The organism is Dyadobacter chenhuakuii (genome assembly GCF_023821985.2).
Taxonomy (GTDB): Bacteria; Bacteroidota; Bacteroidia; order Cytophagales; family Spirosomataceae; genus Dyadobacter; species Dyadobacter chenhuakuii.
In genome coordinates this window covers 4,868,529-4,983,871 of the sequence record NZ_CP098805.1, presented here as the reverse complement: position 1 = coordinate 4,983,871, position 115,343 = coordinate 4,868,529, and the positions used below count along the sequence as shown (strand labels likewise).

General features: G+C 44.9%; 97 protein-coding genes, 1 tRNA gene and 1 riboswitch (2 of these 99 cut by a window edge). Of the genes, 58 read left to right on the top strand and 40 right to left on the bottom strand.

Going from position 1 to position 115,343, the window contains the following annotated elements; all coding sequences use genetic code 11:
* The 3 genes from NFI80_RS20805 to NFI80_RS20795 form a co-directional block, all read right to left on the bottom strand.
* Nucleotides 1–777: the start of a PQQ-dependent sugar dehydrogenase gene (locus tag NFI80_RS20805; protein WP_235166244.1), read on the bottom strand. 918 nt of this gene lie to the left of the window's left edge; only the first 777 of its 1,695 coding nucleotides appear in the window; it begins with the start codon at nt 775–777; its stop codon lies beyond the left edge, outside the window.
* 81 nt (nt 778–858) lie between these two features.
* The gene (locus tag NFI80_RS20800) at nt 859–2,106 is read right to left on the bottom strand and encodes an amidohydrolase/deacetylase family metallohydrolase (protein ID WP_235166146.1); all 1,248 of its coding nucleotides are present in this window, start codon (nt 2,104–2,106) and stop codon (nt 859–861) included.
* A 9-nt stretch (nt 2,107–2,115) separates the two neighbouring features.
* A complete protein-coding gene (locus NFI80_RS20795) occupies nt 2,116–3,405 on the bottom strand; it encodes an amidohydrolase/deacetylase family metallohydrolase (RefSeq protein WP_235166143.1) in 1,290 nt (429 codons plus the stop codon).
* Nucleotides 3,406–3,788: 383 nt separating this feature from the next.
* On the opposite strand from NFI80_RS20795, the gene NFI80_RS20790 reads away from it, so the two are divergent.
* From NFI80_RS20790 to NFI80_RS20780, 3 genes are all read left to right on the top strand, one after another.
* Nucleotides 3,789–6,881 (top strand): sensor histidine kinase, encoded by a 3,093-nt coding sequence (locus NFI80_RS20790; RefSeq protein ID WP_235166142.1) that lies wholly within the window; start codon nt 3,789–3,791, stop codon nt 6,879–6,881.
* Nucleotides 6,882–6,889: 8 nt separating this feature from the next.
* A complete protein-coding gene (locus NFI80_RS20785; RefSeq protein WP_233798892.1) occupies nt 6,890–7,642 on the top strand; it encodes a LytR/AlgR family response regulator transcription factor in 753 nt (250 codons plus the stop codon).
* Nucleotides 7,643–7,967: 325 nt separating this feature from the next.
* The gene (locus NFI80_RS20780; protein WP_252172074.1) at nt 7,968–9,233 is read left to right on the top strand and encodes a hypothetical protein; all 1,266 of its coding nucleotides are present in this window, start codon (nt 7,968–7,970) and stop codon (nt 9,231–9,233) included.
* A 6-nt stretch (nt 9,234–9,239) separates the two neighbouring features.
* Here the strand turns inward: NFI80_RS20780 and NFI80_RS20775 are convergent, their stop codons facing one another.
* The 12 genes from NFI80_RS20775 to NFI80_RS20720 form a co-directional block, all read right to left on the bottom strand.
* On the bottom strand, nt 9,240–10,085 hold the full coding sequence (locus tag NFI80_RS20775) for a glycosyltransferase family 92 protein (RefSeq protein WP_235166138.1): 846 nt from the start codon (nt 10,083–10,085) through the stop codon (nt 9,240–9,242).
* 63 nt (nt 10,086–10,148) lie between these two features.
* Entirely contained in the window at nt 10,149–10,556 is a 408-nt protein-coding gene (locus tag NFI80_RS20770; protein WP_235166137.1) for an EthD family reductase, read from the bottom strand.
* A gap of 114 nt (nt 10,557–10,670) precedes the next feature.
* Nucleotides 10,671–11,582, bottom strand: coding sequence for an alpha/beta hydrolase (locus tag NFI80_RS20765; RefSeq protein WP_235166136.1), 912 nt, complete (start codon nt 11,580–11,582; stop codon nt 10,671–10,673).
* 1 nt (nt 11,583) lies between these two features.
* Nucleotides 11,584–15,483, bottom strand: coding sequence for a PVC-type heme-binding CxxCH protein (locus tag NFI80_RS20760; protein WP_235166135.1), 3,900 nt, complete (start codon nt 15,481–15,483; stop codon nt 11,584–11,586).
* A gap of 33 nt (nt 15,484–15,516) precedes the next feature.
* Complete coding sequence (locus NFI80_RS20755) at nt 15,517–17,130, bottom strand: RagB/SusD family nutrient uptake outer membrane protein (RefSeq protein WP_235166134.1); 1,614 nt, start codon at nt 17,128–17,130, stop codon at nt 15,517–15,519.
* Nucleotides 17,131–17,149: 19 nt separating this feature from the next.
* Nucleotides 17,150–20,536 (bottom strand): TonB-dependent receptor, encoded by a 3,387-nt coding sequence (locus tag NFI80_RS20750; RefSeq protein WP_235166133.1) that lies wholly within the window; start codon nt 20,534–20,536, stop codon nt 17,150–17,152.
* Between the two features lie 210 nt (nt 20,537–20,746).
* Nucleotides 20,747–21,880: a FecR family protein gene (locus tag NFI80_RS20745; RefSeq protein ID WP_235166132.1), complete on the bottom strand. Its 1,134-nt coding sequence runs from the start codon at nt 21,878–21,880 to the stop codon at nt 20,747–20,749.
* A gap of 61 nt (nt 21,881–21,941) precedes the next feature.
* A complete protein-coding gene (locus tag NFI80_RS20740; protein WP_235161547.1) occupies nt 21,942–22,574 on the bottom strand; it encodes an RNA polymerase sigma factor in 633 nt (210 codons plus the stop codon).
* 209 nt (nt 22,575–22,783) lie between these two features.
* Nucleotides 22,784–22,857, bottom strand: a tRNA-Asn gene (locus tag NFI80_RS20735).
* 85 nt (nt 22,858–22,942) lie between these two features.
* The gene (locus tag NFI80_RS20730) at nt 22,943–23,224 is read right to left on the bottom strand and encodes a hypothetical protein (RefSeq protein WP_026631891.1); all 282 of its coding nucleotides are present in this window, start codon (nt 23,222–23,224) and stop codon (nt 22,943–22,945) included.
* 22 nt (nt 23,225–23,246) lie between these two features.
* On the bottom strand, nt 23,247–23,867 hold the full coding sequence (rsmG, locus tag NFI80_RS20725) for a 16S rRNA (guanine(527)-N(7))-methyltransferase RsmG (RefSeq protein WP_235161548.1): 621 nt from the start codon (nt 23,865–23,867) through the stop codon (nt 23,247–23,249).
* Nucleotides 23,858–24,988, bottom strand: a complete 1,131-nt coding sequence (locus NFI80_RS20720) for a glycosyltransferase (protein ID WP_235166130.1) — start codon at nt 24,986–24,988, stop codon at nt 23,858–23,860. Before NFI80_RS20720 ends, rsmG begins: the two co-directional genes overlap by 10 nt.
* A gap of 110 nt (nt 24,989–25,098) precedes the next feature.
* On the opposite strand from NFI80_RS20720, the gene tgt reads away from it, so the two are divergent.
* The 12 genes from tgt to NFI80_RS20660 all read left to right on the top strand — a co-directional run bounded on the left by tgt (nt 25,099) and on the right by NFI80_RS20660 (nt 41,192).
* On the top strand, nt 25,099–26,232 hold the full coding sequence (gene tgt / locus NFI80_RS20715; RefSeq protein ID WP_235166128.1) for a tRNA guanosine(34) transglycosylase Tgt: 1,134 nt from the start codon (nt 25,099–25,101) through the stop codon (nt 26,230–26,232).
* A gap of 220 nt (nt 26,233–26,452) precedes the next feature.
* Complete coding sequence (locus NFI80_RS20710) at nt 26,453–27,907, top strand: OmpA family protein (protein ID WP_026631887.1); 1,455 nt, start codon at nt 26,453–26,455, stop codon at nt 27,905–27,907.
* A gap of 103 nt (nt 27,908–28,010) precedes the next feature.
* Nucleotides 28,011–29,114: a UDP-galactopyranose mutase gene (glf, locus tag NFI80_RS20705; protein ID WP_235166124.1), complete on the top strand. Its 1,104-nt coding sequence runs from the start codon at nt 28,011–28,013 to the stop codon at nt 29,112–29,114.
* A gap of 140 nt (nt 29,115–29,254) precedes the next feature.
* On the top strand, nt 29,255–31,585 hold the full coding sequence (locus NFI80_RS20700) for a GumC family protein (RefSeq protein ID WP_235166121.1): 2,331 nt from the start codon (nt 29,255–29,257) through the stop codon (nt 31,583–31,585).
* A gap of 31 nt (nt 31,586–31,616) precedes the next feature.
* On the top strand, nt 31,617–32,621 hold the full coding sequence (locus NFI80_RS20695) for an N-acetylneuraminate synthase family protein (RefSeq protein WP_235166116.1): 1,005 nt from the start codon (nt 31,617–31,619) through the stop codon (nt 32,619–32,621).
* Nucleotides 32,618–33,757 carry a UDP-N-acetylglucosamine 2-epimerase gene (gene neuC, locus NFI80_RS20690; RefSeq protein WP_235166115.1) on the top strand — a complete coding sequence of 380 codons (1,140 nt, stop codon included), beginning with the start codon at nt 32,618–32,620 and terminating at the stop codon, nt 33,755–33,757. The genes NFI80_RS20695 and neuC overlap by 4 nt, the downstream gene beginning before the upstream one ends.
* On the top strand, nt 33,757–34,479 hold the full coding sequence (locus NFI80_RS20685) for an acylneuraminate cytidylyltransferase family protein (protein WP_235166114.1): 723 nt from the start codon (nt 33,757–33,759) through the stop codon (nt 34,477–34,479). The genes neuC and NFI80_RS20685 overlap by 1 nt, the downstream gene beginning before the upstream one ends.
* Nucleotides 34,480–34,565: 86 nt before the next feature.
* Nucleotides 34,566–35,834 carry a CDP-glycerol glycerophosphotransferase family protein gene (locus NFI80_RS20680; RefSeq protein WP_235166112.1) on the top strand — a complete coding sequence of 423 codons (1,269 nt, stop codon included), beginning with the start codon at nt 34,566–34,568 and terminating at the stop codon, nt 35,832–35,834.
* Entirely contained in the window at nt 35,822–37,225 is a 1,404-nt protein-coding gene (locus tag NFI80_RS20675; protein ID WP_235166110.1) for an O-antigen ligase family protein, read from the top strand. The genes NFI80_RS20680 and NFI80_RS20675 overlap by 13 nt, the downstream gene beginning before the upstream one ends.
* The gene (locus NFI80_RS20670) at nt 37,218–38,183 is read left to right on the top strand and encodes a glycosyltransferase (protein ID WP_235166108.1); all 966 of its coding nucleotides are present in this window, start codon (nt 37,218–37,220) and stop codon (nt 38,181–38,183) included. Before NFI80_RS20675 ends, NFI80_RS20670 begins: the two co-directional genes overlap by 8 nt.
* 426 nt (nt 38,184–38,609) lie before the next feature.
* Nucleotides 38,610–40,616: a DNA primase gene (gene dnaG / locus NFI80_RS20665; RefSeq protein WP_235166107.1), complete on the top strand. Its 2,007-nt coding sequence runs from the start codon at nt 38,610–38,612 to the stop codon at nt 40,614–40,616.
* A 24-nt stretch (nt 40,617–40,640) separates the two neighbouring features.
* Entirely contained in the window at nt 40,641–41,192 is a 552-nt protein-coding gene (locus tag NFI80_RS20660; RefSeq protein WP_235166106.1) for a DUF4136 domain-containing protein, read from the top strand.
* A 53-nt stretch (nt 41,193–41,245) separates the two neighbouring features.
* Here NFI80_RS20660 and NFI80_RS20655 read toward each other — a convergent pair whose 3' ends face one another.
* On the bottom strand, nt 41,246–41,545 hold the full coding sequence (locus NFI80_RS20655) for a YtxH domain-containing protein (RefSeq protein ID WP_233798915.1): 300 nt from the start codon (nt 41,543–41,545) through the stop codon (nt 41,246–41,248).
* 168 nt (nt 41,546–41,713) lie between these two features.
* Here NFI80_RS20655 and NFI80_RS20650 point away from each other — a divergent pair, with 168 nt between their 5' ends.
* On the top strand, nt 41,714–42,730 hold the full coding sequence (locus NFI80_RS20650; protein ID WP_235166105.1) for a WD40/YVTN/BNR-like repeat-containing protein: 1,017 nt from the start codon (nt 41,714–41,716) through the stop codon (nt 42,728–42,730).
* 1 nt (nt 42,731) lies between these two features.
* Here NFI80_RS20650 and NFI80_RS20645 read toward each other — a convergent pair whose 3' ends face one another.
* A complete protein-coding gene (locus NFI80_RS20645; RefSeq protein ID WP_235166104.1) occupies nt 42,732–43,739 on the bottom strand; it encodes a YpdA family putative bacillithiol disulfide reductase in 1,008 nt (335 codons plus the stop codon).
* A gap of 124 nt (nt 43,740–43,863) precedes the next feature.
* Between NFI80_RS20645 and NFI80_RS20640 the strand changes: the two genes are divergently transcribed.
* The 9 genes from NFI80_RS20640 to NFI80_RS20600 all read left to right on the top strand — a co-directional run bounded on the left by NFI80_RS20640 (nt 43,864) and on the right by NFI80_RS20600 (nt 54,733).
* The gene (locus NFI80_RS20640; RefSeq protein WP_235166103.1) at nt 43,864–44,868 is read left to right on the top strand and encodes an aminodeoxychorismate synthase component I; all 1,005 of its coding nucleotides are present in this window, start codon (nt 43,864–43,866) and stop codon (nt 44,866–44,868) included.
* Nucleotides 44,846–45,448 carry an aminotransferase class IV family protein gene (locus NFI80_RS20635; RefSeq protein ID WP_235166102.1) on the top strand — a complete coding sequence of 201 codons (603 nt, stop codon included), beginning with the start codon at nt 44,846–44,848 and terminating at the stop codon, nt 45,446–45,448. Before NFI80_RS20640 ends, NFI80_RS20635 begins: the two co-directional genes overlap by 23 nt.
* Nucleotides 45,449–45,520: 72 nt before the next feature.
* Complete coding sequence (gene priA, locus NFI80_RS20630) at nt 45,521–48,013, top strand: replication restart helicase PriA (protein ID WP_235166100.1); 2,493 nt, start codon at nt 45,521–45,523, stop codon at nt 48,011–48,013.
* A 26-nt stretch (nt 48,014–48,039) separates the two neighbouring features.
* Nucleotides 48,040–49,479 carry a pyruvate kinase gene (gene pyk, locus NFI80_RS20625; protein WP_235161569.1) on the top strand — a complete coding sequence of 480 codons (1,440 nt, stop codon included), beginning with the start codon at nt 48,040–48,042 and terminating at the stop codon, nt 49,477–49,479.
* Nucleotides 49,480–49,621: 142 nt separating this feature from the next.
* Nucleotides 49,622–50,269: a Uma2 family endonuclease gene (locus tag NFI80_RS20620; protein WP_235166098.1), complete on the top strand. Its 648-nt coding sequence runs from the start codon at nt 49,622–49,624 to the stop codon at nt 50,267–50,269.
* Between the two features lie 200 nt (nt 50,270–50,469).
* Complete coding sequence (locus NFI80_RS20615) at nt 50,470–50,844, top strand: BlaI/MecI/CopY family transcriptional regulator (RefSeq protein WP_233798924.1); 375 nt, start codon at nt 50,470–50,472, stop codon at nt 50,842–50,844.
* 11 nt (nt 50,845–50,855) lie between these two features.
* Nucleotides 50,856–52,169 (top strand): M56 family metallopeptidase, encoded by a 1,314-nt coding sequence (locus NFI80_RS20610; RefSeq protein WP_235166096.1) that lies wholly within the window; start codon nt 50,856–50,858, stop codon nt 52,167–52,169.
* A 52-nt stretch (nt 52,170–52,221) separates the two neighbouring features.
* Nucleotides 52,222–53,586, top strand: a complete 1,365-nt coding sequence (locus tag NFI80_RS20605) for a M56 family metallopeptidase (RefSeq protein ID WP_235166094.1) — start codon at nt 52,222–52,224, stop codon at nt 53,584–53,586.
* A 121-nt stretch (nt 53,587–53,707) separates the two neighbouring features.
* Entirely contained in the window at nt 53,708–54,733 is a 1,026-nt protein-coding gene (locus NFI80_RS20600; RefSeq protein ID WP_235166092.1) for a Gfo/Idh/MocA family protein, read from the top strand.
* Nucleotides 54,734–54,737: 4 nt separating this feature from the next.
* Here the strand turns inward: NFI80_RS20600 and NFI80_RS20595 are convergent, their stop codons facing one another.
* Together NFI80_RS20595 and NFI80_RS20590 are read right to left on the bottom strand one after the other, a co-directional pair.
* Nucleotides 54,738–55,130: an ExbD/TolR family protein gene (locus NFI80_RS20595; protein ID WP_233798928.1), complete on the bottom strand. Its 393-nt coding sequence runs from the start codon at nt 55,128–55,130 to the stop codon at nt 54,738–54,740.
* A gap of 15 nt (nt 55,131–55,145) precedes the next feature.
* The gene (locus NFI80_RS20590) at nt 55,146–55,829 is read right to left on the bottom strand and encodes a MotA/TolQ/ExbB proton channel family protein (RefSeq protein ID WP_026631865.1); all 684 of its coding nucleotides are present in this window, start codon (nt 55,827–55,829) and stop codon (nt 55,146–55,148) included.
* 270 nt (nt 55,830–56,099) lie between these two features.
* Here NFI80_RS20590 and NFI80_RS20585 point away from each other — a divergent pair, with 270 nt between their 5' ends.
* The 5 genes from NFI80_RS20585 to NFI80_RS20565 all read left to right on the top strand — a co-directional run bounded on the left by NFI80_RS20585 (nt 56,100) and on the right by NFI80_RS20565 (nt 60,532).
* Entirely contained in the window at nt 56,100–56,915 is an 816-nt protein-coding gene (locus NFI80_RS20585; protein WP_235166090.1) for an MbnP family protein, read from the top strand.
* Nucleotides 56,916–56,930: 15 nt separating this feature from the next.
* A complete protein-coding gene (locus NFI80_RS20580; protein WP_235166088.1) occupies nt 56,931–58,079 on the top strand; it encodes a cytochrome-c peroxidase in 1,149 nt (382 codons plus the stop codon).
* Nucleotides 58,080–58,208: 129 nt separating this feature from the next.
* On the top strand, nt 58,209–58,538 hold the full coding sequence (locus tag NFI80_RS20575) for a DUF6787 family protein (protein ID WP_026631862.1): 330 nt from the start codon (nt 58,209–58,211) through the stop codon (nt 58,536–58,538).
* Between the two features lie 132 nt (nt 58,539–58,670).
* Nucleotides 58,671–59,993: a signal recognition particle protein gene (ffh, locus tag NFI80_RS20570; RefSeq protein ID WP_026631861.1), complete on the top strand. Its 1,323-nt coding sequence runs from the start codon at nt 58,671–58,673 to the stop codon at nt 59,991–59,993.
* A gap of 38 nt (nt 59,994–60,031) precedes the next feature.
* Entirely contained in the window at nt 60,032–60,532 is a 501-nt protein-coding gene (locus NFI80_RS20565) for a hypothetical protein (protein ID WP_233798931.1), read from the top strand.
* Between the two features lie 83 nt (nt 60,533–60,615).
* Here the strand turns inward: NFI80_RS20565 and NFI80_RS20560 are convergent, their stop codons facing one another.
* Complete coding sequence (locus tag NFI80_RS20560; protein WP_235166086.1) at nt 60,616–61,278, bottom strand: hypothetical protein; 663 nt, start codon at nt 61,276–61,278, stop codon at nt 60,616–60,618.
* A gap of 102 nt (nt 61,279–61,380) precedes the next feature.
* Between NFI80_RS20560 and NFI80_RS20555 the strand changes: the two genes are divergently transcribed.
* Nucleotides 61,381–62,838, top strand: a complete 1,458-nt coding sequence (locus NFI80_RS20555) for an NADH-quinone oxidoreductase subunit N (RefSeq protein WP_235166084.1) — start codon at nt 61,381–61,383, stop codon at nt 62,836–62,838.
* A 2-nt stretch (nt 62,839–62,840) separates the two neighbouring features.
* Here the strand turns inward: NFI80_RS20555 and NFI80_RS20550 are convergent, their stop codons facing one another.
* The gene (locus NFI80_RS20550) at nt 62,841–63,701 is read right to left on the bottom strand and encodes a TraB/GumN family protein (RefSeq protein ID WP_235166082.1); all 861 of its coding nucleotides are present in this window, start codon (nt 63,699–63,701) and stop codon (nt 62,841–62,843) included.
* A gap of 11 nt (nt 63,702–63,712) precedes the next feature.
* Complete coding sequence (locus NFI80_RS20545; protein WP_235166081.1) at nt 63,713–65,305, bottom strand: M28 family peptidase; 1,593 nt, start codon at nt 65,303–65,305, stop codon at nt 63,713–63,715.
* Nucleotides 65,306–65,355: 50 nt separating this feature from the next.
* On the opposite strand from NFI80_RS20545, the gene NFI80_RS25605 reads away from it, so the two are divergent.
* Nucleotides 65,356–65,490, top strand: coding sequence for a hypothetical protein (locus NFI80_RS25605; protein ID WP_255703606.1), 135 nt, complete (start codon nt 65,356–65,358; stop codon nt 65,488–65,490).
* Nucleotides 65,491–65,524: 34 nt separating this feature from the next.
* On the opposite strand, the gene NFI80_RS20540 is transcribed toward NFI80_RS25605, so the two are convergent.
* The 3 genes from NFI80_RS20540 to NFI80_RS20530 all read right to left on the bottom strand — a co-directional run bounded on the left by NFI80_RS20540 (nt 65,525) and on the right by NFI80_RS20530 (nt 70,523).
* Nucleotides 65,525–65,749 carry a DUF2158 domain-containing protein gene (locus NFI80_RS20540; RefSeq protein ID WP_235161584.1) on the bottom strand — a complete coding sequence of 75 codons (225 nt, stop codon included), beginning with the start codon at nt 65,747–65,749 and terminating at the stop codon, nt 65,525–65,527.
* Between the two features lie 18 nt (nt 65,750–65,767).
* Nucleotides 65,768–66,514: a hypothetical protein gene (locus NFI80_RS20535; RefSeq protein ID WP_235166078.1), complete on the bottom strand. Its 747-nt coding sequence runs from the start codon at nt 66,512–66,514 to the stop codon at nt 65,768–65,770.
* Between the two features lie 523 nt (nt 66,515–67,037).
* A complete protein-coding gene (locus NFI80_RS20530; protein WP_235166076.1) occupies nt 67,038–70,523 on the bottom strand; it encodes a histidine kinase in 3,486 nt (1,161 codons plus the stop codon).
* Nucleotides 70,524–71,175: 652 nt separating this feature from the next.
* Between NFI80_RS20530 and NFI80_RS20525 the strand changes: the two genes are divergently transcribed.
* The 14 genes from NFI80_RS20525 to NFI80_RS20460 all read left to right on the top strand — a co-directional run bounded on the left by NFI80_RS20525 (nt 71,176) and on the right by NFI80_RS20460 (nt 87,891).
* Nucleotides 71,176–73,326: a hypothetical protein gene (locus NFI80_RS20525; RefSeq protein WP_235166074.1), complete on the top strand. Its 2,151-nt coding sequence runs from the start codon at nt 71,176–71,178 to the stop codon at nt 73,324–73,326.
* Between the two features lie 10 nt (nt 73,327–73,336).
* Complete coding sequence (locus NFI80_RS20520) at nt 73,337–74,437, top strand: T9SS type A sorting domain-containing protein (RefSeq protein WP_235166072.1); 1,101 nt, start codon at nt 73,337–73,339, stop codon at nt 74,435–74,437.
* A 123-nt stretch (nt 74,438–74,560) separates the two neighbouring features.
* The gene (locus NFI80_RS20515; protein WP_235166071.1) at nt 74,561–74,944 is read left to right on the top strand and encodes a hypothetical protein; all 384 of its coding nucleotides are present in this window, start codon (nt 74,561–74,563) and stop codon (nt 74,942–74,944) included.
* A gap of 270 nt (nt 74,945–75,214) precedes the next feature.
* A complete protein-coding gene (typA, locus tag NFI80_RS20510; protein WP_026631849.1) occupies nt 75,215–77,029 on the top strand; it encodes a translational GTPase TypA in 1,815 nt (604 codons plus the stop codon).
* Nucleotides 77,030–77,322: 293 nt separating this feature from the next.
* Nucleotides 77,323–78,597 carry a Glu/Leu/Phe/Val family dehydrogenase gene (locus NFI80_RS20505; protein ID WP_026631848.1) on the top strand — a complete coding sequence of 425 codons (1,275 nt, stop codon included), beginning with the start codon at nt 77,323–77,325 and terminating at the stop codon, nt 78,595–78,597.
* A gap of 201 nt (nt 78,598–78,798) precedes the next feature.
* The gene (locus NFI80_RS20500; protein ID WP_233798942.1) at nt 78,799–79,890 is read left to right on the top strand and encodes a sensor histidine kinase; all 1,092 of its coding nucleotides are present in this window, start codon (nt 78,799–78,801) and stop codon (nt 79,888–79,890) included.
* A gap of 28 nt (nt 79,891–79,918) precedes the next feature.
* Nucleotides 79,919–80,218, top strand: coding sequence for a Dabb family protein (locus tag NFI80_RS20495; protein ID WP_026631846.1), 300 nt, complete (start codon nt 79,919–79,921; stop codon nt 80,216–80,218).
* 219 nt (nt 80,219–80,437) lie between these two features.
* Nucleotides 80,438–80,752, top strand: a complete 315-nt coding sequence (locus NFI80_RS20490) for a hypothetical protein (RefSeq protein ID WP_233798943.1) — start codon at nt 80,438–80,440, stop codon at nt 80,750–80,752.
* Nucleotides 80,753–80,830: 78 nt separating this feature from the next.
* The gene (locus tag NFI80_RS20485; protein WP_235166070.1) at nt 80,831–82,471 is read left to right on the top strand and encodes a fatty acyl-AMP ligase; all 1,641 of its coding nucleotides are present in this window, start codon (nt 80,831–80,833) and stop codon (nt 82,469–82,471) included.
* Between the two features lie 111 nt (nt 82,472–82,582).
* The gene (locus NFI80_RS20480) at nt 82,583–82,831 is read left to right on the top strand and encodes an acyl carrier protein (RefSeq protein ID WP_233798945.1); all 249 of its coding nucleotides are present in this window, start codon (nt 82,583–82,585) and stop codon (nt 82,829–82,831) included.
* A 49-nt stretch (nt 82,832–82,880) separates the two neighbouring features.
* Nucleotides 82,881–84,074, top strand: a complete 1,194-nt coding sequence (locus tag NFI80_RS20475) for a cytochrome P450 (protein ID WP_235166069.1) — start codon at nt 82,881–82,883, stop codon at nt 84,072–84,074.
* A gap of 7 nt (nt 84,075–84,081) precedes the next feature.
* Nucleotides 84,082–85,491, top strand: coding sequence for an MBOAT family O-acyltransferase (locus NFI80_RS20470; RefSeq protein ID WP_235166067.1), 1,410 nt, complete (start codon nt 84,082–84,084; stop codon nt 85,489–85,491).
* A gap of 32 nt (nt 85,492–85,523) precedes the next feature.
* Nucleotides 85,524–86,495: a hypothetical protein gene (locus NFI80_RS20465; protein WP_235166064.1), complete on the top strand. Its 972-nt coding sequence runs from the start codon at nt 85,524–85,526 to the stop codon at nt 86,493–86,495.
* Nucleotides 86,496–86,505: 10 nt separating this feature from the next.
* On the top strand, nt 86,506–87,891 hold the full coding sequence (locus NFI80_RS20460; RefSeq protein WP_235166062.1) for a high affinity choline transporter 1: 1,386 nt from the start codon (nt 86,506–86,508) through the stop codon (nt 87,889–87,891).
* Between the two features lie 3 nt (nt 87,892–87,894).
* Here the strand turns inward: NFI80_RS20460 and NFI80_RS20455 are convergent, their stop codons facing one another.
* The 3 genes from NFI80_RS20455 to NFI80_RS20445 form a co-directional block, all read right to left on the bottom strand.
* Nucleotides 87,895–88,896: a quinone oxidoreductase family protein gene (locus NFI80_RS20455; protein WP_235166060.1), complete on the bottom strand. Its 1,002-nt coding sequence runs from the start codon at nt 88,894–88,896 to the stop codon at nt 87,895–87,897.
* A gap of 54 nt (nt 88,897–88,950) precedes the next feature.
* On the bottom strand, nt 88,951–89,529 hold the full coding sequence (locus NFI80_RS20450) for a TetR/AcrR family transcriptional regulator (RefSeq protein WP_235166059.1): 579 nt from the start codon (nt 89,527–89,529) through the stop codon (nt 88,951–88,953).
* 85 nt (nt 89,530–89,614) lie between these two features.
* Nucleotides 89,615–90,409 (bottom strand): SDR family NAD(P)-dependent oxidoreductase, encoded by a 795-nt coding sequence (locus tag NFI80_RS20445; RefSeq protein ID WP_235166058.1) that lies wholly within the window; start codon nt 90,407–90,409, stop codon nt 89,615–89,617.
* Between the two features lie 56 nt (nt 90,410–90,465).
* On the opposite strand from NFI80_RS20445, the gene NFI80_RS20440 reads away from it, so the two are divergent.
* On the top strand, nt 90,466–91,344 hold the full coding sequence (locus tag NFI80_RS20440) for a PIG-L family deacetylase (protein WP_235166057.1): 879 nt from the start codon (nt 90,466–90,468) through the stop codon (nt 91,342–91,344).
* An 11-nt stretch (nt 91,345–91,355) separates the two neighbouring features.
* Here the strand turns inward: NFI80_RS20440 and NFI80_RS20435 are convergent, their stop codons facing one another.
* The 5 genes from NFI80_RS20435 to NFI80_RS20415 are packed head-to-tail and all read right to left on the bottom strand — an operon-like array spanning nt 91,356 to nt 95,754.
* Nucleotides 91,356–92,126, bottom strand: coding sequence for a class I SAM-dependent DNA methyltransferase (locus tag NFI80_RS20435; protein ID WP_233798954.1), 771 nt, complete (start codon nt 92,124–92,126; stop codon nt 91,356–91,358).
* Nucleotides 92,123–93,043 carry a glycosyltransferase family 2 protein gene (locus NFI80_RS20430; RefSeq protein WP_233798955.1) on the bottom strand — a complete coding sequence of 307 codons (921 nt, stop codon included), beginning with the start codon at nt 93,041–93,043 and terminating at the stop codon, nt 92,123–92,125. The genes NFI80_RS20435 and NFI80_RS20430 overlap by 4 nt, the downstream gene beginning before the upstream one ends.
* Complete coding sequence (locus tag NFI80_RS20425) at nt 93,040–94,137, bottom strand: DegT/DnrJ/EryC1/StrS family aminotransferase (RefSeq protein ID WP_235166056.1); 1,098 nt, start codon at nt 94,135–94,137, stop codon at nt 93,040–93,042. The genes NFI80_RS20430 and NFI80_RS20425 overlap by 4 nt, the downstream gene beginning before the upstream one ends.
* The gene (locus tag NFI80_RS20420; protein WP_233798957.1) at nt 94,134–94,520 is read right to left on the bottom strand and encodes a sugar 3,4-ketoisomerase; all 387 of its coding nucleotides are present in this window, start codon (nt 94,518–94,520) and stop codon (nt 94,134–94,136) included. Before NFI80_RS20420 ends, NFI80_RS20425 begins: the two co-directional genes overlap by 4 nt.
* 34 nt (nt 94,521–94,554) lie before the next feature.
* Nucleotides 94,555–95,754, bottom strand: a complete 1,200-nt coding sequence (locus NFI80_RS20415; protein ID WP_235166055.1) for a hypothetical protein — start codon at nt 95,752–95,754, stop codon at nt 94,555–94,557.
* A 149-nt stretch (nt 95,755–95,903) separates the two neighbouring features.
* On the opposite strand from NFI80_RS20415, the gene NFI80_RS20410 reads away from it, so the two are divergent.
* On the top strand, nt 95,904–96,449 hold the full coding sequence (locus NFI80_RS20410; protein ID WP_233798959.1) for a hypothetical protein: 546 nt from the start codon (nt 95,904–95,906) through the stop codon (nt 96,447–96,449).
* 92 nt (nt 96,450–96,541) lie between these two features.
* A complete protein-coding gene (locus tag NFI80_RS20405) occupies nt 96,542–97,651 on the top strand; it encodes a hypothetical protein (RefSeq protein ID WP_235166053.1) in 1,110 nt (369 codons plus the stop codon).
* A 164-nt stretch (nt 97,652–97,815) separates the two neighbouring features.
* Here the strand turns inward: NFI80_RS20405 and NFI80_RS20400 are convergent, their stop codons facing one another.
* From NFI80_RS20400 to rocD, 5 genes are all read right to left on the bottom strand, one after another.
* Nucleotides 97,816–100,914, bottom strand: a complete 3,099-nt coding sequence (locus NFI80_RS20400; protein WP_235166051.1) for an SbcC/MukB-like Walker B domain-containing protein — start codon at nt 100,912–100,914, stop codon at nt 97,816–97,818.
* A 3-nt stretch (nt 100,915–100,917) separates the two neighbouring features.
* On the bottom strand, nt 100,918–102,432 hold the full coding sequence (locus tag NFI80_RS20395) for a GH3 auxin-responsive promoter family protein (protein ID WP_233798962.1): 1,515 nt from the start codon (nt 102,430–102,432) through the stop codon (nt 100,918–100,920).
* Nucleotides 102,433–102,575: 143 nt separating this feature from the next.
* On the bottom strand, nt 102,576–102,830 hold the full coding sequence (locus tag NFI80_RS20390; RefSeq protein ID WP_026631826.1) for a GlsB/YeaQ/YmgE family stress response membrane protein: 255 nt from the start codon (nt 102,828–102,830) through the stop codon (nt 102,576–102,578).
* Nucleotides 102,831–102,893: 63 nt separating this feature from the next.
* Nucleotides 102,894–104,285, bottom strand: a complete 1,392-nt coding sequence (locus tag NFI80_RS20385) for a S41 family peptidase (RefSeq protein ID WP_235166049.1) — start codon at nt 104,283–104,285, stop codon at nt 102,894–102,896.
* 6 nt (nt 104,286–104,291) lie between these two features.
* Entirely contained in the window at nt 104,292–105,545 is a 1,254-nt protein-coding gene (gene rocD / locus NFI80_RS20380) for an ornithine--oxo-acid transaminase (protein ID WP_275978144.1), read from the bottom strand.
* Nucleotides 105,546–105,718: 173 nt separating this feature from the next.
* Between rocD and NFI80_RS20375 the strand changes: the two genes are divergently transcribed.
* From NFI80_RS20375 to NFI80_RS20345, 7 genes are all read left to right on the top strand, one after another.
* Nucleotides 105,719–105,952, top strand: a complete 234-nt coding sequence (locus tag NFI80_RS20375) for an addiction module protein (protein WP_235166048.1) — start codon at nt 105,719–105,721, stop codon at nt 105,950–105,952.
* Nucleotides 105,952–106,254, top strand: coding sequence for a type II toxin-antitoxin system RelE/ParE family toxin (locus NFI80_RS20370; protein ID WP_235166047.1), 303 nt, complete (start codon nt 105,952–105,954; stop codon nt 106,252–106,254). The genes NFI80_RS20375 and NFI80_RS20370 overlap by 1 nt, the downstream gene beginning before the upstream one ends.
* A 45-nt stretch (nt 106,255–106,299) precedes the next feature.
* A riboswitch (TPP riboswitch) is annotated at nt 106,300–106,395 on the top strand.
* Between the two features lie 38 nt (nt 106,396–106,433).
* On the top strand, nt 106,434–108,884 hold the full coding sequence (locus NFI80_RS20365) for a TonB-dependent receptor (protein WP_235166046.1): 2,451 nt from the start codon (nt 106,434–106,436) through the stop codon (nt 108,882–108,884).
* A gap of 101 nt (nt 108,885–108,985) precedes the next feature.
* Entirely contained in the window at nt 108,986–109,660 is a 675-nt protein-coding gene (locus NFI80_RS20360) for a DUF433 domain-containing protein (protein ID WP_235166045.1), read from the top strand.
* Entirely contained in the window at nt 109,657–110,058 is a 402-nt protein-coding gene (locus tag NFI80_RS20355; protein WP_235166044.1) for a PIN-like domain-containing protein, read from the top strand. Before NFI80_RS20360 ends, NFI80_RS20355 begins: the two co-directional genes overlap by 4 nt.
* Nucleotides 110,059–110,120: 62 nt before the next feature.
* Nucleotides 110,121–111,146: a uroporphyrinogen decarboxylase gene (gene hemE, locus NFI80_RS20350; protein WP_235166042.1), complete on the top strand. Its 1,026-nt coding sequence runs from the start codon at nt 110,121–110,123 to the stop codon at nt 111,144–111,146.
* A 12-nt stretch (nt 111,147–111,158) separates the two neighbouring features.
* A complete protein-coding gene (locus NFI80_RS20345) occupies nt 111,159–111,689 on the top strand; it encodes a D-glycero-alpha-D-manno-heptose-1,7-bisphosphate 7-phosphatase (protein ID WP_235166040.1) in 531 nt (176 codons plus the stop codon).
* Here NFI80_RS20345 and NFI80_RS25600 read toward each other — a convergent pair.
* Nucleotides 111,686–111,814, bottom strand: coding sequence for a hypothetical protein (locus tag NFI80_RS25600; protein ID WP_255703605.1), 129 nt, complete (start codon nt 111,812–111,814; stop codon nt 111,686–111,688). The two genes, NFI80_RS20345 and NFI80_RS25600, sit on opposite strands and share 4 nt — an antisense overlap.
* A gap of 111 nt (nt 111,815–111,925) precedes the next feature.
* Nucleotides 111,926–113,407, bottom strand: coding sequence for a type III PLP-dependent enzyme domain-containing protein (locus tag NFI80_RS20340; RefSeq protein WP_026631817.1), 1,482 nt, complete (start codon nt 113,405–113,407; stop codon nt 111,926–111,928).
* A 343-nt stretch (nt 113,408–113,750) separates the two neighbouring features.
* Here NFI80_RS20340 and NFI80_RS20335 point away from each other — a divergent pair, with 343 nt between their 5' ends.
* The gene (locus NFI80_RS20335; RefSeq protein WP_235166039.1) at nt 113,751–114,377 is read left to right on the top strand and encodes a TetR/AcrR family transcriptional regulator; all 627 of its coding nucleotides are present in this window, start codon (nt 113,751–113,753) and stop codon (nt 114,375–114,377) included.
* Nucleotides 114,367–115,343: the 5' portion of a TolC family protein gene (locus NFI80_RS20330; RefSeq protein WP_233798968.1), read on the top strand. The gene runs 385 nt beyond the window's last position; the window shows 977 of its 1,362 coding nt (coding positions 1–977); it begins with the start codon at nt 114,367–114,369; the stop codon falls past the right edge of the window. Before NFI80_RS20335 ends, NFI80_RS20330 begins: the two co-directional genes overlap by 11 nt.

The following is a 115,343-nucleotide window of genomic DNA, read 5'->3' as shown; positions in this document are numbered from 1 at the left end:
GGGTAAAACGGCGCTTTGCCATGAGGAATAAATGTCAGGGAACAAGCGGCGCAGATTGTCGCGTCCGTGAACAACTGCATATAAATTTTGATCCGCATTATTCCATCTCATGCCCACAATGCTCCTCAAACCCGTTGCATACAAGCTGCCGTCGGCCTGCGTCTGATTCAGCTTATCAGCACTGAACTTCCAGATTCCGCCATGCTTTTCCAGGTCCGGGCAAGGATTAAGGCCAATGGTTCCCGGTTTACCGCCCGGTGAATTAACCACATCCTGACATGCATCCGAAGGCGCTCCGAAAGGCACGTACATGTTCCCTTTGTCGTCAAAAGCCATGGGCTTGGTAATGTGCCAATGTGTGCCATGCTCATGGTCATCTTTTAAAATTACCTCTACGGTGCTGTCCGGCAGCAGCTGCCCCGGGATCAGTTTGCTGCGGTATACAAACAGTGAAGAACTGTAATACAAATATCCGTTGCGGATCGTGATGCCGTTGGCGAGGCTGCTCTGATCGGGGTAATTGCCGAAATTTTGAATAATGTCGGCTTTCCCATCCCGGTTTGTGTCCCTGAGGGCCACAGTTCCGCCCCGCTGGCCCTTTCCGAAATAGCGCAGTTTTACATAAATATCGCCGTTATCATTTACCGTAATGTGCCGGGCCAGTCCGGTGCTGTCGGCGACGACGAGTGCTTCGAAACCTGCCGGCGTTGCCAGGCCGCCATTGTCCGGATCACCTTTGGGCAGTAAATCCGGCCTTTGCGCGCCGATGAGAAGCATTACTATCAGGCCGAAGCTGAAATATCGCTGCACAAGCCTCCTTTTTTGTTTATAAAAATCAGATCCCATTATTTCAATTATCTATTTTTTAGCCCCTAACCCATTCAAATCCCACACAATTTTGCCATCCCTGATCGTCATCTCGATTTCCAGTTTCTTGGATCCTGCTATACTTTTCCCACCGGAATCTGTAAAACCGAACTGACCGTCACGAACCCTGAAAATGGCGAGATCAGCCACATTGCCTGCTTTCATATTACCCAATTCTTCGTGCTTAATAGCCTGTGCAGCATTCCAGGTTGCGATCTGCACCACATCATGCAAGGACAAACCCAGGGCCATGAATTTTGACATAACATTCGCCATGTCTTTCATAGCCGAATTCATGCTGAACCGGTGCAGATCAGTGCCGAAAGAATTTGGTGCAAAACCTTGCTTAATCGCCGGTGCGGCCTGATCAAACCAGAAACCCGCGCCGCCGTGACCCAGATCAAATAGTACTCCGCGCTTTTTTGCTTCCAGCACAAATGGCCGCACTTTTCCATCTTCGCCAATGATCGGCATCCGCTCCTTAATGTTTTCAAAAGTATGCGTAATCATATCGCCCGCACTGAGCCTGGCAAGCTGATCCTGTAAGGAATATTGAGGTAAATGACACTCCACAAAAAGCGGCTTCTCGACCTGTCGGGCGAGTTTTATCGCATTATCATAAGGCGTCCAGTCGGCTCCGTTATAATGCCCGATCTTTACGCCCACGATCAGGTCGGCATGTTGGTTGATGATCATTAAAGCAGAATCCGGGACCATATCGGCGATGTTCTGCTCATGTTCAGCGCCGGTCATCCCGTCCCCGGCAATGTTGATAAAAGCCAGAATTCTCGTTTTGGACTGATCAATTACCTGTTTCTTAAACAAAGGAAAACTCCGCCAACCCGAAGTTCCTGCATCTACAACCGTCGTTACCCCGGACCGGAATGTGAAATCATCGGGAGAAACGCTGTTTACGCCATTGGCAAAAAGACCCGCATGCGGACCCACAAAAACATGCGTGTGCATATCAATAAAACCGGGCGTCACGAATAAGCCTTTTGCGTCAATCGTTCTCTCAGCAGGCTCGTTAATTTTATCTGACACTTTTACGATAACACCCTTACTGACAGCCACATCCATCACTTTATCAATGTTATTTGCAGGATCAACAACATGGCCGCCCTTGATGATCAGATCATAGGTCTGGCCAAAGCCATTACTATAAAAAGCAAGCAAAAACAGCACCCAAAAGTTACTTTTGATAACATTTGTGGCCCTATCGAATCTTATTAAGTGCATCACCACCAGTTATTTAGCCAATGTTTCAGATTCCCAACCCGCCGCGCTGATCCCGTTCAGGTCCCAGACGATTTTACCTGCGCGGATGGTCAGCTCGGCTTCCAGTTTTTTATCACCTTTGAGTTTCAATTTTCGGGTGTCTAAAAAGCCAAAATCTCCTTTTCTCAAATTAAACACAGCGATATCTGCCTCAGAACCAACAGATAATGTTCCCAGATCCGAGCGTTTGATAACTTGTGCGGGATTCCATGTTGCTCGCAGAATGGCATCCGGAAGCGTCATTCCCATGTTGAGAAATTTGGAAATTACATTGTCCAGGCCTTTCATAGCGCCGTTCATGCTATCGGTATGCAAGTCTGTGCTGATCACATTAGGCTTAAATCCCTGCTGCATGGCCGGAATCGCCTGCCGCCACGCAAATGCTCCACCGCCATGCCCGACATCGAAAATCAGCCCGTTCTTTTGTGCTTCGAAAACGAATGGTTTTACTTTTCCTTTTTCGTCTACAACTGTTTCGCGGTTTTCCGGCCCATGCGAAAATGTGTGCGTGAAAATGTCGCCCGGACGAAGATATTCTTTGAATAGTTTTTCAATGGATAAGGGCGGCTTATGCTCCCCGAAATCAACCATAACCGGCACATTGGCCAGTTTTCCGGCCTCAACCGCGGCTTTCACCTGCGCGTAGTCGCCCCAGTAATGTGCTGCTTTTACACCTACAATGATCTTCGGAAAAAGCCTTTGGATCATATTGGCGGCCATAACGGGGTTCATATCCGTAACATCCTGCTCTTCATAACGGCTGGCCATGCCCGTGCCGACAATGTTGAGCAATGCCAGGACGCGCGTCTGCGCTTTATCGATCGTCTGTGCTTTGAAAGTCCGGAAGTTGCGCCAGCCGGATGAGCCTGCATCTACAACCGTTGTGATCCCGGCGCGAAAAGTGAAGCCGTCGGGCGGCAGGCTGGTGGAGGCATTGGCAATGTAGGCATCGGGCACAGTTCCGGCAAAAACGTGCGCGTGCATATCGATCAGCCCCGGCGTTACATAAAAACCTTTTACATCAACCGTCTTTTTTGCTTCCGAAGCTGGAATGTTACTGGCTACCCGGACGATTTTGCCGCCTGAAACAGCGACATCCATTGCCGCATCAATGTTGTTTTTGGGATCAATGACGTGCCCGCCTTTCAGCAGGAGGTCAATTTCCTGGGCATTGGTAAAGTAAGGAGAGAATAGAAACAGCAGGGAACACAGGAACACGGCAACGCGTCCGGCGTTCTTTGCATGTGTGCAAGCCAACATTTGTTAAGAGTTTAGATCTGAATTGTATTCATATACAAGACAATAAGGGCAAAATATTACTTCAAAAGATTTGAAACTTTGCGCTTAACGGGCAAAAAAGAAAGGCGCATCGCTGCGCCTTATGTGTATAGTTGGGTTAAGGTGGGAAGTCAGGGCATTTCATGTTGATTATAGCGAGCGTTGATTTGGATAATTCCATCATTTTTCACGGCTAATCGCTTTATTGCGGAATAAAGTTGGCTTACCCGGCAGCAAATTTCAAAACCAAAGAGGGAACGGTTGCTTCTGGCTATTTAACGGTGAACGGTTAGTATATGAGCCGCCGTTAATCAGCTACTTCACATTAATGCAATCTTATTTCAAAGAAATAATCCGGTTGGAGCATGCGTCAGAGATTTATCTTTTTACTTGCTTTTTGTCTGAGTCCAATACTGCTTTTCGGGCAGACGATTTTTCAGAATATCAAGTGGCAGGACGGTCTTAGTGCGAAACAAGTGCGGTGCCTTTATAAGGACGATACAGGATTTCTCTGGATCGGAACCAACAATGGCCTTAACCGCTACGACGGGGCCGTTGTAAAGCAATACAAGCACGGCCCGAAACAGAAAAATCTTCTTGTCAATGCCATACAACCGCTCGGCAAGGGAGATACGCTGATCCTCGGATTACTGAACGGTGTGATGCTGTTCAATATGAGCTCAGGCTCGTTTTCCAAAGACAGCCGCTTCTCCGCCCTGGATCAGGAATCAATTGTAACCATTAAGACTGATAATGTCGGGCGCCTTTGGATTGGCACTTCCAACAGGATCTACGTTTATGAAAAAGGGAAATTACTTCCTCTCGCGGCCATTGTGCCGTCGGCATCAACCATGTTCGGCGTACCGGACTATTTTCTTTCCGGCATGGTGTGGGACACGATCAGAAACGGCTTCTGGATTGTAGGCAGCAAGCCTTATTTTATCGATATCAGAAAAAAAGCGATTTACCATAAACAAAACAATGTTCTGCATTCACCCATATTCGACCTGAAATATGTAAATGCGCTCGCTGTTGACAGCAAAGGCGACATTTGGTACGGATGCGACGACAACCTGACCCTCAATTACTGGAATGTCAGAAAAGGCTCAGTGCAAAGCTTCCCTGTGCTCGACGGCAATAAAATCAGCGATGGGATCAACCATTTATTTATAGATCATAAGGACCGGCTATGGATCTCGACATGGTTGTTTGCGGCCTATATCAAGGAACGCGGACAACCGATCAAGAAGATTGAGTATGACCAAAACCTTCCTTATTGCATCGGTTATGGGCATTTCCGGGACGCAATTACGGACAAGGAAGGTAATGTGTGGCTGGGAACGATCAATGGTGTAAGTAAAAGTCAATCACAATATCCGTTGCAGGCGATATATCAGCTGCCTAATTTCAAATTTTTCCTTGAAACCGGTTTTGCCCATGCCAACTCCATTACGGTTGACAAAAACCTGGTGATGGCATGCAAGGAGGATGGGGCTATTGCTTATCATACCGATAACCGCACTTATCAGCGCTACACCGTTACGGACGGAGACTTGCGAAGAAACCGTTTCGTGATGTGCACCAAAGCGAAAGATGCCTGGTGGTTTGTAGGAGACGACGGCGTGCACGTGCTGCATAACGGGAGCGATAAACTGGTGAAGTTTACAGATATAAAAAAAGGCACGCCCCACCGCTACGCAAACTTCGTTTTTACTGATCATAAAGGAAATATCTGGTTCCAGATCCTGGAAGACGCCATTTACCGCCACGATCCGGTAACTAAGAAAACAACGCGCTATGACGGAACTGATAGTCGTTTTGGGTTATTTGCATTTAAAAGTTGCCCGAGTTCTTTGCAGCTGAGCAACACCGATATCTTGTTTTCACTGCCCGGAAGCGGACTTCTGAAATTCAATTACGAGAAAGAATTCTTTTCTATTTTACCCAATAAAGAACTAGCTAATGCACAGGTCCTGAAACTTGCCGAAGATAAAAAAGGCAACATATGGACTGCCGTGGGTGGCAGAGGGCTGGTGAAGATAAGTCGTGACGGCACACCGCTGGACAGCATCGACAGCAGAACCGGACTGTTCTATGATTATTTATCCAGCATTGCCATTGATTCGCGCGGCGCGGTTTGGGGATCCAGCAGGGAGGGGCTTATGTTTTTCAACCCGGATACGCGCGCTGTAACGAAAGTTGAGATCGACCTTGGCAAAACATTGCAGGATTATTATAACAACCTCACATTCGCGAACGGTAAAATCTATGCGGTAATGCTGGACCACATCCTGTTAATAGACCCTTTCAGCTTTGCCGGCGTGCCGGTAAAACAGCCACCTTTTATCACTTCCATCAAGGTTTTTGGTCAGGAAAAGCTGGGATTTGAAAAAGGGGGTGTCCTGAAACTGGCTCCGGATGAGGATTTTATTACGTTTCAATATGCTTCATTAAGTCACCGCGATATCCCGGCCCTGCAATACAGTTACCAGCTGGAAGGCATTGACGGAAACTGGGTGAACGCAGGCAGGGCGATTACGGCTACGTACACCAATCTTTTGCCGGGGAAATATGTGTTCAAAGTCAGGAGTACGGATGAATTCGGCAGATGGATGACAAAAATCCAGAAGCTGCAAGTGGTTGTACGACCCAACTGGTGGCAAACCTGGTGGTTCAGAACGATATGCCTGATCCTGGCGGCTGTAACACTATTTTTTGTTTATCAGGCTTACAGTCAGCGTAAGAAGCAAAAAGTCCAGAGTGAGCAAAAAGAATTAATGTTGCTAAAAATCAGCAAGATGCTTGCCGAAAGCCAGCTGATGGCGTTAAGGGCACAAATGAACCCGCATTTTATCTTCAACTGCCTCAACAGCATTCAGGAATGCATTGTGACCGGGAAATATCCGCAGGCAAGCACTTATCTCAATAAGTTTTCCAAGCTGTTCAGGATGGTTTTGCGAAACTCAGGGAAAGATCTTATTCCTATTACACAAGAGCGCCAGGTCCTGGAACTCTATCTTGAACTGGAATTGATGCGTTTTGAAGGAAATTTTACCTACGAGATCATTATGGACCCCGAGTTGGAAGAGGAGGACGTTGCGCTACCCTCGATGCTCTTACAGCCTTATGTGGAAAATGCGCTCTGGCATGGTCTGCTGCATAAAGACGACGACCGCAAGCTGCTCATTGAATTCAGGCTGGTTAACGAGGATGTTTTTATTTGCAGGATTCAGGACAACGGCATTGGAAGAAAGAAATCATTTGAATTAAAATCACAGAGTATCAAATACAAAAGTCACGATTCGCAGGGGTTAAGCATCACGCAAGACCGCATCGACCTGATCAACAAACAGGGAAACCATGCGGTGCTTAACATCGAAGACCTTTACGACGAAAATGGCGAAGCCACCGGCACACTGGTGGAAATAGAACTATCAACGTATCTCAACAATGTATAATCAAGAAAATGATTAAAGCGCTGATTATTGACGACGAACCCAAAGCACGCACTGTGCTTAAATATTATATTGAAAGTTTTGTTGGAGAGATTACGGAAGTCAGGCAGGCGGAGTCCGTGGACCAGGCACTCGAAATCCTGCGGTATTTCACTCCCGGGATCGTATTTCTGGATGTGGAAATGCCCAAGCGTAACGGTTTTGACTTTTTGCGTGCGCTGGTAAACCCGTCATTCGAGGTGATTTTTACAACTGCTTACAATCAGTATGCGGTTCAGGCGATCCGGTTCAGTGCGCTGGATTATCTGCTCAAACCCATAGACCCGGACGAGCTCAGGTATGCCGTAGACAGATATCTGAAAATGCAGATGCCCGATGCCAAAAGCAACCTGATCTTATATGATAACCTAGTTCAGAATATTGGTAAAAGCGAAACCAAAGATTTCCGGCTCGCTATTCCATCAAAGGACGGCGTGCTGTTTCTGACATTGGAACAAATCATACGCATGCAGGGAGATGGTAATTATACATTTATCCACACCACCCACAAAAAGCCCATCGTTACCAGCAAAACACTGAAATACTTTGATGAGATGCTGGACGAATTCGGTTTTATCCGCACCCACAAATCACATTTGGTAAATCCGAGACACATTTCCCAGATGAGTCATGACCACGGATACATTGTGGTAAGCGATGGCACCGAGGTGGAAATATCCCGCAGGAAGAAAGTGGAAGTAGTCAGATTATTGAAACTCAGATAAGGTGAAGCGCCTTTATTCCTCGCTATTGTTTTTCAAGTGCATTAATGCGGCTTCCTGACCGTTAATTTTTTCATTCCCACCGGAGGCTGGTTGGTTTTTCATCGCTACTGGTTCGTTCCTATATTCAGGCAGTTTTGATGACTAATTAAACGGTTTAGGTGTTCAGTCCGAATGTTGGGGATCCCGGCATTCGGCTTTTTTTTAGTTTACCAGGCACGACGTATATTTGCTAAATGTTAGCCAGTCAATTGTGAATAAGTATAGCAAGAATAGTCTTCTAATAGGATTTTCTACCCTAGCTCTAATCATCTCTCGCTTGTATTATGTGGAACGGTTTGCTGTTTCATTGCCATTTTGGGATCAATGGGATGCTGAATGGCTTGGCTTACTGAAACCGTGGATCGAGGGGAAATTACAATTTCAGGACCTCTTCATTGCACACAATGAACATCGCATCCTGCCTACGCGCATCATGACCTTGTTCACTTTCTGGCTGACCGGATCCTGGAACAACATTGTCGAAGCACGTTTTAATATTCTGTTTGGTGCGTCAACGCCCTTACTTTTTATCTGGACCCTGGCCCGGACCGAAAAAATAACCGGATTAAAATGGCTGATTATTGCCGTTATCATTGCAGGCGGATCACTTCCTTTCTCGTGGGAAAACTTTTTGATTGGTTTTCAGAGCCAGTTTTACTTTGTTAACCTTTTTACACTCGCATCACTGATTATTGCCGCCCATTTTCACAATAGAAGCTGGTCCGTATGGGTGATTTTATTTTTGAGCCTGATCAGCATTTTAACATTGGCCTCGGGCCTGTTAACGCCTCTTGCTGTAATCGCTGTTTATCTCGCACGGGCTTACTTTCAACGCTTAATAAGTGCTAAGACAGCCTTATTAATGATCATTCTGTTTGCAATGGCAGTTTCGGCTTATTTCACAATGCCCCGTGTTGAAGGACATTATATTTTACATGCCACCACGTTTTCGGAGTTCATATCCACGATGCTTCGCCTTATGGGCTGGCCTTTGCGCGGCCGCAAATTGTTTATTGGTGTCATGTGGCTGCCAGGCTTATTTTTTGTCTCCCGCATGCTTTTCCTGCGCAAACAGATAGGCAAAACCGATTTGCTAATGTTTGGCTGCCTCGCATGGACCGCCATGCAAATCGTCGCACTCGCTTACGGCCGCGGGCACGATTCCATACATATGCCGCCACGCTATGCCGAAGTCCTCTTGCTGGGTCTGGCGGCGAACAGCTGGTTTGTGGTAAGGCTTACGAGTATTAAGGGCAAGCCAATGGTCACAAAGGCCGTTTGGGGTGTAGCAGCAGCATTTTTTATCGCTGTATTTTTCAGCTACATTCAACGGTCCGTATTGGATTTCAGAGTGTTGAAGGAAGAACGTGCAAGGCGATTGACGCAAACAGAGAATGTCCGAAATTATCTGGCTACAAAGGATTTTTCTACAATTAATAAGCCGGGTTTTCAAATCCCTTACCCGGATCCGAAAAGGTTACAAATGATCCTTAATGACTCTACTTTGCAAGAAGTCCTGGTCATCGGGAACGAGGTCACACCCAAAAAATAGGGCTTATCAATTCACACTGTTATTTAATTTTTCCAGGACTTTCAATATCGTGGTGTCCTCAATTACATTGGCCTGGATATCGTGGTTGTGAAATTCTTCCAGTTTCCGCTTACGCTTGGTATCGCTGATTCCTCTTTCAACCTTTTCATGATATTCCTCCAATGAGCGGCAGTAGTAATGGTTGAGCTGGATTTTATCCACGCTTACATCCGCAGTCGCGCCGTCAATGGCAATGTAGTGCTCATTAACACAAAAATATCCGGGTTTATAATGAAAGCAGTGCGACTTATAGGCCGATTTCACAAATCGGGGCTGCACAATGCTTTTAATATGCCTGTTGGGCGGGAAAGTAACTTCCGAGCGTTTTGTAAAATTTTCCAGCTGCGGTCCGCCCGGCTTTTGAACATGTCCATTGGAGCCGAAAATAAGCCAGGAAACCCCTAACCCACCGTAATTTTCATAGTTTTTCAAAAATTCCGGCAGGTTTGAACTTGCTGTTTTTGGGACTATAAATTCGTCAATATCAATGAAGCCGATCCAGGTGGAAGAACCGCCGAATCTGTCCAGACAATGCTGGTATGCCTTAACATGCTTGTTTTTTCCCGGCATATCAATCACCGTAACATCAGCGGGAGCATTAATGGCTGCTAATGCAGTACGAATCGGCACCTTACTACCATTATCGTAAATGTAAAAATGCTGAACACCGATTTTGCGATGATACCCGATCCACTCTTCCAAATAGTTGTTTTCGTCCTTAACGATACAACAAAGGGACAAATCATATTGATGAACCTGCGGATGCTGATCGGCTCCCCGAAATTTTGAAATCAGCTTTTTTATTGAAAACATATGGACTTGAACACAGTAATGCTTCAAATTTATACATTATCAATGAAGCCGCATGCGCTTAAACTATTTAACCACCTCGCTGACCAGAATGACCGGGCTGATATTGGTATATTTTGGAAAATCCGCACGAATGGCGTCTCTATTCGGACCGATCGCAGCCTGGTATTCGCTCAGGCTTTTTACATAAAATGTACCGATGGCCATGAAAGGCAATGGCTGGTTGGGAATGCCGCTCGCGATGCCTTTTTCAATGGAGTATTTTACCAAATTTGACCCTAAAAACCCTGCCACCATCGGCATATGCTTGGTTTCATAATAGGCCATATCAAAGGTTTTACCTTCCGCAAAAGGATACATCACGCATACTTTGGTCAAGCCTTTCTCCGCCACAGCCGTGCTTTGCTTTTCCTGTGCAAAAGCGGTGAAACAAATGGTCAGCATAATAAGCGAGACAAATAGTTTTACTTTCATCGTTTCTTTTTTTAAATGGTAAACTGTTCATTTTGAATAGGATTACACAAATATTAAAATAATGACTTTATTCGCAAAACGTTATTTTTCTGTTGAAACAATCGGGCATTTCGGCTACTTGTTTAAAGTTTCCATCCATCCCACAACCCTGCCAAACCATTCTTCAAAGGTCGGATACGTCAAAAAGCCGTGCTCACCTTTGGAGTAAATGTGCATGGCGGCCGGAATCCCATTCTGATTCAATGCCTTGTAAAACTCAATGCTGTTCGCGACCGGAACGACCACATCCGCGCCGGAATGGACCAGAAATGCAGGCGGCGTTTCTTTGGTAACCTGCAATTCGTTCGAGAACAAACGAATCTTTTCAGCACTTGCATTTTTGCCCAATAAATTTTCCCGCGAACCCATGTGTCCTGTGCTGTCATTGAAGCTTACGACGGGATTGATCAATATCATAAAGTCCGGTCGAAGGCTGGTTTTCCCTGCTTGATCAATGTAGCGCGTTTTGAAATGTGTTCCGGCGGTGGAGGCGAGGTGGCCGCCCGCTGAAAATCCCATGATGCCGATTTCATTTGGGTCAATTCCGAATTCCGCGACGCGTTCGCGTACGATCTTAATGGCTTGCTGTGCATCCTGGATAGGCCCGATGGACTGATCCTTCATAATCTTCGGATCTGGTAGTCTGTACTTTACGACAAATGCGGCTATACCGAGTTTGTTGAATGCACGGGCAACATCGCTCCCTTCGCGTTTCGTTAATAATGTGCCGTAGCCGCCACCCGGGCAGATGATCACCGCCATTCCCGTGGCCTTTGCTCTGGCTGGCAAAAAGAGGGTGAGTCCCGGAATGGAAACTTTGGAAGTAAGGGAATCGACTAATGCATTTGCTGTGTGGGTTTCCTGGTCCGGCCCCGAAATTGAATTCGGGACCGTTCCTGGATAGAGGTTTATGTGGGTTTGCGCAATGCTTTTGAGGCTAGAAAAGGAAGTTAATGCAGCCAGGAAAATCCATTTTATTATGAGCATGTCAGGGCACTTTGGAGTCGGTAACCGTCAGAATTCCCTGCATTACCCGCCAATGTCCCGGAAACGAACAGATAAACGGATATTCGCCGGGCTGGCTTGGGGCTTTAAATTCCAACCGGAATGATTTCCCGGAGTTGACGAGCGGTGTTGCAAACAAAACATCCGGCGCAGAAGGAACGAAATTCTTTTCAAAGCCATCTTTCAGACTCGCCATTGCATCCGCAGCTTCACCGACTTTTTCAGCCGCGCCGGGCTTGACAATTACCACATTATGCGGCATGAGATCCGGGTTTTCGAAAACCAATGTTACGGCCCTGCCTGCGGGAACGCTTAATGCTTTCTTGTCAAAAGCCATTTTTGCTTCAATTGCCACAAGTTTTATTTCAATGGTTCCCAAGTTTTCCAGCATTGATAGCACGTCCTTTCTGTCCTTCTCCGGCATGTAAACCAACATATTTTTCATGATTGCAACAGCGTCAGCAAATGTCTGAGAGTTTTGAATGGATTCCGGCGTACTGCCCAATGAGGCGATCAGATCCTTTGTTGACTGCGTTTTGGCCGCATTTTCAATGGTTATTCTCATTAATAAAGGATAGCCGGCCGTCGGCATGTTCGGAGCGATTTCTTTTATCTTATTATAAAAAGAAGCACGTAAATCCGCATTGGTCAACATTGAAATCGCTGACAAAAACACCTCTTGTTTCTCCTGCATTACTTTTTGTAAAGTCTGATCAGACTGCCCTGCGGTTATCATTGCTGCTAAGCCGATTGCCTGCATCACCTGACTTGTATCCGCATTGATCAGCTTTGTAAGCTCAGCCTTATTTTGTTTCAGCTCCGAAGGCTCAGATGCGAGCAAAAGCTTGATAAGTTCCTGTTGCGCAGGATTGGATTGGCTGCCTTTTTCTTCCTCCCGGATTGCATTTAACAGGACATTCACTTTCCCGGTTTTCTGCGTTTTGGCAAGACTGCTTACCGCTTGCTGTTTTTTTGTCGCATCAATATCCGGCCTTGTTAACATGGCCGTGAGCACGTCGGGAGATTGGGGTAATGTAGCCAATTCCTGCGCATTTGCCAGTTTTAGCAAATAGCGGTCGCCTTTATTTCCTCCAAAACTTTTTCCCTGCTTCATTCCTGCCAGCCAGATCGGTTTCAAAAACCGGAATGTTTCATGCACGGCATAATCCATGTAGTAATCGGTCGGATATTTGAAAATGTCTGCGGCGGCAGTAACAGCCTGGTCCGAATTGAAATAACTCAATGCCACAACTGCTTCAATCCTTACGCGTGGTGACTCGTCATTGATCCGAGCGCGCATCAGTTCCAGCGAGCCGGGAATGCGGTCGTGCCAGTAAAGGAGCAGTTTTGTGGCTGCTGCGCGTGCCTGAGGCTCTTTTGCATTGAGTAATATTTTTAAAATAGTTGGTTCAACGACATTGAAATCCTGATAAAGCCACAATCCTTCAAGCAGATTATGCTCGTATTGCGGATCGTTTTTGTCCAGTGCAGATACCCATTTTCTCAATTCAGGCAACACTTCTTCGGCTTTCTTTTCCCGGATCTGCGCCCGCGAACGATAGCGGAAACGGTCTTCGTGCACTTTCAAATTATCCAGTAACTGAGCAATGCTTTGCTTGGAAACGTCGGTTACTTTCAGCACCGGCTTGCCTTTGTAAGTAATGCGCCAAACGCGGCCGTGCGATTTGTCGCGGGCGGGATCGCGTGGCGGATTTTCACCGTGTGAGATCAGCGGATTGTACCAGTCCACAATGTATAAGCCACCATCCGGGCCAAATTCAATGTCGATCGGACGGAAATTCGGATCTTGGGATTGGAGGATCGCCTCGACTTCCTTACTCCCAATTCCTGAGCCGCGCGGAATGATCCTGTGCTGCTTCGTGCCTTGGAAACCAATGTTGTTGTTGACAAGAAAATCACCCTGGACCTCATCCGGAAACTGTCTGCTGGAAACGATTTCGATGCCCGCAGTGGGTCTTACACGTGTTTCGGTGAACATTTCAATGCGTGGATGTTTGTCGGGATAAGTGACATTTCCGGTCATAGGCGGCGCAAAATAGTTGGAACCGTCGGATGCATCACCGATCAAATGCATGCCCCATTTATCAAAAACACTCCCCCACGGATTGTAGTAAGGATAGGAAATGTAATGCGTGAGCTTCGCCGTGCGCGGCTCATAACGATACGTCGCGCCTGCATAGGAGCGGATGGGGCCATAAGGCGTTTCCACTTGCGAATTCAGGAATGTGCCTTCATTGAAATACAGTGCGCCGTCCTGCCCGAAGGTGAATGCGTGCGTGGCATGGTGGCTATCTTCCGAACCGAAACCGGTCAGAACCACTTCCCGCAAATCGGCTTTGTCGTCACCGTTCGTGTCTTTCAAAAACACAATGTCCGGCTCCTGAGACACATAAACGCCGCCATCTCCAAATTCAAAGCCCAGTGGCAAGTAAAGATCATCGGCAAAAACAGTGTGCTTATCGGCTTTTCCATCGGCATCCGTATCTTCCAGGATCACGATTTTGTCGTGCACGGGAATGCCGGGAAAATATTGCGGATAAGTCGGCATCGTCGCTACCCAAAGCCGGCCGCGCGCATCGAAGTTCATGGCAACCGGTTTTTCAATCGGAAAATCCTTCTCCGAAGCAAAAAGATTGATCTCATAACCCTCCGGCAGCTTGAATCCTTCGGTCGTTGCGGGCCACGTTTTTTCGTGGTGCGCGTGTGCGGCTGCTTTCGCGGCTTCTCCTTGCCGTCCCGTCATCGGAATATCAGGTGTTAGCATTGGATCTACCGGTTTTCCGCGCCTGTCTACGATTTCAATGGCCTTTTGATAAGCACCTGCATTGTTACTTTTCCCCATTTCCCAGATCACCGAATCCAGCGAAGCCGTCATTTGATTGAGTTTCCTGAGTTCCGGCGGGAATGCGATCACACCGAAAGGCTCTCTTCTGCGGCCATAAATGTACTCGCCATTCACCGCGCGCCAGCGATAAAAAAAATGATCGTCTTTCATCTTGATCACCGCCAAAAGCTTCTTACTGTTTTCCGAGTTCAGATCGGGCATTTTACCAAACCCCAGCGACTGCGCCATCCATTCGGCTGCTAGCCTGTAACCATTTCCGGTGAGGTGAATGCCATTAATGGTTAGTTTTTCCTGGCCTTTTTGTTTCATCTTAGCCAGTGACGGAGTGAAAAGATCAATGAAATAAATCCCTTTCGCAGCAGCCGTTTTCTGCATGGCCTTGGAATACAAATCCAGGCTTTTATTGTGCTCTGCCGGATTTGGAAAATTTACGCCTAATTCTTCATGCGCAATTGGAGAAACGAGCACAAGCGCAGGCGCCGAGCGACCATTGTATTGATTCTTTTGCAGGTTTTGAATGAATGCATTAAGGTCTTTTTCAAATTGCGGCAATCCTGTGGGACCTTTAAACGCTTCATTCATGCCAAAACAAAGGAAAATCATGTCCGCTTTCTGATCATAAAGATCCTGGTTTAAACCTTCGAAATTGAGCGCGACGGGCATTACAATGCGCTCGCCTTCATGCGTGAAACCCTGAAATTTCACCTCCTTCTGGCCCTCGGTCAGCCTTTTTGTTTTTTCTCCAAAACCCGGAAAATTCAGCGGCCGGGGCTGCAAACCCACTTCATCCGCGCTCCAACCCATGTTTCGCATGGTTAGTTGCTTGCCGGGGAAGTTTTTCTGGAGTAATGTTTCAAAGTAGCCGTAATGCCGCATCCGGTCGGCAAATGTGTTGCCGAGCAGGATGATATGGTCGCCATTTTTAGGGGCAAAACCGGGGTTAGGCGCCTGCGCGTTCGCAAATGTGACCGAAAAGAAAACGATGGCCAGAAGGATATGCTGAAATTTGGACTTCATAATCAATAAGATAAGTCAATAAAAGGGCTTGGATTACCAGCCGGTGTTTTGTTTCAGGTTAGGGTTTTTCTCGATCTCGCGCTGTGGAATGGGCATGAAATACATTTTTTCCTGGAAAACATAAGGCACACCGTCCACCGGTTTTGCTTTATACGTGTAAGTGCCATTTGCGTTTTTGGTAATGTACATCGCGTTGAACTGCTTGCCGTTCAGCACTTGTTCCGCAATTTTCCAGCGGCGCAGATCCCAATAGCGTTTCCCTTCAAAAGCCAGCTCGATAAAGCGCTCTTGGCGGATCTTTTCACGCATTTGTGCCTTCGAAAGTCCTGCTGCAAGCTGGTAAGGAACCAATCCTGCACGCTGGCGAACGGCTTCAATGGCTGCATACACCGACGCGTCGGGCGTGGATAATGCTTCGTTTTTAGCTTCGGCATAATTCAGAAGCACCTCGGCGTAACGCAGCTCGATCCAGTTCTGATCGCTGCCGGAACTGCCGTAATAGTCCTTATTGCTTTCATTCATGCCTTTTCGGATTAAATAACCGGTAATGGTCGCATAGGGAAGATTGATGCCGTCAATGGGCGCACCTTCGTACATATAAATGGTTGCGCCGAAAAATGGTGCTCCATTGTAAAGCACTGTTGCGTCGAATCTTGGATCACGGTTTTTATAAGGATTGGCAGGGTCGTAACCTGAACCCGTTTCGTTGATCGCTTTTCCATTTTTCATTTCAAATGCATCCACAAATTCCTGCACAGGACTGCGCTCCACTGCGTCCTGCTTGGATTGCGAATCGGGCTGGCCCCATGAATCCCAGCCGTGTTCGCGGAACGGCTTTTGATATTGCACACTGAAAATCTCTTCCTCATTGTTTTTATCGAGCATAATGTTGCGGAAGTTGGGGTGCAGCTTGTAATTGCCTGCATCCATTACCTCCTTATTTACCAATGCAGCTTTTTGCCAGCGTGAAACATCCCCCGCCGGATTGAATAAAGCACTTGCATAATAAGTCAGCACACGCCCCAAAAATGCCTTTGCAGAATGCTTGTTGGCTTTTCCCACATCCACGGCACGCGTTCCGTGCGTTTCTGGCAAAAGTGGAATGGCTTCTTCGAGTTCTTTTATGACAAAGGCAAAGCTTTCGTCCGTCGTTTGTCTGGCTACAAAAAGATCGTCGTCAAGTCCTTGTGGCTCAGTGATAATGGGCACGCCGCCGTAGCGCTTGATCATATTGAAATAGAGCATGGCGCGCAGGAATTTTACCTGTCCCTTAAAATTTGTTTTTTGCTCTTCATCCACATCAGCCGCGTCTATCTTGCTCAGGAACATGTTGGTCTTCCTTACCGGGCCATAAGCCCAGTATTCCATCGGATTATTGTCCGGAAACCACTGGCCCTGAACCACATTCCGCGGTCCTCCGCCCCAGTAACTGCGCGATTCGTCGGTAATGTTATCATACAAGCTGTGATCGAACCCGGGTACATCCAGATACATATTATTTACAAAAAGCTGGATGAGCGCAGGATCGGCGAAGATATTTTCTTCGGGAATTGAATCGGTTGCCTGGCGTTCGAGGAATTCTTCGTTGCAGGCGGTGGTCATAAGGATCATTACAACCAGCAGTGTTTTGGCAAATATTTTTGTCATGACAGTAAACATTAACTGATTAAAAAGTAAGGTTCAGGCCGAGGTTCAGTGTGCGCTGCTGCGGATAGTAAGTGCCCGTCGTGTTCTCAATTTCAGGGTCAAATATTTTCATCTTGGACCATACAAAAAGATTAGCTCCCGAGAAATAAACCCGCACATTACGAACGCCAATTTTCTTGATCAGATCCGAAGGCAATGTGTAGCCAAAATCAATTGACCTCAACCGGATATAGCTTGAATTTCTTAGATACAGACTGGAAGTGAGCGAGTTATTCGGGTGAGGGCCTTCCCACGGCCTTGGATACAACGCATTCGGATTCTCAGGTGACCAGTGATCGAGCAAATCCACATAGGTGTTTCTTGATCCGCCCTGGAAAAAGTCCCGCGCTGCGCCGTAAAGCACTTGCCGAACCCGTCCGGCCGCCTGAAAAAGCACATTTAAATCAAAGCCTTTCAGCGAACCTCCGAATGACAATCCACCGATCACTTTCGGCACATTGTTATCCATCGATATGATCGTCAGGTCATTGGCATCCACTTTTCCATCACCATTAATGTCTGCATATTTCACATCACCTGCTTTTTGTCCGCCGTTGAATTGGGGTAAATAGGCAGCCACTTCTTCGTCTGTCTGGAAGAATCCCAATGCTTTATAACCTGTAATGAAGCCCAGCGGGCGACCTGTTTGCAGCAGATAATCAGGCGTGTTAGCCGGTTCGTCGAGTGTGATCACCTTGCTTTGCGAGAAGCTTCCGTTGAGTTTTACAAAATATTTCAAAGCCTGAAAACTGTTCTGGTGGCTCAGCATGAACTCGATGCCTTTGTTGTCCACTTTTGCGTAATTCTCTGCTGGTAACTGGGCGCCCAATGTGCCCGGAATGGAGCGGATCCGTGTGCGGAGGATGTTGGAGGTTCTTTTGTAAAAAACATCTATTTCAAACTGAAACTTCCCTTTCCACAACGAGCCTTCCAGCCCGATGTCCGAGACCGAAGCCGTTTCCCAGGTCACATCCGGATTAGGTAAAATGCCCGGTGCAATGGTAGAAAGCCCTTCTGTGCCCGATACGATGGTTCCCGACGGGTTGTAAACCTGCGAATATTGGAATGTTGGATTTCTCAAAAGATAGCCCGTGTACACATTGCGGTCGTTCCCGACCACGCCATAGGAAGCGCGTAATTTCAGGTTATTGAGGAACGAAAGGGCCGTGCTGTTTTTAAGAAATGGCTCTTCAATGATCCGCCATCCTGCTGACACGGCCGGGAAAAATCCGTATTTTTTGGAAGCCGGAAAAGCCACCGAACCGTCCCTTCTGAATGATGCTTCAAACAAATAACGCTGCTGAAAACTATAATTCAAGCGTGCAATCGCGCCGCGCCGACCGTCTGTGAAGGAGCCGCCATTGGCATCCTTCTGACTTTCACCACCGTAGAAAAACTCGTCCAGCCCCTGAGCCGGGAAATTGGTGCGAAAACCATAGAAGTTGTTGCCTTTCGCATCGAGCTGTTCGAAGAGGAGCAAACCGCCGAATTCGTGCGCGCCGAACGTGCGAGAATAGTTCAGCGAAGCATTCAATGTGGTTGTATTGTACTCGCTGAATGACTGGGTCAATGCGGTTTTGCCATTCCAGCCGCCATAGGGATAAATTTCCAGCGTGTTACCGTCGGCATCCTGCCGGTTCATGAAAATAGGCACATTGTAATGCTTGTTATTGGCATATTCCCGGCCGAAAGATGCGCGTCCCAAAACAGAAAGACCCTTAATAAACGGCAGCTCATGTTTCACCGTCAATGTGGCTTGCAGAATGTTATTCCGCATGCGGTTATAGCCGGTTTTGATCTCTTCCACCGGGTGCTGTTCACGGGTGTAAAAAATGGTCCCGTCGGGGTTATAAGCCTTATCGAGCGGGTAAGCGGCTACAATGTCGTCGAAAATGGATTCAGGTGCGTACGCACTTTGGTTGGTGTTTCTGGCGCTGGCATCAATGTCTGCGGAAATGGTCAGGTTCTTGTTGATTTTCGCATCCACATTGGTGCGGATGGAATAGCGCTGGAAATTAATGCGGTCGTACATTCCGTCCTGATCCAGATAACCAAGCGACAGAAAATAGCGGACTGCATCCGATCCGCCACTTACGCTGAGGTTTTGCTGCGTTTGGAAAGATCGTTTTTTCAATGTGTTGCCATACCAGTCGTATTCCGGCAACACGCCCGTGCGAATGTCTTCCAATTGCTGATCCGAATATTGGATGGGTTTGCCCAGATTTTGCACTGCCTTGTTTTTGGTCGTTGCATACTCGTACGCATTCATCACTTTGGGATATTGGGTAGGCTGCTGGAAACCCGCGAAGCCGTTGTAATTGAATGTTGGCTTGCCCGTTGCGCCGCGTTTGGTAGTAACTAATATAACACCATTCGCTGCCCGGGAACCATAAACCGCTGTTGCCGAGGCGTCTTTTAAAATGGAAATGCTTTCCACTTCATTGGGGTCTATCTGATCGAAAGTCCGGATAATGCCGTCCACAACAATCAATGCGCTGTTGTCGCCGAATGTGCTGGCGCCGCGGATCGAGATGGACGATCCTGCCCCGGGCTTTCCGTTTCCATTGACCGCAATAAGGCCAGGAAGCCTGCCGACGAGCGAATTGGTAATGTTAGTAGCAGGCGTTTTGAGCAGTTCTTCCCCTTCCACAGAAGCCACCGAACCGGTCAGATTGACCTTTTTCTGCGTTCCATAACCCACCACGACCACTTCCTGTAATGCTTTCAGGTCGTCTTTCAATACAATATCCATCGTGCTCTGATTGCCCACCGGAATTTCCTGGCTCAGGTAACCCACAAAAGAGAAAATGATCGTGTGTTCACCGTCGGGAATGCTGACGTCAAAGTTACCGTCTGTATCGCTCAATGAGCCGCGCTGCGTGCCTTTTACAACAATGCTTACGCCGGGTAGCGGTGCTCCTTTTTCATCTTTTACAGAGCCCTTAATGTTCCTGTCCACCGGTTTTGGCTCTTCGGCCGGCTTGGGATCAAGGGGTTTCAGATCCGAAACGATGCTGAGCACAAGCTGGTTGCCCGAAACTTCGTAACCAATGTTCAAAGGCTTGAAAAGTGATTCCAGAACCACATTAAGCGGCTCGTTGCGGACATGTAACGTCACTTTGTTTTCAACAGGGATCACCTGCGGACTGTACATAAACCGCACCGCCGCCTGACGGCTGATCTGCCGGAGCGCCACACTTATTTTCTGGTCGTCCAGATCCAGGGAAATACGACGGTTCAGTAACTCCTGCGCCCGGCTGTCATGGGCCAGGACCAACGACGTGCATAGGGCAGACAGGATCAGCTGATATATTGAAATGCGCATGATTTTGAGTAAAATCCTGATCGGTTTCGTACTAATTTTCATAGATTTGTATGTATGCTTTTTTGGAAAAATGAGATACAAAACTCCCCTGTTCCGGTTTTAGCGAACCGGATTATTAATGGGAATTAAGAAGGGGGAAAAGACAAGCCGGGGATGTTACAGCATCTTCGGCTTGCTTGTTTTTAACTCAGGGCGGGTGGCTGGAACGGATCATGAATGTTTGCTTAAAGGGTTTAGGATTTGTATTTCAAACTATTTGCAAGCGCTTCCGTGAATGACGATCTGGCCGTCGATCACTTCATAACGTGCCTGGATTGCTTTGCAGATCATGCCGAGTTTTTCAAATAATGGCTCCTGACCAAGCTCGGCGGTAAGCTCGCAACCGGCCATCAGATCGGCGTCGTAAATGATCTGGACCTCGTATCGTTTTTGAAGCGATTCAAAGACTTTGGCGACAGGTGCATTGTCAAAAATCAAATTCTGGCTGGTAATGTCTGGTGGGCCGATCTGAGCCGGGTTCTCGATGAGTGACCGTTTCATTTTCTGGTCGTCGCGGTGATAAACGACCTGCTGATTGGGTAACAGCACGAGCTCATTTTTTTCGGGTTGCGGCGTTTTGTTTTGCGGTGGATTGGCGGCGACCGTTACGCGCCCCGTTTTGACCACAACCCGCACATCTTTATCCTGATCAAAAGCCTTAACCGTAAAACTGGTGCCCAAAACCGTGGTTACGACATCGTTAGTATAGACTTTAAACGGACTTTCCGGATTCTTAACAACTTCAAAAAAGGCCTCGCCATTGAGCAAAACTTCTCTTTCATTTTGTACAAAAACGGCCGGATAACTGATCTTGCTTTCGGGCGAAAGTCTCACCGAGCTGCCGTCAGGCAATGAAACGACTTTAATTGAGGTCTGATCATTGCGCACTTCAATCCATTTCTCGTCTTTCTTATCCTGCAAGGTTTGCTGGCTGATCTGCGGCTTGCTGGTTTTGGAATAATTGGAATAAAAATAAAACAGGACAACGAAGCAGGTTAAGGCAACCAGAATCACAGACATACGATTTGCCCAATTCGCACCGAACCAGTGTGGTTTGTATTCATCATTAGTTTGCTCCGCATATTCCTGCGCTTCCGTTGCAGACTTTCTTGCGGCGGTGAGGCGGTAAAGTTCGTGTTGCAGTTCTTCTTCGCTCAGATAGTTTTGCGCATGATGGATTTCGGCGATGAGTTCTTTTGCATGCTTTACAATGCTGGCGCGATCCGGGTTGTTGCGGATCCAGTTCTCCCAAAAAGCATTGTCGGCGGGCTTTTCATGAAGCACCCACCTGCAAAAAGCCTCATCGGCCAGGAAATCTTTAATGTCGTATCGTGCGTAATCCTGCATTTTCCGTATTCATTGGACTGTATACAATGAAATAGTACGGCCGCAGTACAGCATACCCTTTTTATGATAAAAATTTTAGAAAAAATATTAAAATAATCTGCGGGATGACATTGGAGAAGGAAGGAAGGTCATTTTTGAGCTGGCTTATGGCTCTGTAAATGAAGTTGGAAACGGTTTGGCGCTCGATCTCCATCACTTTGGCGATCTCGTCATTGGATAAGCCTTCATAAAATTTCAGGAAAATCACCTCTTGCTGGCGTGCAGGCAGCCGATTGATCGCGTTGCGGATCTCGCGCTCTTTTTGCGACATGGACTCGGAGCTGATCAGCATGGTTTCCACTGTGAGGTTGTCTGTAAATGCTTCGCAGCTTACAGTAATATCGGCCGAATCATCGAGGCGGTTATTCAGTTTCAATTTTCGCAAAAGGTTATTCCTGAGTGCGCAAATGAGGTAAACAGTGACATAGGAAGTGTCGGTCAGGCGCGTGCGGCGATACCATAGCTCCAAAAAAAGGTCCTGAATGCAGTCCTTGATCAGCTCGGTGTCTTTGGTGAATTTGGTAGCATAATTAAATAGCAGGCGGTAACGGCGGTTAGCCAACTCGTCAAAAGCCTGCTCATCATGCTGACGAAACCGGTTCCAAAGATCAGCCAGATGCAATTCATCTACTGGTATCGGTGTGGGCTTTCCCATAAACCACTATTTGAATTATCATATTTATACTACCAATTGTATTGTTTTATTTAACAATGGCCATCCTGTACTATCCTGCATTTCAAATTGAATCCATTTTGATCCGCTTTACAGTCACCAACCACTTTCTATCCATTTGATAGTTATTGCAAGTTTATTGCAACAAAAAAGCACCTAGCAAATTAATGCTAGGTGCTTGATAACTAGGGCTCCCGAAGTTGGGCTCGAACCAACGACCCTCTGATTAACAGTCAGATGCTCTAACCGGCTGAGCTATTCAGGAATTTCAAATCCGATTATCTATCTGAATTCTGGTGCAAATCTAAGAATTTGAATTATACAGCGCAAGGATAATTTTAAAAAAAATGTTAGCCTTGCACCTGCTGAAGGATTAACTCCTTGACCCTCTTAGCATCTGATTTCGTAAAATTATTGATAATAATTTCCGGACGCATCCGCGGAATCACTCTAATGGTGGAAAAAAACATCCCGCTCTCGATCTCAACGCCCGAAATATCGGAGTAAAAAACAAAATTGTCGTTGCTCTTGAAAAGCTTCTTTACGGTGAAAGTCACTCCTTTATCGCCAAATGATACCGAATCTGGAAAAAATGGGTTCATCAGCCCGCTGGCGCTATATCGTTCGTTCATTGTTTTTAGGTTAAATATTAAGTTATAATGGTACGTAGACGACTTTTTTAGTCTGGAAAAATTCTTCCTCGAAATAGCCTGAAAGCTCGTAAGTGCGAGACTTTTGATTCAATTCAGACAATTCCTCAGTCAGGTCTCCTCCTTTCAAATATAAAATTCCGTTCCTCAGGGAATGAAATGAGTTTTTGCTGATGTTCTTTTTGACCCAACCAACAAAAGGTGTAATTCTGGTAACGGCCCGGCTAACGACGAATTCGTAGGAATCATCCAGCCGCTCAGCCCGGATTTGCTCGGCCTTGACATTGTCAAGCTTCAAGGCGTCGGCGATTTCTTGTACAACACGAATTTTCTTACCAATGCTGTCGACAAGATGAAACTGCGCTTTCGGGAACAGAATGGCTAGCGGGATCCCAGGAAAGCCGCCTCCGGTTCCTACATCCAAAATGCTTGTTCCGGACTTAAATTCCTGCACTTTGGCAATCCCCAATGAATGCAGCACATGTCTTTCATATAATGTATCAATATCCTGCCTGGAAATCACATTCACCTTGGCATTCCAAAATTGGTACAACTCCTCCATCTGTCCGAACTTATCACGCTGATCAGCAGTCAGATCCGGGAAGTATTTATTGATTAATTCCACGATTTACGAAGTTTTCTTTTTGTAAAGGTCAGAAATCCAAAGACGACATAATACACAAAGAGTGCAAAGTCCATGAATAAAAAGCTGAACCACTCTACGGTCTTGTCTAATTTGAGATTGATAACGATCAGCAAAAACCACTGGATAAACCATCTTGCAGCAAAAACAATCCCGAGCCCCTGCAACAGATAAATGTCTTTTGTAAGCAATCCAACCAACAATATAGTAATGCCCGCCATCCATACTGCAACGTGCGCGCCGGAGAGCAGGCCGAGCAAGATCTTGTTACGCATTTTGTAAAACATACTTACAGACATATGCCGCTGCTTCTGCTTATACCAGGTTTTCCAGGTGGTTTTCGGAACAGAGTATACGAAAGAATCTTCTTCTATGGATATCGTTGTATTGGAGCTTGTTGATACTTCATTCAGAAAGATATCATCATCGCCGCCGAACACATGTTTATGTGTATAAAAACCTTTGTTGGCAAAAAAAACGGAACGTTTGTAAAGAATGTTGCGACCCACACCCATATAGGTAAAGCCCGCAAGCGCGAACGAAAGATATTGAACAGCTGTATAAAACGTTTCGCAGCGGATAAACCAGTTCAGTAACCCGGGCTGCTTTATATAAGGTGAAAAACCGAGCACAATGTCCTTGTCATGGCTTACGCGGGAAGTCATCGCGGTAATCCAGTGATTGGAAGACGGACGGCAATCTGCATCGGTCATCAGCGCAATTGGATATTTGGCCTGTTTCATGCCCACAGTAAGCGCGTATTTCTTGGGCGTTACGTGGTCAAACTGATCATTGATCCTGATGTAGCGAATGTGTTTCCACTGAAAGATATTTTGTCTGATAAATTCTTCACTTCCATCGTCGGAACGATCATCCAGCAGGATTACTTCATATTCGGGATATTCCTGGGCGTCGAGGAGCGGGATCAGTTCGGTGAGGTTATCGCGTTCGTTCCAGGCGCAGACAAGCACTGTAACTCCTGGTAATTCATTGTCATAATTGGCGCCTTTACTGTAAAATGCAAGTCTTGTAAAAAAGTAGAAGTAATAACATAACTGAACGAACACAAATGCTCCGAGCGCAAAGAGTAAAAAATCGGCCACAATGGAAGAGAGTTGTAAAATTTAATCATATTCATACAAATATAAGGTCATTGTCAGCAATGTTCGAGACCTTAACCCTATTTTTGCACACCACAATTTAAAACCTTTTAATGAAGTTTACATTACAAGTTGAAGATCCCGCGTCGAAAGCCAGGGCGGGGTTTATTGAAACAGATCACGGGACTATTCAAACACCCATATTCATGCCCGTCGGCACTGCGGGGACTGTGAAAGCTGTTCATCAGCGCGAACTGAAAGAAGACATAAAGGCACAAATCATATTAGGAAACACCTATCATTTATACCTGCGCCCGGGCCTGGACATTCTACAAAAAGCAGGAGGACTACATGGCTTCAATGGCTGGGACAGACCTATTCTTACTGATAGTGGCGGTTACCAGGTTTATTCACTTGCAGGCACGGGCAGAAAGATCAATGAGGAAGGTGTGGTATTTAAGTCACACATTGACGGTGGCGTACACACATTCACCCCAGAGTATGTAATGGACATTCAACGGATCATCGGGGCAGACATTATCATGGCTTTCGATGAATGCACGCCTTATCCCTGCGATTATGAATATGCACGCAAATCCATGGAGATGACGCACCGCTGGCTGGGACGCTGCTGCGCAAGGTTTGACAGTACAAACGACTTGTACGGCCACAGCCAAACGCTTTTTCCGATTGTGCAAGGAAGTGTTTATAAAGATCTTAGAACACAATCCGCAGAAACAATTGCTTCATACGGACGTGAAGGAAATGCAATTGGCGGCCTTTCGGTAGGCGAGCCGGCCGAAATCATGTATGAACTGACAGAGGTCGTTTGTGACATCTTGCCGAAGGATAAACCGAGATATCTGATGGGTGTCGGAACGCCGGCGAATATACTGGAATGCATTGCTCTGGGCGTGGATATGTTTGATTGTGTAATGCCTACCAGGAACGCGCGTAATGGCATGATTTTTACGACAGAGGGTGTAATCAATATTCGCAATGAAAAGTGGAAGGATGATTTGTCACCGATAGACGCAGGGCTTGGAGGTTATGTAAGTTCATTTTACAGCAAAGCTTATCTCCGCCACCTTGTTAAGTCGGATGAAATGCTTGGCGCGCAAATTGCCAGTGTACACAATCTCACTTTTTATCTGTGGCTGGTCAACAGTGCGAGAGAGCGGATTATAGCTGATGATTTCCTTCCCTGGAAGGCGGAAATAGAAAAAAAAATAAATCAACGGCTTTGAAAGTTCATAAAAGGAAGTTTCTTTCGGGTAAAATTTGATTGAAAAGCAGGAAAGTTTTTCAATTGTATCTAGTTCGGTTGATTAAATGATATTGTTAACCTATTTTTGTGCCCACTAGGCATTTGGTTAAAGTAAGTTTGGCCATGAATAAATACATCTTTTACTCATAATTGACTATAGATCAATCCTAGTTAATCTTAATAACGCTAACTTGAATAGTATGAAAAAAGTATCCCAGTTGATTTGTTCGTTTGCCCTGGCGGCAATGATGGCGCTGCCTTCATTGGCACAACCACTAGAGCAGCCGAATTCTCCGGATTACAATCCCAAAGCAACCTATGATGGCCCCTACAAATTGAACACATGGTCAATTTCTGCACACATTGGCCCCTCTATGTTCTTTGGCGATTTGAGAGAATATGATTTCTGGCCTGTAACGAAAACAACTTCGGACAGCCACAAAGAATCCGGTACTATTCAAGGAGGCTTGACATTAAACAAACAACTTTCATATTTATTCGGTGCAAGACTTGATGCTTCTATCGGTAATTTGAGAGGTATGAAACGCCGCAATTACAACCGTTACTTTGAAGGCAACTATTTCGATGTTTCTCTTGCAGGAACAGTTAATCTTAAAGGTCTTTTAATGGGACCAAACAAGATGAAAAGATGGAAAGTTGACGCATATGTGGGTGTTGGTCAAGTATTCTACGACGCAACTGCATATGACCTGACAGGCGGTGTTAAACTTCGCGAAACAGGAAACATGAACGACTGGATTATTCCTACAGGTCTTAATGTGAACTACGAAGTAACTAAGAGAATTGACATTGGTCTTGACTTCCGTTTGAACCATACAAATTCTGACTATATCGATGCAACTTACGGTGGTGACTATGACAGAACCCCAGGCAGCTTCGATATCGCAGATCAAAAAACTTCCCGCAAAGGAAATTCTGAACTTGACAGCTACGGATACGGATCAGTTCAGGTAACTTACAAATTGGGCAAAAATCCATTGAAAGTTGCGAAAGTTGATGGCAAATGGGATTACAAGCCAGAAGAAGGCGGTTACTACCACTTGCGTTACACAGATCCTAAAGTGTTGATCAAGCCACCAAAAATTCTTACACTTGAGGAAATGGACTCAGTTGCTAAGGCAAACCGTCCTAAGGATATCGACCCAAGATTGTTGCTTGATACAGATGGTGACGGTGTTTCTGACTTCTTCGATAAAGAGCCTAATTCACCAGCTGGAAGCATTGTTGACGGTGGTGGTCGCGTTCTTGACTTCGATGCTTACGTTAAAAATGCACTTAAAAATGGTGCAGCTTGCGCAGAGATCTTTGCTAACGTAATGTTCGATACAGATAAAAATACGATCAAGCCTGAGGCGCAAGAAATGCTTAAAAACGTAGCTCGTTTGATGAACTTGAACGGATGCCGTCTGCAACTTGCAGGTCACACAGACCGTCGTGCGACAGATCGTTACAACATTGCTCTTTCGAAACGTCGTGTAGATGCAGTGAAGAACTTCCTGATCAACGAAGCTGGTTTGACAGATCCTAGCAAAGTGATTGTTGACTACTTCGGTTCATTCAAACCAATAGCTGACAGCGCGAAACGTGAAGGTCTATTGAAAAACCGTCGTGTAGAACTTAAACTTCTTCCATAGAAGTTAACGATAAATTGAAAAGAGAAAGGCTCCTGATGGGAGCCTTTCTCTTTTGATAACACCTTAAAAATTCATCTCAACTATAAATTAGGGCATACAAACAATGAAACAATACGATTATCTGATCGTTGGCGCAGGGCTATGGGGTTCTATTTTCGCACACGAAGCAACCAAGAGAGGAAAGAAGTGCCTGGTTATCGACCGCAGGGACCACACAGGAGGAAATATTTTTTGTGAAAATGTAGAAGGAATTAATGTTCACAAATACGGTGCGCATATTTTCCACACGAATGATAGAGACATTTGGGACTATGTGAATTCATTTGTGGAATTCAACCGCTACACCAATTCGCCGGTAGCTAATTTTAACGGAGAGCTGTATAACCTCCCATTTAACATGAACACTTTTTACCAATTGTGGAAAGTGAAAACGCCGGAGGAAGCGAAGGAAAAAATTAAGCAGCAGGTGGAAGAAGCTGGTATAAAAGACCCACAAAACCTGGAAGAACAAGCTATTTCGTTGGTAGGAACAGATATCTACCACAAGCTGATTAAAGCATATACAGAAAAGCAATGGGGCAGAAAAGCGACTGAGTTGCCAGCGTTCATTATCAAGCGCCTGCCTGTCCGGTTTACTTTTGACAATAACTACTTCAATGATCGCTACCAGGGTATTCCTATCGGCGGTTATAACAAACTGACCGAAGGTTTACTGGAAGGCATCGAAGTTAGAACAGGCGTTGACTTTTTCAAAGAACGCGAGACACTGACAGCACTTGCGGAAACGGTTGTTTACACAGGCCCGATTGATGAATATTTCGGCTTCCAATTCGGGCAGCTTGAATACAGAAGCTTGCGATTTGAAAACCAGCTGCTTGATCAGGAAAACTACCAGGGCAACGCAGTGGTTAACTATACTGATGGCGAAACACCTTTCACAAGGATTATTGAACACAAACACTTCGAATTCGGAACACAGCCTAAAACGGTGATCACTCATGAATTTCCTCAGGAGTGGGAAAAAGGTTCTGAGCCATATTATCCGGTAAATGATGATAAAAACTCTGCCATTTTTAGCCAATATAAAGCGCTGGCAGAACAGGAGCCTAACGTAATTTTCGGTGGTCGTTTGGCCGAGTATCGTTACTATGACATGCACCAGGTTGTAGGATCAGCATTAAAAAAGGTGAAAGTGCATTTCGACTAAAAAAATATTTTAATACTTAAATCCCTGATCTGCTGATATATAGCGGGTCAGGGATTTTTATTTTGCCTTTTTTCGAAAAAAATATTCGTTTTCGAGTGACCGATATCTTGCTCCTACGTCTAAACTGAAAATAAGACCACATGCAGGAGAAGAGGTTGGAACACATTACGAACATCAATAAAGGAGACTCGGCAAATGTCAAAAAAGTGCTGACATTACTAAACGATGTCAGGGACTACTGGCATTGGCTAACCGTTTCGCTCGTATTCAGTGTAGCTTTCGGACTCCTTTATCTTCGCTACAATACGCCTCAATTTCTGGTAAAAGCATCAATTCTAGTTCGTGATGATGCGAAAGGCTCAGAATTTGGTGATGCAGCATTCCTGGAAAGTATGGGGTTGTCGTCCATGCAAAGTAGCGTGGACAATGAGATTGAAATACTGAAAAGCAGGACGCTTATGGAGAGCGTCGTGGAGGATCTGCAACTAAATGTCCGATACTACTCCACCGGACGCGTAAAAACGACTGAACTGTTCAAGAATTCGCCCTTCAGATTAAGATTTGTAAGCCAAGCACAGCATTCCAAAAGTCCACCAGGCACCTATGTTGTAACGATTGGAGAGAAGGGTCATTATAAGCTTCAACTTGGTTCGCAGACATTTACCGGTGTTTTCGGAGATAGCATAGCCCTTCCCCATGGCCACTGCATAGTATACCGCACTTCTCACCTGCTAGATACCCAAGATCAGCATTCGATCGTGATTCAGGACCGGCAGATCCTGGTTGATCATTACAGAAAAGCGCTCACCATTGCGGCTACCAACAAATTTGTCAGTACCGTAAACCTTTCGCTTACCGACGCAATTCCTGCAAAGGGAGAAGCCATTCTGGACAGGCTGTTACGGAATTATTTCAAAGCCAGTATTCATGATAAAAATCGCGTTGCTGACAGCACCATTGCATTTATTAATCAAAACCTCAATCAAGTTTCAGTCGAGCTGACGGATAGTGAGAAAGCGATTGAGCGGTTTCAAAGTTTACATCATATCACTGATTTGAGTGAAAATGTCCGGCAGCTTCTAAATCAATCGGCTGAATACGGGCGTGATAAAAGCAAGTATGAAGTTCAGGCGAGAACTGTCGATTCCCTGCTCCAATTTCTTCATGCCAATCCGCAACATATCATTCCCACTCAGCTTTTAATTCAGGACCAAGGCTTCCTATCCATTGTCGAAAAATACAATGCAACTCAATTGGCCCTTACGAATGATTTGGTAACAATGCATGAATCGCATCCGAATGTCCTGGGTTTGAAAGCGCAGCTCAACCGCCTGAGACAAGATTTGATTGCCAACCTAAATGCCCAACATGGTGATTTGCGGATAGGAATGCTGGCTATGAGCAGCTATAATGATGAGGTTCAACGAGAGATAAAGCTTATTCCTGCAGTTGAACGGCTCTTTTTTGAAGCGAAAAGGCAGCAGCAAATTAAGCAGGAGCTCTACATTTTGTTGCTGAAAAAAGGCGTAGAAACTTCCATATCAAGATCGTCCACGTTTGCCAACGCACGAATTATCGACAAACCCAAAGCTGGTCCCGAGCCTGTTAAACCGAATAAGCAGTTGGTTATGCTGATGTCCGGCTTTATCGGCATTGGTTTACCGCTGGCAATTATTCATTTAAGGCACATTCTCAACACCAAAGTCACAGGCAAACATGACCTTGCTGATCTTCTCAATATCAGCTTGCTAGCCGAGATATCTCATAATTATAGCTTGGAAACAAGTATTTATTCACATTCGCAAAGTCCTATTGCCGAGCAGTTTCGGGTTTTGCGAACCAATGTACAATTTCTTTCGGCGCCTCGACAAAATCAGGTTATCCTGTTAACATCCAGCATGGGCGGTGAAGGGAAATCTTTTATTGCCGTTAACCTGTGCGGTTCGCTTGCACTCACAAATAAGAAGGTCTTGCTTCTGGAACTCGACCTGCGCAGGCCGCGGCTGGCGAAGGACCTCATGCTGAAAGAAGAGGGTTTCACAAATTACATTTTGTCTGATGTAAATTTCCAGGAATACATCCAGCACCCGTCTTCAAAACATCCGTTTGCGTTCATCACAGCGGGCAGCGTTCCACCCAATCCTGCGGAATTACTAGGCTTACCAAAAGTGGATCAACTGATTAATTCATTAAAAACGCGATACGACTATATCGTTTTGGACACGCCTCCGATAGGATTGGTTACAGACGCCAGCTTGCTGAGCCATTTGGCCGACATGTCCTTATATGTCGTTCGCCAGCAATTTACATTTAAAAGCCAGTTGGAAATTATCAAGGATATCCAGGATGCCAAACAGTTGCCCAGAATGCATTTGATATTGAATGACACGAAGGAAATACCTGGATACAGTTATGGTTATTACAGAAAAGAGAAACGTCATTTGTTCAACGCCATAAGGCGAAAATCATAACGTATCATTATATCAAATCATCGATCACACTATGCAAAACAACATTTACATGATGGCGGAGATCGGCCAGGCGCATGAAGGAAGCTTGGGGCTGGCGCACTCCTACATTGACGCGCTGGCATCGAGCGGCGTTAACGCTATCAAATTTCAGGTTCACATTGCGGAGGCGGAAAGCAGCATTCACGAACCGTTCCGGAAAAATTTTTCCTATAACGACCTTTCCCGGATGGACTATTGGAAAAGAATGGAGTTTTCGGAAGAAGAATGGGCAGGCTTAAAGGCACATTGCGAGCAGAAAAATCTGGATTTCGTGGCAAGCCCGTTTTCCATCAGCGCAGTTGGATTGTTGGAAAGAATTGGTGTTAGCAGGATCAAGATCGGATCCGGGGAAATGAGTAATCTTCTGCTGCTTTCCTTCGCTGCAAAGCTGGCAACCGAAATGACGCTTTCCTCCGGAATGAGCTCCCTTGCCGAGCTGGACAGCGCGATAGCGGCGGTGAGGGGCAAATGCAAGCTTTCACTATTGCAATGCACATCGTCCTATCCTACCGGTCCGCATCAGTGGGGATTGAATGTGATCCCTCTCTTGAAAGATCGTTTCCAGATCCCGGTTGGGTTTTCTGACCATTCGGGAGACATCTATGCTTGTCTTGCAGCGGCTGCCACGGGAGCCGAGATTCTGGAATTTCATGTCACATTTGATCAGAGAATGTTTGGCCCGGACTCCACGTCTTCCATAAATATTGATCAGGTCAAGCAGCTTGTAAAGGGCGTCCGGCAGATTGAAACGGCAATGAAATTTCCGGTTGATAAAGCTGATAGTTCAGAGTATGCAATGTTGAAGACAACTTTTGGTAAGTCGCTGGCAGTCAATAATGACTTAGACAGAGGTCACATTTTGACGTTGTACGACCTGGAAGCGAAGAAACCAGCGGGATATGGTGTGTCGGCTGCGCATTTTGAAACGGTCGTTGGCAGGCAATTGCAGCGCGATCTTCCTAAGTGGTCATTCCTGAATTTCAGTGATTTGCTATGAAACGAAAAATTTGCGTAGTAATCACTGCAAGAGCCAGTTATAGCAGGATCAAAACACTACTTATTGCTATAAAAGCGCATCCGTTACTCCGGCTGCAACTCGTGCTTACCGGCAGCGGTCTGCTGGATAAGTATGGCGGAATGCAAAACCTCCTCGCACGGGACGGTTTCAGGAACATTATAAAGGTTTCCAACCTGCTTGAAAACGAAAACGCCACGGCTGATGCAAAAACAACCGGCCTGGGAATCATTGAGTTGGCTTCTGTATTGGAAAATACACGGCCGGATATCGTGGTAACCATTGCCGACCGCTACGAAACAATGTCTGCTGCGATAGCCGCTTCCTTTATGAACATTCCCCTGGCGCACGTACAAGGTGGCGAAGTGACCGGCAACATTGACGAGCGTGTGCGGCATGCAGTTTCCAAGCTCGCGGATATGCATTTCGTAGCAACGGCGTCTGCCCGCGCGCGCCTGATTGCTATGGGCGAAAATCCAGACAAAGTATGGCATACGGGCTGCCCGTCCATCGATCTTGCGATACAGGCGAAAAGTGATGCCTCCCCGCAATTCGACTATGAATGTGGCCATTCAAAATTTCCCGCGAGCAAATATCTGGTGGTTATGCAGCATCCGGTGACGAATGCGGGCGGGTTGATTAAAGATCAGTTTAAGAGTTTGCTTACGGCCGTTGAGGCGCTGCAAATTCCAACATTCTGGTTTACTCCCAATGCAGATTACGGCGCTGACCGCATTATGAAAGAAATCCAGCGATATAGTGAAATGTCGAAGAATCACAAGATCCATTTTCTGCGAAACCTAAATCCGGAAACGTTTTTGAAGCTCATTAAACATTGTGCGTGCCTCGTCGGAAATTCCAGCACAGGCATCAGGGAGGGATCATTGCTGAGCATTCCGGTTGTGAACATTGGCAGCAGGCAAAGCGGCCGGGAAAGATCCTGCAATGTCATTGACGTGAATTTTGATCCCGAAGCAATCATAGAAGCAGTGCAAAAACAGGTTGCAAACGGTCCTTACAAAAGCTCATTGATATACGGCAATGGACATGCGGGGCTACAAATTGCCGATTTGCTGGCCAAAGCGGATTTAAACACACACAAACAAATCACCTATTAATGGATTCTAAATCAATACTAGCCATCATTCCAGCCAGGAAAGGTTCCAAGGAAATCCCGGGGAAAAACATGAGACTGCTTGCCGGCAAGCCCCTTATCCAATATTCGATCGAATCTGCATTGGCATCCGAACTTCTTACCAGGATTGTCGTATCGAGCGATTGTGCGGAAACCATTGCTTTTGCAAAAAGTTGGGAAGGCGTGGAAGCGCCGTTTGTGAGGCCCTCGGAACTGGCGGCTGACGACACGCCATCGTTGGAAGTGGTAAAACACGCCGTAAACTATTTCAAAGAGCAACAAACGGAGTTTGACTACATATGCCTGTTGCAGCCCACCTCGCCATGTCGGGCCTGGGATTTGATCGATCAAGCCTTTGCGCACATGCTGGAAACGGATGCGGATAGCCTGGTAACCATTAGAAAAATCCCGGAGAAGTACCATCCACTTTGGTCACTTGGTGTAACCGGCAACGCATTGCAACGGGTTGTGCAGCATGAAGATATGCCTACGCGACGACAGGAGTTGCCTGATACTTTTTGTCGGGATGGAAAGATTTACCTCCTAAAAACCACCCTGCTCGACAAGGATCTGCTGATGGGCGGGAAAATGGTTGGCTATGAGGATAAAAGTTTACCCGATATCAACATCAATACACCAGAGGACTGGGAGCTCGCTGAAATCTTTTTTAAAATATGGAGGAAGCAACAAAGCAACGTCTCTTAATTCTCGTAACCAACAGTTTTGCGGCTATGAATATCATTCACAGCGGTTTAATTAAAAGATTGGGAATTAAATATGACGTTTATATCATGTCAACGATGATCCGTACTGCTGAACTAGCCGAGATTAACAAGCATTTCAATCTTCAATTGAAGCTAATTCATGTAGATTTTCCGCGTGAATCGGCCTGGCTTTGCTATCTGAGAAAAATAGAAAAGGCACTTTTTGCTTATCATTTCAACATTATCACTCAGACTATTAAATATCAAAATGAAGAGAAATGGAAAGGCTTGCTGATTCGAAAGTTGCTTTGGATTCTGAGCCTGTTGCACATTACCAAAACTGCGTTATGTGCATTAAGACGGGTTATTATCACTCTCACATCTTTATCAATCAGGTTAAAACCGCTCCTCGCCTACCATTTCAAAGGCGTAATTTCCTCGTCGCCGTTGGATTTGAGAGAAAATCAGGTCGTAAACTTTCTTGGAAGACATCATGTCAAGTCACTGGCAATGATCATTAGTTGGGATAACCTCACCTCCAAAGGCCTTATTAACGCTGACCATAATTGCACATTGGTCTGGAATGATTTCATGAAAAACGAATTTCTGCATTTCTATTCCATTTTTAAGTTAAAGCGCCCAAAGGTTGTCGCTACCGGCATTCCGCGATTTGACTGCTATTTTCAGCATCGGTCCGAAGCATACTATGAGCGCGCTAGAAGACTTTTTAATGTGAAAAGCGGCAAATTTATAATTCTGATCGCTACGAGTGCCAATCGGCATTTTCCTAATCAACTGGAAATCATAGAAGACGTGCTGCAATTTGCAAGAGGCGAAAACAACGTGCACGTCATCATGCGATGCCATCCCGGGGATGATGCAAATGCATATGCGCACATCGCCCGTGAGCAATTTGTCACATTATGGCATCCTAAAAACCTGCCTGCGACAAACCATGAACTGTTTTACAATTGGTTTCCTGAGCTGGACTTTCTGCATTCGCTAGCCCAGATGCTGCGGATTTGTGATGTGTGCGTTCAATTTGCTTCCACGATGAAACTGGATGCTGCGGCTTGCAAAAAACCTGTTATCAGCATTGCTTATGATGGCAAAATGCCACTTCCCTACCACCAATCCGTACAAAGGCTTTACGATTATGCACATCAGGTTCCGCTGAATGCGCTGCAAATAGACAAAGTCGTGACAAACCGACAGCAATTATATAATGCATTAAAAACCAGCTTGCAAGACATAGGTCACCAAGAAAAGCTTGCAGCCATTGCGCCATTCACACATTTTACAGAAAGTGAATCAGTGAATTTCACTGCTAAAATCATTGCGGAATGGCTCGACTAGGAATTCAAGCAGCAATCTACTGGCTGGCGGCATGCATGCTCGTGTTGACTTTAGGAAAGTTTTTTGAGCAAGTTTTGCTTTTGGGTGAGGATGAAATGCAAACCTCTCTGGTCCTTGCATTCTACATTTACTGCATTATCAGTCTCCTTTCCGCCTCCAAACACAAGCTTTTCCATGTGCTCGCCATTCCGGTTTTCACGCAGTTTCTACATTTATTTCAAAAATATGCATTTACTGCAGGCGCCAATTCATTTTGGCGGTTAGCGCCCTTTGGAATCCTGAGCTGCTATTTCGCTTATTTCTCCCTTCGAAAACCCGTTTCTCTGACTCAGGGTGAAAAGCTGTTTCTGTTTTCCTGGATCAATATTCAGGCATTCTTTCTCCTGATTTCACCGAATTTCGGAAACATTGTTTCCGGTGGATTTCTGCTCTATTTGATAGTGCTGCCATTCTTTTTCATTTACCTGAAACAAGTTAGCACAGCTATTGACTTTGCTGAAAATCTGGAACTTTATCTCTGCGCCTTATATATTATTCTTGGCATCGGGACTTTCGGATTAGTCGTTGCCGGAGCCAGCTACATGGGTTCGGATAACTTACTGGCGACCCGGAACATTACCGATACGAATGTTACAATGGCGTACTTCATTCTTCTTTGGCCATTTGTATTGCTTTATGCTTCCAGGCATGCATTGAACAGCTTGGTCAGACTAACGCTTTACGCAATTTTGCTCAGTGTGGTCGTACTCTCATTCTCCCGCGGTGCCGTCCTGCTGATCATTCCCTATATGATACTGACGTCAATACTGGCCGGAAATCATTTTCGGTTCTGGCACTTTTTGCTCTTGGCTTTCGGGATAATCGGTTTTGTCCCGGATCTTCTTTCTCAATACCAGGACTCGGATATGGCATATTTCTGGACATTGAGATTTAGCGATTTGCTGGCGACAGATTCTCTTCTTGACAAGTTGCAGGAGATCAGCGGACGGGCTGAAATTTATGAAATAGCCTATCATTTATTTATCCTGAAACCGCTAACCGGCCACGGAACCGGCAGTTTTGAAACGCTGGGCCCAGGTTACCGCGAAGCGCATTCGCTGTTTTATACCTTACTCGCCGAAAATGGAATGCTTGGTCTGGTTTATTTTTACGGCTTATTTATTAGCCTGCTGATCCAGCTTATTTCCGTATGCAAAATGGATAGAAAGCTGGGCTTGTTGTTAGTCAGTTTCACCTTTTATCTGATTTACAATCATACAGTTGGCAGTGTTTTCGTGATCCTGCCAGCAAAGAGCGTGACGATCAACTGCCTGGCTCCTATCCTGTTAATGTGCATTTATTTCTACTGTCGACATGTTCAAAAAGGGCATATTGGATTAGCAGATGAATAAGGTGCTGATCATTGGGCGGCTTCCGCCACCGATTGGAGGGGTTACCATGCATGTAAGCCGGTTAATTGAACATTTGCCACGAAATGGATTCGACCGTTTCACCTTTTGTGATTTCAAAACTGACAAATGGGTGAACATTATCAGGAAAATCATCAGGCATCGAACCATTCACCTGCATGCATCCAACCCCTATTTTCAGTTGCTGTTTGCCATGCTATGTGTTCTAATCAGGAAGCGGCTGCTTCTGACTTATCATGGAAACTGGGAACGATATCGTTTTGCGGGAAATTGGGCAGTTCGCGTGTCCGCCTTCTTCTGCGCAGTGCCGATTGTCCAGAACGATGAAAGTTTCACAAAAGCCAAATGTTGTAATCCCAACGCGCTGCTCATCTCCACATTCATCCCGGCTGCCCGCATCATTCCACTGGACCCACAATGTGCGCAGCAGCTAAGCGATTTCCGTAAACGCTTTGAATTTTTGTTTTGTACAAATGCATGGAATCTTGCTTTTGACAAAAACGCAAAGGAAACTTACGGGATTTCGCAGATCATTAACAGTATGCGTAATGTAAATTCTGGAGGCCTGGTCATCTCCGATCCTTCCGGTAACTATCGACCTTTCATCGAAAAATCCTTCGGGAGCGTTCCAAAAAATGTACTATTCATTGACGGCCCGCATGATTTCACGAATATTTTGCGCGTTTCAGACGCATTTATCAGGAACACAACGACGGACGGGGTTTCGCTCTCCATATACGAAGCACATGCGTGTAATGTAGTGGCGCTGGCTTCGAATAGCGTTTCCAGAGCTCGCTTTTGCGTTGTGTATGAGGACATTGCAAACATTAACCTGATCGAAGAACTTAAGAGAGGGAGAATTCGCTTGCAAAACGAATGCGAAACGGAGGAAACGAACGCAGTAAGTAAGTTAATCGACCTTTATCAGCAATATATATAATTGAAAACGAGGTGGTTATAAAAAAAACAAAGGCATAGAAAAATTTCCATGCCCTGTTTCACACTATACACACACTATATTTTTATTATCTATATAAACATTTGATAATTTCTCCGATAACTTTCAACACCGCAAAATAACAAATTAAAGTAATTAGAAAAAAGCTTTCTATTGTGATTTTCTTAGCTAAACTGAGAAAAACGTAGACATTTCTCTAAAAATTCTGACTGATTAAACGGCTGTCATCAAATCTACGGAAATATTGCCTAATTATTGCTCAATGTGTCTTTACCTTATTAATTTGTAAATAATCACCGGTGTCCAAAATTTAAGCACTATCTTTTTTGTTAAAGATTACGCGCTGCTTCGGCTCTCCAGAGCGGCAAATAGAATAATAACATTGCAAAAGCGGCTCAAACTACTCATATGCGCATAAACCCCGAAACCGTTGAAAGGATCAAACAAACCGCTGACATTGTGGAAGTGGTGGGGGATTTTGTGTCATTAAAAAAGAAAGGAGCGAATTACTCGGCCTGTTGCCCGTTTCACAACGAAAAGACGCCATCATTCAACGTTAACCCTGTCAGGCAGATTTATAAATGCTTCGGCTGCGGAGCAGCAGGAGACTCCATTAAGTTCGTTATGGACATCGATGGCGTCGGTTATGGCGAAGCATTGCGCTATCTGGCCGACAAATACAACATTGAGATTGAACAAGAGGAAGTTACGGATGAGGAAGCACTCCGGCAGAATGAGCGGGAGAGCCTTTATATCATTCTTAATTTTGCTAAAAACTTTTATGTCCAGCAGCTTCATGAAAGTGATGAAGGGCAGGCTGTGGGGCTTAGCTATTTCAAGGAAAGGGGTTTTACAGGTGAAATTCGCAAGAAATTTGAACTTGGCTACAGCCTGGATACGTGGGACGCTTTTTCAAAAGTGGCCCTGGCAAAAGGTTATTCTACCCAATTACTCGAAAAGGCCGGCTTACTGATTCATAAAGAAGGCAGCCAGACTGCCGGTTACGACCGTTTTCGCGGCCGGGTTATTTTTCCGATCCATAACGTGGCCGGAAAAGTAATTGCTTTTGGCGCGCGGATCCTTAAATCCGACAAAAGTAAAGCGGCTAATCAGCCCAAATATCTTAACTCGCCGGAAACAGAAGTTTATCACAAAAGTGATGTCCTATACGGCATTTTCCAGGCGAAAAATGCAATCCGGCAGCTTGACCATTGTTATTTGGTTGAGGGCTATACGGATGTGATTTCGCTCAATCAGGGAGGAATCGAGAACGTTGTGGCTTCGTCCGGAACCTCGCTGACCGTGGAGCAGATCAGGCTCATTGGCCGGTTTACTCCAAATGTCACGATCCTCTATGATGGCGATATTGCCGGAATTAAAGCTGCATTGCGTGGTCTGGACCTTGTTCTGGAAGAAGGCCTTAACGTTAGCATTGTCCTCTTCCCGGACGGCGACGATCCGGATAGCTACGTCCGGAAGGTCGGTGCGGAGGCTTTTAAAGCTTACCTGAAAAACAACGCGAAGGATTTTATCACCTTCAAAACAGAAATGTTGTTGCAGGATGCTGGAAATGATCCTTTTCGACTCGCAGCAGTAATCGGGGAAGTCGTTAATAGCATTGTTAAGATCCCGGACGCGATTAAGCGGCAGGTTTTTTTCCATCGGACATCCGAAATGATGAAGGTGGATGAACAAATGCTGATCACGGAGGGAAATAAAATCCTGCGCAAGCTCCATACACAAAAGCCGCAGGAAAGGGCGCCCCGTCCAGGTTATCAGGCACCTGAGAGTCCGGCAGATCTTGATGCATTGTTCTCCGGCGACTCCCAAACCGGACAGAACGAACCTCCTTCTGACTTTTTTGCGCCACAAACTTCCCAGACAGAGGCGCCGCAGCGCAGCAAGTTGTACTACCAGGAAGAAGCATTTATCCGGTTATTGGTGGTTTATGGCGCGCGCGAGCTGGAACCGTCTATAACCGTTTGTCAGTATGTATTAAGCGAGATCGAAGGAATTGATTTCAAGGACACGGTTTTCCACCATTTGCTTGTGCTCTTCAGGGAAAATTTCAACCGGAATCACGTGCTGCCTACGGATTATTTTTTAAACCACCACGAACCGGAGATCAGAAATCTGACCATTGACTGGCTTGCCAACAAATATGAGTTAAGCGAATTATGGTCTGAAAAATATGAGATTTTTGTTCCGTTTGAAACTGATGTTTTAGACAAAACAGCCTTTATTAATATTCTGAGGCTTAAAAAAGCATTTATTGAGGAAAAAATGAAAGTATGCTTGCAGCAAGCGGTTCATGCCAAAACGGAGGAAGAGCAAACCGCCGTGATGAGTGAATTCATGTATTATAAGGGCATTAGCATGGCAGCTGCAAAAGAGTTGGGTAGCGTAATTGGATAAATGGTCAACTTAGATGCTAATGTTATGAAGACTTTTTGTATTTCAATCCTGTTTTTCTTTACCGCGGTTGTCATTTCAGGCTGCAATTCTTCTTATAAGATCCTCAATTCCAGACAAGAAGACGAATTCAAATTGTCAAATTACGACACTTTTGGATTTTATGACATTGAAGCCAGAGGGGATACGATTTCTCAAAACTTTGAGAAAAATATAGGCATCATAAAAACGGCAATTGCGCAAAATCTGCAAGCAAGAGGCCTTGACGAAGCCCGGGATGCCAATCTGAAAATCAACATTGCATTGAATGTCGAAGAAAAATCACAAACACGGCAAACAGATTTTCGTACCGACGGGCTTCCGCGTTATATGGGTCAAAGGCGCTATACCTGGAAAAGCGAGGAAGTGGTTGTCGGTAAATACCGCGAAGGCACAATCATGATCGACTTGGTAGATTCTTCGACTAACAAGATGGTGTGGCAGGGAGGTGCGGAAGGCATTATTCCTGAAAAGAGCAGCAATTTTACTGAGGATATTAATCAGGCTATCAAAGAAATAGTTGACCAAATCCCAAAATAAGAGGGCTGCTTCATTGAAGAAACAGCCCTCGCAATATGGTCGATGTCAGATGATTATCCGTTATTTACTACTCCACGTACTCTTTCATTCACATTGTCAGCAACGGATCCAGCTTTGTCTTTTGCATTGCCAACGTTTTTCAAGAAGCCATCTTTCAGTCTGTCAGCTAAAACAGACAGTTCTTCAAGGCTTTTTTCGTATTTGTCTTTTGCATTGCCGCCAAGATCATTTGCTTTATTTTTGATCAATTTACGAGTGTCTTTCCCGTCCTTAGGAGCAACTAAAAGGCCAATCGCAATACCTGTCAAAAGTGCACCTATTGAGCCTATCAGAAATTTTTGATTCTTGTTCATATGAATTTCTTATTTTGTGAGAATAATAAGTTTGAACTGTAAAGTAATAAAAATACTGTGCCACTAAGCCCAACCATTTTTAAGTCGCTTGCATTAATTACCGTGTTTCTCACGCCACAATGGGTAACAGCGCAATGGAGGGTCATTGATATAAAAGCGAAAATACACATGCGCGCAGTGCACGCCGTTTCTCCTACCACGTGCTGGATTGGCGGTTCAGGGGGAACTGTATTGAAGACGGTGAACGGGGGTAAGAAATGGTTAACCGCAAAAGTTTCGGGTGCAGATTCGCTTGATTTCAGAGACATTCATGCTTTCAATAAGGATGTCGCAGTGGCCATGAGTGCGGGTGAGGCACAGCACGATAAGGCCAAAATTTACCGCACAGAAGACGGCGGACTGACCTGGTCGCTTGTGTACCAAACTACACAAAATGGGGTTTTTCTGGATGGAATCGACTTTTGGAATAAAAATAAAGGCATCTGTCTGGGCGATCCGATCGATGGAAGGTTATTCATTTTGACTACGGAAGACGGCGGAAAAAGCTGGCAGGAATTGCCCGTTGAGAATCGGCCGGTTGCTGAACCAGGTGAAGCATGTTTTGCTGCCAGTGGCACTTCCATCCTCGTTGCCGGGAAGGAAAAGGTTTTCATAGGAACCGGGGGAGGCAAAATGGCGCGTGTTTTCCGCTCAGATGACTATGGCCGTTCCTGGGAAGTATCGGCAACGCCGTTGCCTGCCGGGCCAACGAGCGGCATTTTTGGATTACGGTTCTGGTCCAAAAGCAGTGGCATTGCAGTGGGCGGTGATTATAAGAAAACGACTGATTCAACGCAGAATGTGCTCATTACACGCGATGGCGGCATTACCTGGAAACTAACGGGCATGACCAAGCCGACCGGTTTGAAGGAAAGCGTTGCACTATATCATAAAACGGATGCAGTTTGGACGGGAGAATCGGAGCTCAGATCCGATGATTACGCATTAATCGCAAGCGGCCCTTCGGGCAGCAGCTTTTCGGCGGATTGGGGCAAAACATGGCAGGAATTGGGCAGAGAAGGATTTCACGCCATGAGTTTTGCAGGGAATGTAGGCTATGCGGTCGGAGCCAACGGCTTGATAGGGAAAATTGAGAAATTCTCGACCAAAAAGAAAAAAAGGAAACTGGTTTTTGTAGATCAGTAAATCAGATCCTGTCTATCAGTTCTTTAACCACCCTGACTTCCCTTCCGGACAAATGATCTGCAATCGCGGCTGCATGATCACGACCATTTTCTATAAATACTTTTTCTGTAAAAATACCCGCCATCACTGTTCCGCAGAGATAAAGTCCGGGCACATTCGTTTCAAAGGTTTCTTTGTCATAAGACGGAACCTTGGTGACTTCATCCAGCGCTACGCCACATCTTGCGAGCAAATGTTCATCGGGAAGATATCCTACGAGCAAGAATACAAAGTCCGCAGGAAGCCATTCTGTTTCGCCAGTTTCAAGATTTTCAATTTCAATCCTACCCTGCTCGATCCTCTTAGTAACAGCGTTAAAACGCGTGTGGATTTTGCCTTCCTTAACCCGGTTTTTCACATCAGGCACAAGCCAATATTTCACTTTTGTACGGAAATCGGCCTCCTTATGCACGATCGTCACATGTGCATCGTGCCTGTAAAGCTCCAAAGCAGCTTCCACCGATGAATTGGACCCACCGACGAGCACCACATTGGTGAAAGAATATTTGAAAGGCTCATCATAGTAATGCGATACATGCGGCAGGTCTTCGCCGGGCACATTCAATAGCCGGGGAACATCAAAATAGCCTGTGGCCAGAACCACATTTTTAGACTGAAACACCTGACCATCATTGGCATAAGTCAGGAATGTGCCGTCTGGCTGCTTTTCCGCGCGGTCCACATCGATAAAGAGCTTAAAATTCAGATGGTAATAGCCCGCAACTTTTCTATAATATTGTAATGCTTCGTTCCGGTTGGCCTTCACTTCGGAAATAGCGAAAGGAATTCCGCCGATCTCAATGTTTTCAGCGGTTGAAAAGAACTTCATGCGCCGTGGATATCTGCGAATCGATTCCGTAAGATTTCCTTTTTCCAGAATCAGATAATCCAGGCCGCTTTTCGCCAATTCCACACCCATTGCCAGCCCGCATGGCCCGCCGCCAATAACGATTACATCATATATATGCATTGCGATAATCTTAATTCGATTGTGCTCACCTACTTCAATAAACCCGTTAATTTAGATATTGGTTTCTGAACTTTGTAAATTAGCTGGCTGTTCAAAATGTTCATTATTTAGTTAGAATCAAGATTTGGAAGACCAGGCAAGGGACTTTGCGGAAAGGCTGAACGAGTGGGGAAAATCAAAAACTCCCTTCCTTTTTCTTGTAGATTACCGCATCGAAAAGCCGCTAGCCTGGACATTGGACGACAATGCATTGACCAACATCCGCTTCGATCTGAATGGTTTTAGTAATGTCGGCAAAGATGAAAAGCAAACTGCCCTTTCCGACTTTGCATTTCATAAAAAGCCCATTTCTTTTACCGATTATGTTGTCAAATTTGATCGGGTGGTTTCTAATTTAAAGGCCGGCAATTCGTTTTTGGTCAATCTTTCGGTTCCAACAAACATTACTACGGACCTTACTTTGGAAGAGATCTTTATTCATAGTGAGGCGCCTTACCGGTTTTTGTATAAAAATGAATTCGTCTGCTTTTCTCCCGAAATTTTTGTCCGGATCAACGGCAACCGGATAGCATCATTTCCGATGAAAGGCACCATTGACGCATCGGTTCCGAATGCAGCGCATGTCATTTTATCCGATGCCAAAGAAGCCGCCGAACACGCCACCATCGTCGATCTGATCCGCAATGACCTGAGTATGGTTGCAGACAAAGTTTGGGTCGAAAAATACCGCTATATCGACCACATTCAGACAAATGATAAGACATTATTGCAGGTAAGCTCGGAAATCGCGGGGATTCTGCCTGATGATTTCGATGGGAAATTTGGTGATTTATTGGTTCAAATGCTTCCCGCCGGCTCCATCACCGGAGCGCCGAAACCAAGCACATTAAAGATCATTGAGGAAGCAGAAAATTATGACCGCGGTTATTATACGGGGGTTATGGGATATTTTGACGGAGAAAATTTTGAGAGTGCGGTCATGATCCGGTTTATCGAAAATCAGGATGGAAAACTGGTTTTCAAAAGCGGTGGCGGGATCACCGCGCAAAGCAATGCAGAAAAAGAGTATCAGGAATTAATCGACAAAGTTTACCTCCCCTTCGCCCATGTCCCGCAAGTTATGTTTTGAAACGATCTGCTGTGAGAATCGCGCATTGAAAAACCTTGCTTACCACGAAGCCCGGCTCAACAGAACGCGCCACGAACTTTGGGGTTATTCCGATTACTGGAACTTGTCCGAACTCCTCATTATCCCCGACCATGTTGACCATACGCTGCACAAATGCCGCGTTTCATACAGCCAGGAAATAGAAGTCGTCAAATGGGAGCCATACGCATATAGGAACATCCGCAAAATCCGGCGCGTATATCACGACGCCATCGATTACCGTTACAAATACGAAGACCGCGAAGAACTTAACACCCTTTTCGCCCAACGAAATGACGCCGACGAAATCCTGATCATCAAAAACGGCCTGGTAACCGATTCCCTTTACGGCAATGTTGCTTTTTACAATGGAATTACCTGGGTTACCCCCAATTCACCGCTGTTACCAGGCACGCAACGAGCGTTTCTACTGGAATCGGGGGTTATTAAAGAGGAGAGGATTAGCGAAGATGATCTTGCCAATTTTAATAAAATAAGGTTGTTCAATGCAATGATTGGCTGGGAAAATGCAGTGGAGTTGGGGATTGATTGCATTGATTAGTGCTGATTGCAGACCATCCGTGCGATTAATCGTAACTTTGCACGTTAATTTATTAAACATTCCCCGCAGCCAATGGCCTCCCTTTTTGAGGAAGAAACTACTTTTTTTGCCGATCTGATATTGCCGGTTCCGATCCCTTCTTTGTTTACTTACAGGGTTCCCAGGGAAATGAGCGGGATGATTAAGGTGGGGGCGCGGGTGATTGTGCAGTTTGGACAAAAAAGGGTAACTACGGCGGTTGTCGCTCACATACATTCGAATCCGCCTTCCAAATACCAAGCGAAATACATTCTTGAACTGCTTGATGATGAACCTATTGTCACAAAGCGGCAGCTTGAATTGTTCAATTGGGTTTCGGAATATTATTTATGCAATATTGGAGATGTGCTTAACATTGCGCTTCCGGCGGGACTGAAAATCACAAGTCAGTCACGGATCCAGATCAATCCTGAATTCGCTCATGATGACCTGCTGACAGATCAGGAGCGGATTGTGGTTGATGAGATCAAAAAGCACCAAACCCTTTCCTATGAGGAGGTTGAGCGGCTTTTGCAGCGTTCCAACATAACGGCAATCATCAAATCGCTGGTCGGCAAACGTGCCGTTATCCTTTTTGAAGAGGTTAAAGAACGATATAAGCCGAAAGTTGTTCGAAAAATCAGATTAAATGCTGCTTACACGTCCAATGATGCACTTTCCAAATTGGCAGGCTCGCTGGATAAAACGCCGAAGCAGCAGGAAATTCTCCTAAAATATTTAAGTTACATTCCAGTTTATAACAATCCTGATCTAAATCAAAAAGGGCTTGACAAATCCATTTTTAGCCAGGATGACAATGTTTCCGATGCTTCGCTGAACACGTTAATTAAAAAGGGAATCTTCGAACAATTTGAAATTTTCATTTCCAGATTTGACGACATTCCAGCCAGCAATGCGGTCATTACATTGACGGAAACGCAAAAAATAGCCTCTCAACAAATCCACGAACTCTTTACAGAAAAGGAAGTTGTGCTATTGCACGGCATAACCGGCAGCGGCAAAACCGAAGTTTACATTGAACTGATCAAACAAGTCCTGGAAAGTGGCCTGCAAGTTCTGTTTTTGTTACCCGAAATTGCCCTGACTACACAAATCGTTGTCCGGCTGCGGAAGGTTTTTGGTGACACAATGGGCATTTATCATTCCAAGTTTTCTGATAATGAGCGTGTTGAAGTTTGGAAAGGCATTTTGGATGGAAAGTTTCAGTTTGTTGTCGGCGTTCGTTCTGCCGTTTTCCTTCCTTTTGATAATCTTGGTTTAATCATCGTTGACGAGGAACACGAAACTTCGTACAAGCAACATGATCCGGCGCCGCGCTACAATGCGCGTGATGTGGCTGTGATCATGTCCTATATGCATAAGGGCAAAACGCTGCTTGGATCCGCAACGCCTTCATTAGAAAGTTATTATCATGCGCAAACGGGCAGATATGGGTTTGTAGAAATGAAGCAGCGATTTGGAAATGCAGCGTTGCCGACCTTCGAATTAATTGATACAAAAAAGGAAAAGAAGTCGAAGAAGATGAAAAATGAGTTTTCATCTGTGCTGATTGATCATTTAAAATTAAATCTCCAAAATAAAGAACAGACCATTCTTTTCCAGAACCGCCGCGGTTACTCGCCATATCTGCAATGTGAAATCTGCAACTGGATTCCTGAATGTGCGAATTGTGACGTGAGCCTGACTTATCATATGAAAGCCGGCGAAGTGCGCTGCCATTACTGCGGTCATAAAGAAGAAGTCCCACGAACTTGCCCGCAATGCGGTTCAACGCAGGTAAAAACGATGGGTTACGGGACGGAAAAGATTGAAGATGAGATCCATTCGATGTTTCCGGAAGCCCGTGTGCAACGCATGGATCTGGATACGACAAGGGCAAAAAACGCTTATCAACAGATCATTTCGGAGTTTGAGGAAGGCGGAATCGACATTTTGGTCGGCACACAAATGGTGAGCAAAGGCCTTGATTTTGACAATGTTAGCATTGTAGGGATTTTTGATGCGGACCGGATGATCCATTTCCCTGAATTCCGTGCTTCGGAACGGGCGTTCCAAATGCTTACACAAGTCAGCGGCAGAGCGGGAAGGCGCGCCGAAAAGCCTGGAAAAGTGCTTATTCAAACGAGTAATCCTGGCCAAAAGCTGCTGGAAAAGATCATTAACAACGATTACGAAGGCATGTATGCGGATGAAATCGAGGAGCGTGAAAAATTCCACTATCCGCCTTTTACAAGGCTTATAAAAGTGACGGTTAAGCACGTCGACGAAGCCACTTCGAGCAAGGCTGCCAAGATCCTGGCAGACAAACTGACGGCCAACCTGGGAGCCAGCCGGGTTCTCGGACCGCAACCACCGCTGGTGGAAAGAGTAAGAAATCAGTTTTTGTTCGACATTCTCATTAAACTTGAACGAGAAAAGATTAATTTTAAGGCGGCAAAGTCATTTATACAAGAAAAGGTTATTGATATTTTAACCGATAAGACGCTCAAAAGCATCCAGGTCGTGATTGACGTGGATTGTTTATAAAAATCATTTTTACTGCATATTAATCTATGTCTTCCAAAAAAACCAGAATTGTTGCTACCGTAGGTCCAGCCTCCGAAACAAAAGAAACATTGTATGCATTGGCAAAAGCCGGGGTAAACGTTTTTCGCCTTAACTTCTCTCACGGCTCTCACGCTGATCACCTCCAAAGATTAAACACCATTCGGGAAATCAACGAAGAGCATGGTTTAAACCTCGCTATTCTGCAAGATTTGCAGGGACCAAAGATCCGTATCGGCATGGTTGCCGAAAAAGATGGCGTTCTGATCGAAGCAGGTAATAAATTGATACTTTCCAACACAGAAGTGTTGGGAACTGCTGAAAAAGTTAGCACGCCATACGACGGCATGTATAATGATGTTAAGATCGGCGACCGCATCCTGATGGACGACGGTAAACTGGAAGTGCTGGTAACAGGAATGGATGGAACAGACGTGGTAACCGAAGTAATTTATGGTGGTTATCTGAAATCCAAAAAAGGTGTAAACCTGCCAAATACAAAGGTTTCAATGCCTTCTGTAACAGCAAAAGACTACGAAGATCTTGATTTTGGTCTTGAAAATAATGTGGAATGGGTGGCATTATCGTTCGTTCGCACAGCCTCAGAATTGATTAAAGTAAAAGAATATATTGCCAGCAAAGGCAAAACGGCGCGTTTGGTTGCGAAAATCGAGAAGCCGGAAGCTATCCTGAACATCGACGAGATCATCGAAGCCACAGACGCCATCATGGTTGCCCGCGGCGACTTGGGTGTTGAACTTCCCGCGGAAGAAGTGCCAATGATCCAGAAAATGATCGTTGACAAATGTAACAAGGCTGGAAAACCGGTTATCGTTGCTACGCAAATGCTTGAAAGCATGATTGATAGCCCTCGCGCAACACGTGCGGAGCTTAATGATGTTGCTAACTCTGTTCTGGATGGTGCTGACGCGGTAATGCTCAGCGCTGAAACTGCATCAGGAAAGTATCCGTTGCTGGCTGTTGAAAGTATGACGAGAACAATTGAAAGAGTTGAATCGTCTACAAACAGCATTTATTTCAAACACCACGCTGCTGTTAGCGAAAGCACAAGCATTAACAAATTGAATGATTACGTGGTAATGAGCGCTTGCCGTCTGGCACGCGACACGCAAGCGAAAGCGATCATTGGTATCACGCGTTCGGGATACACTTCTTTCCGTCTTTCGCATCACCGCCCAAAGGCTGGCTTGCTGATTTTCACTTCTAATAAAGTGTTAATGAATCAACTAGCATTGTATTGGGGAACAAAAGTATACTATTACGACCGCGACCAAGATGCTTCTACGGACGATCTGATTGAGGACATTAAGCAGTTTTTAGTTGAAAAAGGTGAATTGCAAAAAGGCGATGTTTTCATCAACACGCTTAGCATCCCGGTTTCAAGACAGCGCAAGACGAATACTGTGAAATTGAGCGTTGTAGAATAAATAGAAGGAATTCTTATCAGAAAGCAGCAGGAGGCAACTCTTGCTGCTTTTGCATTATACGGCAGATTACCGTTAGAAAAATGGCAGTAAACCGGTGGGACAATGCTCTTCCGCCCCAAAGCAAAAATCATTATATTTACTTATGAGCAAATCAATAGGACATATGATAGCTTCTTCCAATCCGCAGAGGGTTTTACCAAAGACGATCTCTGCGAAAAATATACCTGACGTTCTGATCCATGAAATAATTGACGGCATACCCTTGTATCGCAAAGGTTACCGCGACGTACTGGCCAAAACGAAAACGGTTGAAGACATTATGGGTTCGAGTTCTTTGCAGGCTTTCCTGATCACGTATTTGACAATTTGGATTGGCAAGCAAATCGATGAGCATAAATATCATATTCTGACAAACGAAGCAGGGTTGCATCTCGATCGAAAGAATAATTTGGCAGGAGATTTGTTAATTTTTGACAGCATTAAACTGACCATTGATAAGATCAATAAAAACTACGCGAGTGTTCCACCGCTTATATCAATTGAAGTGGACATTGACATTGCGCTGGAAGACTTAACTGATCACAGCTACATCAATCTGAAAACCAGAAAATTATTGGATTTTGGCGCGGAAAAAGTCATTTGGTTTCTGACAGAGTCAAAAAAGGTCATGGTTGCAACGCACGATGGTGGATGGCAGTCGTTTGACTGGAATTGTGATGTGGAGATACTAGACGGGATTACTTGCAATGTTGGTCAATATCTCAAAGACAAAGGCTCCGATTTTGCATGAACTGTTAAAAGCCATACGCAGCGTCTGGTAAATGCTTGATGTGTAATTCATTAGTTTCATTTAAACTCATTTAAAAAAGCGAAGAAAAACATCTTCGCTTTTATTTTTCACTTTATAACTAATAAAATAGTTTTGAAACTAAGTAAATAGTATTAACTTTGAATTAGTAGTTCGAAATACTGGTAAGACAAAATAACATCATGGAAATACGCACATTAACGCGGGCCGAAGAAGAGATCATGCGGATCTTGTGGCAATTGAAAAAGGCTTTTGTAAAAGACATTTTGGCCGAAATGCCTGAACCCAAGCCTGCTTATAACACGGTTTCTACAATCATCCGGATTTTGGAGAAGAAGGAAGTTGTGGGTTACACGGCTTATGGCAAAACGCACGAGTATTTCCCGCTGATCAGCGAGGAAGAATACAAGCGCCATGAAATGCAGCAGCTGATGGTCAATTATTTTGACAACTCGCTTCCTAACCTCGTTTCCTTTTTCGTGAAGGATAATGATCTCAAAACCAAGGATCTGGATGAAATCATGAAGCTGATTAACGATCATAAAAGCGAAGAATAAATCCGTTAGCCATGGAAACGCTATTGTACATTGGAAAGGTTAACCTGTATTGGATCTTGCTTATTGCGTGTTATCTGCTCATGCTGCGGAACCATACATTCTTTAAGTGGAACCGCTATTATCTGCTCGGATCATTGTGCCTGGCGTTTCTCCTTCCATTGCTGATCTACCCTGAAAATGCGCCCGTAATTCCGGTTGTATATCAGATTAATACCGCCGCTTTTACCATTTCAGCAAACTATGAAGAGGCGCCAGTATTGAGCAAAACGGAGGTAATCTGGGCTGTTTATGCCATTGGATTGATCATTGCCGCATTCCAGTTTTTAAAGCATATCATTCAGTTAAGGAAGTTTTTAAAAGCCGGTGAAATCATCAAGCTCGATGACTGCACCGTGGTTTTAATCGATTCTAATAACACTGGCTCATTCTCGTTTTTGAAATGGATTGTGATTAATCGCAATGATTACGAGCATCATTTCGATGCCATTTTGAGACATGAAATGGTCCATACACAGCAAATGCACAGTTTGGACATTCTGTTTATCGAGATTTTGAAAGTCCTGTTCTGGTTCAACCCATTCCTTTTGCTTTACAAGCGCTCCATGCAGGAGATCCACGAATTTCTTGCAGACGCCCAGGCGCCTAACCGCGATCATTATGCCCGTTTCCTGGTCGCATACGCATTAAAAGCGCCTATCACTTCTTTAACGAATCATTTTTTTAAACCATCGCAAATCAAAAATCGCATTCGTATGATTTACAAAAACAGAACTTCGAAATGGATGCTCAGCACCTATATGCTGGCCCTGACGGTTATAGGAAGCACGGCGTTATTTGTTGCAGGTTGTGAACAAACCGAGCAGAATGAAGCAGAATTGGCCTTTATAAATTCAGAAAAGGCAGCTAACGATGCACTTGCAAATGAAAAAGTCTTCACAGTCGTTGAAGAACAGCCCGAATTCCCAGGTGGGCAACAGGCAATGTTTCAGTTCCTTGGAAGAAAAATAAAATACCCGACTGCTGCTGCAAAGAACAATGTTCAGGGACGGGTCTTTTTACAATTTATCGTTACTACCAGCGGCGATGTTCGAGACATTAAGGTCTTAAAAGGCATTGGGTCAGGCTGTGACGAGGAAGCTGCAAGAGTGCTTGCACTATTTCCGAAATGGAAGCCAGGCCGACAAAACGGGGAACCGGTTAATGTAAAATACCATTTGCCGGTAAACTTCCAACTGGAAGAAAGCGACGAGAAAACGTCAAGCAGTCACAAAGAAGCGGCGAAATCCGCGGCGACGGTTGTGCATTATGGCCCTTTATCGCGTTAGTTCTCAGATAAAAAAACCAACGCTGAGTTCACATTAACATTCAAGTACAAAAATGGAAACACTGCTGTACCTCGCAAAGGTCAATTTGTTTTGGGTGCTTTTTTACCTCACTTACAGACTGTTATTGCGCAACCATACCTTCTTCATCTGGAACCGGATTTACCTGGTTGGCTCGCTGCTCATCGCATTTCTGTTGCCGCTGGTAAGCTTTCCTGAGGCAGTTGTTACTTCAAAACCTGCGATATATGCGGCTGCAAGCCTTCCTTACATAGAGTCGCCCGAGCCGGTTTCCTGGCTTACTACATGGAGCCCTATCTTGTTCGCTTTGTGTGCGGCGGGTTCATTGTATCTGCTTTCCGCCTTTTTCAGGTCAATCCGGGATGTTTTTGTGATGATCAGAAAGGATGATGTAATGGATTTAAATGGTGTGAAACTGGTGCTGCTTCCGCATAATGAGGTTGGTTCATTTTCATTTTTCAAATGGCTGGTTATGAACCGGAGAGATTATGAAGAGAACTTTGAACCGATCCTGAGACACGAATCTGTCCACATTCATCAGATGCATAGTTTGGACATTGTTTTCATTGAGCTTTTGAAAATTGTATTTTGGTTCAATCCCGTGCTTTGGTTTTACAAGCGCTCTTTGCAGGAAGTTCACGAATATCTGGCCGATGAGCATGCCCCGGACCGGGATGGATATGCGCGGTTTCTGGTTGCTTACGCTTTCAATGCACCTGCTGCGGCTTTAACTAATCATTTTTTCAATGGTCCGTTATTAAAAAGCCGGATTAAGATGATCTATAAAAATCGGAATGGAGAATGGCTGCGAAGTAAATATCTCATCGTGCTGCCGCTGATCTGCATCGTGCTCGTAACAACGGCAGCACGGGAAAGAGTTGTAGAGTCCATTGAAAAACTGACGCCAGCTGTAATTGGTCAGATGATTGTTGAGCATGCTAAACTGGATGACCTCAAAGCATTTGACACGCCAATGGAACAGCCCGTAGCTGAAATAGCAGCGCCAAAATCGAAGAAAAGTAAGGTTTCGAAAAAGGCCAAGGTAAATTTCCCCACGACTTCTTATACATCTCAAATCCCAGATACGCTTCCGCAAACACCTGCAAAAGCAGCAACATTCTCGAATTATCGTTACGCAGCCAACATTGGGCCGATCGCAAAAATGGACTCGTTTACAAAAGTCGGTGGGACGATAAGCATCAGAGGTTACAATGGTCCGGGAAGTAATGCATTGATCATTGTTGACGGTGTTAAGCAGGAGCAGCGTGGGTCGATGGGGCATCACCACATTAAGCCCGAACAGATCGAGTCTATCAATGTGCTTAAAAATCAAAGTGCGATTGATATTTATGGAAACGAAGGAAAAGATGGCGTTATCATTATCAATACAAAAAAGTAAGCAAGGCTGACATTTAGCTTATATGTAATACCAACGCCCGGCCCGTTCCGGGCATTTTGTTAGACAATTCGGAACGATTTGATACTTTTGCCCTCCTAGCATTCATTCCGAACCGTTATTTATGCCAATCCTTAAAGCAGCCATCATTGGCGGCGGCCATATTGCCGATCAGAACCACATTCCAGCACTAAAGGCACTTCCTGAGCGTGTCGAGCTTGTTGCCATTTGCAGTCGTGACATTCACAAGGCACGCGCATTGGCAGATAAGCATGACATTCCACTGGCTTTTGACAATGCAGCTGAAATGTTTGAAAGCGACAACAGACCCGATCTGATCATTAACTGCACGGCCAATCATCTGCATCATCCATTTACCATGCAGGCTCTGGAAAACAATTGCCACGTGCTTTGTGAAAAGCCACCGGCGATCCTTGCGGCTCAGGCTGGTGAGATGGCGGATTTGGCGCAGAAGAATGGAAAAGTGCTTGCCTATAATTTTCAACTCAGGCAAACGCCGGAATACAGTTTACTGAAACGCGCTTTAGACAATGGGCGTCTGGGTGAAGTTTACCACATTAAGGCTAATTTTCTGCGTCGGCGCGGCATTCCGGGTTGGGGAAATTTTACAAATAAATCCATTCAGGGTGGCGGTGCGTTGATGGACCTGGGCGTTCATGTGCTGGATCTTGCGTTAGGACTGCTCGGTTACAGCGAGCCCGACCGCATCATTGCAAACACGTATGATTACATTGGAAAAGCAGGTGGAAAAGGCCTCATGGGAGGTTGGGACGCAGAAAAGTTTGAGGTTGAGGACGCTTGTTTTGCTCATTTATCTTTTCCTGATAATGCAAGCATCACGTTATCCACATCATTTGCATTAAATACAAAAATACCGAAAAACGTAAATCTGGAAGTTTTTGGAACAAAGGCCGGCGCAATGCTGAACCCGTTTTCTTTATACAGCGAAGTGGAAGGAGAGCTGGTTGATATGGAATTTCCGCATTTGGAAGAAACCGACATTCAGCTTAAAAATACGATTGCTTTCCTGGATGCTTGTGATGGAAAGCCTAGCAACATTTGTAATGCGGCACAGGGTGCTGTTTTACAAAGAATAGTGGAAGCAATTTATAAAAGTGCAGAAAAGTGACGGCTTACTTTGCAGTAGCCATCACCATTTTAATCTCATTTTTCGCGCCAAGTTCCAGCACATCCACCAAGTCCTGAACAGCAAGATTTTTATCAACTCTCAAAACAATGGTCTTGTCTTCCACATTAGCGAAAATATTTTGCAGTTCGGTCTCTAAGCGATCGAACGGAATAGGCTCTTTATCAATAAAATAACCTTTATTTTCATCAATAGAAAGCGTAATCTGCTTCTTATACATTTGCTGCGTAGCAGATGCTTTGGGCAGCATAAGCTTGATCACGTTCGGATTAGACATCGTGGAGATGATCAAAAAGAACAGCAAAAGGAAAAACATAATATCGTTCAGGGAGTGCGTGAACACTTCTGGCGCAAAACGACTCTTACGACGTATTTTCATATTTTGGAAATGATATTAGTTCTTTGCAGCAACAGGCTTCTGCAAAACGTCAAGGAAATCGGAAGCGGCCATTTGCAAACGCAAAGCAAAACGGTCAATTTTCATATTCAGCAAGTGATAACCTGCATAGGCGATCAAACCAATGATCAGACCGGAACCGGAAGTGATCATTTTTTCATACATACCACCGGCAATGGTGCTGATATTGAAGTCGTTAGAAATAGAAATATCGTAGAAAATCCGGATAATCCCTGAAATCGTTCCGACGAAACCAAGCATAGGTGCGATACCCGCGATAACCCCCAGATAAGGAAGATTTCCCTCCATTCTCTGGATCTCGATCTGGCTTGCATTTTCAATCGTCGTTTCAATGTCCTTAATAGGGTAACCAATGCGGCCGATGGCTCTTTCCAGAATACGTCCGGAAGCATTGCGCTGGTTGCGGCAAAGCGATTCGGCTGATTTCAGGTTTCCTTGCTGAATAAAGTCTTTTACGTTGTCAATCACGCCCGGATCAATCTTTCCATTGGCTCCAATGCCAAGAAAACGCTCTATAATAAGAAAAAGCGTCGCCAGGAAAAGTAGTCCGAGTGGTAACATGACCCAGCCTCCTTTTGCAAGAAGATCAATAATAGAAAGCCCCTCTGTGGCAACGGGTGCGGCCAAAGTAGAATCAGCAAGTGCTTGTAGAAGCATCATATTGGTTATAAAAGTGAATGTTAAGCTAATGAAAAAGAGGTCAATCCGGTCAAAAAACAGCTTTGAACATAAACGGCCTTAGTGCCCCCTTATTGTTTAAAGGGCAAATATAGGAAAATTACTCTTCGCGATTCCACGGAAAACCAATCCCGGCAGGATTCTGTCAATAAAGAATATTTTTCACCGTCCGATGAGCTGATTTCGCATAAATCCGACCGTTTTTCTGTTTAGTAAATGATATAGACTCTCATTCTCTCTAACCTGAACGGCATGAAAAGGACATTTTCATATCTGTTGCTGTCTTTTACGGCACTTATTTTCAGTGCTTCCCTTATTTCTTCCTGTACCGACGACCCCGTTCCGCTTCCGAAGGGCATTATCAGCGTGAAATTCGATAATGTGGTTGGCTCCAAAGATTTGAAATTCAATTCAGAGACTTATGTTAATGCTGCCGGGGAGGAATTTACGGTTAGCGCGCTCAATTATTACATATCCAACATTAAGTTTATCGCCGCGGGAGGCAACAATTACACCGTTCCTCAGGATTCCAGTTACTTCCTGATTCGCGAAGGCAATGTTGATTCTCAGGAAATTACTATTAATAATGTCCCGGCACGCAACTATACGGGCATCGAATTCGTCATAGGGATTGACAGCCTGAGAAGTGTGTCCGATATTTCAAAACGCAAAGGGATTCTGGACAAAGATTCGGGTCCCACCAACCAGGAAGCAATGTATTGGGATTGGAATCCGGGTTATATATTTCTGAAACTGGAAGGCAGTTCGGACTCTGCAACATCGTCGAACAGCAAATTTTACTATCATATCGGCGGGTTCGGCGGGCTTACTACCAAGACATTGAACAACATTCGGGTGGCGAAAATAGATTTTGGCGATCAGCGGGCGGCTGTTTCGGAAAATGCAGCAGCGCAGATTAACCTGAAAGCAGATATACTTAAAGTCTTCAACGGCCCCACCAAAGTGAGCATTAAGGAAAACGGCAGCGTAATGTTTATTCCTTTTTCAAAAAATATTGCAGATAATTACGCGACTATGTTTAGTCTCGGCCAGATCATTAACAAATAAGGAAGTTGGGTTAATATGAAAAAAGCGGTTTTGCTTTTTGGTGTGCTTTTACTCTTATTTCAGGGAATGATTTCCTGTGATAAAGCGTCAGAAACGCCTGATCCAAAGCCTCCTGTCATTACTGATCCGCCACCCACTGATCCGCTGCCTTTGGAATGGAAAAAACCTGCTTATTTCCCTGATCCCGTTTACGATCTGTCCAAAAACCCATTAACCCCCGAAGGTGTTGAACTGGGACGCTTCCTTTTTTATGACGGCATTCTGTCCCGGACAGATAACATTGGCTGCGGAACCTGTCATCAGCAGCAAGCCGCATTCACCCATCACGGACACGATCTGAGCCACGGCGTCGATGATTTATTGGGCACCCGCAATTCGCCCTCCATTCAGAATATGGCTTTTAGCCCGACATTTTTCTGGGATGGAGGCGTGCATGATATGGATCTGGTTCCGCCCGTTCCGATCCAGAATAAAGTAGAAATGGGTGAGCGCGTGGGAAATGTCATTGAAAAGCTCCGCAAAACGCCGGTGGCAGGAGCTACGAAGCAGGTTAATTATCCCAAAATGTTTGAAGCAGCATTTGGAACCAATGAAATCAATGCGGACCGGATGATGAAGGCATTATCGCAGTTTATGATGACCCTCGTTTCTTCCACTTCCCGTTACGATTATTTTTTACAAGGTGATGCGTCCGCTTTAACGCCATTGGAAAAGCAGGGAATGACCCTTTTCAAACAAAATTGCGCTTCCTGCCACAGCAGTGAGCTTTTTACAGATCATAGTTTCAGAAATAATGGATTAATTCCTGCCAAAATCAATGATCAGGGAAGATACGCGATCACATTAAACGAAGCCGACAGGTTAAAATTCAAGGTTCCGAGCCTGCGCAATGTGGGCCTGACTGCGCCTTACATGCATGACGGGCGTTTCACGACTCTGGAAGCAGTTCTGGATCATTATGCCAATGATCAGAGCGGCAGTAAGGACAGCATTTTCGTCTCGCCGTCGCTCGATCCGTTGTTGCAGGTTGCGGGACAAAAACGGGGAATTAAGCTTTCTGAAATGGATAAGCAAGCAATCATTGCTTTTTTGAAGACATTAAATGATGAGCAATTTATCAACGACAAGCGCTTTTCAGACCCGGGCATAGGAACGTCTCTGTGATCATGATTGCGATTTTTTTCAACAGTAAAAATGATCCTGATCATGTCTTTAACCAGCATTAAACATCCATTAAAATAGAGGAAAATTGCCCGATGGGTTGTTACTTTGTAAAAATTTAATTCAATAAATATGCAAGGCGGAGAAAAAAGCGCACAACCCTGGTTGGGAAAAATGCAGGAAAAGTGGGGATTGGAGACAACCAGACAAGTTCTTTTGGTTTTAGCAGTTTTTAGCTTAGCAGGCTCTTCCGTAGTTTGGCTTAGAAAAGGGCTTTTCTTCCTGCTGGGTTACGACGAGCTGACCCCGATGTGGCTTAAAACGATTACTTACATTCTCTTTATTTTTCCAACTTACCAGACGCTTTTACTGATGTACGGCTTTCTGTTGGGCCAGTTTTCGTTTTTTTGGGAAAAAGAAAAGAAAATGTTCCGTTGGATCAAAGCAAAATTCAGCAAATAACAGTCATTTCAGCAGCTTAGGCTTCGCACCAAATATTCGAGGAGTGCCGGAATTAACCTTCCTGTACTCCTTATTTTATTTATACCTTTGTGTTTTATTTCAATTAAGGTTTAGAATCATACATATCATTCCATGTTTGAAAACTTACAGGACAAGCTAAATAACGCCTTTCGCACACTAAAAGGAAAGGATAGGATATCAGATATAAATGTTGCCGCAACCACAAAGGAAGTCCGCAAAGCATTGGTCGATGCCGACGTTAACTTTAAAGTTGCCAAGGAAATTACAGACCGGATCCGTGAAAAAGCACTCGACAGAAAGATATTAATCTCTGTTGAACCGGGCCAGATGTTTGTCAAAATCGTCCAGGAAGAGCTTACCGAGCTCATGGGCGGCCAGGCAGAAGGAATCAATATCAAGGGCGATCCCGCGGTTATCCTGATTGCCGGTTTGCAAGGTTCGGGTAAGACGACTTTCTCCGGAAAACTGGCCACATTGCTCAAAAAGCAAGGTCGTCAGGTTCTGCTTACAGCCTGCGACGTGTATCGTCCGGCTGCGATTGAGCAGTTGAAAGTGCTTGGAGAGCAGGTTGGTGTGGAAGTTTATTCAGAGCCTGACAATAAAAATGCAGTTGACATTGCGCGTAATGCAGTGGCGCATGCAAGAAAAATAGGAAAGAAAATTGTGATTGTCGATACAGCCGGGCGTCTGGCTGTGGATGAGGTCATGATGCAGGAGGTTGAGGACATTAAATCTGCCGTTAAGCCATCTGAAATCCTGTTCGTCGTGGATTCTATGACGGGTCAGGATGCGGTAAATACGGCCAAAACCTTTAACGAACGCCTGAATTTTGACGGTGTCGTGCTGACCAAATTAGACGGTGACGCGCGTGGTGGAGCGGCCCTTTCGATTCGTCAGATCGTTGACAAGCCTATCAAATATATCAGTACGGGCGAAAAAATGGAGGCACTTGACTCCTTCTACCCCGATCGTATGGCGAGCAGGATCCTGGGCATGGGTGACGTTATTTCTCTTGTAGAGCGTGCGCAGCAGGCTTTTGACGAAGATGAAGCCAAACGCATTAATGCCAAAATGCGTCAGAACAAGTTTGATTTTGACGACTTTTTGGGTCAGTTGCAGCAGATCAAAAAGATGGGTAATGTCAAAGATCTGATCGGCATGATTCCCGGGATGGGCAATGCAATGAAAGACATGGACATTGATAATGAGTCTTTTAAGCCTATTGAAGCGATCATTCAGTCGATGACCAAAAAGGAGCGTGAAAATCCTGATATGATCGACGGAAGCCGTAAAAAACGCATTGCAGCCGGAAGCGGGACATCCATTTTGCAGGTTAACAACCTGATCAAGCAATTTGATGAAATGCGCAAGATGATGAAGAAAATGAACACCATGCAAGCGGCTGGCAAGCTGGGCAAGGCACTGCGCCGCTAGTCTCAACATTGCAAGTGCCACTTACTCATCCTTCGTTCATGAAACGCATTATTTTTGTACTCACGTTGATTTTATTTCTTAATCAGCAAAAACTTCGGGCGCAGGCTTCGGTGGGTTATTATCCATGGAGCAGCTTGCTAACCATCAGCACCAATTCAAAAAAGGCAATCTGGCTGGATACAAGGTTTCAAACCAACTCGCTGTTCAGCAGTCTGAGTGTGGATTTGCTGCCAATGATCAATCTGAAAAGAGGCGAAGTGGTGCAATGGTATCTGGGTGGAGGATTAAGATTAAACCCGCTTTACCGCATTGCCGATGCCGACGCAGATCTGATCACAATTGACGGTTACTCTTTAAATGTAGGTGTCCGCATTTCGCCGTTGAAGCAGAACAGGCGGTTCCAGGTTGCACTAGAGTTAAATCCTTATGTTAAAGATAAATTTGACAGCGGTGTTTTGAAAAGTCATTTTGGACTGGTTTATGTTTTTGGTAAACGAAAAAAAGAAGAAGTGGCTCCCGAAGCGCCGTTAGTGCCATAAAAATTACTTGTATACTAATAAAAAAGCCGGAACTGATACTTAAAAATATCGATTCCGGCTTTTTTTAACGTCTTAATGCGGCACTAGTTTCCGCCACGCCCTGCTTTGTAAGAGTCAAACTCTTCAAGTAAAGTGATTAAATCATCCTCTGCTGCAAAGTCCAGCTGTGACTCCCGGATGATGTAGTTCATTTTGTTTTTTTCTTCGCTAAGCAGTTTCAAAAAGCTGTTTCTGTTGTTGAGCTGCACAGGATTAAGCTTGTCATTTTTCAGGATATACAGCTTAGCATTCGGTTCCAATGTTCGCGTAGCGCTCGCTTTCTCCACTTTAATAGGCTTAACATATTTTTTTAACAGCTTCGTATTGCCATCATAAAGAACCCTGTAAAAGCTTTTGTCTGTCTGTTCTCCAACGGCAGGATAGCCATTCTTGAAAATGTAAAGATCAGTGCCTGTCGGGATTGTGAACTCCTTTACGCCGGACGACACCCGGAATAACCCGGAATCAGCCTTATATTCTACTTCATCTTTTTTGAGATCATACCGGACTTTTACCCCATCGTGCACCCGGTCGTCGCTCGTGCGGACCGTTCCGGAGTACCATTCTTTAAACAGATATGGTGAATTCTCTCCATCAGCAGCGGTTTCCTGATAAGGTGTTCCCGATAATCCTGTGGAATCCTGCGCTATGGCAGCATTCGTCCAAAGAAAAGAGGAGAGCAAAAAAAATCTTAGTACATATTTCATGATAAAGTTGGTTAATTTGATAAGTTCGAAGTCTGAACATGCCAGAATTTAGATTGCTGGCATCTTTCTGTACTTTTGCCAAAAAAATTGTACCCGCTCAAATTGGATATTAACGAACAGCTTATACATATACGCCGAAGCCTGGCAGGAATCACTCCTGAGATTTTTCTGGCACTGCTCTTTTGCTTTTTCCTGTTTGCGGAACTTGTGTTTTTGCGTTGGCTTAAAAAAGAGAAAATTGCTTCTTACCTGCAAAATATAGCCCTTGCAGGCAGTATTATTACACTTTTACTGATTTTGGGCCAGTGGAATACCGAACCTTCCTTTCGTTTTCAACCCCTCTTGTTCCTCGACCGACAGGCTGTTTTTTTCAAAATCATGATTACGCTTGCCTGGATTTTCACCCTAATCCACGTCCGTGTATTAAAATACGACTTCCCGCCAGAGTTTAATGCATTGCTCATTGCAGCCGTTGCCGGCATGAATCTGCTGACAATGTCGACACATTTGCTGACTATATACCTTTCATTGGAACTGATTTCCGTTAGCTCCTATCTGCTGGTTGCCATGTCGCCGTACAAAAAAGCGGCGGAAGGAGGGATTAAATACTTGCTTTTCGGCGCAGCAAGCTCAGCAGTAATGCTTTACGGAATATCGCTCATTTATGGTATCACCGGAACCATGGACATTACCAGCGAAGCCATGACCGTGGGATTGATGAATAATTCTCCCCTGGTGATAACGGTAACCATTGTACTGACCCTCGCCGGGCTCCTTTTTAAGCTTTCATTGGTGCCGTTTCATGTCTGGACACCTGATGTTTACGAGGCTGCTCCTACTCCGCTTGTTTCATTTTTGTCTGTCGCACCGAAGGCTGCCGTGGTGCTTGTGCTTATGCGTCTTGCCGGAATATTACCGGCTCAATATTTCCCGGTTTTGGGCGGGATCGCATTGATAAGCATGACCATTGGCAATGTAGCAGCGCTGTTGCAAACCAATGCAAGACGATTACTAGCCTATTCCTCTATTGCGCAGGCAGGTTATTTACTGGTTGGAATAGCCGCTTACAGCCGGTTTGGGTTTGAGTCAGCCGTTTTTTATACGGCCGCTTACCTGATTATCAATCTTGCTGTTTTCTTTTTGATTGATCTTTTGCAACCCGTGTCAAACACAAATCTTACCTGCTTTGAAGGGTTAGGACGAAGAAATATGTGGATTTCCAGCATTCTGACGATCGCCATGATTGCCTTGGCGGGATTACCGCCAACTGCCGGCTTTACTTCGAAGTTGCTTGTATTTTCCGCGCTTTGGGAAAGCTATCATCAGCAACATTTCCCCTGGATGCTGTGGCTGCTGATCGGAGGAATCCTTAATGCAGCGATATCCCTCGCTTACTACCTGCGAATCCCGTATTTATTGTTCTTTAAAGCATTGGCGCAGAAAAAAGCTCCTGCAAACCAAAGTATAACCGGCAAATTCATTGCAGGACTTCTTGTCGTTACGATCCTCCTGCTATTTTTCAATCCCGGCCTGCTTACCAGATGGATATCTGCTTTTTAGGGTCAATTTATCGCCCGGACTTTAAAACCATCCTTCCGTAATAACGAAATTATGCCGCGATCACCACCCAGGTGACCGGCGCCTACTGCAAAAAAAGTTGGCTTTTCGGCTGCGATTTTACGGATTCTAGGCACCCATTTCAGGTTTCTCGAAAACAGCATTACTTCTTCATTCCCATCCATACCATAGTTACTGGCCATCATCAGATTATACAGGTCGTTGATTTTCTGGGACTTGTATAATGCGACCAAATTACTGAACTCTTTACGCGCCTGCGGAAGACTGTCTATCATGCTGATGATCGTCTTCACCTGTTCTTTGTAAGGGATCGTATCAAAAATTGCCATTTGTTCATCCAGCGTCTCAATCCCGATGACCTCGGATTTCTGCTTGGCTGCCAACTCCACCAATGACATTTCGTAGGACTGAGGCTGGCATGCGAGGACTGCATTGAAAAGCGGCCCCATTAATATAAATGGTTTAGCTTTCTCGAACATTGCAATCCCCACGCCAACCGAATCTTTGTAAAACTTCGCCAGTCTTGCATATTCCTGCTCGGTAACCAGTTTTTTCAACTCGTTACCATCGGTCATGTTCATCGATTTCATCATGCCTGCCAGCATGCCGGGATCGTCCATGTCAATTTCCAGGGCAACCTGTTGTGTTCTGGATAATGTTGCTTTTAATGAGTCACTTAATGAGAAATCGGCCGGACAGATCAAATGGATCGTTCCAAACAAATAGGAAGGCTTTGCCTGTCCGGGCGATGTGATTTCCCAAAGAAGGGAATTTTCTGTCGGCGCCTGTGCGCTGGCAAACAAGCTGGTAGTGAACAGAAAAATACTCAAAAGCGATCTTTTCATGGCTTGGCTAATTATTCCTTATTGCTATCAACCTCAATGCGTTCTTCCCTGTTAACCAGCTCCCATGCCGTATGAAAAACCAGTTTCACGATGGGTGCTTGTTTGTCGAAAAGGATTTTTTCGACATCATCGCCTGGCTTGTGATAATCTTCATGAACCCCGGTGAAATAAAAAATAACCGGAACGCCCATTTTAGCGAAGTTATAATGATCTGAGCGGTAATAGAACCGGTTCGGATCTTTCGGATCATTGAATGTGTAATCCAGATTGTAATTGATGTACTTCTTATTCGCTTCTTCACTGATCGCGTGCAACTTGGAAGAAAGCTTGTCAGAACCGATCAGGTAAACGTATTTATGATCATTCTCATGCGCCTTATCCACACGACCGATCATGTCAATGTTCAAATCAGCAATCGTATTTTTAAGCGGGAATAGCGGGTTTTCAGAATAATATTCCGAACCGAAAAGCCCCTTTTCCTCACCTGTAACATTCAGAAATAATATGCTTCTACGTGGTCCCTTACCTTCCGCTTTCGCTTTGCTGAATGCCTCCGCAAGTTCGAGCAATGAAACTGTTCCCGACCCGTCATCATCTGCTCCGTTGTTAATCTCCCCATTATCAGAGATCCCGATATGATCCAAATGTGCGCTAATGACCAGGACTTCGTCTTTTTTGTCAGATCCCTCCATAAAGGCAGCAACATTCTCGGTTTCAATCGTCTCGCTCACGCGCTCGGCTTTCACTGCTACATTGCCTGACATTTGTTTTGAAAGCGGCTTACCCGATTTATCGATCGAAGCTTTTTCTTTCAGAAGTTTGCTGGTAGACGTGTTCAGAATCTGCGCAGCAATGCTTGCCGGAACCGCAAAGGCAGCCAGGCTGTTTGGCGCTTCTACCACAGGTTTTAATGTAGGAGCGCTGAAACGCCTCGCCATAACCGCCCGCTGACGGATTTCCTTGTCCAGATCGTCGCCCGTTTTATCATTAACGATGAACACATATGTTGCCCCTCTGTCCAATGCAACCCTTGCTTTGGCCTGCCAGGAAACAGGTCCGCTCCACTTCGTTTTCTCACCCGTGCCGCTAACAAGGTATTTCCCATCTGCACTTTTCGGCTCACCTTCAAACATAACGACAGCCTTACCTTTGATATCCAGGTTATTATAGTCGGTGTAGGCCGGATCATCAATGCCATAGCCTACTAAGATTACCTCAGAGCTTGTTTCCTGCGGAACATTCAGAATTCCATTGAGATAGAATTCTTTATTAAACTCATATTTTTTACTGCCCGCTTTCACGTAAACCTCACCCCAGCTTCTTTTATGGAGATTATATTTTTGCAAATAACTTTTCGAGCCGTCCGCAGCTGTGGCAGCCGGCGTCAGACCATACTGTTTGTAGTAGCTTGAAACGTATTCTGCGGCCTTTTTTTGGCCTGGCGAACCCGTATCCCGTCCTTCAAGACTGTCCGAGGCAATGATTACCAAATGTTTTTTCAAGTCATCGGGCGTAATGCTCTCTGCATATTTTGCAGCATCATCCTGCGCAAAAGTGAGGGTTGATATGGACAGGAGCATTCCTGCCAGCAAATTCTTATTCATATAAAGCGTTAAAAAGTCAATTCTCACAAAGAAACTAAACGCCCCGGCCAATGCAAAATTTCATCAAACCAGACACATCGCAGATTACTTGCGACGCCAGCACACACGAGCATATCCTGCAAAACATTCAAACACAAAAAAGCCCCGAACTCTCTCCGACTTACTTTCTTTGTAAAGTCAGGTAGTCCGGGACTTCTTCTCACAGAATCACGCTACTTATTATTGCTCTTTGGGCTTATCCTTGATGACTAATTGCAGCTCAGTCTTTGTCGTGGTTAAGCTCAACTGATTAAAATATTCAGAAACTGCATTAGCCTCCTCGTTAAACCAAAAGCATCGATAAAAATTTTTCGAAGTCTGGTGAAACCCATCCACCACCATAGCCGGACTCCCCGATTTCAACCAGACCACATCTCCTATTTGAATTTCTTCTTGTTGTTGCATTTGACAAATGTTAGAGGGTTAGCTAGATATGTTACCATAGAAGACGTTACCATTTTTATATTTTACATAAGGGCGGGTGTAGATTTGGATAACCGAATTTCCAGGAATAGGTAAACCAATAGTTTGCTTACCTAGTTTAAGAGCCACCGCGGATTTAATCTTGTGGTCGGCTAATGTTGGATTAGGGGTTACCGGATCGTTTACGTTTACTTTGTAAGAGTATACCACACCATATTCCTCCACCTCGATTGCTCCCAGATAAGTTATATCTAGGTCTACTTCAATTGGTGCCTTATTTCCTGAAAGGTTTGTTACGCGTATACTCACAATGTCAGCAGGTGTGTATTTAAACACTTCGCCATATACCACGTCACCATTTGTCTGTTCGGCATAGGCACGGTAAAATACTTCAACGTATTCATCGCGATCAAACGAAGCTTCTACAAATGAGTGCTCTCCGATGGTTGCAGCTTCGTTGATCGATAATTTTTGATTTGCAATCGTAGGATTGGTTGTGTAATTATTACTTCCAATAGAATGCGTGGAAATTATTATCCCAAACTTCTTAATGGCCTGATTACCAAGCTTCTCGATTGCCATTCCAAACCTCGTTCGACTATATTCTCCATCTGTTGGAGATTCGATCGGCAGCGTCCTTATTTTTAAAGTCTCCGGCTCCTCCGGCACATAGTGATCCTGACAGGAAAAGGCGAAAAGAAAAAGTGCTGCGAGCAGCGTTGAGAGTTGAAGAGAAATGCGTTTCATAAACTGATGTTTTGATGTTGAATCATGTTTCAACCGCAATGATATATCAGCGCACCATATGTTCCCTCACTCCTTATCGCTCCATTGAACTAACGGCAATGGTTGAATTATTTATCGGTGATATGTGGTCTCAATTCAGATTGGTCAACTTCACGAAAGCCACTTCTTTTTGGTTCTTAGCAAGATATTTGACCCGTACTTTATCCCCAACTTTAAATGAATTCACTAGTGTGCGGGGAACATCAGTCAATGTTGCTACAAAATTTCTGCCTTGGACCGGCTCTATCTGAACCTGTACTTTCGCAGCTTGTCTTGATTGAGGTTTTTCGGGTATGTCAATAAAAAGTATAATAGCTTCTGTCTCTATCCCAAAGCGCTTTATATGCCTTCCCCTGTTCCGTTTACATCTTGCATAAAAATTTGAATAAACATACAGAAGTGCTGAAAAAGTAAAAAAGTAAATCCCAAACCCCATCACTGTGCGTGTATTAAATGAATAAATAAAGAATCCGTACGCCTTTTTCTATCTGAGGTAAGTGGACAGCCTCACGATCACCAATGTTCCTGCCGCGTCGCCATTATCGTGCACCTTATCAACAAACTCGACCTCCGCATGATGTCCCTGCCTGTTAAGCACAGACAGACGGTCGCTGGAAATACCAAGCCCTTTGGACTCATGATACCTGTTTTTTTCGTTGATGGCCCTTAATTCAAAGGATCTTTTTCTGCCAATTCCATTATCATCGATTCTACATTCGAAGATATCTTCATTGATCTTCCTGAATTCCACAAGCAGCTTCCGTTCCAGTTCGGAGTGCATTAGCCCATGCCAAAGGGCATTTTCCACATATGGCTGGACCAGCAGGGAAGGAATCATAATTCCTTCATCTTCAAGCGCCTCATCGAAACGGATTTCATACGAAAAGCTGTTTGAAAACCGCATTTCTTCCAGTTGAAGATAAAATTCCAGGATATCGCGCTCCTCGTCAATCGTTATCAAGCTTCTGCCGGAGTTATTTAACAGATTGCGAAATAGCTTCGCAAATAGATTCAGATACTTACTGGCCTCTTTAAATTTCTCAGAAACTATGCATTCCTGAATGCTATTCAGGCAATTGAAAACAAAATGCGGGTTCATTTGTGCGCGCAAAGCCATTAGCTGGCTCTCCGCAAGTGCCTTACTGATTTCGAGCAGCTCTATTTCCTTTTCTTTGGCTGCGGCCTGAGCAATTGCCTCCGCAATTTTGCCCGAACATATAGATGTAATAATTGACATTGCTTTCAGATGCTCACTTTTGAAATAATTCTTCTTATAATGCTCCGAATCCACCACACCTATCACTTTTCCATCATGCAGAATAGGAACGGATAGCTCAGAAAACCGTCTTTGCTCGATCACTACATATCTTGGATCCCTGGAAGTATTCCGTATGACTAAGTGCTTACCTGTCTTCGCAACCGTCCCAATGATGCCTTTGCCAACCGGGATTTCTGTTCGACTGTCCTGTTCAGACGTTTTCGGGCTATTGTAAGTATAAGCGGCTTTCTGCACAAGCACATTCCTTTTATGATCCATTAGATACACCACGCAGTCTTGGAGATGTAAATGCAATACGCAATTGTAGGCAATGTCCCAGCAAATTTCTTTTACAGAATTTTCAGGGTAAACAGCATTGGCGAAGTAGTCAATGCTCGCATCCATTATGCGTTTCCGCTTTCTTTTTAGATAAACATTATATAAGTTGATCATCAGCGCGCAAAACAAGATTGCCACTGCTCCAAGGAACCACGATTCACGCCACCACGGAGGCTGAATGTTAATAGCTAATGTCTTTGAAATACTCATCCAATTACCCCGCTCATCCGTGCTTCTTACCTTAAACCTGTACTTCCCCCAGGGAAGATTCTTATAAGAGGCTACTAAGGAACGACCCGAATGGATCCAGGTCTGATCGAAACCTTCGAGCATATAACTGTATCGCAATGTTGGTACATCGCGGTGCACCAGCGACGCAAATTGAAATGTGAGATAATCTTCATCGTGTGATAAGTCTAATTGTGGGTTTCTCATGAAATCTTCTTTTTCCTTGCCAAAAATTTTCACGGACGTGATATGCGGCGGCTCCCTCACTTTCAAAGCGGCGAATTTGGATGGATCAAAGGCTACAACATGATCAAGCATTGTAGCATAAATCCTTTTATTTGCCACAAACAAATCATTATAATAGTCTTGAAGATTTTGCCCGAGATCTACGTCTACCTTTGTAAGCGCCTTTGATTCCGGATTAAAGAAAAGAAGCCCTTCAATACCCGAAACCCAAATATTGTTTAGATGGTCAATGGCAATGTTATTCAGATTGTCATAGGGGAGCCCATTTCCTGTGTTTAAACTGTCGGTAACATTATAGTTTTCATTTAGTTTAAGAACACCCGTCCCCCAAACCGCCATCCAGATGTTTCCCAGCTTATCCTCAACCATTTGGTTAACCATAAAACCATACGTCTTATTAAAATAAACTTCAAAAAACTGCTGCTTATATGTATCGAATTTCAAAATGCCGTATTTATTGGCAAATAGAATGTTCCCATTGCGCTGTAACAGAAAACTATAAGCGTTGGCCAGCGGAAACGCTCCAAAACGCTCACTTTTGCCGTCGAAGCGCGTGATGACCTCTTTTGAAGGGTTATATCTGTACAAGGCATCATCAAGGATTTGAAACCAGATATTACCGACCGGATCAGCAAAAATAAAATTTGAGGTCTTTGCTTTGAATTTGACTCCACCGGCAATCAGTGGTTCCAACCGCTCGCTTCCAGGCCGCAGAAAATGTATTCCATCCAGGCCTGCAAACCACCAAACTCCTTTTGACTTAACTGACATAAAAAATTTGTTTTTAACCAGATCAGGACCATTGTTGGAGATATACCGCTGATAATGTCTTGTTTTCATATCAAACCGGACAATCCCATCCTCTTTGGCGGCCATTATCGTACTCCCGTCAACCACTATTGAGTTTGCATGGGCAAAACCTGTGTGCAAAAAATACTTGAAGCTAGGCAATTGGTAAATCGCCTGAACCGGAGCATTGGCCTGAACTTTACTGATCCCATTTAATGTGCCGAGCCATACATTTCCTTCCGTGTCTTCAATAGCCGCCCAGAAGAATCCATACCCGATTGAATACTTACGGTTTTGGCTATACGGAATCTTCCTGATAGGCTCGCCGGATTCTTTTACGTAAGCTGCAAATGCCCAGGTTGAAATCCAGACACGACCTTTTTTATCTATGAAAATTCTATTGCATCCTTCATAAATTCGCTCGCCGTCCAACTCAGAATACGAAATGACCTTATTGGTTTTATGATTCCAAAAATTCAGGGATTTGGTTTTGTTGCTTCCATACCAAAGGTTGGATTCTGCATCAACTCCAATCGCAAAAACATCGGCCGCATCAAAAATGGGTACATTGTTTGGGTTATTTAATTTGTGATAAATCGTTTTCTTTCTGAGATCAATAAAAAAAGTTTCCGGGCCACCCATCCAAAACCCGCCCCTGCCATAATCCCAGACAAGTGTCGCAAGATCGTATCTCACGCCTTGCAGAATCCGCGCATCCGACACCTGACTTTCCAGCTTTGCAAGGTTCTCATTGATGTATATATAAATTCCTGATTGCGTCAAAAACCATAAGCGGGAAAAGCCGTCGAGATAAATATTATAGATATCTATCGAGCTTAATTGCTCAAAACGCGGATCACTTACATATGCGCCTTCCTTCCGATTGAAGATCTTGATGCCCTGTGTTGTTCCGATAATCAATTCATCCTGACCCAGCGGCTGGATAGCATTGATATATAAATCTTTCAACCCATTCTCATTTCCATATTGCCTTATGGCCGCACCATCGAATCGATTCAATCCCTTTATCGTCCCTATCCAAAGAAACCCGTCGCTATCCTTATAAAGGCTCCTGATCACCTTGCTGCTCAACCCATCATTCGTACGCAAATTTTGAAAGATGAACTGGCCGCTGACCAACCCAGGTAAAAGACATAAAAACAAGCATATCTTATATAGCATTTCGGTCCCTAAATCAGAATAAAACCTAAGTTCATTTTTTTCTCGGGAAAACTATTTTCCGTTTATTAAACGGTTAGGATAAGTTCTTTAAAGGACATGTTCTCACAACAAATCGCCTTTTACAGCGCGAATTGCCACTTCACCAAAATTCCAAACATTGAATAATTCTAATTCACTGTCTTTGTAATTGCTGCTACCGACTTAAATGTAATCCTACAAGATAACTCAAACAATATCAACCCTTAACGCCCGACCAAGAAGCAAAAAGCGTAAAAATTACCGTTAATTCACCCATTCCCGCCCAACAATCAACGCATTTCAGATTCTCCAATTCCATCCCACAATTTTAAGCCTCGATTCGAATCACAGGATTCAGACTTAACATTTTTATCACTTTAACCATCACTCCATATATGACAATAAGCATATGAAAACAATCCAACTCCCGACGCTCGCCCCAAAAGAACGGCACCGCGTCAAACAGATCACAACGCCTAACATTTCCCTCCCTATTAATTGACAACATGATAACAAAAAATTTTTCCAGGCTACAAACCTGACACACTAAAAAAGGATGATTATGAAACGAATAATTTTTTACACACTGATATTTTTGATTGCGCTTGCCGCAGAAACGCATGCGCAAAGTTTCCAGCCGACGTGGGACTTCACATGTATGGGATGCAAGCCAGCAGGATATAGTATTGTTAGCGGGTCTCCGGCAATTTCCAATCCAGTTGGACTTGGTGGAAATCCGCAAACTCCCTGGCAAGCGATTATGCCAAGCCCGCCTAGTTTCTTAAACGGCAGCCAAGCAGACATTGAAGACTCTAAGAAAAAAACATTTTTAACGCTGAAACATAACAATTTTCCTAATTCAAATCATCAGGATGCCGTACGGGTCTTAGTTTCAAAATTTGTTCCAGGAAAACAATACAACTTTCGGTTTGGAGTGCTCTTTTCCAAAATAGCTGCTACAAATTCAGCAAAGTCATTAACTCTTACGATTACGACAATTGACTTAGTGCCGCAGGTAGTCAAAACTTTAACAATTGGTAATCTTGGAGAAAACTATTGGTCAAATAATATACTCAGCTTCACCCCAAATACATCGGCATTATTTTTCACTTTTTCAGCAGAGGCAAATAGTAATACACTTGGGTATGTAAACTTAGACATCCCACAATACGCATTCGATTGCGTTATTCCAAATACTCAGGTCCAACTATTCCATTCAAATTCAACAACTCGTTATCCTTGTGGAAGAACTGGGCTGGACGGCTTAGAAAAAAGCATTACTCCTCCTAATGGATCTCTAATTTGGAAAAAAGGCTCTGGCGCTGGCGCGGAAGATTTAACCGCCAACCTTATTTCAGCTGCACCGGTCGGAGAATACTATGCGTTTTACCGCGATGGAACAATGCCCTCCTGCTACAACGTGCAGACTTCAACTGCAAAGGCTGTCCTAAGTTATGTCGAAACACAGGTACTTTTGAGCAACAATACTGCAACCAATAGTTGCCCGGAAAGTAGTGTAAACTTAGAGACCAGCCTAGTTGTAGACCCAAATCAAAATTTAGAGTTAAATGAAGAAAGGCGGTGGTTTAAAAACAACAATCATCAAGGCGCTCCGGAGAATGCAAATGCTATAAGTGTTTCAGGTGATTATTATGCATTTTTCTATAATAAAAAATACAATTGCTACTCAACCGACCTCTCTACTTCCAAAGTAACAGTAACCATCAAAGCCTGTTGCGCTGCGGGAACTGCCCAGGTGGCTTTGTTGAGATCAGGGGCTGTAAATAGTTGTCCTGCGACAACGGTCAACTTGAACAATTCAACCGTTAACAATCAACCTCAAGGCGCATCACTTGTCTGGTTTAAAGACGCTTCGCATACAGTTGCTGTGGCTGACCCCACGAAAGCGGGTGCCGGTAGTTATTATGCTTTCTACAAGGATAATGTAACAGGTTGCTTCAACACGGATCTTTCGACCTCAAAATTGACGGTAACGATCAATGCTTGCGAGACTAAGGTCAATCTCAATCTAAAAGTCTTCCTCCAAGGCGCTACAACACAAGAAAACGGCGTCGCAACGATGAGGAATGATTTGCAAGTTTATCAAACTGGCCCTTCTACTTTCGGATTGCTTCCAACGCAGGATCCTTACGGCGGCGGAGCGGCTTATCCGGAAATCAAGAGCACCTTCTCAAAAGTAGGCAATGTGGTAGATTGGGTGAAAGTGGAGATACGCAGCATGCAGGATCCGTCGATAATCCTAGAATCCAAAAGTCTCTTGCTTCGAGTAGACGGGACAGTTTTGGACGTGGATGGCTTTGCTCCGAAGTTCAATCCGCAGTTTGGAGGTGTTCGGATTGCTGTCAAGCATAGGAATCACTTGGCTGTCCTTGGACTTGGTATAGTGTCCTTCAATGCTGGAACGGTTAACTATGACTTTTCCACAAGCTTATCTAAGGCTTATAATGTAGGTGCGCCTGCTCAGATGGTTTTGACAAGCGGAGTTTGGTGCATGCCTATGGGCGATGTTCAGCAAGATTATGCAGTTGACAATGTTGACTATGCGATTTTCGACAACTCATTTAATAACGGTGAATTTGGTACATATTCTAACCAAGATTTAAATCTTGACGGATTAGTGGATAACGTGGATTATTCATTCTTCGACTTCAGTTTTAACTCAGGCTTCTTTTCAACATTAATTAATTATTAAAATCAAAAAAATGAAAAAACATCTAAAATATTTCTTTTCTGCCCTTTTGCTAATATCAATGTCTCAAATTGCAAAGTCGCAGAATGTCAACATTATCCTTGATTTCACAAACAGAAAGGTTAGCGCGGACGGCTTAAGTTGGACGTTTGACTTGGAAGCCAAAGGAGACGTTGGATACGCCGGACCAAACAACAATAATTGGAAGGCTTACAATATTAGATTAGACTTGGATCTTCCAGATGGTGTAGATATTCTTGGTGGAACCGGGGTAGCTGATCCCAACTATACGACTGGCTCCTTGGGTGTTCAAACGACAGTATTTGGCGATCCTCCATTAGGCCAAAAAGAGCTAGGTCTAACTCTGTCTCGTGGAAATCAGACAGACCTTAACACATTTACCTTTGTAAAACTGGCTACATATACCATTAATTTCTCCGGCCCGGTTGATCAAGGTAATCCTGCAACACCTCGTCCGAATGCTATTGCTTCCGGAAGTTCTTGGACTAACGCAGCTAACGATCCTGCTTCGGGAAATCAATTAGGATTAAGACGTCCATTCTCCATGGCCGAAAACTTTGCATTGCCTGTCAAATTGCTTTCATTCGACGCGACAAAAGAAGGCGCAGGGATTAACCTAAACTGGGCAACAACGGAGGAAAATAACAGCGATCGCTTTGATGTGCAGCGTAGCTCCAATGGTAATGAATGGAATACGATAACCACTATTACTGCAAAAGGTGAGAGTAAGCAGCAAGTTGAGTATGTAGCGGTAGACAATGATCCCATTAACGGAAATAACTTTTATCGTCTGCATATGATCGATAAGGATGGAACTGGAGCTTACAGCCGGATTCGCACTGTGAAGTTTGAAGGAGTTGTTACTTATATGTATCCAAATCCTGTATCCGAAGAACTTACAATCAAAGCAGCCGATTGGAGCAAGATTACAAAAGTGGAGATCGTTGGCTCAAATGGTAAAGTGGTTTATCATTCTTTTGGAAAGCCATCGCCAAATGTTAAGGTAAAGAATTTGCTTAATGGTGTTTATCTGGTGCGTTTGACTAATACAAATGGTTCAGAGACCACTCATAAGATCGTGGTAAACAATTAGTAGGAAAGGACTATGGTTTACACTGGCCAGACTCGATAAATTTAGAACAAGACGAGTTTGGCCTTTTAAATCTCTTGCAAACGAGATTAGCCGAGATATCTACATTCGTAATCTGAATTAAATATGATAAAGCGAACTCTGATTTTTTGCCTGGCAATTTTTATCGCTTCATCCTGCGATAAGGACAAAGATAAGCCTTGTGCTCCTCCGGCTTTTGCAAAGAACATTATTGGGAATTGGACAGGGTCATTGGAATCCAGCCCGAAAGAACTGGATGAAGTGACATTTTTGGAAGATGGAAAATTCAAGGAAACGGGAGGAATCTTATTTGGCAAACAAAATGAACCTGTTATGACTTGGATAGCTGAAAAAGATTCTCTCAAAATCTCTGGTAAGTTTAAAAATAACACTTCCGCTGTCTATGCTTTCTTAGCATTGACCAACACCTGCGACTCCATTGTGCTGGATGTTGAAGGGATTGACAAGATATTTCTGAAACGGAAATAAGACTAATGCAGGTGTTTCATTAGGTGAGTTGAAGTAAAAGGAGGCGCTGATATCGGCGTCTCTTTTCTTGTTTTATTGCACTTCTCTCATTACAAACCGCATTTTTCGGCTGGTAACAATAAATTAATTGTAAAATACTGTTATTCAGCAGAAAAAGTCCGTACATTTGCACCCTATTTGACAAAAAATCAGTCAAACTAAAAGCAAAACGGTTCACTGCCGGTTTTAAGCCGCCGAAAGGACAACCGTAAACAATTGATCTATAAAACAATGCAAGCCATTCGTAACATCGCAATCATTGCGCACGTTGACCACGGTAAAACTACATTGGTTGACAAAATCATTCACGCTTCAAAGTTATTTCGCGATAACCAGGAGTTTGATGACCTAATCCTTGATAATAATGATCTTGAAAGGGAGCGTGGTATCACCATCACTTCTAAGAACGTATCGGTGCGTTACAAAGACGTAAAAATCAATGTAATTGATACACCAGGTCACGCAGACTTTGGTGGTGAAGTGGAACGCGTACTTAAAATGTCTGATGGCGTTTTGTTGCTTGTTGATGCATTCGAAGGCCCTATGCCACAAACACGTTTCGTATTAGGCAAGGCAATCGGCCTTGGCTTGAAACCAATCGTGGTTGTAAATAAAGTAGATAAAGAAAACTGCCGTCCGGAAGAAGTTCAGGAAAATGTATTCGACCTGATGTTCAACCTTGGCGCTACCGAAGATCAGCTTGATTTCGTTACCGTTTACGGTTCGTCGAAACAAGGATGGATGGGCCCGGATTGGAAAACACCAACGGATAACATTACATTCCTGCTGGATACCATTATCGAATCAATCCCTGCACCGGTTATTGACGAAGGAAATGCACAAATGCAAATCACTTCTCTTGACTACAACGCATTCGTAGGCCGTATCGCGATCGGTCGTGTGAAACGTGGTGTGCTGAAAGAAGGCGCTAACATGATGCTTTGCAAAGCTGACGGCGTTTTCAAGAAAGTGAAAATTAAAGAATTGCAGATATTTGAAGGACTGGGTCGTGTGAAGGTTTCCGAAGTTACGGCTGGTGATATCTGTGCAGTGACTGGAATCGAAGATTTTGAAATTGGCGATACACTTGCTGACGCTGAAAATCCAGAACCACTTCCACGTATCGCTGTGGATGAGCCTACGATGAACATGCTCTTCACGATCAACAATTCTCCATTCTTCGGTAAGGAAGGCAAGTTTGTAACATCACGTCACCTTCGTGACCGTCTGATGAAAGAAACTGAAAAGAACCTTGCATTGCGCGTTGAAGCAACAGATACAGAAGATAAATTCCTTGTTTTCGGACGTGGTATCCTTCACTTGTCTGTGTTGATCGAAACAATGCGTCGTGAAGGTTATGAATTGCAACTAGGTCAGCCTCAGGTTCTTTTTAAAGAAGACGAAAAGGGCGAGCGCCTTGAACCAATCGAAACATTGGTTGTGGACGTGCCGGAAGCAACTGCTGGAAAAGTGATCGAATTGGCAACACAGCGTAAAGGTGAGTTGTTGATCATGGAACCAAAAGGAGATTTGCAACACCTTGAATTCGAGATTCCTTCAAGAGGTTTGATCGGATTGCGTTCTAACGTTTTGACTGCAACACAAGGTGAAGCCGTTATGACACACCGTTTCAAAGAATTCGGAACATTCCGTGGACCAATTCCAGGACGTATCAGCGGATCAATTATTTCGAAAAACACGGGTCCAGCAACAGGTTATACCATTGATAAATTGCAGGATCGCGGACGTTTCTTCGTTGAGCCGGGTGATGAAATCTACGGTGGCCAGGTAATTGGTGAGCACAACCGTCCGAATGACATTGTTGTGAATTTGCAGGAAGCTAAGAAATTGACAAACATGCGTGCATCAGGAACAGATGATGGTTTGCGGATCGCTCCAAAAATCAACTTCTCTCTTGAAGAATCGATGGAATATATCCAGAAAGATGAATATCTGGAAGTTACGCCACAGAGCATGCGTATGCGTAAGATATATCTGGAAGAAAACGATCGTAAACGTAATTCCGGAAAAATGGAAATGGCGTAATAGCCATTTAGCATTATACTGAAAGGAGGCATAAATTTTATGCCTCCTTTTTTATTTTTTACGAATTCAGATTTCGGAGAAACCCTTGCAGGAAATTTGGGATAATCGGAGAAACCAAGGCCATAATTTTAAAGATCGCATTGCGCATAAAACATTCTACTTATTTGCATTTTTTATACTATTTCAAGATTAATTGGTTTTTTATTTTTATAAAATATAATCAATTATGTTTGTATTGACTAAGACAAAATTTTCATTAACATACTTAATATCAATACTTTAAATAATTAAAAATGTCATATATAGAACCGGCTCCAATTAAGGACAAAGAAAATCCATTGGAATCAATGATGCAGCGGTTTGATAAGGCCGTTGATCTTTTGGGAATCTCAGAGGAAATGTACCATATTTTGAAAGTGCCTCGCAAGCAAGTCATTGTAGGACTGCCTGTTATGATGGACTCAGGGCAAATCAAAACCTTTGAAGGTTACCGCGTTATACATTCGACAATCCTCGGCCCCAGCAAAGGCGGCATCCGCTTTGATCCGGATGTGAACCTGGATGAAGTGCGTGCGCTGGCTGCGTGGATGACCTGGAAATGTGCGGTGGTGGATATTCCTTATGGTGGCGCCAAAGGAGGCGTTGCGTGTAATCCGCGCGAAATGTCAGCGGGAGAAATCGAACGTTTGATGCGTGCTTATACAACTGCGCTTTTGGACGTTTTGGGGCCGGATCAGGATATTCCTGCGCCGGATATGGGAACGGGCCCGCGAGAAATGGCATGGCTTATGGACGAATATTCCAAATCAAAAGGCATGACGATCCCGGCTGTGGTTACGGGCAAACCTTTGGTACTGGGCGGCTCACTGGGCCGTACAGAGGCGACGGGCCGAGGTGTAATGGTTTCGGCACTGGCCGGGATGGAGAAACTGCGCATTAACCCGTATCGCGCAACGGCTGTGGTTCAGGGCTTTGGTAATGTGGGTTCACATGCTGCTTTGCTTTTACGCGAAAGAGGTGTTGCGATCCACGCGATCAGCGATATTTCCGGTGCTTATTATAATGATAAAGGGATCGACATCGCGGCAGCAGTAGCGTATCGGGATGCAAATAAGGGCTCACTGGAAGGTTTTTCGGGAGCAGAGCCTATCCCCGGCGACGATTTGCTGACATTGCCCGTTGACGTGCTCGTGCCTGCTGCAAAAGAGGATGTCATAACAAGAAAAAATGTTGCCGGAATTCAGGCTAAAATGATCGTAGAGGGTGCAAATGGCCCTACTTCGTTCAAAGCAGACGACATTATTAATGAAAAAGGAATCATGGTTGTGCCGGACATTCTGGCCAATGCTGGCGGCGTAACGGTTTCCTATTTCGAATGGGTGCAAAACCGCATTGGTTATAAATGGACGCTGGAACGCATTAACCGCCGGACAGACCGGATCATGCAGGATTCGTTCGATAAGGTGTACGAAACGTCATTGAAATACAAAGTGTCGCTGCGGATCGCTGCCTACATTGTTGCCATTGACAAAGTGAGCAGCACTTACAAATTCCGCGGAGGATTTTAATTTTAGTCCATCCGACAAAAGGCAGTTTTCTTCACAGAGAACTGCCTTTTTGCATTTTAATCCGCTTGGTAACATTAAGGAAATATTATTAAACCACAAGCCCACCTATGCAATAGAGTTTTCTTGCAAACAGAATGTTAACTTTAAGGTCGAAACTAAGACGGCGAACGGCTGAATGCCAACGCTTTTTACACCAAGATCATGTCTCTAAGTCCCCGCTTTATTGCTTTTATACTGGCATTCCTGATTTCCCTGATTACCACTTCTTTTCTGGCTTTTGTGGAAGGGGTTTCGAGGGGAATGATGTTCGTTTCGGCTATATCGGCCTTTATTTCCTCGTTTTTTCTGGTTTTGTATGCCGTTGACATTCTGGTTTTCCGGGAAGTGAACAAAATGTACAGGACAATTCACAAGCTTAAAATGAAGGATTTCAACCTCGCTCCAAGGAAGAAACTCATCACGGAATCCAATCCGCTCAAAACGATTAACGATGAGATTTTTGTTTATGTAACCAAAAAACAAAAGGAGATCGATGAGCTGAAAAAGCTGGAATTGTTTCGCAGAGAATTTCTCGCAGATGTTTCCCATGAGTTCAAAACACCGATTTTCGCTGCACAGGGCTTTATCCACACATTGCTCGACGGTGCGATGGATGATGAGAATGTGAGAGAGCGGTTTCTGATCAAAGCTGCAAAAAACCTGGACAGCCTGGATGTGCTTGTGAAAGATCTGCTGGTGCTTTCACAAATGGAAACGGGCGACATTAAGATGAACATTGCGCCTATCGACATTCGGTTGCTGGCGCTGAACATTTTCAGCAGGCTCGAAAATATAGCGAAAGATAAAGATGTGACATTCAAGGTAAAGCCCGATGAGCTGGCCGAAGTATGGGTGCTGGCGGATGCGGACCGCATGGAGCAGGTGATGCTGAACCTGATCGAGAATGCTGTAAAATATGGCAATGAAGGCGGAAAAGTTATCGTGCATTTCAGTGAGGGGAAAAAATTTGTAGAGATTGCCGTCCGGGATAACGGCCCCGGAATTCCGCACGAGCATTTGAACCGCATTTTTGAGCGCTTTTATAGAATTGACAAGAGTCGCAGCAAAGAAATCGGCGGAACAGGGCTAGGTTTGGCAATTGTAAAGCACATCCTGAATGCGCATGACACCAAAATTGCAGTCATGTCCAAACCCGAGAAAGGCACTACTTTTTCATTTAAGCTCGAAAAGGCATACATTAGCCCCGCCTCTGAAAGCATTCCGGAAGCGGCTGCTACACAAGCGAATCCTTAATATATTTTTAACTTATAAACGATTACCCATGTTTGTTCACAACGTATTTTTTTGGCTGAAAGAAAAAGATAACGAGGAAGCAAGGCAGGCACTTCTTGCCGGCATTAAATCCCTGGAAGCCATTGAATCTATCGACTCCGTATTCATTGGACCTCCTGCCGCTACGCGCCGCCCCGTGATTGACGCGACTTACGACTTCGCTGAAATCCTGGTTTTTGCCGATGAGGCAGCGCATGACGTATATCAGGTTCATCCTTTGCATAAGAAATTCGTAGACGAATGCGCGCATCTTTGGGAGCGTGTATTGATCTATGACGTGGAAGCATAATTGCAAATGTTTGTTAACAAGTTATCCACACCGACCCTGTGGATAACTTGTTAACAAACTTATAAATTCTGCATTTACAGCGCCTTACCTGCCATTTAGGTTATCCATATCGTGTGGATAACTGTTTCAAAGCTTCCTCCTACTTCTCTGCGAGGTCACTTACAGGCACTAATAAATGGTGAAAATCGTTTTATAAATAGTACAAAACGACTTAAAGCCATGAGATCAAATAGAATGGTGCTGTCTGTTATCGTGACGATCATTGCAGCAATAAGCATATCTTCCTGTACATACAGGTCACACGGGCCAGGTTATGGTTATGACTACGGATACGGACCCAGCTATGGTTACCGTTATCACAGAGTGCCACCTCCGCCACCAAGAGTTGTGGTTGTGAAACCGCATCCTCAGCACCGGAAAGTAATTCGCGCCGATCGTTATAATTCCAGCCGTTATAGCAACAAGGCTTACAAACGCCAATACAATAATGGCAATCATTACGGGCAGCGAAACAGAACGCGCGGGCCGAGATAATTTTGAAATAAAGCATTGAAAAGCAGTACGATTAAGATCATTTCTTAGTCGTACTGCTTTTTTTATACCTTTGGTTTCATGGATCTATTTAACAGACTGGAAGTCTATGCCCGGCAGTTTCCGGACAAGCTTGCTTATGGATTTGTGGAGAAAGAGGGTGGCTTGTCTGAAACGCTTAGCTATGCAACATTACTGGAAGCGGTGAGGGCGGCTTCCGGCCAGCTGGCTGACATTTGCCAGCCGCGCGCCCGGGTTATCATCCTGTTGCCTGCCGAAGCGGCATTTATTAAAGTGTTCCTCGGTTCATTGCACGCCGGCCTCATTGCAGTGCCATGCCCCATTGGTTATTCCGAACCGGCTATTCAAAGGATTTTAAACATTATAAAAGACTGCGAAGCCTCGCTCATCATTACCAATCAAAAGTCCCTTAAAATGCTTTCTCAAAGGCAAACGGAGGCTTCCAGGACATTAAGAGCATTGGACATTCAGTGGTTTTTTACAGATGAGCTTAGTAATGATGCTTCTAAACAAACGGCAAAGCAACCTTCCGCTCCCGATGAAACTGCCTATCTCCAATATACGTCGGGTTCAACAGGTCATCCCAAAGGCGTTATGGTTAGCCATGCCAATCTTACTGCCAACCTAAATGCGATCAACAATTGTTTTGGCCGAACGGCTGCGGACACTTCCGTAACCTGGCTCCCGCATTATCACGACATGGGCCTGGTGGACGGACTGCTTTCCCCTGTTTTCACAGGCGGCACCGGGCTGATCATCTCTCCCATTTTATTCATTACCAAACCATTATTGCTGCTCGAAACAATTTCCCGTCATCAGGCAGCGGTTTGTGGTGGGCCCGGGTTTGGACTCGATCACTGTGTGGCCCGCATAAAGCCCGAACAGCTGGAAACATTGGATCTCAGTTCCTTGCGTGTACTATATGTCGGTGCAGAACCCGTGCGCATTGCCAGCCTGGAAAAGTTTGCCGAAACGATGCAAGTAACTGGTTTCAAGAGAGAAAGCCTGGTTCCAGCCTATGGGTTAGCAGAGGCAACGCTGGCTGTAAGCTTGCACTTGCATGGCACGCCAATGCTTTTCCGCCCTATATCGGAAACGAACGCGAAAATGGTGGTGGCTTGCGGCCCGCCCGTTGAGTTCACTAACGTTACTATTGTCGAACCGGAGCTGAATTCAATTCAGAAAGACGGAGAGATAGGAGAAATTTGGGTGTGTAATGAAGGTGTTGCGCTGGGTTACTGGGAAAATCTTGCTGCCACCAATACGACTTTTAAAGCATTTACAGCGTGTGGAAAAGGTCCGTTTCTGCGGACCGGCGACTTAGGCTTTTTGTTTGACGGACAGCTTTTTATCACAGGCAGAAAGAAGGAGCTGATCATTATTCGCGGGACAAACTATTATCCGCAGGACATTGAAGAAGTGGTGAATGCTTGCCACGAGCACATTCAGCCGCATGGAACCGCGGCATTTTCTATTGAAACCGAACAAGGTGAAGAACTGATGATCGTGAGCGAGGTTAGAAACAATGCTCAAAATGAAGATGATACGGATAAAATTAAAACTAATATTGCCAATAGCGTAGGTCTGGCGTTTGGTTTGGTGCCCCGTAAGATTGTGCTCGCAGGGATTGGGAAATTGCCAAAAACGTCCAGCGGGAAAATTCAACGATTAAAAGCACGGGAAGTTTTTAATACAAATTAGGCTTTCTTTTATCACCACTTAATCATTTAAGCCGCTTTTTTCCACTAAAAACGGATAAAATCCCTATTTTCACCGCATTAAAATCTTACTAACGCTCCCTTAAACCGCACCATGGATAAGACTTATACCGAAATCTCCGGATGGATCATTGAGCGTATAGCGCATCATGCAGAGCTCAATCCTGAAAAGGTTACCCCGGACACAGACATTGTCAACTTCCGCCTTGATTCCCTTTTAATGGTCAACATTACTTCTGAACTCGAAGAATGGCTGGGAATGGAACTTAGCCCCTCTATCTTTTGGGAAATGGGAACCATTGCAGCCACAACCGAATGGATCCTGGAAAATCAGGAAGCCTGATTTATTGCCCCTACTGCCTCAATTCAACCTTTCATTTAACGTCTTGCATATGTCCGTAGCGGCTATCTGGTCATCCCAAAACAAAATCAGTCAAAATTACGCTGACCTGATCGATGATGTGCGAAAAACCAATCCCGTGCATTTGAACGTGTTTGGGGACTTGGTTGTGATGGATTACAAAAACGTTAAGAAGATCTTTGCCGACTCCGAAAACTTTCAAAACTTCGATTTTAAGGAACGCTTTAAAGTCGTTTCTGCCATTGCAAACAATGATCCTGCACTTCTGGAATTTGGCGAAAGCTTGCGACACTGGCTGCTGTTCATGAATGGTGAAGCACATGCCGAACATCGGAAAATGGTTAACAAAAAGTTCTACGAGGCTAATTACGAGCATATTACCCTGGAAGCGATCCAGGGAGTGATAGGTGCATATCAGGATCAGGAAGAAGCGGACCTGGTAGAGATCACAAGGAAATTCAGCTTCCTCATTATCAGCAAGATCATTGGTTTAAAAAGTGAGGATTACGATTTTATCCAAAAGTTCTCATACGTCATTACCCTGATTTTTGAAAAAACACTAAATGTAAAAGACTTGCTGGAATGCGCGCATATGTCGAGGCAATTCCGTAGTTACCTTGGCGAGACGCTTTCCAGGCAGGAAAAAGAGCTGACTAACAGCCTGTTACTGGAAATGCAGGAAATTATGGGCAGCACCCGGGTGAATGAACTGATCGGAACATGGGAATTTCTGGTCAATGCTGCTACGGAAACCACCACATTGCTGCTTACGAGAAGCATTGCTACATTGATTGAGCATAAGGACATCGCCATAGATTGGAATGCGCACGACGGCTGCGCAATCGCAGTTGAAGAGCTGATCCGCTATGTTAGCCCTGTAAACTGGATTCCGCGACAAGTGAAAGAGGATATGGAATTTGCAGGTTTACAGCTCAAAAAGGGAAAAACCGTGCTGCTAGGCATCGCCTCCGCCAACCGTGATCCTGACATTTTTCAAAATCCCGAAACGTTTATACCTACACGTAAACCCAATCCGCACATTGGGTTTGGATTTGGAATCCATCATTGCATGGGCGCCCGTCTCTCCCGGTTCGAAATGCAGAAATTCCTGCCCCGGTTCATGGCAGCGTTCCCAAACATCCGCCTGCATCCCGACAAGCCTGGTGAATGGGATTCGAAAGTGTTTTTCAGAGGTCATAAGCATTTGCCTGTGCTTCTAAAATAAAGGCTTAATGATCAAATTCACCGATTTTACATATTTCCTGCTCCTTTTCCTGATTGTTGCAGCTTACTATAACACGCCCCAGACCAAGAAATGGATCTTTCTGCTAATCCTGAGCGTGCTTTTTAATATGAGCTGGAGCGGCTATTATGTGTTTGTTTGGCTTGGGCTGACGGCGATCTGTTTTCTCGGAGGTCAATATTTGGGAAATGCGGCACATTCAAAAAAGAAGCGCAAAACGCTGTTGACCATATTAATCGTCATCTGCCTGTTGCCGCTGCTGTTCTTCAAATATCTGATTCCCATCAACAATTCGTTTTCGCCGGTGGTTTTGAACTGGTTAGCGCCCATCGGGATATCCTATTATACATTTCTGATCATAGGCTATCTTACCGACGTGCAACGGAAATACATCAAACCTGAGCCGCATTTTGGCTATCTCGCACTCTATCTGGGATTTTTCCCGACTATGCTGGCCGGTCCGCTGGAGCGTGCCAGGCAGCTGATCCCGCAATTAAAAAATCCTGTCAGCTACGATCCTGAGAACATTAAGGCTGGGATTTTCTTTATTGTCTGGGGTTTGTTCAAAAAAATGGTTTTGGCTGCCAGGTTCGCAGATCACGTTAATCCCGTGTTCGACCAGCCAGAAAAATACACCGCAGTTTCTGTGACATTAGCCGTTCTGCTCTTCTCAATCCAGCTCTATTGCGACTTTTCAGGCTATTGCGACATTGCCACCGGGTCGGCCAGGTTACTTGGTATCCGGCTAAGCAAAAACTTTGCGAACCGCTACTATTTCACCCCTTCCCGCACCGAATCCTGGAACTCCTGGAACATTACGGTCACATCCTGGTTCCGCGATTATGTGTTTTTCAACATTAGCAAAGGCGTTACCAACAAAACAAGGCTCGAATTCAACCGCCTGCTCACCTTTGTGGTCACGGGATTATGGCATGGGCCGAGCTGGTCTTTTGTGATCTGGGGCTTTTTGCAATGGGCCTACATTAATTTTGAGATCAGGACAAAACGCTTTTGGGAGCGGTTTTATGGCGGTCTCGGTCTCAGGATTGGGTCAAATCCACATACTGTTTTGCGCATTATCGTCCGTCTGCTCACAGGAACGCTCATTATGGGCTGGTTTCGGGCGGCGGAGCTGGACAGTGGTTTGCGGTTGTACAGTGCAATGTTCGGGTTTCAGTCGGGCGCGCTTTCTATTTTCACGTCCGGCTTCGGCTTGACGCTTGCCTTGTTTTTAATTTTGGATTTTATAAATTATCAAATGGGTGAAAAAGAGGACATTGCTTCCTTTTTGTTAAAAAGAAATCCCGTGCAGCGAAACCTTTCCTTCCTGGTTTTAGTCCAGCTCGTCCTCATTTTCGGGCAGATCACCGTTGCTAATTTTTACTACATTCAATTCTGAAAACCAACCATTTATGTACTCCCGAACACACAATGGTTAAAAAAATACTGCTCTGGATCGCGCTGTTTCTTGGCTTTAAAATAGCCGTCGTCCTGATTGTTGGTCTGCTGCCGGCAGACCCGCGCCGTGACATTGCAACACGGGAAAAGCATCGGCAGGCATTCGCTCCTAACGCTGTTTTTATCGGAACCAGCCGCACGCTTTACGGAATCAATCCTTTGATTTTTGATTCGTTGAATGCTGGACAAACACGCAGTTATAACATGGGATTATTCAGCCTTTCCATAGCCAATTCGCTTAACATTGCACGTCATATCATTGAAAATGACCCTAAAACCCAGATCGTCTTTATAGAATTAAGCGCACTCGATTACAGCACCATACACATGACGCCGGATCTGGTTTTTAACGATGTCTATTTCAGAATGCGTGCAGACGAAGCAACTGTTAATCCTGATGATCACGGTAAATGGAGCGATTTCCTGAGCGACTTTAACACAACCCTTTTCCAGACATTCTCCATTGCGCCGCAAATTGCAACATTCAAAAAATGGATCAACCCGGTAAATGATCCCATTGAAGGACCGCCAAATCTGCAAACGAACGGCTTTCAGGATGTGGATCTGACAATTCCAGGTTTGAATACAATGGTCGTCAACAATCGTTTTTATACTAGAAAACTCACGGCTCCATCTCATCACCCCGCTCCGAATGCATATTTTCTTACAGCAATAAATGAAGTGATAACACTAGGCAAAGCCTATCGCAAACGGGTCATTTTTTACATGCCCAATAATGTTACAAAGGGCGAATATGAGCTGCTGGCGCAGGTTACGCCCTACATCTCGCAGGCAAATTTCATTTCCTTACCAAAAGATCCAACTTTGGAAGCTATCTTCAAACCCGGGAATTTGTTTGATTCACATCATCTCAATGCAAAAGGATCAGGCATTTACACGCGCTATTTGTACGAGCAATTCTCTAAAAAACCCGCCAATTTCTAATTGATTTTCAATGCTTGCTGTTTCCATTCTCGCATATCTGCTGGCTAACCTAGGCATTGGCCTTTGGGCGTCCCGCAGAATTTCGACAACACAGGATTTTGTTCTGGCAGGCCGGCGGCTGCCGCTCATATTGGCCGCTTCCGCAACTTTCGCTACGTGGTTCGGCTCAGAAACCATTATGGGCGCACCCACGGAATTCGTTGAGCATGGTGTATTAGGCGTCATTGAAGACCCGTTTGGCGCTTCGTTGTGCCTGTTGCTGGTGGGATTATTTTTTGCCAGGCGATTCTATAAAATGAACATTATCACGTTCTGCGACTTTTTCAGGATCCGGTATGGTCGCAACGCCGAGCTGCTGTCGGCTCTATTAATCATTCCCTCTTATTTCAGCTGGATTGCCGCGCAGTTGCTTGCGATGGGCATTGTATTAAAAGTCGTGCTGGGCTGGTCCTTAATCACTTGTATTTTAGGCAGTTCCGTGGTCGTGATCCTTTACACGATCTGGGGCGGAATGTGGTCGATCTCCATTACGGATTTTGTGCAAACGATTATGATCATCGTCGGCCTCGCCATTGTGGCAACCGTTCTTTACAATAAAGTCGGTGGTTTTACGCCGCTGATTGAATCTGCACCGCCAGGTTTTTTTAAGTTTTACCCGGATTTTACATTCAAGGCGTCCGTAGAATATTTCGCTGCCTGGATCACGATCGGACTGGGATCAATCCCACAACAAGATGTTTTTCAAAGGGTTATGTCTGCAAAATCCGCTAATGTTTCGGTCAAAGCAACATTATCGTCATCGCTCATGTACCTGACAGTGGCATTGCTTCCCCTGTTTATAGGCTTATGCGGCCATCACCTTTACCCCGAATCGGACAATGACGGGCAGCTGATCATTCCTAATATGATTTTAAAGCATATGGGACTGCCTTTGCAAATTGTGTTTTTCGGTGCATTGGTTTCTGCGATCCTCAGCACGACGAGCAGCGCGATTATGGCCCCGGCAGCCGTTTTGGGAGAGAATATTTTCAAATTTTTCAACCCAACATTAACCGACCAGCAATTGCTCCGCATCATTCGCTGTGGTATTGTGGTGATTACGGGCATATGTATTGTGATGGCCGTTCGGGGCGACAGCATTTTTGAACTGGTTGCAGAATCCTCCGCTTTCAGCCTGGTATCGCTGTTTGTTCCGCTAGCAGCAGGCCTTTACTGGAAAGCCACGAATCAGTTGGGTTGCATTTTGTCAATGCTCGCAGGCCTGGCCGCATGGCTGGTTTGCGCATACATGGAAACAGCATATCCGCCGCTGATCTTCGGCCTGCTTGCCAGTATTTTTGGCATGCTCACCGGCATAGTTTGGGAAAAGGTTTCAACAATAAAAACGGCTTCCTAGTGACTACGGGATCATTATCACGGACCCTGTCGTTTTGCGCGATTCAATGTCGCTATGTGCCTGCGCTGCCTCCGAAAGCGGATATTTTGTAATGTTTATTTTGCCAAATATCCCCGCTTGCAATGCTGAGAATGTATCGCTGGCAAACAAATGCAAACTATCGTAATCCGAAATGTAAGCATTCAGCACCGGTGTAAGCATAGCAATCGACTTTGCGCGTAATGCTGCGTGATCAATGTGTTCGGGCTGGCCCGACGATGACCCGTACAAAACGATTTTTCCGCCTTTTTTCACAATCCCCACAGATTCAGAAAATGTGTCCTTGCCAACACCGTCATACACCACATCTACTCCCTTGCCATCTGTAATTCCCAAAACCGATTTCGCAAAACCCTCACAGCCCACCAGAAAAACATGATCTGCACCATTGTCAAGCGCCGTCTGCTTTTTTCCTTCCGAACCCACCGTTCCGATCACCGTCGCACCCAGCGCTTTGGCCCAGCCGGCAACAAGTGACCCTACGCCGCCCGCAGCAGCGTGTACAAGCACTACATCGCCACGTTTGACTTTGAAAGATTCTTTTACCAACATTCTGGCTGTAAATCCCTTCACCATAATGGCAGCGGCTTCTTCCAGGCTCACATCATCGGGAACATGCACAAGCTGGTGCGTCCCTATCATGCGCATTTCGGCATAAGCGCCCGGGATAAAATGATAAGCCACACGATCACCGACTTTGAAATCAGTAACCCACGGCCCGATTGCTTCTATAACCCCGGCAGCCTCAACTCCAGGCACATAAGGGAACGATTTAACAGGAAACATGCCGCTTCTGAAATATGTATCCACGAAGTTCAATCCGATAGCGGCCTGCCTGAGCAGCACCTCGCCCGGCCCGGGCTGATCCAGTATATCTTTGCTGTATGTAAGCACGGAAGGACTTCCCTGCTTGCTGATTTTTATAGAGCTCGATTTATAAGTTGTCTCTTTAATAGTATCTAACATGGCTATCTGTTCAAAAATAATTACGGAACGGTTGTTCCATAATCGGCATTGATCTTACTTTTTTATTGACCTGATCAGAAAGTCGGCCTGCTGTTTCAACATTTCCGGATCCCCATATACGAGAAACAGTTGCCAGAATCCCGTAAAATTGGAAACGATAAAATTGGCCAGCACGGCAGGATCTCTTTTCGCATTAATCTCATCTGCTTTTTGCGCCTTTCTGATCAGGTCTTTGAGCACGTTCACAACGCTGCCCGTATTTTCTTTTAATATCGCATGCACTTCTTCGTCATCCGAAGCAAGCTCAAAGGCCGATTTCACGCCCATGCAAGTTTTTCCTTCCTCGATGGTCCTGGCGGCAGCTCTTTTAATGATTTTTTCAATCGCTTTAACAGGAGACTTTGCAGCGTCGGTTGCCTGCAAGTAATCATTCAGCATGCCGTCCGAATAGCTTTTCAGACACATTAAAAACAAGCTGTGCTTGTCGCCATAAGTGTCATAAATGCTGCCTCGGTTCAGGCCCATGGTGTCTACAAGATCCTGCATGGAGGTTGCCTGATATCCTTTTTGCCAAAAAATATCCTTTGCTCTTTCCAGCCGCTCTATGGGTTCAAATGCTTTGGTACGTGCCATAATTAACAGACAATTATTACAGAACGATTGTTCCAAAATAAACCATTTTTAGCCAAATACATGCAACACCATGAAAGTCAATCCACTAGATAATAAACTTAGCAACGCCACCATCCACTTTCAACGCCGAGCCATTGGTGCCGGAAGACAGCGGACTAGCCACATAAGTAACCAGGTTCGCGATTTCTTCAACCGACGCAAAGCGTTGTAGCAACGAAGTAGGCCGCGCATCCTTAAAGAAATCCGTTTCTGCTTGTTCTGTTGAGACGTTATTTGCAGCACCCAGCTGTTTGACAAATTCAGCAACGCCTTCCGATTTCGTTGGCCCCGGCAACACGGAATTAACCGTAACATTTGTGCCCTTTGTCAATTCGGCCAATCCCCTGCTTACAGCCAGCTGAGCCGTTTTGGTCATGCCGTAATGGATCATTTCTTCGGGGATGTTCACTGCCGATTCGCTGGAAATGAAGATGATACGGCCCCAATCCTTCGCGATCATTTTTGGAAAATAGTGACGGGATAAGCGCACACCGCTGAGCACATTCACTTCAAAAAACTTGAACCAATCCGCATCCGTAATGTCTGTAAATGCCTGAGGCTCAAATATTCCGGCATTGTTGATCAGTATATCAATTTCAGGAAGGTTTTCCAGCAACGCATTCACTTCTTCTACTTTGGAAAAATCGGCTGCCAAACCAGAAACAGCGCCGGATGGATTATTTTCTTGCAGGCGCTGAACAGCCTCCGCTACTTTCGATTGTGTTCTGCCGTTGATCACGACATTAGCCCCTTCTTTCAATAAATTTTGAGCAATTGCAAAGCCTATTCCCTGGGTAGAACCGCTGATAAATGCCGTTTTCCCTTTCAGTTGTAAATCCATGTCATGTAAATTTTGTAAATTATCCTGATAACACTTCACTTTAAGAAATCGTCCGCATGAAAAACATTTATCTTTTCATTTTCTTCATCATTACCATTGCCGCACACGCACAAAGTCCTCGCGTATTGATTGTTACGGCACATCCTGATGACGAGACAACATTCCCAGTGACCATTTTCAAAATTACGCACGAACTGAAAGGGTCGGCCGACCTTGCCTTAATTACGGATGCATCAGGCGGTTATAACGGGCTCGTGGCATCGTCCTATTATGGCATGAGCCTGGTGGATTCTGTCGTTGGCAGGAAACATCTGCCTTTGATCCGAAAAAAGGAAATCCTGGCTGCCGGCGAAGTGCTGGGCATTGGCAACTTTTTCTTCCTGGACCAGCTTGATGATTATTACAACCGCAACGAAAAGCCCTATCTGGAAGGGAAAAACTGGAACATTAAATATGTAGAAAGTCGCCTTGATGAAATTCTGGCGAAAGGAAATTATGACTATGTCTTTTGCCTGGTTCCAAATGAGGGCCAGCACGCCCATCATAAAACGGCCTCAATCAGCGCTATAAGGGCTGTTCAGCGCTTTAAAGGTGATAAAAAACCCATTGTATTGGGCGGGCAAACGCAAAACAAAGGCACTATTTCTAAATTCACCCGGCTGGATGGTTATCCCGAAACAGCGATCAGCTTAACAGCCCCGATTTTCGAATTTGACCGGACTTACGGTTTTGGGGAAGATAAAAAACACAGTTATATGATCGTAGCGGACTGGGTTAAGGCAGCGCATAAGTCACAAAGCGGCGATATGAACCAGGCGATGCATCGCGGCGATCTGGAAACCTTTCTCTATTTCGAAATGAACGGCGCTACGCGGATCGGTGAAGTGAAAGATCTGTTTGAAAAGATCAATAATGCAGGTTTCTCCAAAAAATAGCCAGTGCGATGCTAATCTTTGCAAACCAATGTCATAAACAAAGAGCTGCCAAATGGCGCTCTCGGGATCAGTAACTGCTCGGTTTTGGTGATGCCTTTTAAAATGGAATTGACCAGTTTACCAGGAAATTTCACGTCCGAATCCAAATGTTCCGTATTAATCTTCTGCTTGCGGATCTGGTAATTTTGCCATTGCCGGACAGCTAAAATGGGCAGCGACAATGCGAAGGGCCAGTAAGTGTTGTGCTTGATGACTAATCCCGAGGCTTTTGCATAATGTATAAATTGTTCCAGCTTAAACCTCCTGAAACTCCCAACGGCCAAGTCATGTGTGCCGGAAAAGGCTTCAAACGCATGAATGTTAATAATGATCAGACCATTTTTGTTAAGCTTTCTTTTGAATCCTGCTAACGCCTGAATGATTTCTTCATCGGTTAGGAAATAAAGCGCATCGTTGCAGGAAATCAGGTCAAACGTCTCGCCCGGTTGAAACGCATTGACGTTCTTTAAATCGCCGAAACCAACATTCAGATTTCGCTCCCGGGAAAAATCAATGGCGTGCTGCGAGTAGTCAAATCCGGCGAGATCAGCATATCCGGCGTCTGTCAAAAATGACAATAAACCGCCTGTTCCGCACGCAGCATCGAGTATTTTAAGGTTATGCTTACCAATGCCGAAATGCGCTTTAATCGCATTTAAAACCTTTTCGTGCAGCACCTGATACCACCATAGCATCCGCTCCACCTCATACATGCGCTGGTACTCGAGTCTGTTATCGATCATATGGCCTCCGCGCTATTGTATTTTATAACATATTGAGGCTGACCGCTCTGCGCCATAAAACTTTTACCGATATACTCTCCTAAAACACTCAGTAATGTGCATTGAATGCCGCCGATGGAGATTAATGTCGCGGTGACGACTTGCCAGCCTTTTGGATCAGGCCCCATCACCCATTGTACGGTAAGATAGCAAAGCAGCAGAAATCCGAACAGGGACAAACCCAGACCGATGGGCAAAAATATGCGGATAGGGAGAGAAGAATAGCAAAATAAGATATTGAGAAACAAGGAAATAAGCTTCTGCCAGGTATAATTGGAGGCTCCCTCTTCCCGCTTTAAGTGGGTAACCTGAACGGTTCCGATGTTGCGCGTGATCCTGAAAATGAGCCCGTCAATGTATGGGTAAGGGCCTTTGTATTTCGTAATTTCCTGCACAACCTCCTGACGGATCAGCTTGAAACTCGACAAGTAAAGGTCCTTTGGTTTGTTCAGCAGATAACTCGTGAGCCAGTTGACCAGCTTGCTTCCCAGATTACGCCCTACTGAATGTTCTTTTTTGGAATAATAAGTGTAAACCACATCATTACCATCGTTTTCGGCCACCTTTATCAGTTTCAAAATCTCTTCCGGCGGGTTCTGAAAATCATCGTCGATCATGACGCAATAATCGCCGTATGCCCAGTTCAGGCCGCAAATGACCGCATTGAATTCGCCGTAATTCCGGCGCAGCGAGATGAAACGGACATTGGCATAATGCTCGGCCAGTTGCTTGCAGACTTTTTCCGAGCCATCCCTGCTGCCGTCATTTACCATCACTATTTCAAAACTGACCTCCGCCAATGCGGTCTGCAAAGTTTCCACGAGCGGCCCGATCGTTTTTTCGCTGTTATATACCGGAATGACAACGGATAATTTCATTGCTGATAATCGAATTGATTAACGGTTTGAATGATATAAGTAACCTCCTCGTTCGTTAGCACCGCATTTAATGGCAAACTAATCACTTCGTTGTGAATTCTTTCCGTTATCGGCAATATCAAATCGTTATATTCCGAAAAAGCCTGCTGCTTGTGGATGGGCAAAGGATAATGCACATTGGTTTGAATGCCATTAGCATCCAGATATGCGATAAATTTGGAGCGATCCGCATGTCTGACCACAAACAAATGCCACGCATCATCCTGAATGCGGTCAGCTGGCGGTAAAATTAAATCCGTTACATTGATTTCACTTAAATAACGCGCTGCAATCTCTCTTCTCCGAGCATTTTCCGCGTCGAGAAAGGGAAGTTTGACATTTAATACCGCAGCCTGAATTTCATCCAGCCGGCTATTAACACCCTGATAATCATTTTTATACCGGACCTGCGACCCGTAATTACGCAGATATCGGATCTTTTCAGCCAGCGCTTCGTCTTCCGTTGTAACAGCACCCGCGTCACCAAGGGCACCCAGATTTTTAGTAGGATAAAAACTGAATGCTGTCGCATCGGCCATGCTGCCGGCTTTTTTATTTTGATAGATCGCACCGTGGGCCTGGGCGGCGTCGGTAATTACTTTCAGGCCATGCATTCGGGCAAGCGCCATGATCGGTTCCATTTCGCAAATGCGCCCGTAAAGATCTACTGCAATGATCGCCCTGGTTTTTGAGGTAACCTTTTCAGCAATTTTATCAGGATCCAAAAGCATAGTAACCGGATCCGGCTCCACAAATATGGGTTTAAACCCTAAATAAGCGACCGGTAAAACCGATGCGATATAGGTGTTTGCGGGAATAATTATCTCGCTCTCCCCGGGAAATTCGTAAGCCATGAGAATCAAACTAATGGCATCAAGGCCATTGGCTACGCCCACACAATGTGCTACGCCACAATAACTTGCAAATGATCTCTCAAAAGCTTTCAGCTCATTTCCCAGAATATACCAGCCCGACCGGATTACGCGCAGCGAGGCTTCTTCAATGGCATCAAGGTAAGGTGCATTAACCTCGTTCAAATCCAGGAAAGGGATCATTGCGATACGGTGTGTTTCTGCAAATATGGTTCGTCAATGTAGTCGGCAACGTCGTAGTACTCGTTGGAAAGCACCAGCAGGATGGCGTCTTGCGTAAATGAGTCCATAATGTGCCAGTCTTTGGGTTCCAGAATGAGGCAGGATGCAGGGTTATCGAGATCGAAATACTCCTCTTTTTCTCCATCATTGGAATACACCCGACAGCTTCCGTGAATGCAGATCAGCGCATTCCATGTTTTGTGATGCCTGTGCCCGCCACGCTGGGTTTCCCCGGCTCCATAAATGTAAAATACACGTTTGATTGTGCCCGGGATGATCTTTTCAAAGACCGTCAGATTGCCTGCACCGGTATTGAAAGTGTTTAACTCAACTAATTGTGGCATAAATAGATTTACGGGTAAGAGCGTTTTATAATTTTCAGCGAAATAGATTCCAGGACATCGTTTGATCCAACAGCATGAATAACTTCATAGGAAGTGGTTCCAGCCATAAAATCTTGTTATAACCCATATAAAAAACCTGCGGATGCCCGACACAAATGAGCATTGTAAAAAAAAGTATAAGCTTCAATGACGATAGGGACGCCGTTTTATACAAAATGAAAAATGCGGCAAGTATAAAAGGGAAACCATAGGAAAGCGCCCGGTCGATATCATGTACGTAAATGCCTGTTGCTAAGAGGATTGAAAAGCCAATAAACAATGCGCCGATCAGCCAGTAACGCCTGGTAAGGAATAACGCCAGCAAAGCACTTCCCATTAACAGCCAAGTCCCTTCAAAAGCCGACCAGATGCTGCTGCCAAGCCCGTTCCGGTGTGCGCTGGCAAACAAAACGGGCGTTCCGATGGTTGAATAGCTGTGATTGGGAAAGTAGGTGGCCAGAACATAATTCCGGACTCCGAAATAGCAGATCCAGGCGATCCATACAACAACACTCTCGCCCAGCAATCCGGCCTTAATCATCCCTGAAAGGCTGAAATCGTTCTTTTCGTAAGCTTTTACAACAATCCACCAAAGCAGCAGATAACCGCCCGCGACAACCGCTCGCTCGTCTGTAAAAAAGGCGATTTGTAATGAAATAAAAATGACGAAAGGGTTACGGCTGAGCAATGCTGTCAGCAGGAAAAAGTAGGCAAAACCATCACCGTAGCCGTGAATGTCTGCGAATGTCCAGACACTGACGAAGATATTTGCAATGGCAAGGACAAAAAAACCGGTGATGACTTTGTCCCCCGAAACCTTAAAAATATACTTGCCAATATTATGAAGAAATAATACACCGCATAACGCCTGCGCCATCAGGATCAGGACTACATTATGATTGGTAAGGAATGACAGGAACGGCAATGTCCATCTCAGGATCATATTTTCACGGCGGACATCGTAGTCCATGTCTTTCGGATGAAAAAGATCTTGTGCCTGATTTTGGATAAAAACCCATGCATCAAGTTTTGCACCATTGGTTTTCAGATGTGAGACAAGCAGCGAATAAGGCGGAAATGCGAGAAAAAGAGAAATCAGGACAGACAAAAGCGCCAGTTTCAACAACCAGTTTTTGTCCGATAATTTCGCTGCAAACCAGGAACTAAAAGACTCGTAGAAATTCTCTAAAAGCATAAACTCGTGTAGGGCAAATTGTACCCAAATATACATTTTAATGTTACATACAATGACAGGCTGCGTTTACACCCACAAACCATTTTTTAATATCAGCGTATATAGATAAATCGTAAATACTATACTATTTTTGGAAAAATTTAGATTTTTTGAAAAGACTTCTATCCATAGCGCTTCTGGGTTTACTCTTGTACAACACGTTTGGACTAGCTGTTGCCGTGCTATGTTTTGATAGGGAATTTGAAACTGCCGAAAAGTCCGAAATTGCTTTAAAACACGAAGTTTTGGCCATTCCTGCGCCGTCTCTTCCTTATACGACTTCCTGGGAAAACGAAGATGGAACGGCCGGTCTGATCAAAAAAGATGGTGAATTTTACAATGTTGTTCATCAAAAAATCGAGAACGATACCCTGTTCGTCACACTCCAGTCCAACGCCTCGGCGCGTGAACGGTTCTTTGAGCTAGCGGGCAGTATGAATGATTTGCCGGAAAGTGATCTGGCTAAAAAATCACCCTCTAAGCGAGCGCTGAAACTACTTAATGACCTGGTCAAAAGTTATTTGCCCATTGAAACGCGCTCACAGCTGGCCTTTGAATGTTATCAGCTGACCAATTCCGTTTCTTTCCCCGACTATTTCGCTTTATTACCATCTTCCCCCCGTCTGGCCGAATCGCCTCCGCCTGAATTGTCTTAGTTTTTAAGGACTTTATAAATAACTGTGGCTCAGCTTCCTATTTGGGAATTGCTGCTGCTATGTTCCATTTTATATTTCAAAAATCTAAGACAATGAAAAATATATTTACACTCCTGTTTACGGTGTGCCTTTTGATCACGCAATTTACAAATGATATTTTCGCCCAAGGCTGTGTGGCTATTCGCGGCATGAGCCATGCCGGCGCGACTTCTGCGGATTTCTTTAAACAACAAAACGGTAAATTCCAGGTAAATGCCGGATATCGCTTTTTCAGGTCATACAAACATTTCCGCGGCGACCATGAAGAGAAGGAGCGCGTGGAGCAGGGAACGGAGGTGATCAATGTGGCGCATGCACTGGATTTAGGACTTACTTATCAGCCTAATATGCGTTGGTCTATTTCGGTAACATTGCCTGTTCAGCACAATGACCGCTCGTCGCTATACGAACATTATGGAAATGCCATTACTGCGAATCCGGAGCAAAAACGCTTTCATACAAGCTCCAAAGGAATTGGTGATTTGAGAATTTCTACAAGTTACTGGCTACGTGATCCCATGAAGATGCCGAAATTCAATGTTGCCATCGGCGGTGGCATTAAACTTCCAACTGGCGATAAGGCGGTGGAAGGTGAATTTCACAAACTGGACAAGGAAGGCAATGATTACACGATCGTAAAACCGGTGGATCAGTCGATTCAGCTTGGCGACGGCGCTGTCGGATTCTTTCTGGAAACGCAGGGATACCTTTCCTTTACGCCCCGGACGGCGCTATATTTCAACGGTTTCTATTTGTCCAATCCCAAAGAGCATAACGGCGTCAACCGGAACCCGCAATCGGCAACTATCGACCCCATCGTAGGCTATTTCGCCGCCGTAGACCAATTTGCAGCCCGCCTTGGTGTAAGCCAGTCATTAGGTGGTGGATTTTCTGTATTACTAGGCGGTCGCGCAGAAGGCGTTCCATCTAGCGACCTGATCGGCAGCAGCAAGGGTTACCGCCGTCCGGGATACGTGATTTCCGGCGAACCAGGCGTTGCCTACATCAAAAACAAATTTTCAGCATCCCTCTCCGTCCCCATCGCCCTCTATCGCAACCGGACAAAAAGCTATGCTGACAAGCAGGATGTCACTGGAAAATCGCACGGCGACGCCGCATTTGCAGATTATCTGATATCTTTTAGTGTAAGTCGCTGGTTTTAACAAAAACAATCCCGGAGGGATATAATCTTGGTAGCAATATGATAATAACAAATGTTAGAAATCCCAGAGGGATGCAACAATGTGTACGCCGTTGCATCCCTCCGGGATTTGATGTTCGTTCATTCGCTTTATTTGCTACCGATATTTCATCCCTCTGGGATTTATCACTTCCAACTGGGCATAATCCGGCTTCCTTCCTCGGTCTCTTGAATGCTCAGATACGTTTGAATCTCCTGTTGCAGGTCTTCCACATGGCTGATGATGCCAACTATCCGATTCTCCTTCCGCAACGATTTCAGGGTTTCAAAAACAGTTTGCAATGCATTTTTATCCAACGAGCCAAAGCCTTCATCCAGGAAGAAGAAATTATGCTTCGAACCGTTCCTGACGTGAATGTGATCGGCAAGGGCTAATGCTAATGACAGCGCGGCCTGAAATTTCTGGCCGCCTGATAATGTTTTCAGCAAGCGCAGATGTCCGCCGTTGAGCAAATCGCGGACCCAAAAACTGTTGCCTTCGCCCAATTCCAGATGCAGCTGCTGATGCGTCATTTGATGGAAGCGATGGTTGGCGGCCTGGATGAGATTTTGGAGGTAAATGCTGGATGCATAATCCACAAAACCGCTGGAACGGAACAGCTTGGTAAGATCGTCCAGATGTTCTTTTCGTAATTGCAAACGGGCTTTTTCAGTTAGTAATGCTGCTTTTTTAGCCAGATCTTCGGCCATTTTTTTCAGTAGCCGGTCTAATCCGCCTTCTTCTTTACGGAATGCATTGAGGTTTTCAGTTAATGTTTCTTTTGCCTTAATGACCGTTTCGTGCTGCTCAGGATCGTATTGCTGCTCCGTATTTTCCTTTAAAAGATTGTCCAGATCCCGTGAAGTCGTATCCAGAGCATATTTAAATGTCTCAATCGCCTTTCTTTCGGACTCAATCTGAATAGGCTTTTGCAAAATCGATTTCACCTGATCGTCGGATTCAAAATTGAATGCTCTTAACTGCGCCTCCACAGTGATTTGCAATTCAGCGAGGTCGCGCTGACTGGAATCCAATGTTGTTTTTAATGTCTGCTGGGCACCGGAGAGCACATCTTTTTCTTTCTGCACTTCATCAAGATCCTTTTCTGATTTTTCAAACAGGCTGGTAATTTCTTTATAACTGCTTTTGAAGGCTGTAATTTTTTCTAAAATTGCTGCTTTCGGTTGATCTTCAAATTCGCGCAAATTGACCTTTTGAAGTTGGCCTGCCAATGTTAGAACTGTGTTTTCAAAGCGCAGGATTTCATCTTTCAAACTTTGCAACGGCTTCTCAATCTTCTCCGTTTTTTCAAGATTCTCCGTTTCAATTTTCAAAGACAAAGCCTTAATCGCCGCGTCCGCCTCCTTTATTTCAGACTGATTTTTAGTAATCTCTGTAAAATGCTTTTCAAAACCCGCACGATCATTTTTATCAAATTTATTCCAAACAAAAAGCTTCTCATGTGCTTCAATCTGCACTTTTGCGTCCGTCCAGCGCTGCTTAATGGTCGCTTTCAGCTTTTCGAGATTGTCGATTTGATTGTAAATTCTTTCAACCGGCGCCTGGGATGTACGGATGGCTTTTTCCTGCGCGGCTAATGTTGCAAGTACGCCTTCCGCAACTATAATGTTCTCGCTAACAGCATGATCCGCATGCAAAACAGCCGGATGATGCTCCGATCCGCACAGTGGACAAGGTTCGCCGTCCACAATCGCGCCTGCATATCGATGCAATGCGAGTTTGGTATGAAGCGAAAGCAGCTCCCGGTTTTTATCCCTCGTTTCTGCTTCTGAGTGGGTTAAAAATGTTTGGATAGACTGCTGAAAAGCTTCTAGTGTAGCATTTTCAGCAAGATTAAGCTGGAATTTGGCATTAATGTCGTCGATTTTCGCAATTAACATTTGTTGCTGGGCAGTAATGTCCGCCTGCAATGTTTCCGCCTCGGTTTTTACGGATTGCCGCTTTTCAATTAATGCATCGCAAGTCGTGAACCAGGCCTTGATCTCACTGATTTCCTGAATGTCCGAAAGGGCATTTTTACGTTGCTCATTTTCAGATTCCTTTTCCTGCTTTTGTTTGGTTAAGCGGGTTATGGATGCTTCTTTTTCTTTCAGTTGCTCATTTCCACGCGTTAACGCTTCTTTCCTTTTTTCCGCAGAAACCCTGTTATCAATGATTTGAATGATCTTCTCCAGCTCATCCGCCGTATCAAGCAGTTCTTCACGTTTTTCGTATTGCGGTTGCAGGCGGGTTAGTAACTCCTGTTGTTTTTCGGCCAGCTTTGTGAGCTCGTCCAGGCGTATTTTGTTGTTTTCAACTATTTTCTGATCCCGGGCAATACCCGCATTCAATGTATTTTTTTGATCTAAAATGGATTTGAAATGAATAGAGCACGTTTCGAAGATCTTCAACATTACCTCCCGTTCCAGCATAACCGGACGCTCGGCTTCTAATGTTTGCAGCTGCGTTTGCAGCAACCTAACTTTTTCAGCGGTCAATTTCAGTTTTTGAAATGCCGTTTCCAGTTCGGTTTGGATGCGTAGTTCTTCGCTTACTTTCTGGATTTCAAGCCTGACTTCGTCCCGACGCTTTTCTTCCGCTGCCACCATTTCGCCCGTCACTTCGCCTACGCCTGTCAGCTGGCCGTCCACATTGGACATGGCGAGGTCATTTTGCTTGGTTAATGAACCTACATTCCGGCTCAAATCATATTTTTCGAGCTGGAAAAGCTCTTTCATCATCCGCGTCCGGTCGGCGTCGCGCAGCTCGATGAATTCCTGGAAACGGCCCTGGGGAATAATGATTGTGCGCCGAAAATTGTCATAGCTCAGGCCAATGATCGTTTCTGCATTCTCATTTTCCGGAAGCGGCACCCAGTTTTCGTCCTGCCACACATAGCCGCGACGGTCGAAGGTTTTTACGTCTTTGAAATTTTTACTATTCCGTTTTCCCCGAACGGTGAAACGGTAACGATCTCCATTTTTCCCTGCAATGCATTCAAAATCAATGGCTAACTCATCAGAACGGAGGTTCATCATGTTGTACGTGCGGTCGTCGCCCTTGCTATTGAGCCGCTCGGTGTCCCCGTACAAGGCGAATGTGATTGCTTCAAGTATGGATGATTTTCCGCTTCCTACCGCGCCAAAAATCCCGAACAATGATGCGTCCGTTAACGCATTAAAATGGATTTCCTGCTCGGTCTGGTAGGAATACAGACCTTTGATTTTGAGATAAATAGGGATCATGTGCTATAAACTTGCCAGCAGATCATCCAGATATTCCCGGCTGTTGCTTAGTCTTGGAACTTTGTTTTGTCCGCCCAGCTTGTGGAGTTTTCCCATCCAGGCATAGAATGTGCCCGATGGAACAAAATGGACTTTGGGCATCAGCAGCGCCATATCTTTGTATCGTTTGGCGTCGTAATCCGAATTAACTTCGCGCAACGCTTCGTCGAGCAAGGCGATGAAATGTTCGCGGTCGTCGGGCTCTTTGGTAAATTCAATGATCCACTCGTGCCTTCCGCGCGAGCCGTCGCCCATGTAAACAGGCCCGGCTGTGTAATTCGCCACCAGCGAATCGGTTTTTTGAGTTGCTATTTTAACTGCATAATCCGCATTCTCCACAATCACCTCCTCACCAAATGCATTGATAAAATGCTTCGTCCGGCCACTTACTTTTAACCTGAATGGATAAGTTGAAGTAAATTTCACCGTGTCCCCAATCAGATAGCGCCATAAGCCGGCATTTGTAGAAATAACCAGCGCGTAATTTTTACCAATCTCAACCTCATCCAAAAGCAACGCCTTCGGATGCGGCTTACCGACTTCTTCCACGGGAACGAACTCATAAAAAATGCCATAATCCAGCATTAACAGCATTTCTCCAACGCGATTTACGTCGTCCTGGATGGCAAAAAACCCTTCGGAAGCGCTGTAAGTTTCGAGATATAACACTTGGTCGGAAGGGAAATATTTGGTCATAAAGAGATCCCTGTATGGCTCAAAAGAAACCGCGCCATGGACGAAAACCTCGAAATTGGGCCACACTTCAAGCATATTTTTCTTGCCCGTCAGTTCGAGAATCTGGTCCAGCAGCACAATGGTCCACGTTGGAACACCGAGAATGCTTGTTACATCCTCCTGCGAGCATATAGACGCCATTTTTTCCAATTTGCTTTCCCAATGATCCATTAAGGCAACATCCAGTGGTGGCGTTCGCATAAACTCGGCCCAGGAAGGCAGATTTTGCATAATAACCGCCGAAACGTCGCCAATTTGGGTATAGTCATCAAATGGATTGGCATGCAATGTGCCCCCTATCGACAAACCTTTACCATCAAAAACCCGCGTATCAGGCCGGTTATTGATGAGCAATGTCATCATATCCTTACCGCCTTCGTAATGGCATTCTTCCAACGCTTCGGGCGAAACGGGCAGGAACTTGCTTCTTGCATTGGTAGTCCCGGAAGACTTTGAGAACCAGTCGATCTGCGACGGCCACATCACATTCGGCTCACCCCGCAGGACGCGTTCAATATAGGGATAAATTTCTTCGTAAGTTGAAACGGGCACCTGGTCCTGGAACTCTTTGACATTCCGGATCTGGCCATAATTGTATTTACTCCCCCATTCCGTATAACGCGCGGTTTCAATTAATTCAGAAAAAACGCGCTCCTGGGTTTCAATCGGGTTTTTCATAAACTGCTCGATCCTTTCGAAGCGTCGCTTCAAAAACCAGACAGTCATATCGTTAACCAGCTTCATGAGTCAATCAGTTAGGAACTTTGGCATTTCATCGGCATTGCATCCGCATTGCATTCGCATTGCAATTTGTAAAAATAGCAATAAAAAATGGTGGGAGAACAGTTTGAACATGTTCCTCCACCATACATTTCAGGATAAGCCGGTTAAGACCTCGTGCTAAACTTTCTATAAATAAAGAGCAGAATTACCGCCCCCAAAATCGCTATAAAAAGACTTCCGATATTGAAACCATCCACTGTTCCGTAGCCCAGCATGGAAGAAATCCAGCCACCTATGACTGCACCCGCGATACCAATCAAAATGGTGACGATAAAGCCGCCCGGATCTTTTCCTGGGTGAATGGCTTTTGCAATTGCGCCCGCAATGAGGCCGACGATGATCCATGTTATGATTCCCATAAAGCTCAGTTTAGTTTAATGTTTGTTTGCAGCATTAATTACAAAAACTGTGCCCTCGGAAATCTATTTATCATAGAACATATTGCTGCCGCCTGCTTTCCGGCTTATTGTCGATATAATCTCCTGATCCTCTTCCTCCTGCACTGTGCGGGCATTTTTTTGTCTGACAATGCGGTTTCCGGTGATCTTGAAAAGCGCCTCACCCAGCAACGGATCTTTGGGATTCCCGTAAGGATAAAGCAGGTTGCCCTCGCTCGCCGCAATGTCCGGCGTAAAACCGACGCTGTAATCCGACTTTTTATCCTTATTCAAAGATTTTGAAACAATAGGCTGCAAGCCCCATTTCACTTTCTTTTTGGAATCCGTCAACGTCACCGAACCCACATTCTTGCCAACCGTTTTCCCGCCAACGAGCGTCACATTCATATAAGGTTTCAAGCCGTTGATCAGCAACTCACTCGCGGAAGCCGAGCGTGACGACACCAGGAAAACCACGTCATTCAGCTGATTACCAATGTTCTGGCTTTTGCTGGCAAACTTGTCATAGAAATAAGTTTCACCGAATTTCTTCATGTTTGTCTCCGTAACCTCCGTGTTGTATTCTTTGTAATAAAAAATATCGCTGGCCGTCGCTTTGGCGATAAGACTCGCAAAGTTGGTCGCTGAACTCACATAACCACCCGGATTATAGCGCAAGTCAACGATCAACGCATTGACATTCGCATCTTTGAATTTGGTAAAAATAGCATCCAGCTTCTTGTCATATTGCTTGTTGTCGGCTTGGTAAGGCTCTGGAATAAACTGATGGTAAACCACATAGCCGATCCGGTTTGTGCCAATGTTGTAAAGCGTGTCGAAGAAAACGGGATCTTCCTGCAACACCACCGGCGTGACTTCACGCTTGGTTGTGCCGTCCGTCAAAACACCATCGGCGGAGAGCGTTGCCAATGTATAAGTGAGCTTCTCCTGCGAATTCAGTAGTTTGCTGTAATTGCTGCCCGTAAGTTTCTGATCGTTAATGCTGTTAAAAATATCGCCCCTCTTGAAGCCCGCTTTCGCCGCAGGGGAATCGGGCAGCACATAAAGCACCACGCCGATCACATTCTGGCTGCCTGTTGGTAAATAAGTCAGCTTATATTCCATCCCGGATGCTTTCGACTGGCCCCCCAGGGACGCTTCCAGCTCCTCGGCGCTTTCCTGTATCCAGGAAAACCGGTCGCCGTCGGGCCGCAACGTGGCGTCGTATTTATAAAGCAATGATTCAAAAAACGAGGCGGGATCTTTGGTATAATCCGGTTTGGTGGTCATGTCATCATTCCAGTAATACCAATATTTCATGTTATCATAAATCCACTGATTCGTCTCCGTTTCAGTCGCGGGATCTACGTTTTTTTCTTTGCAAGAAATCACCGCCGCACTTGTCAGCAGGATGGCCAGAAATAGTTTTATTTTCATAAACGGCTACGCATTTTCTAAAAATACCTGCTCTATAATGTCACAAGCCTCATTCATTTGTTCTTCATTGATGACCAAAGGTGGCGCAAAGCGGATTTTGTTACCATGCGTCGGCTTGCAGAGCAACCCTTTTTCCATCATTTTGTAACAAAGATCCATGGCCGTGTGGCTGTCTTCCGTATCATTGATCACGATCGCATTCAAAAGACCCTTTCCTCTAACGACTTCAATCAGAGAACATTGCTTTTGTAAATCCATTATTCTGTTTCTGAAAAGCTGGCCCATTTTCTCAGCATTATCCGCCAGATTTTCGTCAATAACAACCTGCAAAGCCGCCACCGTGACGGCACAAGCCAGAGGGTTTCCGCCATATGTCGAACCGTGCTCGCCCGGCGCTATCGTCAGCATCACTTCATCATCCGCCAATGCTGCTGAAACGGGCATTACACCTCCTGAAAGTGCTTTTCCAAGCACCAGAATGTCCGGCTTCACGCCTTCCCAATCGCAGGCAAGACGCTTTCCTGTTCGCCCGATGCCAGTTTGCACTTCGTCGGCGATGAAAAGCACATTGTATTTGGTACAAAGGTCCCGGACGCCTTTGAGATAACCCTCCTGAGGAACTACGACGCCAGCCTCGCCCTGGATCGGCTCGACCATAAAACCTGCAATGTTCGGATCGGATTTAAATGCATTTTCCAATGCTTCGAGATCATCAAAAGGGATTATTTCAAAACCTGGCAAAAACGGCCCGTAATCATTCGTGCTCGAAGGGTCCGTGGAAGCAGAAATCGCAGCCAATGTCCTTCCCCAGAAATTGCCCGAAGCGTAAATCGTTTTGGCCTTATTGGGCTCAATTCCTTTTACTTTATAAGCCCATTTTCTCGTCAGCTTCAATGCCGTTTCCCCGCCTTCCACGCCGGAATTCATCATTAATGCTTTATCAAAGCCAAAATACTCACAAAGAAATTTCTCACATTCACCCAGCTTATCATTATAAAAAGCCCGCGAAGTAAGCGTCAGCTTCTGCGCCTGCGCAACCATCGCCTCTACAATTTTCGGATGACAATGTCCCTGACTCACAGCACTGTAAGCAGACAGAAAATCCAGATATCGTTTTCCTTCCACATCCCACACATGCACACCCAGCCCGCGTTCCAGCACGACTGGCATCGGCTTATAATTATGCGCCCCATAGCGATATTCCAGGTCCATCGCCGCCCGCGAAGCATTCAATTCAATTGTGTCTGTATAGTTCGTCATGGTAATTTTCGGGGTAGTCAGGTTGGTTTTATATGATATGTAAAAATAAGGAAAAGAAGATGAAGTTTAGGAAAATACAGCATTGACTGGCTGACTTTTAAAATGTTTATGTTTGTAAAGCGCAGAGTTCAGTTTTAAATGTTGAACTGATTCTTTCATAAACTGATCAGACTATGAATATCCAATATATTTCAGACAGCCAGGGCATCACAACAGGTGTTTTTATCCCAATTAACGATTGGAATGCGTTGAAAAGCAAATATTCGGAAATTGAGAAAGAAGAAGCCAATAACATCCCGCAGTGGCACAAAAACGTTGTTTCCGACAGATTGGCAAACTTCAAAAGTGATCGTAGCCAAACACTGGATTTTGATCAGGCAATAGATGACATTGAAAACAATTTTTAATGTACAAACCTGTAATCCTTCCCCTAGCAAAACAAGACATTCAGGACGCAGCCATCTGGTATAACGAGCAGCAAGCCGATCTGGGCAAGCGATTCCTGCGATTTGTCAGGAGCAAAGTCAAACGAATTTCCGAAAACCCGCAGCTATATCCAGCTCGTTATAGCGACGTCCGCACAGCCGTTCTGGATGTTTTTCCATTTATGATCCATTTTCAGGTCAACGAGAAGGAAAGGACGATTTTGATCATTGCCGTTTTGCATACAAGTCTTAATCCCGAAAATTGGTCGAGAAGAAAACAATAAATTAACAAAGCTTGAATCATCCGCTGTTGTGGCGTAGCTTTGCAGGATAATCTCAAGGGGTGCCCTACCGAACGGGCTGAGATCAAACCCATGAACCTGATCCGGGTAATGCCGGCGTAGGGAGAGAAAAAGCAACCATTTGATAGGTGGCCCCTGCCTGTTGTAACCCAAAAATCGCAATGCGAAATGTTACTACCTATCTGTTTATATTCATAATCAGCACATTACCATTCCGTTCTGCGTTCGCGCAACGCTCCATTTCCGGCCGCGTTACCGATGCGGAAGATGGAAAACCACTGCCCGGCGCAACCATCAAAGCAGGCGAAATCCGCGGCACGCAGACCGATGGTTCAGGAAATTTCAGCTTAAAGAACATTGCAGAGAACATCGCCGCCCTCGAAGTGTCCTACATCGGTTACCAAACTCAAAAACTGCCCCTTTCATCCGAAAACCAATTGGAAATAAGGCTTTCCAAAAGCACTTTCCAGGCGGATGAAGTGATCATTAACGCCACCCGCGCCAACGACAAATCGGCCATGGCATACAGCACGGTTTCTGCCGAAGCCATTGATAAACAAAATCTTGGACAGGATTTACCCGTTCTGCTCAACTTCACGCCTTCGCTCGTGAGCACGAGTGATGCGGGTGCGGGCATCGGTTACTCGGGCATCCGCATACGCGGCTCGGATGCGACGCGCATCAATGTGACGGTAAACGGGATTCCTTACAATGATGCCGAAAGTCAGGGTGTTTTTTGGGTTAATATGCCGGATTTTGCTTCGTCGGTTAGCAGCATTCAAATCCAGCGTGGCGTGGGCACTTCTACCAATGGCGCTGGGGCTTTCGGTGCTTCGGTGAACATTAATACAAATGCATTCCGCGAGGAAGCTTATGCGGAGCTGAACAATTCTTATGGCTCATTCAATACATTCAAAAACACATTGAAAGTCGGTTCCGGGCTGATTAAGGATAAATTCACCTTTGATGCGAGACTATCGCGGGTGTCGTCGGATGGTTATGTGGACCGGGCTTCTTCGGAATTGCACTCTTATTATTTGTCAGGAGGCTTTTTTGGTAAAAAGAGTTTTGTGCGGGTAAATGTGTTTTCGGGCAACGAGCGGACTTACCAATCCTGGAATGGCGTGCCGGAAGCCAAGTTGCGCGGCGATCGGGAAGGCGTTTTGAGCTATATTGATCGCAATGGTCTGGGCGAAAAAGATGCGCAGAACCTGCTCGATTCGGATAACCGGACTTACAATTCTTACACTTATAAAAATGAGGTGGATAATTACCGCCAGGACCATTACCAGATCGTTTCATCGCATAATCTGAGCGATAAATGGATCTTTAACCTCAATGCATTTCTGGTTCGCGGCTTGGGTTATTATGAGCAATCCAGAATGGGCGACGATTACAGCAATTACAATTTGCCCAATGTGGTTATCGGCCAGGATACGCTTACGAGCACGGATCTGATCCGTCGCCGCTGGCTGGATAATTACTTTTACGGCTCTACATTTTCATTGGAATACAACAGTTTTAAAAAGCTGACTGCAAGCTTTGGCGGCGGTTATAACAAATATGACGGCGACCATTATGGCCGAATTGTGTGGGCGCGCAATGCCGGGAACATTGAAAACGACCATCAATATTATTACAGCAAAGGCATTAAGAAGGATTTTAACATTTACGGAAAGGTTTACTATCAGCTGACGCCCAAACTCAATGCATTCGCCGATTTGCAGTTCAGAAATGTGAGTCACAACATTAAGGGAACGGACAATGATCAGATCGCCCTGGCAACGGATGAGGCCTATTCATTTTTTAATCCAAAAGCAGGCTTAACCTATCAGTTGGCGGATCAAAGTTCGGTTTATGCGTCTTATAGCGTAGGAAACCGTGAGCCTAACCGGGACGATTTTACTTCATCGACGGCTGGTTTATTTCCAAAAAGCGAACAACTGCAGAATGTGGAAGCGGGTTTCAAAACGCAGCGCGGCATCTGGGCTTTCTCGGCGAACTATTATTTGATGGCTTATAAAAATCAACTCGTATTGACCGGCCAGATCAATGACGTGGGCAACGCTATCCGAGTAAATGTGCCAAAAAGTTACCGCATGGGCATCGAGCTGGAAGGTGCCATTGCACTAAGCAAAACCTTGAAATGGAATGTAAACGCAACATTCAGCCAAAACAAGATCAATAATTTCACCGAGTATGTCATCAATTACGACACCGGCGATTACAACATGATCAACCACGGAAAATCCGACATTTCCTTTTCGCCCAACGCCATAGCCGGAAGCCAGCTGACTTACATTATCAGAAAAGACCTGGAACTGGCATTGCTAAGCAAATACGTAAGCAAGCAATATCTGGATAACACATCATCTGAAACCCGCAAGCTGGACGCTTACTTTACCAATGACGTCCGCCTTTCCTGGACGATCAGACCAACTTGGGCGAGAGAGATTTCCTTCAATTTGCTGGTCAATAATGTGCTGGAAGAAAAATACGAATCCAACGGATATACGTACGGATATTTCGCAGGCGGCGCATTAACGCAGGAGAATTTCTACTTCCCGCAAGCCGGCAGGAATTTTCTGGTTGGGGTGAATTTTAGGTTTTGATATGCCGCTTGAAAAGTCTGTGCGCACAAAATGTGGATTGTCTATAAATTGGTTTAAGTTTGGATAATACTTAGACCAATTTTCACACTATTTCTTAAAAAATGACCTACGAAAATCAAGCCACATTTGGGTTAGGAACTGGTCTTTACACCGTTCCTGATATTTCCTCCATATTAAACCTGCCTCAGCCGAAGGTCAGAAGGTGGCTTAAAGAATATTGGAACAATCAATTTGCAGGGCATCATCAACAACCGTTTTCCAGCGGTTCAGGAAGTGAATTGGTGACGAACTTCTATACATTAATTGAGTTCTTCGCATTTTACCAGCTTAGGCAGGAAGGTGTGACCACGCAAAAGATCATTAAGGCTCACAATGTGCTAAGCGAAACGTTTGAAACGCAATATCCATTTGCGAAGTCTAATATATTTACCGACGGCCGTCACGTATTGTTTACGGGTAAAGTCGGTGAAATAATCAAGGCTGACGAGACTTTACAGATAACTATTAAGGAGGTTTTTGAGCCTTTTTGCAAGAAAATAGATTTTAACAAAAACAACCTTGCTGAGCGATTTTTTCCGCTAGGAAAAGACCATAGCATTGTAATTGATCCGAAAAGGCAGTTCGGGCAGCCTGTGATTGGCACTACCAATATTCTCTCCGAAAGTGTTTTCAATTTATTCCGCGGTGGCGAGCCAGTTGAAGTGATCCAACGACTTTATGACTTGACCCAGGCGCAGGTGAAAGATGCGATTTCCTATCATCAGCACGCGGCATGACCAGGATTTATATAGACGAAAACATCTCCCCACACATCGCATCTGCATTGGATATTTTAGAAAAACCGCTTGGTTCCGACTTTGAGGTTGTTTCCATTGTAAGTGTCTTTGGCAAAGGTGCTTTGGACGAGGAATGGTTGCCTAAAATCGGTGCTGAAGGTGCAGTAGTCATTACGCAAGACCTGAACATTCACAGAACAAAAAGTCAGCGAAGGCTTTTTAAAGAACATCAGGTTGGTGTCTTTTTTTTAAGCCCTCCTTCCAAAAACGGCTACCATTATTGGGAAATGGTTGAACAGATCATTAAACGCTGGCAGGAGATTAGAAAGCTTTGCCGAGAGCGACGGCCATTTGCCTTTCGCTGCACTTCCAGAAGCAGCAATTTCGAGCGGTTGTAGTTGATGCACTTTTCTTGACAAATTAAGGTGTGGGCTTGCCGCTTTCTGCCTAACTTTGCCGCATGGAATTGAAAAATGATCTTTTGCTTCGGGCGGCGCGTGGGGAGAAAACAGAACGCACGCCTGTTTGGATGATGCGGCAGGCGGGCCGGATTTTGGCTGAATACAGGGCCGTTCGCGAGACGGCCGGAAGTTTTATCAAGCTGGCTACAACGCCGGAAATGGCGGCTGAGGTTACATTGCAACCCGTTGATTTATTGGGCGTTGACGCAGCCATCATCTTTTCTGACATTCTGGTGATTCCCGAAGCGATGGGGCTGCCTTATGAAATGGTAGAAAAAAGCGGGCCGATTTTCCCGGCAACGGTTCATACGATTCAAGATCTTGACAGACTGCACATTGCGGAGCCGGAAACGGATTTGAAATATGTTTTGGACGCTATTAAGCTCACAAAAGAAGGCTTATACGGACGTGTTCCCCTGATCGGTTTCGCGGGCGCCCCATTCACGATTTTCTGTTACATGACAGAAGGCAAAGGCTCCAAAACATTCTCGGTTGCAAAAAAACACCTTTACGCGGATCCTGAATTCTCGCATTTACTACTTCAAAAAATAACGGATAGCACCATTGCTTACCTCAAAGCGCAGGTTGTAGCAGGCGCTAACCTGGTCCAGATCTTCGATTCCTGGGCCGGTATCCTATCTCCTGAGCAATACAACACATTTTCTTTGCCCTATATCAAGCAGATCTGTGACGCCATTGATGAAGTGCCCGTTACAGTTTTTGCCAAAGGCGCATTCTTCGCACGGAAGGCGATTAGTGAGCTGAATTGCGCAGTGGTTGGCCTGGATTGGAACATGGACATTGCCGAGTCGCGCGAGCTGATTCCTAATAAAACGTTGCAGGGAAATCTGGATCCCTGCGTGCTGTATGCTTCATATGACCAGATCCGGAAAGAGGTTAAAAATATGGTGCAACAATTTGGCACACAGCGTTATATCGCTAACCTGGGCCACGGGGTTTACCCGGACACTGATCCTGATAAGGTGCGTTGTTTCATCGAATCGGTTAAAGAATTTTCTTCCTAGTCACTCCTTTTTATGTCTTTACCCAAAACAAAATGCATCTTCCTCGACCGCGACGGAGTGCTGAATGAGGATTGCCCGGATTATTTATACGAACTGGAAAAACTGGTGATTCCCGAAGGCGTTCCAGAGGCGCTTAAAGCATTTAAGAAAGCAGGATTTCTGCTCATTGTGGTGACGAATCAGGCGGGGATTGCAAAAGGGCTTTACACGGCAGCTAATGTTCATGCGATCCACCAAGCGATGCAAAAAGTCTCCGATAATGCATTGGACGACCTTTATTTCTCGCCTTATCACCCGAGCGTTTCAGGCGTTTCGCTTTCCAGAAAACCGGGTTCCCTTATGCTGGAAAAGGCGATTGCGAAATATAATATAGACGTAACACAGTCCTGGATGATCGGGGACCGTGACAGGGATATGGAGGCTGGGAAAAATGCGGGTGTGAGAACAATTCAGATTGTTCCCGAAAATGAAGCTTCAACTGGCGATTTTGCTGCTGTAAGTTTATTTGAGGCAGCTAAAATAATCCTGGAAGGTAAAATTTAGACTCTTTCAGCTGCGACCGGCTGCGTAATTTTCTGCGTAGAACCGTAAGCCGGGCAAGCATGTTTGGTGCAAGATGCAAATGCAAGCGAACCGCAAATAGTAAGGAGAAGTAATAACTTTTTCATTTTCCTGTTCGTGTAAAATTTTGTCACCGCAAAAATATAAAAAATAATTCTTTGAATGAGCGTTTTAGTTGGACTAATAACGAACTCATTCAAAGAACTTTATATCAAAGGTCAGATTTTTGTTTCGACCAATTCTTCCTCTTCGTCAATCGGCTGCATTTCCGTTCCGACATTCTTTTCAGGAACCACAAACGATTCTTCTTTAAAGCCTAAAATTTTAAGCATCGAATCGCTGTTCTGCTCTTCTGCAAAAACGCGCGTTACAATCTTGCCATCTTCGTCCTTATCCACCAAAACGTGTTTAGGGGCCGGGATCAGGCAATGCTGAATGCCGCCATAACCTCCCAGAGATTCCTGGTAAGCGCCGGTATGGAAGAATCCGATGTATTGTTTTTCCGAATCTTCTTCAAAAATCGGCATATACAAGTCAGCGCTGTGCATTTCGCTGTTGTAGAAATCCTGCGAATCACACGTTAATCCACCGAGATTGACCTTTTGATAAGGACTATCCCAGTTATTGATTGGCAGCATGATGTATTTCTGGTTCATGCCCCAGGAGTCGGGAAGCTGCGTAATGAACGAGCCGTTGATCATATACCAAAGCTCCTTATCGTTTTGCAGCTTTTTGTCAATGATTTCATAAATCACCGCGCCGCTTTCACCCACAGTATAACTGCCGAATTCCGTAAAAATATGTGGAACAGGCACATTGTTCTTGTTGCAGATCCACTGAATGTTCTCAATGATCTCGTCGATCATCTGCTGATAATCGTAGCCAGCCTGCAAAGAAGTCTGGATTGGCAACCCGCCACCAATGTCGATGGAATCCAGCTCAGGACAAATTTTCTGCATTTCGCAGTATTTGAACATAAACCGGGTTAATTCACTCCAGTAATAAGCACTGTCCTTAATCCCCGTATTAATAAAGAAATGCAGCATTTTGAGCTTAAACCGAGGATTCGGTTCAATTTTTTCCTTATAAAGCTGTTGCACATCATTATAACGGATCCCCAGACGCGACGTATAAAAAGCAAAATTCGGCTCCTCATCCGTAGCAATACGCATCCCAAAATTGACCGTATCGGCTGTAACCTGCTGTTCGTATGATTCAATTTCTTTGAGGTTATCCAAAATGGGGATAACATTGAACCCTTCGTTGATCAACTCGCTGAGATACTGCGTGTAACGTGGCAGCTTGTAACCATTGGCAAGCACGTAAGTGTTTTTGGTTACCTTACCCCGGCGATACAATTCGCGGATAATGGGAACATCAAAAGACGAAGAAGTTTCGAGATGTATATTATGCTTCAAAGCCTCTTCCAGCACGAAGCTGAAATGCGAAGATTTGGTGCAATAACAATAAGTGTAGCTTCCTTTATAATTATGTCTTTTGAAAGCATTCCGAAAAAACATGTTTGCGTTCTCGATATGCTCCCCTATTTTCGGCAAATAATTGATTTTTAACGGCGTACCATGTTCTTTGATGATATCCATCAGTGGTACATTGTTGAACAGCAACTCATTATTATCAACATTGAACTCCATTGTAGGAAACTCGAATGTCTGCTGAATCAGGTCAATGTAGCTTTTCATTGATTTGTTTGTCGCGATAGCAATTAGTGAATTGGAAGTTAATAACTAAGACAAAAGACCCGAAAATTGGTCAGAATATGTGTCATTTCCAAACATCAGCAAGATGTAAATCATTCCCTCACCGGCGCATTTTATCTGGGTATTTGCCAAGTTCATACCTGAAATTTTCCGCTTAATAAGTTTTTGATTGGTCAAACGGACAATACGGACCTACTTTTGAGCTTCTCAGTGCTGATATGCTATTATAACCGTCTGAATGCAAGCACATAGGGAACGACAGAAAACTTTCAGCATTTTCAAAGTTTTCTTAGTTTATTTCGAGCTAATATTTCAAATTTGCTTTGTGAAAGAGCGAATTATAAAATCAGCCCTAAGTCTGTTCTGGCGCTATGGAATCAAGAGCGTTACCATGGATGATATTGCCAAAGATCTGGGGATTTCAAAACGGACCATTTACCAGCATTATTCCGACAAAGAGGCCATTCTGGCATTGGTAATCCAGAAAGAAATCATGGATCAGAAGTGTGAGATTGAGAAACTGGAAGAAAAAGCAGCCAATCCAATCGAGCAGATCATGCATTCATCGACGCAAATGCAGAACACGCTTTCTGAAATGAACCCGGCCTTATTATATGATCTGAAAAAATATTACCCGAAGGCATGGGAGCAATTTGAAACGTATAAGCATGAGTTTCTGCTCAAAAATATCCGCGAAAACCTCGTAAGTGGCATTGAGCAGGGCCTTTACCGACCTGATATCGATGTGGATATTCTTGCGTTGCTCCGCATAGAACAAATTGTGCTGGCTTTCGACCCGACCGTTTTTCCACAAAAAAAATTCAGTATGATGCATACCCAAATGCAGTTCCTGCTCCACTTTTTGAGAGGAATTTTATCAGAAAAAGGATTTGAATATTACCACACCATAAAAGACAGATCAGCAATTGAAATCAATACCCATGAAAAATGAACAAATAATACGCCGCAGCCTGATGTTGCTGGCGATTTTACTCGCCTTCGGTCCGCTCCGCGCGCAGGATTTCTCCCTGGAACAAGCCGTCGATTATGCGGTCAAGCATAATTTGAACATTAAAAATGCACAGTTGGATGCCCTTTCTGCGGAAGCAAGAATTGGTGAAATCAGGGCGGCGGGATTGCCTCAGTTGAGTGCGGCCGTTTCGGTGACCAATAACATTATTATCCCCCGGTTTTTCCTTCCTGCCAATGCGTTTGATCCGACAGCTCCTGCCGACGCGCCTCCCGCTGCGGTTGAATTCGGGATTCCGTGGCAAGGTTCGGCTTCTGCCAATCTGAACCAGCTTATTTTCAACGGTTCTTATTTTATTGGTCTAAAAGCCGCGGCAACCTATCGTGAGCTGGCGCAGAAATCGACTACTTCTTCGAAAGTGCAAGTGGCTGAGTCGGTTACCAAGGCCTATTATTCCGCACAAGTTGCGGAGGAACGTGCCAAGCTCCTGGATCTGAACATTTCGCGCGTGGATTCACTGATGCGTGAGACCAAAGCGATGAATGCCAGCGGATTTGTGGAGCTTCTGGATGTTAACCGTTTGGAAGTGCAGATCAATAACCTGCAAACCGAGCGCCAGAAAGTGCAGAACCTGATCGAGCTTAGCTATGCTTTATTGAAATACCAAATGGGAATGCCTGCTAATGAGCCGATTAAGCTGACGGACGACATTAATGCGGTTAATGTGGATTCTCTGAGAGCAGAACTTGGCAACCCGGATCTTAATTATGAAAACCGCATCGAATATTCATTGCTGAACACGCAGGAAAAACTGGCCGGACTGGACCTTCGCAATGTCAGGAGCGGATATCTGCCTAGCCTGTCGGCTTCGGTGGGATATGGATATAATGCCGGTTATGATAAATTCTCGCAGCTTTTTACCGACAATTGGTACAACAACATGGTGCT

What these genes read in the sequence shown, in the direction of transcription:
- NFI80_RS20595 (WP_233798928.1), bottom strand. Translation starts at nt 55,130, where the DNA reads ATGAAAATACGTCGTAAGAGTCGTTTTGCGCCAGAAGTGTTCACGCAC.
- pyk (WP_235161569.1), top strand. Translation starts at nt 48,040, where the DNA reads ATGTCTTCCAAAAAAACCAGAATTGTTGCTACCGTAGGTCCAGCCTCC.
- NFI80_RS20685 (WP_235166114.1), top strand. Translation starts at nt 33,757, where the DNA reads ATGGATTCTAAATCAATACTAGCCATCATTCCAGCCAGGAAAGGTTCC.
- NFI80_RS20495 (WP_026631846.1), top strand. Translation starts at nt 79,919, where the DNA reads ATGTTTGTTCACAACGTATTTTTTTGGCTGAAAGAAAAAGATAACGAG.
- NFI80_RS20360 (WP_235166045.1), top strand. Translation starts at nt 108,986, where the DNA reads ATGACCTACGAAAATCAAGCCACATTTGGGTTAGGAACTGGTCTTTAC.
- NFI80_RS20565 (WP_233798931.1), top strand. Translation starts at nt 60,032, where the DNA reads ATGAAACGCATTATTTTTGTACTCACGTTGATTTTATTTCTTAATCAG.
- NFI80_RS20635 (WP_235166102.1), top strand. Translation starts at nt 44,846, where the DNA reads ATGTCCCGCAAGTTATGTTTTGAAACGATCTGCTGTGAGAATCGCGCA.
- rocD (WP_275978144.1), bottom strand. Translation starts at nt 105,545, where the DNA reads ATGACGAACTATACAGACACAATTGAATTGAATGCTTCGCGGGCGGCG.
- NFI80_RS20355 (WP_235166044.1), top strand. Translation starts at nt 109,657, where the DNA reads ATGACCAGGATTTATATAGACGAAAACATCTCCCCACACATCGCATCT.
- NFI80_RS20480 (WP_233798945.1), top strand. Translation starts at nt 82,583, where the DNA reads ATGGATAAGACTTATACCGAAATCTCCGGATGGATCATTGAGCGTATA.
- NFI80_RS20550 (WP_235166082.1), bottom strand. Translation starts at nt 63,701, where the DNA reads ATGAAAAGATCGCTTTTGAGTATTTTTCTGTTCACTACCAGCTTGTTT.
- NFI80_RS20385 (WP_235166049.1), bottom strand. Translation starts at nt 104,285, where the DNA reads ATGAAAATAAAACTATTTCTGGCCATCCTGCTGACAAGTGCGGCGGTG.
- NFI80_RS20390 (WP_026631826.1), bottom strand. Translation starts at nt 102,830, where the DNA reads ATGGGAATCATAACATGGATCATCGTCGGCCTCATTGCGGGCGCAATT.
- NFI80_RS20710 (WP_026631887.1), top strand. Translation starts at nt 26,453, where the DNA reads ATGAAAAAAGTATCCCAGTTGATTTGTTCGTTTGCCCTGGCGGCAATG.
- NFI80_RS20500 (WP_233798942.1), top strand. Translation starts at nt 78,799, where the DNA reads ATGTCTCTAAGTCCCCGCTTTATTGCTTTTATACTGGCATTCCTGATT.
- NFI80_RS20575 (WP_026631862.1), top strand. Translation starts at nt 58,209, where the DNA reads ATGCAAGGCGGAGAAAAAAGCGCACAACCCTGGTTGGGAAAAATGCAG.
- NFI80_RS20345 (WP_235166040.1), top strand. Translation starts at nt 111,159, where the DNA reads ATGTCTTTACCCAAAACAAAATGCATCTTCCTCGACCGCGACGGAGTG.
- glf (WP_235166124.1), top strand. Translation starts at nt 28,011, where the DNA reads ATGAAACAATACGATTATCTGATCGTTGGCGCAGGGCTATGGGGTTCT.
- NFI80_RS20395 (WP_233798962.1), bottom strand. Translation starts at nt 102,432, where the DNA reads ATGAAGCTGGTTAACGATATGACTGTCTGGTTTTTGAAGCGACGCTTC.
- ffh (WP_026631861.1), top strand. Translation starts at nt 58,671, where the DNA reads ATGTTTGAAAACTTACAGGACAAGCTAAATAACGCCTTTCGCACACTA.
- NFI80_RS20590 (WP_026631865.1), bottom strand. Translation starts at nt 55,829, where the DNA reads ATGATGCTTCTACAAGCACTTGCTGATTCTACTTTGGCCGCACCCGTT.
- NFI80_RS20785 (WP_233798892.1), top strand. Translation starts at nt 6,890, where the DNA reads ATGATTAAAGCGCTGATTATTGACGACGAACCCAAAGCACGCACTGTG.
- NFI80_RS20405 (WP_235166053.1), top strand. Translation starts at nt 96,542, where the DNA reads ATGAAAAATATATTTACACTCCTGTTTACGGTGTGCCTTTTGATCACG.
- NFI80_RS20425 (WP_235166056.1), bottom strand. Translation starts at nt 94,137, where the DNA reads ATGATCCCTTTCCTGGATTTGAACGAGGTTAATGCACCTTACCTTGAT.
- NFI80_RS20520 (WP_235166072.1), top strand. Translation starts at nt 73,337, where the DNA reads ATGAAAAAACATCTAAAATATTTCTTTTCTGCCCTTTTGCTAATATCA.
- NFI80_RS20615 (WP_233798924.1), top strand. Translation starts at nt 50,470, where the DNA reads ATGGAAATACGCACATTAACGCGGGCCGAAGAAGAGATCATGCGGATC.
- NFI80_RS20445 (WP_235166058.1), bottom strand. Translation starts at nt 90,409, where the DNA reads ATGGATTTACAACTGAAAGGGAAAACGGCATTTATCAGCGGTTCTACC.
- NFI80_RS20475 (WP_235166069.1), top strand. Translation starts at nt 82,881, where the DNA reads ATGTCCGTAGCGGCTATCTGGTCATCCCAAAACAAAATCAGTCAAAAT.
- NFI80_RS20645 (WP_235166104.1), bottom strand. Translation starts at nt 43,739, where the DNA reads ATGCATATATATGATGTAATCGTTATTGGCGGCGGGCCATGCGGGCTG.
- NFI80_RS20655 (WP_233798915.1), bottom strand. Translation starts at nt 41,545, where the DNA reads ATGAACAAGAATCAAAAATTTCTGATAGGCTCAATAGGTGCACTTTTG.
- NFI80_RS20610 (WP_235166096.1), top strand. Translation starts at nt 50,856, where the DNA reads ATGGAAACGCTATTGTACATTGGAAAGGTTAACCTGTATTGGATCTTG.
- typA (WP_026631849.1), top strand. Translation starts at nt 75,215, where the DNA reads ATGCAAGCCATTCGTAACATCGCAATCATTGCGCACGTTGACCACGGT.
- NFI80_RS20490 (WP_233798943.1), top strand. Translation starts at nt 80,438, where the DNA reads ATGAGATCAAATAGAATGGTGCTGTCTGTTATCGTGACGATCATTGCA.
- NFI80_RS20340 (WP_026631817.1), bottom strand. Translation starts at nt 113,407, where the DNA reads ATGAAAAGCTACATTGACCTGATTCAGCAGACATTCGAGTTTCCTACA.
- NFI80_RS20485 (WP_235166070.1), top strand. Translation starts at nt 80,831, where the DNA reads ATGGATCTATTTAACAGACTGGAAGTCTATGCCCGGCAGTTTCCGGAC.
- NFI80_RS20365 (WP_235166046.1), top strand. Translation starts at nt 106,434, where the DNA reads ATGCGAAATGTTACTACCTATCTGTTTATATTCATAATCAGCACATTA.
- NFI80_RS20670 (WP_235166108.1), top strand. Translation starts at nt 37,218, where the DNA reads ATGAATAAGGTGCTGATCATTGGGCGGCTTCCGCCACCGATTGGAGGG.
- NFI80_RS20790 (WP_235166142.1), top strand. Translation starts at nt 3,789, where the DNA reads ATGCGTCAGAGATTTATCTTTTTACTTGCTTTTTGTCTGAGTCCAATA.
- NFI80_RS20545 (WP_235166081.1), bottom strand. Translation starts at nt 65,305, where the DNA reads ATGAATAAGAATTTGCTGGCAGGAATGCTCCTGTCCATATCAACCCTC.
- NFI80_RS25605 (WP_255703606.1), top strand. Translation starts at nt 65,356, where the DNA reads ATGCAAAATTTCATCAAACCAGACACATCGCAGATTACTTGCGACGCC.
- tgt (WP_235166128.1), top strand. Translation starts at nt 25,099, where the DNA reads ATGAAGTTTACATTACAAGTTGAAGATCCCGCGTCGAAAGCCAGGGCG.
- NFI80_RS20800 (WP_235166146.1), bottom strand. Translation starts at nt 2,106, where the DNA reads ATGCACTTAATAAGATTCGATAGGGCCACAAATGTTATCAAAAGTAAC.
- NFI80_RS20745 (WP_235166132.1), bottom strand. Translation starts at nt 21,880, where the DNA reads ATGCAGGATTACGCACGATACGACATTAAAGATTTCCTGGCCGATGAG.
- NFI80_RS20450 (WP_235166059.1), bottom strand. Translation starts at nt 89,529, where the DNA reads ATGGCACGTACCAAAGCATTTGAACCCATAGAGCGGCTGGAAAGAGCA.
- NFI80_RS20455 (WP_235166060.1), bottom strand. Translation starts at nt 88,896, where the DNA reads ATGTTAGATACTATTAAAGAGACAACTTATAAATCGAGCTCTATAAAA.
- NFI80_RS20750 (WP_235166133.1), bottom strand. Translation starts at nt 20,536, where the DNA reads ATGAAAATTAGTACGAAACCGATCAGGATTTTACTCAAAATCATGCGC.
- dnaG (WP_235166107.1), top strand. Translation starts at nt 38,610, where the DNA reads ATGCGCATAAACCCCGAAACCGTTGAAAGGATCAAACAAACCGCTGAC.
- NFI80_RS20660 (WP_235166106.1), top strand. Translation starts at nt 40,641, where the DNA reads ATGAAGACTTTTTGTATTTCAATCCTGTTTTTCTTTACCGCGGTTGTC.
- NFI80_RS20760 (WP_235166135.1), bottom strand. Translation starts at nt 15,483, where the DNA reads ATGAAGTCCAAATTTCAGCATATCCTTCTGGCCATCGTTTTCTTTTCG.
- NFI80_RS20440 (WP_235166057.1), top strand. Translation starts at nt 90,466, where the DNA reads ATGAAAAACATTTATCTTTTCATTTTCTTCATCATTACCATTGCCGCA.
- NFI80_RS20415 (WP_235166055.1), bottom strand. Translation starts at nt 95,754, where the DNA reads ATGCTTTTAGAGAATTTCTACGAGTCTTTTAGTTCCTGGTTTGCAGCG.
- NFI80_RS20605 (WP_235166094.1), top strand. Translation starts at nt 52,222, where the DNA reads ATGGAAACACTGCTGTACCTCGCAAAGGTCAATTTGTTTTGGGTGCTT.
- NFI80_RS20465 (WP_235166064.1), top strand. Translation starts at nt 85,524, where the DNA reads ATGGTTAAAAAAATACTGCTCTGGATCGCGCTGTTTCTTGGCTTTAAA.
- neuC (WP_235166115.1), top strand. Translation starts at nt 32,618, where the DNA reads ATGAAACGAAAAATTTGCGTAGTAATCACTGCAAGAGCCAGTTATAGC.
- NFI80_RS20375 (WP_235166048.1), top strand. Translation starts at nt 105,719, where the DNA reads ATGAATATCCAATATATTTCAGACAGCCAGGGCATCACAACAGGTGTT.
- priA (WP_235166100.1), top strand. Translation starts at nt 45,521, where the DNA reads ATGGCCTCCCTTTTTGAGGAAGAAACTACTTTTTTTGCCGATCTGATA.
- NFI80_RS20430 (WP_233798955.1), bottom strand. Translation starts at nt 93,043, where the DNA reads ATGAAATTATCCGTTGTCATTCCGGTATATAACAGCGAAAAAACGATC.
- NFI80_RS20600 (WP_235166092.1), top strand. Translation starts at nt 53,708, where the DNA reads ATGCCAATCCTTAAAGCAGCCATCATTGGCGGCGGCCATATTGCCGAT.
- NFI80_RS20770 (WP_235166137.1), bottom strand. Translation starts at nt 10,556, where the DNA reads ATGAAAGTAAAACTATTTGTCTCGCTTATTATGCTGACCATTTGTTTC.
- NFI80_RS20765 (WP_235166136.1), bottom strand. Translation starts at nt 11,582, where the DNA reads ATGCTCATAATAAAATGGATTTTCCTGGCTGCATTAACTTCCTTTTCT.
- NFI80_RS20400 (WP_235166051.1), bottom strand. Translation starts at nt 100,914, where the DNA reads ATGATCCCTATTTATCTCAAAATCAAAGGTCTGTATTCCTACCAGACC.
- NFI80_RS20515 (WP_235166071.1), top strand. Translation starts at nt 74,561, where the DNA reads ATGATAAAGCGAACTCTGATTTTTTGCCTGGCAATTTTTATCGCTTCA.
- NFI80_RS20470 (WP_235166067.1), top strand. Translation starts at nt 84,082, where the DNA reads ATGATCAAATTCACCGATTTTACATATTTCCTGCTCCTTTTCCTGATT.
- NFI80_RS20580 (WP_235166088.1), top strand. Translation starts at nt 56,931, where the DNA reads ATGAAAAAAGCGGTTTTGCTTTTTGGTGTGCTTTTACTCTTATTTCAG.
- NFI80_RS20535 (WP_235166078.1), bottom strand. Translation starts at nt 66,514, where the DNA reads ATGAAACGCATTTCTCTTCAACTCTCAACGCTGCTCGCAGCACTTTTT.
- NFI80_RS20620 (WP_235166098.1), top strand. Translation starts at nt 49,622, where the DNA reads ATGAGCAAATCAATAGGACATATGATAGCTTCTTCCAATCCGCAGAGG.
- NFI80_RS20420 (WP_233798957.1), bottom strand. Translation starts at nt 94,520, where the DNA reads ATGCCACAATTAGTTGAGTTAAACACTTTCAATACCGGTGCAGGCAAT.
- NFI80_RS20505 (WP_026631848.1), top strand. Translation starts at nt 77,323, where the DNA reads ATGTCATATATAGAACCGGCTCCAATTAAGGACAAAGAAAATCCATTG.
- NFI80_RS20650 (WP_235166105.1), top strand. Translation starts at nt 41,714, where the DNA reads ATGCGCGCAGTGCACGCCGTTTCTCCTACCACGTGCTGGATTGGCGGT.
- NFI80_RS20700 (WP_235166121.1), top strand. Translation starts at nt 29,255, where the DNA reads ATGCAGGAGAAGAGGTTGGAACACATTACGAACATCAATAAAGGAGAC.
- NFI80_RS20755 (WP_235166134.1), bottom strand. Translation starts at nt 17,130, where the DNA reads ATGACAAAAATATTTGCCAAAACACTGCTGGTTGTAATGATCCTTATG.
- hemE (WP_235166042.1), top strand. Translation starts at nt 110,121, where the DNA reads ATGGAATTGAAAAATGATCTTTTGCTTCGGGCGGCGCGTGGGGAGAAA.
- NFI80_RS20370 (WP_235166047.1), top strand. Translation starts at nt 105,952, where the DNA reads ATGTACAAACCTGTAATCCTTCCCCTAGCAAAACAAGACATTCAGGAC.
- NFI80_RS20585 (WP_235166090.1), top strand. Translation starts at nt 56,100, where the DNA reads ATGAAAAGGACATTTTCATATCTGTTGCTGTCTTTTACGGCACTTATT.
- NFI80_RS20540 (WP_235161584.1), bottom strand. Translation starts at nt 65,749, where the DNA reads ATGCAACAACAAGAAGAAATTCAAATAGGAGATGTGGTCTGGTTGAAA.
- NFI80_RS20795 (WP_235166143.1), bottom strand. Translation starts at nt 3,405, where the DNA reads ATGTTGGCTTGCACACATGCAAAGAACGCCGGACGCGTTGCCGTGTTC.
- NFI80_RS20740 (WP_235161547.1), bottom strand. Translation starts at nt 22,574, where the DNA reads ATGGGAAAGCCCACACCGATACCAGTAGATGAATTGCATCTGGCTGAT.
- NFI80_RS20675 (WP_235166110.1), top strand. Translation starts at nt 35,822, where the DNA reads ATGGCTCGACTAGGAATTCAAGCAGCAATCTACTGGCTGGCGGCATGC.
- NFI80_RS20730 (WP_026631891.1), bottom strand. Translation starts at nt 23,224, where the DNA reads ATGAACGAACGATATAGCGCCAGCGGGCTGATGAACCCATTTTTTCCA.
- NFI80_RS20695 (WP_235166116.1), top strand. Translation starts at nt 31,617, where the DNA reads ATGCAAAACAACATTTACATGATGGCGGAGATCGGCCAGGCGCATGAA.
- NFI80_RS25600 (WP_255703605.1), bottom strand. Translation starts at nt 111,814, where the DNA reads ATGAAAAAGTTATTACTTCTCCTTACTATTTGCGGTTCGCTTGCATTT.
- NFI80_RS20435 (WP_233798954.1), bottom strand. Translation starts at nt 92,126, where the DNA reads ATGATCGATAACAGACTCGAGTACCAGCGCATGTATGAGGTGGAGCGG.
- NFI80_RS20680 (WP_235166112.1), top strand. Translation starts at nt 34,566, where the DNA reads ATGTCAACGATGATCCGTACTGCTGAACTAGCCGAGATTAACAAGCAT.
- NFI80_RS20775 (WP_235166138.1), bottom strand. Translation starts at nt 10,085, where the DNA reads ATGTTTTCAATAAAAAAGCTGATTTCAAAATTTCGGGGAGCCGATCAG.
- NFI80_RS20560 (WP_235166086.1), bottom strand. Translation starts at nt 61,278, where the DNA reads ATGAAATATGTACTAAGATTTTTTTTGCTCTCCTCTTTTCTTTGGACG.
- NFI80_RS20525 (WP_235166074.1), top strand. Translation starts at nt 71,176, where the DNA reads ATGAAACGAATAATTTTTTACACACTGATATTTTTGATTGCGCTTGCC.
- NFI80_RS20460 (WP_235166062.1), top strand. Translation starts at nt 86,506, where the DNA reads ATGCTTGCTGTTTCCATTCTCGCATATCTGCTGGCTAACCTAGGCATT.